105 protein-coding genes and 2 pseudogenes (1 of these 107 cut by a window edge) are annotated in these 113,048 nt (G+C 71.8%); 55 read left to right on the forward strand and 52 right to left on the reverse strand.

Features of this window, described 5'->3' with window-relative positions; all coding sequences use genetic code 11:
- Positions 1-196: 196 nt before the first annotated feature.
- Positions 197-460 (reverse strand): hypothetical protein, encoded by a 264-nt coding sequence (locus OG494_RS07030; protein ID WP_328453115.1) that lies wholly within the window; start codon positions 458-460, stop codon positions 197-199.
- A gap of 815 nt (positions 461-1,275) precedes the next feature.
- Between OG494_RS07030 and OG494_RS07035 the strand changes: the two genes are divergently transcribed.
- Together OG494_RS07035 and OG494_RS07040 are read left to right on the forward strand one after the other, a co-directional pair.
- The gene (locus OG494_RS07035) at positions 1,276-1,608 is read left to right on the forward strand and encodes a helix-turn-helix domain-containing protein (RefSeq protein ID WP_328453117.1); all 333 of its coding nucleotides are present in this window, start codon (positions 1,276-1,278) and stop codon (positions 1,606-1,608) included.
- Positions 1,609-1,995: 387 nt separating this feature from the next.
- On the forward strand, positions 1,996-2,889 hold the full coding sequence (locus OG494_RS07040) for a hypothetical protein (protein WP_328453119.1): 894 nt from the start codon (positions 1,996-1,998) through the stop codon (positions 2,887-2,889).
- 49 nt (positions 2,890-2,938) lie between these two features.
- On the opposite strand, the gene OG494_RS07045 is transcribed toward OG494_RS07040, so the two are convergent.
- The 3 genes from OG494_RS07045 to OG494_RS07055 all read right to left on the reverse strand — a co-directional run bounded on the left by OG494_RS07045 (position 2,939) and on the right by OG494_RS07055 (position 6,445).
- Positions 2,939-4,060 (reverse strand): ice-binding family protein, encoded by a 1,122-nt coding sequence (locus tag OG494_RS07045; protein ID WP_328453121.1) that lies wholly within the window; start codon positions 4,058-4,060, stop codon positions 2,939-2,941.
- A 253-nt stretch (positions 4,061-4,313) separates the two neighbouring features.
- On the reverse strand, positions 4,314-5,705 hold the full coding sequence (locus tag OG494_RS07050) for a PP2C family protein-serine/threonine phosphatase (RefSeq protein ID WP_328453123.1): 1,392 nt from the start codon (positions 5,703-5,705) through the stop codon (positions 4,314-4,316).
- Positions 5,702-6,445, reverse strand: a complete 744-nt coding sequence (locus OG494_RS07055) for a GAF and ANTAR domain-containing protein (RefSeq protein ID WP_328453125.1) — start codon at positions 6,443-6,445, stop codon at positions 5,702-5,704. The genes OG494_RS07050 and OG494_RS07055 overlap by 4 nt, the downstream gene beginning before the upstream one ends.
- Before the next feature lie 109 nt (positions 6,446-6,554).
- Here OG494_RS07055 and OG494_RS07060 point away from each other — a divergent pair, with 109 nt between their 5' ends.
- Complete coding sequence (locus OG494_RS07060; protein ID WP_328453127.1) at positions 6,555-7,286, forward strand: GAF and ANTAR domain-containing protein; 732 nt, start codon at positions 6,555-6,557, stop codon at positions 7,284-7,286.
- Positions 7,287-7,590: 304 nt separating this feature from the next.
- On the opposite strand, the gene OG494_RS07065 is transcribed toward OG494_RS07060, so the two are convergent.
- The 4 genes from OG494_RS07065 to OG494_RS07080 all read right to left on the reverse strand — a co-directional run bounded on the left by OG494_RS07065 (position 7,591) and on the right by OG494_RS07080 (position 9,329).
- Positions 7,591-7,884, reverse strand: a complete 294-nt coding sequence (locus tag OG494_RS07065; RefSeq protein ID WP_328453129.1) for a hypothetical protein — start codon at positions 7,882-7,884, stop codon at positions 7,591-7,593.
- 25 nt (positions 7,885-7,909) lie between these two features.
- Complete coding sequence (locus tag OG494_RS07070) at positions 7,910-8,386, reverse strand: DivIVA domain-containing protein (protein WP_328453131.1); 477 nt, start codon at positions 8,384-8,386, stop codon at positions 7,910-7,912.
- Complete coding sequence (locus OG494_RS07075; RefSeq protein ID WP_328453132.1) at positions 8,383-8,811, reverse strand: DUF6292 family protein; 429 nt, start codon at positions 8,809-8,811, stop codon at positions 8,383-8,385. Before OG494_RS07075 ends, OG494_RS07070 begins: the two co-directional genes overlap by 4 nt.
- Positions 8,812-8,888: 77 nt before the next feature.
- Complete coding sequence (locus tag OG494_RS07080) at positions 8,889-9,329, reverse strand: Hsp20/alpha crystallin family protein (RefSeq protein WP_328453134.1); 441 nt, start codon at positions 9,327-9,329, stop codon at positions 8,889-8,891.
- Positions 9,330-9,654: 325 nt separating this feature from the next.
- Between OG494_RS07080 and OG494_RS07085 the strand changes: the two genes are divergently transcribed.
- Complete coding sequence (locus OG494_RS07085) at positions 9,655-9,957, forward strand: hypothetical protein (RefSeq protein ID WP_328453136.1); 303 nt, start codon at positions 9,655-9,657, stop codon at positions 9,955-9,957.
- A gap of 568 nt (positions 9,958-10,525) precedes the next feature.
- Here OG494_RS07085 and OG494_RS07090 read toward each other — a convergent pair.
- From OG494_RS07090 to OG494_RS07160, 15 genes are all read right to left on the reverse strand, one after another.
- Positions 10,526-10,681, reverse strand: a complete 156-nt coding sequence (locus OG494_RS07090; protein ID WP_328453138.1) for a hypothetical protein — start codon at positions 10,679-10,681, stop codon at positions 10,526-10,528.
- A gap of 231 nt (positions 10,682-10,912) precedes the next feature.
- The gene (locus OG494_RS07095) at positions 10,913-12,055 is read right to left on the reverse strand and encodes a hypothetical protein (RefSeq protein WP_328453140.1); all 1,143 of its coding nucleotides are present in this window, start codon (positions 12,053-12,055) and stop codon (positions 10,913-10,915) included.
- Positions 12,056-12,133: 78 nt separating this feature from the next.
- Complete coding sequence (locus OG494_RS07100) at positions 12,134-13,033, reverse strand: PrsW family intramembrane metalloprotease (RefSeq protein WP_328453142.1); 900 nt, start codon at positions 13,031-13,033, stop codon at positions 12,134-12,136.
- Between the two features lie 41 nt (positions 13,034-13,074).
- Positions 13,075-13,665, reverse strand: coding sequence for an STAS domain-containing protein (locus tag OG494_RS07105; RefSeq protein ID WP_328453144.1), 591 nt, complete (start codon positions 13,663-13,665; stop codon positions 13,075-13,077).
- Positions 13,666-13,678: 13 nt separating this feature from the next.
- On the reverse strand, positions 13,679-14,128 hold the full coding sequence (locus tag OG494_RS07110; RefSeq protein ID WP_328453146.1) for a DUF1931 family protein: 450 nt from the start codon (positions 14,126-14,128) through the stop codon (positions 13,679-13,681).
- Positions 14,128-15,819: an FAD-dependent oxidoreductase gene (locus tag OG494_RS07115; RefSeq protein ID WP_328453148.1), complete on the reverse strand. Its 1,692-nt coding sequence runs from the start codon at positions 15,817-15,819 to the stop codon at positions 14,128-14,130. Before OG494_RS07115 ends, OG494_RS07110 begins: the two co-directional genes overlap by 1 nt.
- Entirely contained in the window at positions 15,816-16,079 is a 264-nt protein-coding gene (locus OG494_RS07120) for a ubiquitin carboxyl-terminal hydrolase 14 (RefSeq protein ID WP_328453150.1), read from the reverse strand. Before OG494_RS07120 ends, OG494_RS07115 begins: the two co-directional genes overlap by 4 nt.
- Positions 16,076-16,558, reverse strand: a complete 483-nt coding sequence (trxA, locus tag OG494_RS07125) for a thioredoxin (protein ID WP_328453152.1) — start codon at positions 16,556-16,558, stop codon at positions 16,076-16,078. The genes OG494_RS07120 and trxA overlap by 4 nt, the downstream gene beginning before the upstream one ends.
- On the reverse strand, positions 16,555-19,185 hold the full coding sequence (gene clpB, locus OG494_RS07130; protein WP_328453154.1) for an ATP-dependent chaperone ClpB: 2,631 nt from the start codon (positions 19,183-19,185) through the stop codon (positions 16,555-16,557). Before clpB ends, trxA begins: the two co-directional genes overlap by 4 nt.
- Complete coding sequence (locus tag OG494_RS07135; RefSeq protein ID WP_328453156.1) at positions 19,176-19,472, reverse strand: chaperone modulator CbpM; 297 nt, start codon at positions 19,470-19,472, stop codon at positions 19,176-19,178. The genes clpB and OG494_RS07135 overlap by 10 nt, the downstream gene beginning before the upstream one ends.
- Positions 19,472-20,398, reverse strand: a complete 927-nt coding sequence (locus OG494_RS07140; RefSeq protein ID WP_328453158.1) for a DnaJ C-terminal domain-containing protein — start codon at positions 20,396-20,398, stop codon at positions 19,472-19,474. Before OG494_RS07140 ends, OG494_RS07135 begins: the two co-directional genes overlap by 1 nt.
- Positions 20,399-20,404: 6 nt before the next feature.
- A complete protein-coding gene (locus OG494_RS07145) occupies positions 20,405-20,944 on the reverse strand; it encodes a nucleotide exchange factor GrpE (RefSeq protein ID WP_328453160.1) in 540 nt (179 codons plus the stop codon).
- 9 nt (positions 20,945-20,953) lie between these two features.
- A complete protein-coding gene (dnaK, locus tag OG494_RS07150) occupies positions 20,954-22,822 on the reverse strand; it encodes a molecular chaperone DnaK (RefSeq protein WP_328453162.1) in 1,869 nt (622 codons plus the stop codon).
- The gene (locus OG494_RS07155) at positions 22,822-23,340 is read right to left on the reverse strand and encodes a general stress protein (RefSeq protein ID WP_328453164.1); all 519 of its coding nucleotides are present in this window, start codon (positions 23,338-23,340) and stop codon (positions 22,822-22,824) included. Before OG494_RS07155 ends, dnaK begins: the two co-directional genes overlap by 1 nt.
- 10 nt (positions 23,341-23,350) lie before the next feature.
- Entirely contained in the window at positions 23,351-23,818 is a 468-nt protein-coding gene (locus OG494_RS07160; protein ID WP_328453166.1) for an Hsp20/alpha crystallin family protein, read from the reverse strand.
- Between the two features lie 124 nt (positions 23,819-23,942).
- Between OG494_RS07160 and OG494_RS07165 the strand changes: the two genes are divergently transcribed.
- Both OG494_RS07165 and OG494_RS07170 read left to right on the forward strand, forming a co-directional pair.
- Positions 23,943-25,775, forward strand: coding sequence for a PucR family transcriptional regulator (locus OG494_RS07165; protein ID WP_328453168.1), 1,833 nt, complete (start codon positions 23,943-23,945; stop codon positions 25,773-25,775).
- A gap of 117 nt (positions 25,776-25,892) precedes the next feature.
- Positions 25,893-26,201, forward strand: coding sequence for a putative quinol monooxygenase (locus tag OG494_RS07170; protein WP_328453170.1), 309 nt, complete (start codon positions 25,893-25,895; stop codon positions 26,199-26,201).
- Positions 26,202-26,562: 361 nt separating this feature from the next.
- Here OG494_RS07170 and OG494_RS07175 read toward each other — a convergent pair whose 3' ends face one another.
- Both OG494_RS07175 and OG494_RS07180 read right to left on the reverse strand, forming a co-directional pair.
- Positions 26,563-28,809 (reverse strand): SpoIIE family protein phosphatase, encoded by a 2,247-nt coding sequence (locus OG494_RS07175; protein ID WP_328453172.1) that lies wholly within the window; start codon positions 28,807-28,809, stop codon positions 26,563-26,565.
- Between the two features lie 182 nt (positions 28,810-28,991).
- Positions 28,992-29,360 (reverse strand): STAS domain-containing protein, encoded by a 369-nt coding sequence (locus tag OG494_RS07180; protein WP_328458890.1) that lies wholly within the window; start codon positions 29,358-29,360, stop codon positions 28,992-28,994.
- A gap of 142 nt (positions 29,361-29,502) precedes the next feature.
- Here OG494_RS07180 and OG494_RS07185 point away from each other — a divergent pair, with 142 nt between their 5' ends.
- On the forward strand, positions 29,503-30,516 hold the full coding sequence (locus OG494_RS07185) for an AraC family transcriptional regulator (RefSeq protein ID WP_328453174.1): 1,014 nt from the start codon (positions 29,503-29,505) through the stop codon (positions 30,514-30,516).
- Positions 30,517-30,788: 272 nt separating this feature from the next.
- On the opposite strand, the gene OG494_RS07190 is transcribed toward OG494_RS07185, so the two are convergent.
- The 4 genes from OG494_RS07190 to OG494_RS07205 all read right to left on the reverse strand — a co-directional run bounded on the left by OG494_RS07190 (position 30,789) and on the right by OG494_RS07205 (position 34,580).
- Entirely contained in the window at positions 30,789-31,622 is an 834-nt protein-coding gene (locus tag OG494_RS07190) for a substrate-binding domain-containing protein (RefSeq protein WP_328453175.1), read from the reverse strand.
- A gap of 200 nt (positions 31,623-31,822) precedes the next feature.
- On the reverse strand, positions 31,823-33,160 hold the full coding sequence (locus tag OG494_RS07195; RefSeq protein ID WP_328453177.1) for a jacalin-like lectin: 1,338 nt from the start codon (positions 33,158-33,160) through the stop codon (positions 31,823-31,825).
- Between the two features lie 277 nt (positions 33,161-33,437).
- The gene (locus OG494_RS07200; protein WP_328453178.1) at positions 33,438-33,818 is read right to left on the reverse strand and encodes a VOC family protein; all 381 of its coding nucleotides are present in this window, start codon (positions 33,816-33,818) and stop codon (positions 33,438-33,440) included.
- Between the two features lie 3 nt (positions 33,819-33,821).
- Positions 33,822-34,580: an arsenate reductase/protein-tyrosine-phosphatase family protein gene (locus OG494_RS07205; protein WP_328453180.1), complete on the reverse strand. Its 759-nt coding sequence runs from the start codon at positions 34,578-34,580 to the stop codon at positions 33,822-33,824.
- Positions 34,581-34,629: 49 nt separating this feature from the next.
- Here OG494_RS07205 and OG494_RS07210 point away from each other — a divergent pair, with 49 nt between their 5' ends.
- Entirely contained in the window at positions 34,630-35,922 is a 1,293-nt protein-coding gene (locus OG494_RS07210) for an APC family permease (RefSeq protein ID WP_328453182.1), read from the forward strand.
- Here the strand turns inward: OG494_RS07210 and OG494_RS07215 are convergent.
- A pseudogene (locus tag OG494_RS07215) lies at positions 35,914-36,189 on the reverse strand (DUF6223 family protein); the annotation flags it as partial. The gene OG494_RS07210 and the pseudogene OG494_RS07215 overlap by 9 nt on opposite strands.
- A gap of 137 nt (positions 36,190-36,326) precedes the next feature.
- On the opposite strand from OG494_RS07215, the gene OG494_RS07220 reads away from it, so the two are divergent.
- Both OG494_RS07220 and OG494_RS07225 read left to right on the forward strand, forming a co-directional pair.
- On the forward strand, positions 36,327-36,422 hold the full coding sequence (locus OG494_RS07220; protein WP_328453184.1) for an aldehyde dehydrogenase family protein: 96 nt from the start codon (positions 36,327-36,329) through the stop codon (positions 36,420-36,422).
- Between the two features lie 50 nt (positions 36,423-36,472).
- Entirely contained in the window at positions 36,473-36,904 is a 432-nt protein-coding gene (locus tag OG494_RS07225) for a nitroreductase family deazaflavin-dependent oxidoreductase (RefSeq protein WP_328453186.1), read from the forward strand.
- Positions 36,905-37,232: 328 nt separating this feature from the next.
- Here the strand turns inward: OG494_RS07225 and OG494_RS07230 are convergent, their stop codons facing one another.
- Both OG494_RS07230 and OG494_RS07235 read right to left on the reverse strand, forming a co-directional pair.
- On the reverse strand, positions 37,233-38,453 hold the full coding sequence (locus OG494_RS07230; RefSeq protein ID WP_328453188.1) for an MFS transporter: 1,221 nt from the start codon (positions 38,451-38,453) through the stop codon (positions 37,233-37,235).
- Positions 38,454-38,538: 85 nt separating this feature from the next.
- Positions 38,539-39,483, reverse strand: coding sequence for a LysR family transcriptional regulator (locus OG494_RS07235; protein WP_328453190.1), 945 nt, complete (start codon positions 39,481-39,483; stop codon positions 38,539-38,541).
- An 86-nt stretch (positions 39,484-39,569) separates the two neighbouring features.
- Between OG494_RS07235 and OG494_RS07240 the strand changes: the two genes are divergently transcribed.
- From OG494_RS07240 to OG494_RS07285, 10 genes and pseudogenes are all read left to right on the forward strand, one after another.
- The gene (locus tag OG494_RS07240) at positions 39,570-40,529 is read left to right on the forward strand and encodes a cyclase family protein (RefSeq protein ID WP_328453192.1); all 960 of its coding nucleotides are present in this window, start codon (positions 39,570-39,572) and stop codon (positions 40,527-40,529) included.
- Between the two features lie 8 nt (positions 40,530-40,537).
- Positions 40,538-41,668, forward strand: a complete 1,131-nt coding sequence (locus OG494_RS07245) for an FAD-dependent oxidoreductase (protein WP_328453194.1) — start codon at positions 40,538-40,540, stop codon at positions 41,666-41,668.
- Positions 41,669-41,688: 20 nt separating this feature from the next.
- On the forward strand, positions 41,689-42,627 hold the full coding sequence (locus OG494_RS07250; RefSeq protein ID WP_328453196.1) for a VOC family protein: 939 nt from the start codon (positions 41,689-41,691) through the stop codon (positions 42,625-42,627).
- Positions 42,627-43,550 carry a fumarylacetoacetate hydrolase family protein gene (locus OG494_RS07255; protein WP_328453198.1) on the forward strand — a complete coding sequence of 308 codons (924 nt, stop codon included), beginning with the start codon at positions 42,627-42,629 and terminating at the stop codon, positions 43,548-43,550. The genes OG494_RS07250 and OG494_RS07255 overlap by 1 nt, the downstream gene beginning before the upstream one ends.
- Positions 43,547-44,080: pseudogene (locus tag OG494_RS07260) on the forward strand (SDR family NAD(P)-dependent oxidoreductase); the annotation flags it as partial. The gene OG494_RS07255 and the pseudogene OG494_RS07260, both read left to right, overlap by 4 nt.
- Positions 44,081-44,183: 103 nt before the next feature.
- Entirely contained in the window at positions 44,184-44,312 is a 129-nt protein-coding gene (locus tag OG494_RS07265) for a hypothetical protein (protein WP_328458892.1), read from the forward strand.
- Between the two features lie 2 nt (positions 44,313-44,314).
- Positions 44,315-45,475 carry an alpha/beta hydrolase family protein gene (locus tag OG494_RS07270; protein WP_328453200.1) on the forward strand — a complete coding sequence of 387 codons (1,161 nt, stop codon included), beginning with the start codon at positions 44,315-44,317 and terminating at the stop codon, positions 45,473-45,475.
- A 166-nt stretch (positions 45,476-45,641) separates the two neighbouring features.
- The gene (locus OG494_RS07275) at positions 45,642-46,121 is read left to right on the forward strand and encodes a MarR family winged helix-turn-helix transcriptional regulator (RefSeq protein ID WP_328453202.1); all 480 of its coding nucleotides are present in this window, start codon (positions 45,642-45,644) and stop codon (positions 46,119-46,121) included.
- A gap of 1 nt (position 46,122) precedes the next feature.
- Positions 46,123-47,229, forward strand: coding sequence for an FAD-dependent oxidoreductase (locus OG494_RS07280; protein WP_328453204.1), 1,107 nt, complete (start codon positions 46,123-46,125; stop codon positions 47,227-47,229).
- Complete coding sequence (locus OG494_RS07285) at positions 47,226-47,909, forward strand: VC0807 family protein (protein WP_328453206.1); 684 nt, start codon at positions 47,226-47,228, stop codon at positions 47,907-47,909. Before OG494_RS07280 ends, OG494_RS07285 begins: the two co-directional genes overlap by 4 nt.
- Positions 47,910-47,945: 36 nt before the next feature.
- On the opposite strand, the gene OG494_RS07290 is transcribed toward OG494_RS07285, so the two are convergent.
- From OG494_RS07290 to OG494_RS07300, 3 genes are all read right to left on the reverse strand, one after another.
- Positions 47,946-48,302 (reverse strand): STAS domain-containing protein, encoded by a 357-nt coding sequence (locus OG494_RS07290; RefSeq protein ID WP_328453207.1) that lies wholly within the window; start codon positions 48,300-48,302, stop codon positions 47,946-47,948.
- Positions 48,303-48,429: 127 nt separating this feature from the next.
- Positions 48,430-50,265, reverse strand: a complete 1,836-nt coding sequence (locus OG494_RS07295; protein WP_328453209.1) for a GAF domain-containing SpoIIE family protein phosphatase — start codon at positions 50,263-50,265, stop codon at positions 48,430-48,432.
- A 135-nt stretch (positions 50,266-50,400) separates the two neighbouring features.
- Positions 50,401-52,485, reverse strand: a complete 2,085-nt coding sequence (locus OG494_RS07300; RefSeq protein ID WP_328453211.1) for a glycosyltransferase family 4 protein — start codon at positions 52,483-52,485, stop codon at positions 50,401-50,403.
- 56 nt (positions 52,486-52,541) lie between these two features.
- Here OG494_RS07300 and OG494_RS07305 point away from each other — a divergent pair, with 56 nt between their 5' ends.
- The 3 genes from OG494_RS07305 (at position 52,542) to OG494_RS07315 (ending at position 56,000) form a co-directional block, all read left to right on the forward strand.
- A complete protein-coding gene (locus tag OG494_RS07305) occupies positions 52,542-53,921 on the forward strand; it encodes a glycosyltransferase (protein ID WP_328453213.1) in 1,380 nt (459 codons plus the stop codon).
- A gap of 221 nt (positions 53,922-54,142) precedes the next feature.
- Entirely contained in the window at positions 54,143-55,036 is an 894-nt protein-coding gene (locus OG494_RS07310; RefSeq protein WP_328453214.1) for an oxygenase MpaB family protein, read from the forward strand.
- A gap of 112 nt (positions 55,037-55,148) precedes the next feature.
- Entirely contained in the window at positions 55,149-56,000 is an 852-nt protein-coding gene (locus OG494_RS07315) for a MerR family transcriptional regulator (protein ID WP_328453216.1), read from the forward strand.
- An 18-nt stretch (positions 56,001-56,018) separates the two neighbouring features.
- Here the strand turns inward: OG494_RS07315 and qcrB are convergent, their stop codons facing one another.
- Complete coding sequence (gene qcrB / locus OG494_RS07320; RefSeq protein WP_328453218.1) at positions 56,019-57,608, reverse strand: cytochrome bc1 complex cytochrome b subunit; 1,590 nt, start codon at positions 57,606-57,608, stop codon at positions 56,019-56,021.
- Between the two features lie 284 nt (positions 57,609-57,892).
- Here qcrB and OG494_RS07325 point away from each other — a divergent pair, with 284 nt between their 5' ends.
- From OG494_RS07325 to OG494_RS07345, 5 genes are all read left to right on the forward strand, one after another.
- Complete coding sequence (locus OG494_RS07325) at positions 57,893-59,251, forward strand: TIGR01777 family oxidoreductase (protein ID WP_328453220.1); 1,359 nt, start codon at positions 57,893-57,895, stop codon at positions 59,249-59,251.
- Complete coding sequence (locus OG494_RS07330; RefSeq protein ID WP_328453222.1) at positions 59,248-59,724, forward strand: TspO/MBR family protein; 477 nt, start codon at positions 59,248-59,250, stop codon at positions 59,722-59,724. Before OG494_RS07325 ends, OG494_RS07330 begins: the two co-directional genes overlap by 4 nt.
- A gap of 5 nt (positions 59,725-59,729) precedes the next feature.
- Complete coding sequence (locus OG494_RS07335; protein ID WP_328453224.1) at positions 59,730-60,269, forward strand: 2'-5' RNA ligase family protein; 540 nt, start codon at positions 59,730-59,732, stop codon at positions 60,267-60,269.
- A 119-nt stretch (positions 60,270-60,388) separates the two neighbouring features.
- Positions 60,389-60,826, forward strand: a complete 438-nt coding sequence (locus OG494_RS07340; RefSeq protein ID WP_328453226.1) for an SRPBCC family protein — start codon at positions 60,389-60,391, stop codon at positions 60,824-60,826.
- On the forward strand, positions 60,827-61,636 hold the full coding sequence (locus OG494_RS07345; protein WP_328453228.1) for a DUF1295 domain-containing protein: 810 nt from the start codon (positions 60,827-60,829) through the stop codon (positions 61,634-61,636).
- On the opposite strand, the gene OG494_RS07350 is transcribed toward OG494_RS07345, so the two are convergent.
- The 3 genes from OG494_RS07350 to OG494_RS07365 all read right to left on the reverse strand — a co-directional run bounded on the left by OG494_RS07350 (position 61,582) and on the right by OG494_RS07365 (position 64,339).
- The gene (locus OG494_RS07350; RefSeq protein ID WP_328453230.1) at positions 61,582-61,872 is read right to left on the reverse strand and encodes a hypothetical protein; all 291 of its coding nucleotides are present in this window, start codon (positions 61,870-61,872) and stop codon (positions 61,582-61,584) included. The two genes, OG494_RS07345 and OG494_RS07350, sit on opposite strands and share 55 nt — an antisense overlap.
- A gap of 258 nt (positions 61,873-62,130) precedes the next feature.
- The gene (locus OG494_RS07360) at positions 62,131-63,672 is read right to left on the reverse strand and encodes a sensor histidine kinase (RefSeq protein ID WP_328453232.1); all 1,542 of its coding nucleotides are present in this window, start codon (positions 63,670-63,672) and stop codon (positions 62,131-62,133) included.
- Positions 63,665-64,339, reverse strand: a complete 675-nt coding sequence (locus OG494_RS07365) for a response regulator transcription factor (RefSeq protein ID WP_328453234.1) — start codon at positions 64,337-64,339, stop codon at positions 63,665-63,667. Before OG494_RS07365 ends, OG494_RS07360 begins: the two co-directional genes overlap by 8 nt.
- Before the next feature lie 93 nt (positions 64,340-64,432).
- Between OG494_RS07365 and OG494_RS07370 the strand changes: the two genes are divergently transcribed.
- The 4 genes from OG494_RS07370 (at position 64,433) to OG494_RS07385 (ending at position 69,407) form a co-directional block, all read left to right on the forward strand.
- A complete protein-coding gene (locus OG494_RS07370; RefSeq protein WP_328453236.1) occupies positions 64,433-65,179 on the forward strand; it encodes an ABC transporter ATP-binding protein in 747 nt (248 codons plus the stop codon).
- Positions 65,179-67,668, forward strand: a complete 2,490-nt coding sequence (locus OG494_RS07375; RefSeq protein ID WP_328453238.1) for an ABC transporter permease — start codon at positions 65,179-65,181, stop codon at positions 67,666-67,668. The genes OG494_RS07370 and OG494_RS07375 overlap by 1 nt, the downstream gene beginning before the upstream one ends.
- Positions 67,669-67,941: 273 nt before the next feature.
- A complete protein-coding gene (locus tag OG494_RS07380; protein ID WP_328453240.1) occupies positions 67,942-68,937 on the forward strand; it encodes a YncE family protein in 996 nt (331 codons plus the stop codon).
- Positions 68,938-69,107: 170 nt separating this feature from the next.
- The gene (locus OG494_RS07385; RefSeq protein WP_328453242.1) at positions 69,108-69,407 is read left to right on the forward strand and encodes a hypothetical protein; all 300 of its coding nucleotides are present in this window, start codon (positions 69,108-69,110) and stop codon (positions 69,405-69,407) included.
- 300 nt (positions 69,408-69,707) lie between these two features.
- On the opposite strand, the gene OG494_RS07395 is transcribed toward OG494_RS07385, so the two are convergent.
- Positions 69,708-72,842 (reverse strand): LamG-like jellyroll fold domain-containing protein, encoded by a 3,135-nt coding sequence (locus tag OG494_RS07395; protein ID WP_328453244.1) that lies wholly within the window; start codon positions 72,840-72,842, stop codon positions 69,708-69,710.
- Positions 72,843-73,495: 653 nt separating this feature from the next.
- Here OG494_RS07395 and OG494_RS07400 point away from each other — a divergent pair.
- Entirely contained in the window at positions 73,496-73,969 is a 474-nt protein-coding gene (locus tag OG494_RS07400; RefSeq protein WP_328453245.1) for an SRPBCC family protein, read from the forward strand.
- A 9-nt stretch (positions 73,970-73,978) separates the two neighbouring features.
- On the opposite strand, the gene OG494_RS07405 is transcribed toward OG494_RS07400, so the two are convergent.
- Both OG494_RS07405 and OG494_RS07410 read right to left on the reverse strand, forming a co-directional pair.
- Entirely contained in the window at positions 73,979-74,356 is a 378-nt protein-coding gene (locus OG494_RS07405) for a MerR family transcriptional regulator (RefSeq protein ID WP_328453247.1), read from the reverse strand.
- 79 nt (positions 74,357-74,435) lie between these two features.
- Positions 74,436-75,470, reverse strand: a complete 1,035-nt coding sequence (locus OG494_RS07410) for an alpha/beta fold hydrolase (protein ID WP_328453249.1) — start codon at positions 75,468-75,470, stop codon at positions 74,436-74,438.
- 134 nt (positions 75,471-75,604) lie between these two features.
- On the opposite strand from OG494_RS07410, the gene OG494_RS07415 reads away from it, so the two are divergent.
- Positions 75,605-76,252: a class I SAM-dependent methyltransferase gene (locus OG494_RS07415; RefSeq protein WP_328453251.1), complete on the forward strand. Its 648-nt coding sequence runs from the start codon at positions 75,605-75,607 to the stop codon at positions 76,250-76,252.
- An 81-nt stretch (positions 76,253-76,333) separates the two neighbouring features.
- On the opposite strand, the gene OG494_RS07420 is transcribed toward OG494_RS07415, so the two are convergent.
- A complete protein-coding gene (locus tag OG494_RS07420) occupies positions 76,334-77,317 on the reverse strand; it encodes a PaaX family transcriptional regulator (RefSeq protein ID WP_328453253.1) in 984 nt (327 codons plus the stop codon).
- Between the two features lie 248 nt (positions 77,318-77,565).
- On the opposite strand from OG494_RS07420, the gene OG494_RS07425 reads away from it, so the two are divergent.
- Genes OG494_RS07425 through OG494_RS07465 form a run of 9 tightly spaced genes read left to right on the forward strand, consistent with a single transcriptional unit; the run spans position 77,566 to position 87,115 of the window.
- On the forward strand, positions 77,566-78,483 hold the full coding sequence (locus OG494_RS07425) for a transporter substrate-binding domain-containing protein (protein ID WP_328453255.1): 918 nt from the start codon (positions 77,566-77,568) through the stop codon (positions 78,481-78,483).
- 5 nt (positions 78,484-78,488) lie between these two features.
- Positions 78,489-79,370: an amino acid ABC transporter permease gene (locus OG494_RS07430; RefSeq protein WP_328453257.1), complete on the forward strand. Its 882-nt coding sequence runs from the start codon at positions 78,489-78,491 to the stop codon at positions 79,368-79,370.
- Positions 79,367-80,152, forward strand: a complete 786-nt coding sequence (locus OG494_RS07435; RefSeq protein ID WP_328453259.1) for an amino acid ABC transporter ATP-binding protein — start codon at positions 79,367-79,369, stop codon at positions 80,150-80,152. Before OG494_RS07430 ends, OG494_RS07435 begins: the two co-directional genes overlap by 4 nt.
- Positions 80,149-81,288, forward strand: coding sequence for a CapA family protein (locus OG494_RS07440; protein WP_328453261.1), 1,140 nt, complete (start codon positions 80,149-80,151; stop codon positions 81,286-81,288). Before OG494_RS07435 ends, OG494_RS07440 begins: the two co-directional genes overlap by 4 nt.
- A complete protein-coding gene (locus OG494_RS07445) occupies positions 81,285-82,523 on the forward strand; it encodes a CaiB/BaiF CoA transferase family protein (protein ID WP_328453263.1) in 1,239 nt (412 codons plus the stop codon). Before OG494_RS07440 ends, OG494_RS07445 begins: the two co-directional genes overlap by 4 nt.
- Positions 82,520-83,536 (forward strand): 2-hydroxyacyl-CoA dehydratase family protein, encoded by a 1,017-nt coding sequence (locus OG494_RS07450; protein ID WP_328453265.1) that lies wholly within the window; start codon positions 82,520-82,522, stop codon positions 83,534-83,536. Before OG494_RS07445 ends, OG494_RS07450 begins: the two co-directional genes overlap by 4 nt.
- The gene (locus OG494_RS07455) at positions 83,533-84,765 is read left to right on the forward strand and encodes a 2-hydroxyacyl-CoA dehydratase family protein (protein ID WP_328453267.1); all 1,233 of its coding nucleotides are present in this window, start codon (positions 83,533-83,535) and stop codon (positions 84,763-84,765) included. Before OG494_RS07450 ends, OG494_RS07455 begins: the two co-directional genes overlap by 4 nt.
- Before the next feature lie 16 nt (positions 84,766-84,781).
- The gene (locus tag OG494_RS07460; protein ID WP_328453269.1) at positions 84,782-85,720 is read left to right on the forward strand and encodes a poly(ethylene terephthalate) hydrolase family protein; all 939 of its coding nucleotides are present in this window, start codon (positions 84,782-84,784) and stop codon (positions 85,718-85,720) included.
- A 12-nt stretch (positions 85,721-85,732) separates the two neighbouring features.
- The gene (locus OG494_RS07465; protein ID WP_328453270.1) at positions 85,733-87,115 is read left to right on the forward strand and encodes a DUF6351 family protein; all 1,383 of its coding nucleotides are present in this window, start codon (positions 85,733-85,735) and stop codon (positions 87,113-87,115) included.
- A gap of 55 nt (positions 87,116-87,170) precedes the next feature.
- Here OG494_RS07465 and OG494_RS07470 read toward each other — a convergent pair whose 3' ends face one another.
- Together OG494_RS07470 and OG494_RS07475 are read right to left on the reverse strand one after the other, a co-directional pair.
- Positions 87,171-88,013: an SAM-dependent methyltransferase gene (locus OG494_RS07470; protein ID WP_328453272.1), complete on the reverse strand. Its 843-nt coding sequence runs from the start codon at positions 88,011-88,013 to the stop codon at positions 87,171-87,173.
- 145 nt (positions 88,014-88,158) lie between these two features.
- The gene (locus OG494_RS07475; RefSeq protein WP_328453274.1) at positions 88,159-91,203 is read right to left on the reverse strand and encodes an MGH1-like glycoside hydrolase domain-containing protein; all 3,045 of its coding nucleotides are present in this window, start codon (positions 91,201-91,203) and stop codon (positions 88,159-88,161) included.
- 559 nt (positions 91,204-91,762) lie between these two features.
- On the opposite strand from OG494_RS07475, the gene OG494_RS07480 reads away from it, so the two are divergent.
- The 3 genes from OG494_RS07480 (at position 91,763) to OG494_RS07490 (ending at position 94,402) form a co-directional block, all read left to right on the forward strand.
- A complete protein-coding gene (locus OG494_RS07480; RefSeq protein WP_442874388.1) occupies positions 91,763-92,617 on the forward strand; it encodes a universal stress protein in 855 nt (284 codons plus the stop codon).
- A gap of 600 nt (positions 92,618-93,217) precedes the next feature.
- The gene (locus OG494_RS07485) at positions 93,218-93,907 is read left to right on the forward strand and encodes a M15 family metallopeptidase (RefSeq protein WP_328453278.1); all 690 of its coding nucleotides are present in this window, start codon (positions 93,218-93,220) and stop codon (positions 93,905-93,907) included.
- Between the two features lie 60 nt (positions 93,908-93,967).
- On the forward strand, positions 93,968-94,402 hold the full coding sequence (locus tag OG494_RS07490; protein ID WP_328453280.1) for a hypothetical protein: 435 nt from the start codon (positions 93,968-93,970) through the stop codon (positions 94,400-94,402).
- Positions 94,403-94,536: 134 nt separating this feature from the next.
- Here the strand turns inward: OG494_RS07490 and OG494_RS07495 are convergent, their stop codons facing one another.
- Positions 94,537-96,477: a LamG-like jellyroll fold domain-containing protein gene (locus tag OG494_RS07495; protein ID WP_328453282.1), complete on the reverse strand. Its 1,941-nt coding sequence runs from the start codon at positions 96,475-96,477 to the stop codon at positions 94,537-94,539.
- Positions 96,478-96,702: 225 nt separating this feature from the next.
- Positions 96,703-97,260, reverse strand: coding sequence for an ester cyclase (locus tag OG494_RS07500; protein WP_328453283.1), 558 nt, complete (start codon positions 97,258-97,260; stop codon positions 96,703-96,705).
- Between the two features lie 108 nt (positions 97,261-97,368).
- On the opposite strand from OG494_RS07500, the gene OG494_RS07505 reads away from it, so the two are divergent.
- A complete protein-coding gene (locus OG494_RS07505) occupies positions 97,369-98,004 on the forward strand; it encodes a TetR/AcrR family transcriptional regulator (protein ID WP_328453286.1) in 636 nt (211 codons plus the stop codon).
- Positions 98,005-98,100: 96 nt separating this feature from the next.
- Here OG494_RS07505 and OG494_RS07510 read toward each other — a convergent pair whose 3' ends face one another.
- The 3 genes from OG494_RS07510 to sigK form a co-directional block, all read right to left on the reverse strand.
- On the reverse strand, positions 98,101-99,906 hold the full coding sequence (locus OG494_RS07510) for a GAF domain-containing SpoIIE family protein phosphatase (RefSeq protein WP_328453288.1): 1,806 nt from the start codon (positions 99,904-99,906) through the stop codon (positions 98,101-98,103).
- Positions 99,907-100,039: 133 nt separating this feature from the next.
- Positions 100,040-100,750, reverse strand: coding sequence for an anti-sigma factor (locus OG494_RS07515; RefSeq protein ID WP_328453290.1), 711 nt, complete (start codon positions 100,748-100,750; stop codon positions 100,040-100,042).
- On the reverse strand, positions 100,747-101,364 hold the full coding sequence (gene sigK, locus OG494_RS07520) for an ECF RNA polymerase sigma factor SigK (RefSeq protein ID WP_328453292.1): 618 nt from the start codon (positions 101,362-101,364) through the stop codon (positions 100,747-100,749). Before sigK ends, OG494_RS07515 begins: the two co-directional genes overlap by 4 nt.
- Positions 101,365-101,563: 199 nt before the next feature.
- Between sigK and OG494_RS07525 the strand changes: the two genes are divergently transcribed.
- The 4 genes from OG494_RS07525 to OG494_RS07540 all read left to right on the forward strand — a co-directional run bounded on the left by OG494_RS07525 (position 101,564) and on the right by OG494_RS07540 (position 106,848).
- Positions 101,564-103,147, forward strand: a complete 1,584-nt coding sequence (locus OG494_RS07525; RefSeq protein ID WP_328453294.1) for a molybdopterin-dependent oxidoreductase — start codon at positions 101,564-101,566, stop codon at positions 103,145-103,147.
- Positions 103,148-103,259: 112 nt separating this feature from the next.
- Positions 103,260-103,937 carry a fasciclin domain-containing protein gene (locus tag OG494_RS07530; RefSeq protein ID WP_328453295.1) on the forward strand — a complete coding sequence of 226 codons (678 nt, stop codon included), beginning with the start codon at positions 103,260-103,262 and terminating at the stop codon, positions 103,935-103,937.
- A 152-nt stretch (positions 103,938-104,089) separates the two neighbouring features.
- Entirely contained in the window at positions 104,090-105,124 is a 1,035-nt protein-coding gene (locus tag OG494_RS07535) for a fatty acid desaturase family protein (RefSeq protein ID WP_442874389.1), read from the forward strand.
- Positions 105,125-105,360: 236 nt separating this feature from the next.
- Positions 105,361-106,848: an amidase gene (locus tag OG494_RS07540; RefSeq protein ID WP_328453299.1), complete on the forward strand. Its 1,488-nt coding sequence runs from the start codon at positions 105,361-105,363 to the stop codon at positions 106,846-106,848.
- An 83-nt stretch (positions 106,849-106,931) separates the two neighbouring features.
- Here the strand turns inward: OG494_RS07540 and OG494_RS07545 are convergent, their stop codons facing one another.
- The gene (locus OG494_RS07545; RefSeq protein ID WP_328453301.1) at positions 106,932-107,573 is read right to left on the reverse strand and encodes a TetR/AcrR family transcriptional regulator; all 642 of its coding nucleotides are present in this window, start codon (positions 107,571-107,573) and stop codon (positions 106,932-106,934) included.
- 115 nt (positions 107,574-107,688) lie between these two features.
- Here OG494_RS07545 and OG494_RS07550 point away from each other — a divergent pair, with 115 nt between their 5' ends.
- The 3 genes from OG494_RS07550 (at position 107,689) to OG494_RS07560 (ending at position 110,542) form a co-directional block, all read left to right on the forward strand.
- Positions 107,689-108,681: a 4,5-dihydroxyphthalate decarboxylase gene (locus OG494_RS07550; protein WP_328453303.1), complete on the forward strand. Its 993-nt coding sequence runs from the start codon at positions 107,689-107,691 to the stop codon at positions 108,679-108,681.
- A 122-nt stretch (positions 108,682-108,803) separates the two neighbouring features.
- Positions 108,804-109,796: an amidohydrolase family protein gene (locus OG494_RS07555; protein ID WP_328453305.1), complete on the forward strand. Its 993-nt coding sequence runs from the start codon at positions 108,804-108,806 to the stop codon at positions 109,794-109,796.
- Between the two features lie 416 nt (positions 109,797-110,212).
- Positions 110,213-110,542 carry a hypothetical protein gene (locus OG494_RS07560; protein ID WP_328453307.1) on the forward strand — a complete coding sequence of 110 codons (330 nt, stop codon included), beginning with the start codon at positions 110,213-110,215 and terminating at the stop codon, positions 110,540-110,542.
- Between the two features lie 337 nt (positions 110,543-110,879).
- On the opposite strand, the gene OG494_RS07565 is transcribed toward OG494_RS07560, so the two are convergent.
- Positions 110,880-111,848: an ArsR/SmtB family transcription factor gene (locus OG494_RS07565; protein ID WP_328453309.1), complete on the reverse strand. Its 969-nt coding sequence runs from the start codon at positions 111,846-111,848 to the stop codon at positions 110,880-110,882.
- A 174-nt stretch (positions 111,849-112,022) separates the two neighbouring features.
- On the opposite strand from OG494_RS07565, the gene OG494_RS07570 reads away from it, so the two are divergent.
- On the forward strand, positions 112,023-113,048 hold the 5' end (the start) of the coding sequence (locus OG494_RS07570) for a BTAD domain-containing putative transcriptional regulator (protein WP_328453311.1). The gene runs 1,974 nt beyond the window's last position; only the first 1,026 of its 3,000 coding nucleotides appear in the window; the start codon lies at positions 112,023-112,025; its stop codon lies off the right edge, out of view.

Consider the following 113,048-nt stretch of genomic DNA (forward strand, 5'->3'; position numbering starts at 1 on the left):
ACGGCCTAGGTGTTCTGACTTGTGAGGTCGGGGACGCGCCGGCGTGCGCTGCTCGGTGCCGGCGGTCCCGGCCGGCCGCGCCGGCACGCCTGGGTCTGTCTTCCGGTCCTGCCCGGGACCGCCCTCGGACGGCTCGGCCATGATCACCGCGCTTCCGGTCGCGTGCGCATCGCGTGTCGTTCACGGCGTCGGATCGTCAGGCGCCGAGACGGTTGTAGATGCGGCCGGCCAGCGACGCGGCCAGCTGGCTCAGCGCGGCCAGCGGGTCGAGCTGGGCGAACTGCCCGAGCAGCTCCGCCGCCGCGTAGGCCTCGGCCTCCGACAGCACGGCCGCGCACCGCTCCCGCCGGCCCCGCTCCAGCAACCGCGTCAAGGCTTCGGCGTACTCGGCCATGTCACGCACTCCGACCAGGCCATACCGCTCTTCGAGCGGGCCCTGCTGCGTGATGTCATCGTTCATGGCCGTACGTCCTCCTCGTCACCCGTTCGACTGCCTTCAGAAAATCTATGCCGCCCGGAGTAGACATTCAACGACCGGCGTGTGTAGTGTTCTCCTCGTACCGAGAGAGACAACGTCAAGCAGGCGCGGGAGATGACGTAACTACCCGCGAAGTGAGACAAGGCGGTCAGGCAGCACGGAGCCGATCAAGGGAACAAGGTTTCGGCTGGTGACCGGGAGTAGTACTCCAGGACCGGGTCGTGAAGAAGGTTCGACCGAGCAGTACCGGTCCGGAGCGGATGTGCAGGACTCGGGTAGAGCTAAGGTGCCCGTGAAGAACAGCAGTATCAGTGTTTACGGCAGTTGCAGTACCGCTAGTCGAAGATCAGCAGTACCAGTAGTTGTTGTGTGTACGTGCAGTAGCAGGACCGGTCAGGTGGCCGGGGCCGATCAGTGAACGGGGCTCCGGGCAGTGACCAGCGGCGTCAGCGTGCTGGGACCGATCAGTGGAAGGGTTCCGGCAGTGACGTCCGCAGCAAGCGAAGTTGCAGTTGCAGTTGCAGTACCGAGTAAGTGGAAAACACAGGAAAGAAGGGAACGGGAACATCATTGGATCGCCCGCAGCGGCCGGGTAGTGCCGCGCGGGTGCCGCAGTTCCATCGAGTTCGGAGGTGGTGCTCGGTCACGAGTAAGCGATCCCCGCGGAATCCGGCTTTCGGCTGGACGCGGGTGCAGGACGCCGGCGGTCGCGCCGGTTGACAATGGTGAAAGTCCCAACCCTTGAGGACCCCGGGTGCCGCAGTGGCACCCGGGGTCCTCTGTGACGTGGAGGTGCGATGATCCCTGACCAACAAGGCCCGGCCACGCCCAGAACGGCCGACAAGTTCGACGACGAGCACTACCCCGCCTACACGATGGGCCGGGCCGCCGACATCCTCGGCGCCACCCAAGGCTTCCTGCGCAGTCTCGACGAAGCCGGACTGATCACCCCGCAACGCTCCGCCGGCGGGCACCGCCGCTACTCCCGGCACCAGCTGCGCCTGGCCGCGCGGGTGCGGGAACTGGTCGACAGCGGTACCGCCGTCGACGCCGCGTGCCGCATCATCACCCTCGAAGACCAGCTCCACGAAGCGCAGCGCCGCAACACCGGAATCCGCACCGGCGACTGATCCCGACTCGGCACGCGGCCCTGCGCCGCGTGCCGATGTGCAGCCGAAGCCATGCGCTGGGCCGAAGATCCCGGAAAAGTGCCGGACAGCGGTCACTCAGCCAGGTCGGCTGGCGCGGCCGACCGGACTTCGCGTCAAACTGGCATGTCCTGGCCGGCGGAGACCGTCCGCCACCAACAAGTCGGTGGCACCTTCGCTCCGCGCCTCGGCAAGAACGACCGGTGCTCACGATCGTCATAGCTGGAGCCAGTCCCACGCGAGGAGTAGTTCCGCATGAGGGCGGCGGCATTCAGGGGTACTTGGCGAGCCGGCGGCGGAGGTCGGGTCGGCGCCTCGAACGAGACGGGGCGGTTCGGCACCGGCGTTTCCGGCGGTAGGGTCGCGGGCGTGATCATCCCGGACGGAGTGGACGTCGTTTTCCCGGACACGGCGGCGGCGATCGACGCGGGGCGGGCCGCGCTGGTCGGGCACCGCGACGGCGGTGAGCGGACCGTCTTGCTGGTCGCCGACGTCGAGTCGGGCGTGCGTGAGCTCCTCTTGCCCGATCCGGGCTTGTTCGATCGGGCGGCGTTGCTGGTGGGTGGCGGCGAACCGGTCGTCGCGATGAACCACGACCGGGTGCTTCGGGTGGGCGCGGACCTCGACGAGCTGCTGGTCGATCCGGGGCCGGACGTGCCCGCTCCGGCGCCGCCGGTGGTGGCCGGGTGGACCGCGCACAGCGCCGATGGCCGGGCGTGGCCGGTGCGCCAGCAGTTCAACCACGACGAGCCGCGCTACCTGCGGGACCTGGTCGTCGACGCGGGGACCGCGGTCTACGGCGACGTGCTCAGCCTGGTGGCCGCGGACTTCCCGGCCGCCGGCCAGGAGGACCCGGACCAGCTGCCCGATCTGGGCGATGTGTGGACCGACGGCGACGAGCGCGTGGTGTTCGTCGTGGGGCGGGGGTTGTGGGCGCGCCGCAAGCACGGGGTGGACTTCTACGGCTGTTACCGGCTGGGGCCGGACGGCCGGGTCACCGCCCGGATCTGGGAAGAAACCGGGTTGCACGAGCGGTCCGGCAAGCACGGTGTGGACGGGCGCTTCACCCACGGTGGCGAGTACGTGATCCTCACTCCGGTCTTCAAGTCCGGTGGCCGTCAGCGCGTGCTGCGGGTGGCCGACGGCTCCGTGCGGACCGTCGGGCTTCCCGTCACCACGCACCTGTTCGATCACGTCGCCGGGTTCTGGTGGGCGCGCACGGAAACGGAAGTCTTGCGTTACCCGGACGACGAAGTCTTCTGACCGCAACCCGTGCGGCCGCGGGCCGTGGACGTCGTGTCGCGGAACCGCTCTAGTACCTACGCCTCGTCCTGCGGCGATAGGCGACCGCCAGCAGCAATCCGCCGAAGACGAGGAGCAACGCTCCCAATCCGACCAGCGGACCCAGGAGCGGACTGGCCCCGGTGCCGGCGAGATCGGACGTGCCGGTGGGCACGTTGTCGGGCTGTCCGTTGCCGTGGGTGTGGTCGAGGTCGGTTCGGGTCGTGCCGAGGCCCGCTCCTGCCGTGCTGCTCGTTCCGCTGCCGGGGGAGGACGTCGTGTCCGTCATGGTCCCCGTGTTCGTGTCGCTGGTCGTGCCGGTGTCCGATGTGGTCGGAGTCGTGGAGTCTGTGCCCGGCGGGGTGGTGGTGGGCGCGGTGGTGGTCGGCGTCGTGGTGGGGGTCGTGTCGCAGGTGCCGGTGGTGAAGGTGTTGTCGTCGAGGGAGACCTGGCCGTTGCGGGCGAGTGCGCGTCCGGCGACGACGGTGCCGGTGGTCGCCGTGATCGAGGTCAAGGCCATGATCGTGCCGGCGAAGTTCGAGTTCGTCCCCAGCGTCGCCGAGCTGCCGACCTGCCAGAACACGTGGCACGCCTGGGCGCCGTTGATCAGGTTCACGGTGCTTGCCGACGCCGTGATCAACGTGGAGGCGACCTGGAAGATCCAGACGGTGCTGGAGTCACCCTGGCCGTCCAGGGTCAGGGTCCCGCTGATCGCGAGCGGGCCGGTCGACTTGTAGACGCCACCGACCAGGGTCTGGCCTACGAGGTCACCCGCGACGTTTGCGGTCGGCGCGCGGCCGGCGGCGTCGTCGTAGGCGACGACGAGGTCGGATTGGGCTTGCTGGGCCACGGCGTCGCCCGCGTGTGTGGCGCCGGCCGCGGTGCCGGGCGGGAAGCCGGTGATCGCGGTACCGGGAAAGACTCCGAGGTTTCGGTCCAGCGTGCTGGGGCCGGTGTTGGTCACCGTTTGTCCTCCCAGCACGGAATAGGCTCCCGCGGTGCCGAGCCCGACGGGCGCTTCGGCGGCAACAGCCTGCGGCACCCCGGATACGAGGCCAAGACCGAGAATCGTCACGGCCGCGCACAGCCCCGCGGTCACACCACCTCGGCGCCGGCTCCCCGCCGAACGCAGGCTGTCGAATTCGCCGTCCACTGTTTTCCTCCACCGACTTGTCAGCCTGGGCCGGCAGGAGTCTGGGCCGGAAATTCGTTACTCGCGGGAGCGATGATCAACGTTCACCTGATCTCCGACGATGAGGTGGACGGTAGGGACAGGCGGCTGTCCGCGCCAGGAAGCGCTGAATAGTGCACACGAAAGTGCAGGATTGGGATCACCCACACGAGTAGGAGGTGTCATCGGTGTGCGCGCACGGTGAGGAGGGAGATTCCGCTCTTTCACCCGCGCTTCAGGCGATGGGGGTCCACCGGACGACCACCACGCCGACGTCGTCGGGCAGCGCCGAACCGTGGTGGTCCGCGACCGCTTCGGTGATCTTGCGCGCGATCTCCGGCGCCGGTGAATCCGCGTGGCGATCGACGGCCCGCTGGACGCCTTCGGCGCCGAACGGTGCCCCGGACGGGTTTCGCGTTTCCAGCGTGCCCCGGCAGCACGCAGCGAACAGGTCGCCGGGCCGGAGCCGTACCTGGCCGGTTTCCTGGCCGGCCCTCGGCCCGGGCGACCCGCCGCGGTGGACGATGACGGGCGCCCGGCTCCCGGCGGCGAGCCACCGCAGGTCTCCGGTGTGCAGGTCGAGCTCGGCCACGAGTTCGTTGACCGCCGGCGTGTCCGGGTGCTCGCCGAGGATGCCGGCGATCGCCGCGTGCTGCGCGGCCAGCGAGGCACCGTCGCGCCGCGCGGAACGGTACGCGGAGAGCGCGGTGACGACGGCGAGGCTCGGGGCCCCGCCCCGCGCGCCGGTGTCGAACAGGGCGAGCTGGGCTCGGTGCTCGGACAGGGAGTAGTCGAAGGCCGTACCGGACAGCTCGTAGGCGGGCCGCATGCTCGCGCCGACGACGACGGCGTCGGTCGCGCCGGTCAACGGGGGCAGGGCGTGCCAGAGCAGCTCGGACGGCGAACCGCGGTGGTGCCGGCGGCGCTGGACGTCGAGCCCGTCGCCGTACTGCGTCACGCTGGTCACGAGGTGACCGATCAGCGTCGCCAGCCACTGGCACTGCTGGCGCAGCACCGGGTCGTCCGGATCGGTGCCGTCGGTCGAGGTCACCTCGAGGACGCCGAGCCGTTCGACGCCGTCGAGCAGGACCGTCCACAGCACGGGCACACCGGCGTCGCGGGCGACGGCCGAGCTCGCACTTCGGAAGACCTCGCCGGCGGTGGTGGTCTCGATGTCGAGGCCGGGTGAGGTGGCCGGCAGGAGCGGGACCAGCACGTTCTGGTCGTAGTCGGCCAGGTGGACCTCGACCCGGAGGTTGAGCGCGTCGGCGGCGGCCGTCACCGCGGCCGGCAGGCGCTCCGGCGGCGCCCGGTGGGTACCTTCGAGCAGGTCGACGAGAGCCCGCAGCGGACCACGCAGGGGCTTCGCGGGCTGCGTCGGGTGGCTGTAGGGCGCTCGTTTCGGTCCGCTGAGCTCGTCGAGGCGTTCGTTGACGGCGTGCGCCAGCATGTCGCGATCGATGCGGGGCAGCGGCGCCAGACCGTGGAGGTAGGCGTCCACCTCCAGCATGTTCTGGCCGCCACCCAGCGCGAAGTACCGCGCCCACAGCTGCTCGAGCGTCAGCTCACACCGCCGGAAACAGGCCGTGAGCAGCTCTTGCTGCTCCTGTTCGGGGAGCGGGATCATCGGGACCCCCGCGGCTCCGAGCTTGCGGAGAGGATGTCGACGGCGATGTCGGCCGGAGCCCGCCCCTCGGTCCGCGCGAGCGACAGCAGCCGTTCGGCGGCGGCTTGCTCGCTGAGTGCTTCTCGCGCCATGAGGAAACCGCGGGCCATCGTGACGGTGTCCCGCTCGCGCAGCACCCGCTTGAACTCTTCGCTGGAATCGCCGGCTCGGTCGTAGACGCGGGCCTGGGCTACGAGGGCTTCGGCCTTGGTGGCGAGCGTCGTCAGAGTGTGTTCGTCGGACGGGCCGAAGGCGCTGGGCGCGGCGGCGTAGACCTTGATGGCGCCGAGGCAGCCGCCTCCGGTCAGCAGCGGGACGGTGAGCACCGAGCGCAACCCCGCCTCGGCGGCCGCGGCGCACCAGCGGGGCCAGCGCCGGTCGGTGGCGGTGTCGTCGATCCGCACCGGCGCGCCTTCGGCCAGCGCCGTGAGGCAGGGGCCTTCCCCGAGGGCGTATTGCTGTTCGTCGGCCTCGTGCACACCCGCACCGGATGCCGCCGTCGTGGCCGGAGTGCCGTCCTCGGCGAGCAGCGTCACCCCGGCGCCCGCCGCTCGCGGGAGGGACGTGCCCGCCAGCGTGACGACCAGTTCGAGCACGGAGTTCACGGTCTCGCGTGAGAGCAGCAGCCCGGACAGCCGCGCGGCGACTCCGGCGACTTCGCGGTCGAGCGGCAGCGGGGCCGGCACGGTCATTCCCGACATGTGCGCGGAATACCACCGATGCGCCCGGACAAACGTGCCGGGACCTTTGGGTTCGGCGGAAGTGGGTACCCGTGGGTGGCTCGCTGGTCATGATCATTGAGGAGAGCCCATGGAACGGCCGGACTCGACCCGGACGGTCGCCCCGCTGCTGGACGATGTCACCGGGGCGCTGGAGTCGCTGACCGCCATCCTGAGCCGGGAAGACGACTTCCGCGTGGTGCTGAGGCACGTGTGCCTGCAGGTGGTGCACGCGGTCCCGGGCGTCGACGAGGCGAGCGTCACACTTTCGCACGGCACTCGGCCGTACACCTCGGCCTCGACGAGCGAGCGCGTCACGGCCCTCGACGAGGACCAGTACCGGATCGGCACGGGTCCGTGCCTGGACGCGATGCGCAGCGGGAAACTGGTCCGCACGACGGTGTCCGGCGCGGCCGAACGCTGGCCGGACTTCACCCGGGGCGCTTTGGACGCCGGTTTCGGCAGTTTTCTCGCGGCCCCGCTCGTGGCCGACGAGCAGTTCTCGGGCGCCATCAACTGCTACGGGCAGCAGGACGACGGATTCGCCGACATCGACGCGCAGCTGCTGGAGCTCTACACCGCCGCGGTGGAGGCGGTGCTGCGCGTCTACCACCGCTACCTGGATGCCCGGGAGACGGCCGGGCACCTGCAGCTGGCCCTCACCTCCCGCTCGGTCATCGACCAGGCCAAGGGCATGTTGATGGCGATCCAGAAGATCGACGCCGAAGCCGCGTTCACCGTGCTCGTCGAGGAGTCGCAGCGGCAGAACGTGAAGCTGCGGGAGGTGGCCGACCAGGTGGTGAAGCGCGTCCTCGGCTCGTGAAGCTGGTGGTCGGCCGCTCGTGAAGTCCACTGTGGACAAGAACCGGCCTGATCGGCGCGGGTTTCGTTTGCGCGGCCGGTCCGCGGGTACCAGAACGGCGTGGTGGCCCGGCCGTGTTCGAGCTGAGGCATCGTGGGCTCCCCGTCCGCTGCCGTCAGGGCCGGGCCACCGCCTTTCGCCGACGGAGTTGCGTGCTGCCGCCTGGCGGGCGTATGGCGCAGCGCAGCCCGCCACGGGCCCAGTGCGCCACTGTGGGGTGGAAGTGCCCGGCAGAACAGCGCCGTGCCACTGGGCTGCTGCCGCATCACGCCGCTTGTGCGGCTCCCGGCCGTGCTGTTACCCGGTTGCGGGTGTCGGTGACCGCGGTGAGCACCTCCGTGGCGTCGAGGGCGGGATCCCACAGGACGGTCCCGACGATGTGGGCGAGTTTGCGTCGCTGGTGTTGCTCGGTGTCGGTGAGCGCGACGTCCGTCGGGCGGCCGTTCTTGACCGCGTGGACGGCGCGGGTCACGAGGACGGCTTCCTGCCGCGTGCTGCCGAGTTCGGCGGCCGCGGCGAAGATCTTTTCCGCCGCGGCGCGTGCCTGGGTGTTCGTCATCGTCTTCCGTGGGGGATGTGCGGGGTCAGGCGGCGGTGAGGCCGGCTTGCCGGAGCGGGGGTTGCGGCCGTTCTTCGGCCAGGACGTCCTCGGCGCGGGCCAGGAAGTCGTCGATCGCGCGTAACCGGGCCGCTGTGCGCCGTTCCGCCTCGGCGGCCCGCTCCCGCACGGCCGCGGCTCGATGGCGGGCCGAGGCGATGATGGCGTCGGCTTCGGCGCGAGCGCATTCGAGCACGAGCCGCACCCGCTCACCGACCGCGTCCGGATCGGCGGGCGACAGGGCCAGGCGGTTCAGCCGAGCGCGGAGGTCGTCGGCCTCGCCGCGGGCCGTTTCCAGGCGCCGGAGCAGGGTTTCGGCTTCGGCGATGGCGGCGTCGCGGTCCAGGGTCAGCAGCCGGATCTCGTCGTGCAGTTCGGCCAGGTGCTCGTCGACCTGCTCGCGGTCGTAGCCGCGCACGGCGAGGGCGAAGGACACCGGTAGCGGCAGGGCACCGGGGGTCACGTCGCGCTCCGGTCGCGCAGCGCGGCGTCGAGTTCGGCCAGGCTCTCCGCGGTGCGCAGAGTGGGTGGGTCGAGCCGGCCGACGCGGTGGTCGTCTTCGCGCAGGGCGGCGACGAACCGCGCGACGTTCCCGGGTGCCGGGGTGATGGTGGGTCCGCCGAGGTAGCGCACGACGACGGGGTCGTCGGCGGAGTGGGTTTCGACGGCGGCGGCCCAGCCGCGGATCTCGTCCCACAGGAGGGCGACGTCGTGACCGGGGTAGCCGGGCAGGCGCTCGTCGAGGGCGATGTAGGCGGAGACCGGGGTGTCGTGGTCGACGGTGCAGGATTCGGGGCCGATGCCCAGTGCGGTGGTCACGTCGGCCAGATAGGCCCACAAGGCGGTGAGGGCAGGGTGGCCGGTCGGGAGGTGCAGCGATGCGGTCACGGGTGCGGGTGCCTTTCGGGACAGGCGACGCGCGCAGGACCGGCTCGGGGACGCCGGTCCTGCGCGCGGTCGGCTCGTCAGGCCTGGATTTCCTTGCGGTCGCCGGTGGTGCCGGTGATCTCGATGCGCCGGGGCTTGGCTTTTTCGGCGATCGGGATGCGCAGGGTCAGGACTCCGGCCTCGTAGCCCGCGGCGATGTGGTCGGTGTCGAGGGTGTCGCCGAGGAACAGCTGGCGGGAGAACACGCCCAGCGGCCGTTCGGACACCTGCATCTGGACGTCGCCGCCGGCGAGTGGCCGTCGTTCGGCCTTGACGGTCAGGACGTTGCGTTCGACGTCGAGGTCGATGGCGTCGGGGGAGACGCCGGGCAGGTCGAAGCAGACGACGAACTCGTCGCCGTCGCGGTAGGCGTCCATCGGCATCGCGGCGGGCTTGGACCAGGTTCCGGGGGTCGCGCTGCCGAGCATCTGCTGGGCGAAGCGGTCCAGCTCACGGAACGGGTCGGTGCGCATCAACACGGGTTCCACCTCCTGGGGTCGTTGATCTGGTCGTCAACACGCCCCACAGTTCTAACATGTCATCCAATGGATGACAACCACCAAGTCGTCGATAGGGTGACAGATACCGGATGCGTGGCCGGCAGGCCACGGCGGAACTCCCGGCCACGCCGTCGCAACCACCAGGTGTAGGTGGACCGGACAACCGGACGAGCTCGATCAGTCCACAGAGGACTGGATGGGCTCGCGCGACGATCGGAAATCGGATGTATGAGACGACCACGAGCGGGGTATCAGTGTGCGCGTAACTGGTCGACGGTGTCCCGAAGACGGGGAGGGTGTGCAGATGGTGGCGGGAACGAGAGAATGGTTCGACACCGAGGACGTCCGCGATGATCTCGAGATCATCCTGGGCCAGTTGTCCGACCGGCAGTTGCGTCTGGTCCGCCGGTTGTCCACCCCGGGCCCGCACGGGGTCGCCCGGGCCGACGTCGAAGAGATCAGGGCGGTGAACTGGATCGCCGAGGCGTTCTGGTTCCGGTGTCCGCTGCTTGAGGTCGGCCCCGAAGGCGCGGTCGTGGCGGAGCCGGCACGAGAGGTGGTCGCCGCCGTCCTCGAAGCTTGGCTGCGGCGGAGGTCCGCGGCCTGAGACGGCGAAGGCGGGCACGGGGCCACCGGGCGCCGCTCGGGCGGTGAGCAGATCCGGTGTGCGGGGAGACGCGACCACGAGGCCCTTTTCCCGGTGGAACGTGGTCGTTTCAGGAGTTCTGCCGAGGCCGGACCCTGTCGAAAGGGTCGGCCGGGCCCGGAAAGTGGCCATCGCCGGGCCTGGCCGAGGTGGCAGGAAGGACGGCGAGGAGATCCTGCCACCATTCGGGAAGCGCCGACCTTGTGGGGAGGAGGGCCGGCATCGCTGAACCTGCCTCGCCCGTCGTGCGGGGTCGGCGCACGGCCTGGGCGTGAACGGGGCTCACCCGCCGCCGACCGGCCTGTACGACAGCCGCTGTCATGTCGGGGCCGCCGAGCGCCAATTCTTTGGTGCTCCTGCGTATGCCTGGCCGTCGTTGGCACGTCGTTCCCGAGACGAGGGGGTGGTGTGCCCCGTACCTCGTCATCGGTCTCCTGCTCGGGTGCGGCCGGGCGCGTTTCAGGGCCGGAGCCGAAGCTCCGGCCCTGAAACGGGTCAGTGGGCTTTGGGCCGCTGGGGGTTTCGCGGCTCAGAACCAGTGTGCGCGGCCGCCGACCTTGCGTCCGGTTCCGCCCAGGATGGCGAGGACGACGCCGGCGACGGCGAGGACGATGCCGATCGTGTACAGCGCCGGGATGCCGACGATGAAGCCGATGATAAGCAGGATGACACCGAGGACGATCACGGTCGGAAGCTCCTTTTCTCACGAAGGCCGGCAGCCGGGAGGTGGTGCCGGTTCCTTCTCGGGCTGCGTAATTCCCCCCGATCGGGTCGATCAAACACACTCGGTGGCGCGCGGCGGCTCGATCTCGGCCCGGATCGGCTCGCCGGCCCACGACGCAGGCGGTCCTGGGTACATCGCCCGACGTCGATCTGGTGCGTGACCGGGATCATGATCTGTCTGCAGGGCCGTCCCTCACTCGGGTTGTGTGGGGCATTCCCGTTCGGCGGACTTCCGGTCTTCCCGCCCGCGCTGGTTTCGTTGTCGGCGTTCCCGCTCACGGCGGCTGTAGGTCGCCTTGCGGACGGTCTCCTCGTCCTCCAGGCTCGACCCGAGCGCGCCGGCGACGATCCCGACCGAACTGCACAGCCACACCAGGTTCAGGTACGAGCCCACGCCGACCGGGTGCCCGAGGGTCTGCGCGAAATAGCCGCTGTCGATCAGGACGGCCGCCGCGAGCAGCGCGACCACGTACAGGATCGCGTACATGCACGCCACCCCGATCGCCAGCGTGGCCGCCGTGGATGCGTTGTACAGCACGGCCTTGCGTCGCTCGACGCTCCCGGAAGGCCGGTCCCACAGGTGGTTGTACACCATCAACCACAGTGCCATGACCAGGACGGTGACGACCGTGATCCCCGTCAGCCGCAGCGGGGACAGCGCGTCGGCGAGCTTCCAGAACGAACTGGTGATGACGCCGTAGGCGGCGGTGCCGGCCGCTGCCGCGGTGGCGCCGGCCAGGTGCGGGACGAGCTGCCACGGGCGGTTGTCCCGCACCATCCCGGCCAGCAGCCGCAGCCGGCCCCGCAGCCCGACCAGGGCCAGGTGCGTCGCGGCGGACTGGTGTCCGCCGGACATCCGCTGGGTCGGGGCCAGCGCCTCGTGCAACCGTGCCATCGTCGGTTGCCGGCGCTGGTCCCCGTCGAGCCCGAGCCGCCGCGATACCAGTTGCCGCACCACGCGGACCAGCAACGCCCGGACCCGGCGTCGCACCAGGACGGCGCCGAGGGCGGGCAGGGAGATCATCGCGACGCCGTGCTCGACGTCGACGCCCGCGACGACGGGTTTCGTTCCCGCCCGCCGGGGCAGGTCGGTGACCAGGACCAGCAGGTCCCAGCCCCGGTCCTGCCGGTGGCGCTCCGACAGCGTGCGCATCGGGATGTCACCGTCTTCGTCCAGGGGCAGCTGGTCCACTTCGTGGTCCACCCGCCACTGTGTCTCTCCGCTGATCCGGGTGGCGAAGATTTCGGGTAGGTCGTCGGCGATCGTCGTGATCACCTGCTCCGGCAGGCCTTCGTCGGCCAGTACCCCGACGGCCAGCTGGTGTGGTGCGGTCATCCGGCTCACCTCGCTCGTCGAAACTCGTCGGTTTCCCCGGGGAGGCCGGCCAAACCACGCGGCCCGGCCACGTCGAGGTCAGAGTGGAAGAGCCGGATGCCGGGACGTCGCCACGCGGTAGGCCCACGCCGGCGGCGTGCCCCGCCGCTCCCGGCGCGCCCGCGCGACCAGCACCAGCAGCCACACCACGCCGATCGCCGCGATCAGGCCCTGACCCACCCAGGTCAGCGTCGTGTACAGCCCGACCTGGGCGCCGGTCGGCGCAGCCGGAAGGCCCCGCACCAGGAGTTCGTACTGCCACGGCTGACCGGTCAGCACCAGCGTGAGGTACAGGGAGATCACGGACATCGAGTCCCACAGCGCGTGCAGCAGCGAGACGCCCAGGTAGGCCAGTACGAGCCGGGTGGTGAGGAGGAAGTGGTCGCGGGTGCTCCACGCGAACAGGAGCCCGCCGAGCACGGCGGTCCACAGCCCGTGCCCGACCGGGGCGAGGAGCCCGCGCAGCAGCTCGGTGGTCACCAGGTCCGCCAGAGACAGTCCTTGCGGGGTGAACAACGCGGTCAGCGCGTACCCGGCCGACTCGAAGGCGGCGAACCCGAACCCGACCGCGGCACCCAGGATCAACCCGTCGCGCAGGGACTTCACGGCCAGGCGCCGGGTCAGCAGGGCGAGCGCGGCCAGCTTGACCGCCTCCTCGATGAGCCCGACCCCGACGTACAGCCACGGCGACGGGTGCAGCAGGTACGTCTCCAGCACCGACGCCCCGAGCACGCCGAGCACCCCGCCGACGACGAACGTGCGGAACACGAGTTCGGCGGTGAGCTCGCCGGAGTCCCGGCGCTCGAACGCCCACGCCACGAAGGTCACCGGCACCAGGAAGCTGCCCAGCAGCACCAAAGTGGGGATGAGGTTGGGGTTCCCGGTCAGGTAGGTGACGACCGCGGACAGGATCCACAGGACCAGGCCGGCTCCGAACATCCGAAGCCACGTCCGTCGTTTCGGTCGTTCGGTGACCGCTCTCACCGGCGCTTTCCCCATCGCTCGCCGCGGCCGTGGGCGGCCGTGTCGATGAAGGTCCGGTACCGGTCCGCGGATCCGGGCTCCGCGACGTCCTCGAGCCCGTGCGGGCAGCGCAACGCCGACCACAGCGCGGCCCGCGGTTTCGGGTCGTCGATGACGGCGCGGTACCAGGAGAAGACCTCGCCCAGCAGGGCGTCGTCCATCGCGTACAGCACGGGCGGCGCGAGCCCGGTCAGCTCGAACAGGCCGCCCAGCGTCGTCAGCCGGTCCTCGACCCGGTGCATCAGTGCGAAGAGGCTGTCGTCCACCTGCTCGACCCGGGACAGATCGACCACCAGGTGCCGCGTGCCGGCGTGGAGCAGCCCGGCGAAGTGCGCGGCCAGGAGGCGGAGGGCCCGCGCGTCGATCGACCCGCCGACCGTGACGACGGTGTGGTGGTCGTCGCGCAAGGTCGAGGTGACCGTGAAGTTGCCCGTGGTGCCGGCGACATCGGCCGGTGCACCGCGCGCCTGCCCGGTGAGGCGGTGCAGCTCGGCGAACGCGGCCGCGTACGCCGGCTGATCGAGGTCGAGTGAGAGTCCGTTGACCATGCCTGACGCCCTTTCAGAGAAGCAGTTCGAACATCCGGAAGACCTGGTCCCACTCGGTGGAGCCGGGGTTCTTGACGCGCGGGTCGATGATCTTGAACGCCTGGGCGAGCGCCACGCTGAGACCGCCGGCGACGGCGGGGAGCCGGGCCTCGGTTTCTTCGGAGATCGCGATCCCGAGCGGGGGACGCGCCAGGAGCTGCTCGAGCAGCGGCACCACTTCCAGGTCCTCGTCCAGCTTGCGGAACTCGTGCATGCGCTCCTGCAGCCCCTTGGTGATCGGCAGGTCCCCCGGCTCGATGACGTCCCGCCCGCCGGCCTTGGCCGTGGCCTTGGCGACCACGAAGAGGTCGTAGATCTTGCGGTCGAGGAACTCGTCGTACCGTTTCAAATCGCTCTTGTCGACGTCCAGGCTCGCGGCCGTCCGGAAGAACCGCTCGAACCTCGCCGTACCCATGACCGGCATCAGGCCTCCTGTGAGAGATGTTCGTGGACGAACCGGACGGCCATGGCGCCTTCCCCGACCGCCGAGGCCACCCGTTTGACCGAGCCGTGCCGTACGTCCCCCACCGCGAAGACCCCCGGCCTGCTCGTCTCCAGTACCAGTGGCGCGCGATGCACTCCGCGCCACACTTCGGCGTCCCGGAACCCTTCGGCGTCCGCCCCGGTGAGCACGAACCCGTCCTCGTCGAGGGCGACCATCCCCGAAAGCCAGGCGGTGTGCGGGGAAGCTCCGATGAAGACGAACAGCGCGCGGGCGTCGAGGACGCGGCGCTCGCCGGTGCGGTTGTTTTCGACGACCAGGGATTCGAGGCCGTCGCCGCCGGCGAGCTCACGGACTTCGGTGTGGCCGAGCACGGTGATCCGCGGATGCTGTTCGACCTGCTCGACGAGGTAGCGCGACATGTTCGCGGCGAGATCGCCGCCGCGCACCAGCAAATAGACCACCGGCGACCCTTCCGCGAGGAACACCGCCGCCTGGCCGGCCGAGTTGCCGCCACCGACCACGGCCACCGGGGATGCCAGGCACCGACGCGCTTCGTGCAGCGTCGCCGCGTAGTAGACGCTGGTCGGCTCGAACGTCTCGATGCCGGGTACGACGAGCCGGCGGTAGTGGGCGCCGGTGGCGATCACGACGGCGCGGGAAACGATCTCGATGCCGTCGTCGAAGCCGACGACGTAGCGGCCGCCGCGTGCTTCGAGGGTGCACGCCTCGGCCGGGACGGCGACCCGGGCCCCGAACTTGGCCGCCTGGATCACCGATCGCTCGGCCAGCTCCGCCCCGGAGATCCCCGGCGGGAAGCCGAGGTAGTTCTCGATGCGGGACGTCGTCCCGGCCTGGCCGCCCGGGGCCATGGCGTCGAACGCCGAGAGCCGCAACCCGTCGGAAGCGCCGTAGACCACCGCGGCCAGCCCGCCGGGCCCGGCACCGACGACGAGCAGGTCCCGCACGTCGCGTTCGGGTTCCGGCGGCCGTAGCCCGATCTTCCCGGCCAGCTCGGCGGTGCTCGGGTTCCGCAGCACTTCGGTGCCGTTCAGCACGACCACCGGGGTGTCCGCGACGGCGACGCCGAAGCGCCCCAGGAGCGCTTCGGCCTGTTGGTCCTTGTCGACGTCGACCAGCCGGTACGGGAGCCGGTTGCGTGCCACGAATTCCAGCAGCCGCCTGGTGTCGGGGGAGTAGCAGGAGCCGACGATCCGCAGTCCGTTGCCGGCTCCGATGAGGACCGTCCGCCGCACGAGGTAGGCGCGCAGGATCAGGTCGCCGAGCACCGGATCGCCGAGCACCAGGTGCCGCACCGTGCTCATCGGGACGGCGAGCACCTCGCCGGGTTCGGCGGCCACGGCGCCGACGAACGCGGGCTGCCCTTCGAGCAGGCCGAGCTCGCCCAGGAACCGGCGGGGTCCGTGCACGCGGACGACCTTCGCGTCGTCCCCGGTTCCTTCGGTGACGGCGACCTTGCCGCTCAAGATCACGAAGAACTCGGACGGCCGCCCGCCCTGCGTGTACAGCACCTCGCCCGCCTGGACCGGACGACGTTCGCCGCCTTCATCGAGCGTGCGGATCTGCTCGTCCGTGAGCCGGGGGAACGCGCCGTGCGGGTCCGGGGTCTCGGTCAGCGGCGCGCCGAGGTCGATCCCTGCCAGGGCGGTCATACGAATGTCTGATCGACGTAGCACCAGCGCCAGGTCTCCCCGGGCTCGAACGACCGCACGATCGGGTGCCTGATCGCGTGGGCGTGCCTGCTGGCGTGCTTCATCGGCGACGAGTCGCAGCAGCCGACGTGCCCGCACGTCAGGCACAGCCGCAGGTGCAGCCACGGCGTGCCGGCGACCAGGCACTCCTCACAACCCTGCGGGGTTCGCGGCACCACGTCTCGCACGAGCGCGAGATGCCGGTCGACGACACTGGTCATCGGACGTCACCTTCCTTGGTCTTGGGGGTGTTCTCCGTCCGCGCCAGCGCTTGATCGAGCCACTCGCGCAGCACCGGCACGGGCGCGGCGCCCGCTTGCCGCGCGACGACCTCACCGCCGCGCAGCACCATCAGCGTCGGCACGGCTTTCACGTCGAACCGCTGGGACAGCCCGGGCGCCTTGTCGACGTCCACCTTCACGAGCTTGACCTTCCCGGCCCGCTCCCGGGCCAGCTGGGCCAGCGCGGGGCTGACCTGGCGGCAGGGCCCGCACCAGGTGGCCCAGAGGTCGACCAGCACCGGCAGCGTGGCCCGCTCCGCGACGTCCGCGAAGTCGGGGTCGCCGGCGTCGACGATCCAGGGCAGCGGCTCGTGGCAGTGCCCGCACTTCGGCTTGCCCGCGGCGGCCGCCGGGACGCGGTTCTTGTGCCCGCAGTGTTCGCAGACGACCGTGGTGGTGGTTCCGGTTCCGGTGCTCATGCCGCGGACCGCCCTTCGCCCCCGCTGTAGGTGACGACGAGCTCGCCGTCCTGGGCGTCGACGGTGATCACCAGTCCCTCGGTCGGTTCACCGCGCAGGAGCGTGCGGCCGATCTTGGTCTCGACCTCGTGGGAGATGTACCGGCGCAACGGCCGGGCGCCGTACACCGGGTCGAACCCGTGCCGGGCGATGAGTTTCCGCGCCGCCGCGGTGAGCTCGACCGAGATGCCCTGTTCGGCCAGCCGGTGGCGCAGCTCGTCGAACTGCAGGTCGACGATCCGCTCGATCTCGGCGTGCCCGAGCGGGGTGAACAGCACGATGTCGTCGACGCGGTTGAGGAACTCCGGCCGGAAGTGGTGCCGCAGCTCGGCCAGCACGGCGTCCCGGGCGTCCGGCTTGATCTCGCCGGCGGCGGTGACCCCGTCGAGCAGGTGCTGCGAGCCGATGTTGGAGGTCATGATGATCACCGTGTTGCGGAAGTCGACGGTCCGGCCCTGCGCGTCGGTGATCCGGCCGTCGTCGAGGACCTGGAGCAGCGTGTTGAACACGTCCGGGTGCGCCTTCTCGATCTCGTCGAACAACACGACCGAGTAGGGCTTGCGCCGCACGGCTTCGGTGAGCTGCCCGCCCTCGTCGTAACCGACGTAACCCGGGGGAGCGCCCAGCAGCCTCGAGACGGTGTGCCGCTCCTGGTACTCGCTCATGTCGAGCCGGACCAGGTTCTCCTCGCTGTCGAACAAGGCCGCCGCGAGGGTCTTGGCGAGTTCGGTCTTCCCGACCCCGGTCGGGCCGAGGAAGATGAACGACCCGATCGGCTTGCGCGGATCGCGGATCCCCGAGCGCGCCCGGATGACCGCGTCGGCGACCAGCCGGACGGCCTCGTCCTGGCCGATCACCCGCTCGTGCAGGATCTCGTCGAGCCGCAGCAGCTTTTCCCGTTCGCCTTCCTGCAGCCGGGAAACCGGAATCCCGGTCCAGGCGGCGACGATCTCGGCGATCTCGTCCTCGGTGACGACCTCGTGCAGCAGCCGCTTGCGGCCCTGCTTGCCCGCCAGCTGTTCTTCCTCCGCGGCGAGCCGGCGCTCGGCTTCGGTGATCTCGCCGTAGCGCAGCTCGGCCGCGCGGTTCAGGTCGTAGTTCCGTTCCGCTTCCTCGGCTTCGTGGCGCAGCCGTTCCAGTTCGGACCGCAGCTGCTGGACCCGCCGGATCGCCTGACGTTCGGCTTCCCACTGCGCTTTCTTCGAGTCCGCTTCGGCCCGAAGATCGGCGAGTTCCCGATGGAGGTCCGCCAACCGCGCCTTGCTGGCCGGGTCGGATTCCTTGGACAGCGCGGCTTCCTCGATCTCCAGGCGGGTGACGCGCCGGGTGAGCTCGTCAAGCTCGGCGGGCATCGAGTCGATTTCCGTGCGCAGCCGCGCGCACGCCTCGTCGACCAGGTCGATCGCCTTGTCCGGCAGGAACCGGTCGGTGATGTAGCGGTGGGACAGGGTCGCGGCGGCGACCAGCGCGCCGTCCTGGATCTTGACCCCGTGGAACACCTCGAGCCGCTCCCGCAGTCCGCGCAGGATCGAGACGCTGTCCTCGACGGTGGGTTCGTCGACGACGATCGTCTGGAACCGGCGCTCCAGCGCGGCGTCCTTCTCGATGTGCTTGCGGTACTCGTCGAGCGTCGTCGCCCCGATCATGTGCAGCTCACCGCGCGCCAGCATCGGCTTGAGCATGTTCCCGGCGTCCATCGCGCCTTCGGCGGCGCCGGCCCCGACGACCGTGTGCAGCTCGTCGACGAACAGCAGGATGCGTCCCTCTTCGGCCTTGACCTCGGCCAGCACGGCCTTGAGCCGCTCCTCGAACTCGCCGCGGTACTTCGCCCCGGCGACGAGCGCGCCCATGTCGAGCGAGAAGACCGTCTTGTCCCGCAGGCCTTCCGGCACGTCGCCGCGCACGATCCGCTGGGCGAGGCCCTCGACGATCGCCGTCTTGCCGACGCCGGGATCGCCGATCAGCACGGGGTTGTTCTTCGTCTTCCGCGACAGGATCTGGATCACCCGGCGGATCTCGGCGTCCCGGCCGATCACCGGGTCGAGCTTGCCCGACCGCGCGTCGGTGACCAGGTCCCGGCCGTACTTCTCCAGCGCCTCGTACGCGCCCTCGGGGGTCGCCGAGGTGACCCGCTGGTTGCCGCGGATCTTGGTCAGCGCCGTCAAGAACGACTCGCGCGTCACGCCGTACTGGGTCAGCAACCGCCCCGCGGCGGACTTCGCACCTTCGTCGGCGAGGGCCAGCACGAGGTGTTCGACGGAGACGTATTCGTCCTTGAGCCGCTTGGCTTCCCGCTCGGCGGCGTCCAGCAGACCGGCGAGGCGCCGGGTGACGTACACCTGCCCGGGGGTGGTGCCGGGGCCGGTCACCTTCGGCCGCCGCGAGAGCTCCGCTTCGACGGCTTCGCGGAGGTCGTCGACGTCCGCGCCCGTCTGGGCGAGCAGCCGGGGCGCGAGGCCGTCGGCCTGATCGAGCAGGGCGAGCAGCAGGTGCTCGCCGTCCGTTTCGGTGTGGCCGTGGCGTTGCGCCACGCTCTGGGCCTCCTGCAGCGCTTCCTGCGATTTCCGGGTCAGCTTGCTCATGTCCATCGCCGGTGGCTCCTGACTTGGGCTTCGAGGACGTCGATGCGGTCCAGCAGGTCGAGCACGAGCCCGATGGCCGCGTAGTTGAGGGAAAGGCCCGCTCGCAGGCGCTGGATGCGCGCGAGGGTGGCGACCGCGGACGGCGCGAGCCACATCCGCCCGCGCGCGTCGGTCGTGCCGTCCACCAGGCTCAGCGCGACGAACCGGCGGATCAGCTCCGGGTGCAGCCCGCTTCGCGCGGCTGCGGTGTCGAGGCTGAGCCGGACGGGACGGGCGAGCAGATACTGCGCCATCAGGTCCTCCTCGGGTCGAAATCGGACACGGCGGCGAGTTCTTCGAAGAGCTCGCGCTCCCGTTTGCCGAGCTTCTTCGGCACCATCACGCGGACCTCGGCGTAGAGATCGCCCGGCTTGCCCTTGGGGTTGGGCAGGCCCTCGCCGCGCAGCCGCAGCCGCCGACCGGTCGACGAGCCGGGCACGACCCGCACCTTCACCTCGCCACCGGGGGTCAGCACGGGAACCGTGGCGCCGAGCGCCGCCTCCCAGGGCGTCACCGGCAGCTCGACCGTGATGTCGCGCCCGGACAGCCGGTAGCGGGGATGCGGCTTGATCCGCACCACGAGGTAGAGGTCACCGGGTGCCGCGTTCCCGGACGCCCGCCCGCCCTGACCGGCGAGCCGGATGCGCTGCCCGTCGAGCACCCCGGCCGGGATGTCGACGTCGTAACCGCGCTCGCCCGCGCCGGCGATGCTCAAGTGCCGTCGCCCGCCCTGGTAGGCCTCCTCGACCGTCAGCTCGAGCTCGGCCTCCTGGTCGGCGCCCGCGATCGGCCCACCGGCACCCCGGCTCCGGAAGAAGCCGCCGAGCAGGTCCTCGATGTCGACGCCGTCGAAGCCCTCGGATCCGCCGCCGAACCCCGGGCCTGCCCGGGTGTAGCGGACGCGGCCGCCACCCCGCTCACCGGCACCGGCGTACGCCCGCTCGTCGAAGTCGTCGGGCACCCGGCGGAAGTCCGCGCCGAACCGGTCGTACTTCTTGCGCTGCTCCGGGTCGGACAGCACCTGGTAGGCCTCGCTGATCTCCTTGAAGCGCTCTTCGGCGCCCGGGTCGGAGTTCACGTCGGGGTGGAGCTGCCGCGCCAGTTTCCGGTACGCCCGCTGGATTTCGTCGGTGCCCGCCGTTTTGGCGACCCCGAGAGCTTCGTAGAAATCGGTGGCCACCCGCGATCACCCCTGGGACTTGGACACCGCGACGGCCGTCGGCCGCAGCTGGTGCCGGTCGGTCCCGTAGCCGGGGCGCACGACGTGGGTCACCGTGTTCGGTTCGGTGGCCGGGTCCTCGACGACCGCGACGACCTCGTGCCGGTTCGGGTCGAACCGGACGCCGGTTTCGTCGTCACGCGGGTACCCCAGCCCGGCGAGCAACCGGACGGCCTGCTCCTGGGTCGCGCGGACACCCTGCACGATGGCCGACGGGTCCGCCTCGGCGTGCGCGAGCGCCAGTTCGAGGTTGTCGAGCACCGGGAGCCAGGCCGCCGCGACCCTCGCCCGCTCGGCTTCCACCTCCCGCCGCAGTGCGGTGGCCTGGCGCTTGCGCACGTTGTCGAGGTCGGCCACGGCGCGGCGCCACCGGTCCTCGAGCTCGGCGAGCTTCTCGTCCACCCCGGTCGCCGGGGCCGGCACTTCCTGGGGGCGGGAATCCGTGCCCGCCCCGGCGACCTCCGCGGAGGGTTCTCCCTGCTCCGCGGCCCTTCCTGTGGTGGCCATCGCGCTGCCTCACGCCCGGTCGAAGTCGGCGTCGATCACGTCGTCCTCGTCGGCGGCGTGCCGTGGGCCGCCGCCGTCGCCGTTACCGCTGCTCGCCTGGGGCGCGTTGAGCCCGGCCAGCACCTGCTGCAGCTCCGACGTCAGCGACCGCACCCGGTCCAGCGGAGCGGCGTCCTTCACGGCCTCGCGAGCGTCTTGGACGAGCATTTCCGCCCGCGCCTTCTCGTGCGGTGGAGTGGTGTCCGTGATGGCCCGTTCGACCTGGTAGGCGGCCGAATCGAGCAGGTTGCGCGCGTCGATCTCCTCGCGCAGCCGCTGGTCCTCGGACCGGTTGCGTTCGGCTTCGGTGACCATGCGGTCGATCTCCGCCTGGTCGAGGTTCGAGCTCTCGCTGATCGTGATGCCCTGCTCGGTGCCGGTGTCCTTGTCGCGTGCGGTGACGTTGACGATGCCGTTGGCGTCGACGTCGAACGTCACCTCGACCTGCGGCTCGCCGCGCGGTGCCGGCCGGATGTCGGTGAGCTGGAAGCGCCCGAGCACCCGGTTGTCGGCGGCCCGTTCGCGTTCGCCCTGGAGCACCACGACGTCGACAGCGGGCTGGTTGTCCTCCGCGGTGGAGAACACTTCGGTGCGCCGCGCCGGGATCGTCGTGTTGCGCTCGACGATCTTCGTCATCACGCCGCCGCGGGTTTCCACGCCGAGCGACAGCGGCGTGACGTCGAGCAGCAGGACGTCCTTGACCTCGCCCTTGAGCACCCCGGCCTGGACCGCCGCGCCGAGCGCGACGACTTCGTCCGGATTGACGCTCATGTTCGGGTCCTTGCCCCCGGTGAGCTTGCGGACCAGGCTCTGCACGGCCGGGATCCGGGTCGAGCCGCCGACGAGGATGACCTCGTCGATGTCGTTCGCGGTCACCTTGGCGTCGGCCATCGCCTGCTGGACCGGGCCGAGGCACCGCTCGACCAGGTCGGCGGTGATCTGCTCGAACACCGAGCGCATCAAGGTGGTCGTGAGGTGCTTCGGGCCGTCCTGGCCCGCGGTGATGAACGGCAGGTTCACGCTCGTCTGGCTGACCGAGCTGAGCTCGACCTTCGCCTTCTCCGCGGCTTCGAAGAGCCGCTGCAGCGCCTGCGGATCCGAACGCAGGTCGATGCCGTTGTCCTGCTTGAACCGATCGGCGAGGTGGTCCACGATCCGGCGGTCGAAGTCGTCCCCGCCGAGGTGGGTGTCCCCGGCGGTCGACCGGACCTCGACCACGCCGTCGCCGACGTCGAGCAGGCTCACGTCGAAGGTGCCGCCGCCGAGGTCGAACACGAGGACCGTCTCGTGGCCCTTCGAGTCGAGCCCGTAGGCGAGCGCGGCGGCGGTCGGCTCGTTGATGATCCGCAGGACCTCGAGGCCGGCGATCTTGCCGGCGTCCTTGGTGGCCTGCCGCTGGGCGTCGTTGAAGTACGCCGGCACGGTGATGACGGCCTCGGTCACCCGCTCGCCGAGGAACTTGCCCGCGTCGTCGGCGAGCTTGCGCAGGATCTGCGCGCTGATCTCCTCCGGCGAGTGGAGCTTGTCGCGGACCTTGAACCGGACGACGCCGCCGTCACCCTCGACGACGTCGAACCCGACCGCCTTGGCCTCGTCGCCCACTTCGCCGTACTTCCGGCCGATGAACCTCTTCGCCGAGTAGATCGTGCCCTTCGGGTTGAGGATCGCCTGGCGGCGGGCGAGCTGGCCGACCAGCCGCTCACCGCTTTCGGTGAACGCGACCACCGACGGGGTGGTCCGCGCGCCTTCGGAGTTGGCGATGACCGTGGGCTCGCCGCCCTCCCAGACGGCGATCACCGAGTTGGTCGTGCCCAGGTCGATGCCGACTGCCTTGGCCATCACACACCTCCGGTCATCTTGGCGAGCAGGGACTTGGCTTCGTCGGCCACCGCGTCGTCGGCGACGACCTCGTAGCGGCTGGGCGTCATCACCCGGACCGAGGCGAAGTCGCGGCGTCCGCGCTGGAGCGCATGCGTGGCGAGGCCGAAGATCGCGCCGATCACCGCGCCGAACACGAGGCCGTAAAGGGCGAGGGTGAAGGCGGCCAGCAACGGCGTGAACCAGTTGAAGATCCCGAACAGCCAGCCGATCAGCAGCCCGGTGAGGGCGCCCGAGCCGGCTCCGCGCAGTGCGGCGCCGCCGTGGTTCAGGCGCCCGACGACCTGCTCGATCAGCTTGACGTCCGAGCCGATGATGGCGACCCGCTCGACGGGGAAGCCGTTGTCCGACAGGTAGTCGACGGCCCGCTCGGCTTCGCTGTAGTTTTCGTAGGTTCCGATCGGACGGCGCTGTTCCGCAGCGCGGGGGTCCGAAGTGTGACGCGGTGGTGGCGCGGTGGCGCCCGGCTGCGCGGTCATCGGCTGGCTCCTAGACGTTCGCGGGTTCTTCGCGGGCGGCTTTCGTGGCGATCCGGGGCTTCTCCTCGGTCGTGGTGGCACCGCCGCCGATTTCGACCTTGCGCGGCTTGCTGGCCTCGGCGACCGGGATACCGAGCATGAGCACCCCGCGGTCGAACTCCGCGGACAGCCGGGTGCTGTCCAGGTTGTCGCCGAGGAAGAACTGGCGGCTGAACTCACCCTGCGGCCGTTCGTCGACCAGCAGCTCGTCCCCTTCCTGGCGCAGCGGGGCGCGGCGGGTGCGCACGGTCACCACATTGCGTTCCACGGTCACGTCGACGTCGCCGGGGTCCACCCCCGGCAGGTCCAGCGCGACGACGAACCGGTCGCCGCGGCGGAAGGCCTCCATCGGCATCGCCCGTGGGCCGCGGGTGCCGGCCACGGCTTGCTCGGTCAAGCGTTCGAGATCGCGGAACGGGTCGAAACGCATCAAGGTCATGGCTCTCCTCATTCTTCGCCCGGGTACGTGCCGCGAAGAGAGCTACCGCGTCAGATCGACTCTGCGACGTGGTCTCCAGGTGGACACGAGTTCTGCGAATACCGGCAGAATCGGGGCTGTCGCAGTGACCTTTCGGGACGAATACACAGTGGCAAGGACGGCCGTCCCGGCGCGTGCGCCTGGCAGGTCGAAATTCGCGCGAACGATCGACCCGGCAGAGCAGGAACAGGCGTGTAGGGTTTTGGCCAGTCGGCGGTCGGAGGTCCGGATGACAACCGCGGCGACGGGCGACCGAGCCCACGAAACTCCGCAACGGCCGGACAGCTGGTGGCGCGGCCAGTTGTCGAATCCGCACGGGCTGTTCGTCGTCTCGGCGATGATGTTCGACGGCCGGGAAGCCGACGACATCGTCCGGCTGGCCGCCACCTCGGTACCGTCGTTGAGCGGCTGCGGCGTCAAGGCGGTGTACCTGATCATCGACGGTGCGCTCAGCCGCCGTGATGGCGCGGAGCCGGACGCGGAGCTCGACCGGCAGGTCCGCCTCCTCGAGGGAGGCAGCGGCCTGCTCGTCCTCACCGGTGGCGGCTGGTACTGGGGCTTCGCGCTGCGTGGGTTGAGCGGGCTGAGGGGCTACCTGGTGGTGCACGCGGCGGTGGAGCCGCCGAGGGACGAGTTCTTCCTGCTCGAAGCGCTCGGCCGGCAGACGGCGGGTGCGCTGGCGAACGCCTCGCTCCACCTGCGCGAGCGCGAACAGGCGGTCGAACTGCAGGCGGTCAACGGCAGGCTGACCGCCTCGGTGGCCCGGCTCGAACAGCAGACCCACGTGCACGAGGTGCTCAGCGACATCTCCGTGTCCGGTGCGGGTGAGCCAGGCATCGCTTACGCGGTGCACCAGCTGACCTCGTTGCCGGTCGCGATCGAGGACCGGTTCGGCAACCTGCGGGCGTGGGCCGGTCCCGGCAAGCCCGACCCGTACCCGAAGGCCCAAGCCCACCGGCGCGAGGGGCTGCTCAGGCGCGCCGCGGCGGTTCCCCATCCGGTCCGGGAGAAGGATCGGATGATCTCGCTGGTCAAGCCGCGGTACGAGGTCCTCGGTCTGGTGGCGCTCGTGGACCCGCGCAGGACCGTGGGAAGCCACGAGATGTTCGCGCTCGAATACGGGACGACGGTGCTGGCACTGGAGCTGTCGCACCTGCGCAACCTCGCCGAGGTCGAGCTGCGCCTGCACCGTGACCTGGTCGACGACCTGATCACCGGCACCGACGACGAGAGCGCCTACGCTCGCGCCGACGCGGTCGGGCACGACCTGCGTGGTCCTCATCGCGTGATCGTCGTGCGGTGGGGCGGGAGGCAGGCCGACGACGCCGTCGCCGAGGCCGCGGGCCGGGCCGTCGCCTCCCTTCAGCTGAGCTCGATGATCTCGCGGCGCTCGGGAGCGGTGGTGCTCCTCGTCGGCGGCCGCCCGGACGGCGACACGCTGTACCACCTGCTTTCGGAGAACCTCGGAAGCGGCGGTGCGCTCGGCGTCGGTGGGCGCTGCGACGGCCCCGGCGACTTCCCGAAATCCTATTCGGAAGCGATGCGTGCCGTGGAAATCCGCCGGAAATCAAGGTCGCCCGAAGGTGCGACAACCTTCGACCACCTGGGCCTTTATCGTATTCTGGACACCGGAGGAAATCGCGGCGAAATCGTTGCGTTCGTGCGGGAATGGCTGGGCCTGCTGCTCGACTACGACGAGCACAAGAACGCGGACCTGGTGGAGACGTTGTCGCAGTACCTCGAATGCGGCGGGCACTACGACGAAACCGCTTCCGCGCTGGTGATCCACCGCAGCACCCTGCGCTACCGGCTGGGCCGGATCCGGGAGATCACCGACCTCGACCTCAATGACGTCGAAAGCAGGCTCAACCTGCACGTGGCCACCCGAGCCTGGAAGGTGCTGGGGGGCGCGAGGTGAACGGGGGAGGGGGTGACCGCCTTGGTGTTGCGGTCGGAACGGGGTTACCGTCGTCGGTGCTCGCGTCCAAACAGGACGAAATCCGACACGCAGGACGACAGCTGAGTAAGGAAACTCATGACCGAGGCACCGACTGTAGGGCTGCTCGTGACGATGGAGGCCAAGCCGGGGCGGGAGGGCGACGTCGAGAAGTTCCTCGAGTCGGGCCGGGCGCTCGTCGACGAGGAGCCGGCGACCACCGCCTGGTTCGCGTTCCGTCTCGGTGACACGACGTTCGGGATCTACGACGTGTTCCCCGACGAGCCGGGACGCGAGGCCCACCTGAACGGCAAGGTGGCCGAGGCCCTGATGGCCCAGGCACCCGATCTCTTCGCCGGCACCCCCGTCATCCAGAGGATCGACATCCTGGCCTCGAAACTGCCCTGATCCGTCACTCGCCGGGTGTCCGGGGCGGCCTCTCGTGAGGCAAGGGCAAGCGGAGGCCTCCGCCGAGCCTGCGCTGGACCTGCAGCCGTTCGAGGCGGCCTCGGCCGTATTCGTCGGTCCGGATTTCGATCCGGGCGGCTCCGCACGGCGCCGATCACGCCGCCCCGTCGAGCGCCTCGCGATCGGGGGAGCACCTGCGGCCACCCGGTTTGTCCACTGTGGAAACACCGCGCCCGCGATCTGGAGAACTCCGTTGAGCCGCATCGCTCCGCCGAGTACCGGATCGGCGCCGCGGACGCCTGTGCGGACGCGCAGACCTTGATCCGCGGCATGGCCGGGCTGCCCGTGGAAGGGGATTCGCTCAGGGCCTGACAGATCGGCGGCCGGGGCCGGCCGGGCCCCGGTCGCCGGCGGTGAAGGCCGGTCTGGCCGTGATGACGAGCGCCGCCTGGTCGTCGGTCCCGGTTTCTGCTTGGGCGAAGGCACGAACTGCCGCGGTGACGGCGTCCAGGACGTCGTGGGCACCCGGCCGGGCGGGGGTGGAGGTGACCGCGTCCAGCAGCCGGTCGTCGCCGAACTGTTCGCCTTGGGGGTTGCGGGTCTCGACGAATCCGTCGGTGAGCAGCACGAGGCTTTCGTCCGGCTTCAAGACGAGGTGGCGCTTCTCGAGACGGGGGTTGCCGCCCAGGCCGAGGAGCTTGCCCGGGATGTCGAGTTCGTGCGCGCGGTGGGCGGAGTCGAGCACCAGCGGCAAGTTGTGGCCGGCGCGGAGCAGGTCGATGGCGAGGCCGTCGTCGCCCGGGGTCAGGTGGCCGTAGACCATCGTCACGAAGTCGGTGCCGTGGGCGTCCGGGCGGTTGCTGAGGGCGCGGTCGACGGCTTGCAGGATCGCGACCGGATCTCCCAGCAGCGGCGCGACAGCGCGGGCGGTGTGCCGGACCAGTGCCGTGGTCGTCGCGGCCTTGGCACCCCGGCCGCAGACGTCGCCGAGCATGAACGCCCACGTCCGGTCGTCGAGGGGGAACACGTCGTAGAAGTCGCCGCCGATGTCCAGGCCCTCGCCGGCGGGGTGGTAAAAGGTCGCGAGCTCGGCACCGGGGACCGCCGGCAGGTCGGGCAACAGCAGGCCCGCCTGCAGGTCGCGGGCCAGGGTGACGCGCTGGCTGTACTGGCGCGCGTTGCGGGCGGCGGACGCGGCCCGCAAGGCGACCTCTTCGGCGAGGGAAACGGTGTGACCGTCGAACCCGCCTTCGCCGGTGCTCAGCAGCGTGAGGACGCCGAAGGTCTGGCCGCGTTCGGTGAGCGGGACGCACAGATAGCCCGTGACCCCCAGTTCGCGCCACGGACCGGGGGTCAGGGGCGGCTGCCGGGCCACTTCGGTCATCCCGGAGGCGAGCACCCGGCCCAGTGCGCTGTCGGTGCGCGGGGCCGGCCGGTGGCCGTCCAGGAGACCGGTGGCGCGGGCGTTCGCGCCGGCGCTGCCGGCCCGGCGCACCCGGCCGTCCTCGACGATGTCGACGGTGCAGAGCGGCGCGAGCCCGGGTACGCACAGCTCCGCCAGCCGCTGCAGGGCCTGCACGTGGTCGAGGTCCGCCGAGAGCGCGGTGCTCGCCGACAGCAGGAACGCGAGGTCCTGCCGGGCCGCTTTTTCCTTGGCTTCGGCGGCTTGCCGGGCGAGTTCGACGTGGTGGCGTTCGATCGCGAGTGCGGCGGTGTCGGCGAAGAGCCGGGTCAGCGCGAAGTCGGCGTCCTGGGGTGAGCGCGGCGCGCGGTGGTACATCGCGAACGTGCCCAGCAGTCGTTCGTCCCGGCCCAGGATCGGTGTCGACCAGCACGCCGCCAGCCCGGCGCGGCCGGCGAGTTCGCGGAAATCGTCCCAGAACGGGTCGTTCGCGATGTCGGTGACGATGACCGGCCGGCGGCGGTGCGCGGCGGTACCGCACGAGCCGACGCCTTCGCCGGTGGCGATGCCGTCGATGGCGTTGTTGTAGAACTTCGGCAGGCTGGGCGCCGCGCCGTGGCGCAGGTGACGCCCGTCGGGATCGGCGAGCAGTACCGAAACCAGCACGTCGGGCGCGAGCTCTTCGATCGCCCTGGCCATTCCGTCCAGGATCCGCTCCAGGGGCGCTTGGCGGGCGATCTGCTCGAGGAGGGCGCGGTGCTCGGCGGTGAGCCGCTGGGCGTGCTTGGCCTGCGTGGTCTCGACTCCGATGACGCGCACGCCCGTCACGGCTCCGGACGCGTCGCGGCGGGGTTCGTAGGTGAAGTCGAAGAAGGCTTCCCGGGCGTCCGGCCCGGGCCCCAGCAGCACCCGGGCATCCCGTCCGGTGGCCGGCTCGCCGGTCCGGTACACCCGGTCCAGCAGCGAGAGGAAGCCCTGTCCGGCGAGCTCCGGCAGCGCCCGGCCGAGCGGCACGCCCAGTGAAGTGACGTCGGCCCGGGCGACCGCGTCGAAGAACGCGGGGTTCGCGGCTTCCAGCACGTGGTCCGGGCCGGCCAGCGACGCGAAGACCGCGGGCGACTGGCCGAACAACGACCGCAGGTCCGCTTCGATCGAGGCGGCCGGCGGCTGGTCGTCGCCGAGCGCCCGGTCGCGGGGTCGGGACATCGATCTGCTTTCTCGGGACTCGGCGGCCACGATGCCGCCACCTGGTGCGGGCGCACCTGTGGTTTCAAGTGCCGGCCGGGCCTGCTCCGCACGAGAGCGGATGCCCGACCTTGACACCTTACCCAGGCCACGCTGCCGCCAGCGCGCCGAGGAAGCCGGAAGTGGCGGAGCCGACCGAGCGGTCACCGGGCTCCGAGGGCTTCGCCGACCGTGCCGTGCAGGGTGAACAGGGACCGCACGCCGGCCACGGTCAAGGGCGAGCCGACGGCCTGTTCCGAGCCGACCAGCCGCAGCCCGACGTCGACGCGGCGGAGTTCCGTCGCGATCTGCACGACGATCTGCAGGGCCACCGGACCGAAGGCGACCGGTTCGGTCAGGTCGAGGATCAGCAGGTCGAGGGCGTGCGCTCGCTGCCCGTCGATGACGGCCATCAGCTCGATCCCGCTCCGCGCGTGGAACGGACCGCGTGGGCGCAGCAGACAGGCTCCCGGCCGCACGTGGTCCAACGGCTCGACCCGCACGGACTGCGTCATCGACGGGCCCTGGTCCATCACCTGCACGTCTCTCCCCCGCGGTAGCTCCCCAGCCGCTCCAGTGAAGTGCCCGGCACCGCTCCGGCACAGCCGATTCGCGCGGCACTCTGTCCGGTGACCGCGTTGGCGTGAGCGTGACGGGACGATTACTGTTCGGCTGGTGACGGGCTTGCCTCAGACGGAGCTGCTGCCCGGGAATCCGGTCGCTCGCGCGATGGACGTCGACGAGGCGCACGAGGCGGTGACCCGGACGTACCTGCCTCATCGGCTCGAGGTGCTGGACCGTGAGATCGACTTGGACATGCGGCTCAACGCGGTCCGGGTGGGCGCGGTGACCGCAGGCTACCTGCGCTACGGGAGCCCGGTCCGGCTCGGCACGGTCGACGCCGGCAACTACCACGTCAACATCCCGGTCGCCGGACGTTCCGAGCAGCGCTGCGGCTCGTCGGAACCGGTGTTCACCGGACCCGGACGGGCCGCCGTGTTCGTGCCGGGCTACCCGGCCGACATGCGGTGGGGAGCCGCGTGCGCCCAGCTCTGCCTCATGATCGACCGCCACGAGCTGGAACTGGAGCTGGAGCGCCAGATCGGGCGGCCACTGGGCGAGCGGCTGCGCTTCACCACCGCGATGGACCTGGACACCCCGGCGGCGCGGTCGTGGCTCGAGGTGCTGGCTCTGCTGGAGCGGGAGGCGGGCCGGCCGGGCGGGATCACGCACCACCCCGCGGCGGCCGCGCACCTGCAGAGCCTGGCGATCGCCGGTCTGCTGCTGGCCCAGCCGAACAACTACAGCGACCACCTGCACGCGCCGGCGGCCCCGGCGCCGCCCAGGGCGCTGCGCCGGGCCGTGGAGCTGATCGAAGACGACCCGGGGCTGCCGTGGACTTCGAGCACCTTGGCCCGGGAAGTCTCGGTCAGCGTCCGGGCACTGCAGGAAGGGTTCCAGCGCTGGTTCGCGCTGCCGCCGATGGCCTACCTGCGGGATGTCCGCCTGACCCGGGTACACGACGAACTCGGGGTGGCCGACCCCGGCGGCACGACGATCGCCGCGGTCGCCACTCGCTGGGGCTTCCTGCACGCCGGCCGGTTCTCGACCGCCTACCGCCGCAAGTTCGGCGTCCTGCCCTCGGACACCTTGCACGGCCGTCACCCGGTGAAGGGGACAACCGGCTGACGGCTGGTGCGGGGCCCCAGGGCTTCAGCTTTCGTCCGGCGGAACCTCTCCGGGTGCGGCCGGACCGCTACTCGACGAATGCGTGCGGATGTTCTGGTTCCGCGCGGAAGTCGTGGATGAGCGCAACCAGTTCGCCTGCGGGGGAGCGCCGGTCCGGCCGATGCCGGCGGCGATCTGCCAGTAGCCCAGGGGAATCACGGGCGCGGCCGACTCGCCCGGAACGATCGCGGCCGACAAGGGCGCCCTGTCCCGGCTGGTTCGGAGGGCGGTGGTCAGGGTGGCAAGGTGCTTTCGCGGACGAGGAACCGCGGCACCAGGCGGAGTTGTTCGGCGGAACCGCCGCCGATCCTCGACACCAGTGCGTGAACTGCTCGCCTGCCCAGTTCCGCGAAGTCCTGGCGGACGGTACTCAGCGACGGCGTGGTGTAGGCGGCCTCGGGCACGTCGTCGAAGCCCACGACGCGGACGTCCCGCGGTACCGCGATGCCGGCTTCGGTGAACGCGTGGAGCACGCCGAACGCCATCTGGTCGTTGGCCACGAAGACCGCGTCGACGTCGGGCTCGTGCACGAGCAGCGAGCCCGCGGCGTAGCCGGAGCGGGAGCTCCAGTCGCCGCGGAGCGGGGGTGGCTGGTGCGCCCCGTGCTCTTCGAGGGTGTCCCGCCACCCTCGCTCGCGAGCGTGCGATTCCAGGCAGTGTTCCGGACCGCTGACGTGCCAGACGGTGTGGTGCCCGAGACGCAGGAGGTGCTCGGTGGCCATCCGGGCGCCTTCGTGCTGGTCGAAGAAGACGCGGGACTCCGCCGCGTCGGCGCTGCCGCCGACCAGGACGACGGGTATGGACGCGGGGACGGCGATCGACGGCTTGCCGGTGGGCGGGCGTGGGTCGATGATCACGATTCCGTCGAGGCGTGCGGAGCTCAAGCGCAGGACAGCATCGGCGAAGGAGTTGCGCGTGCTGGGCACGACGGTGGCAATGATCGTGCCGAAGCCGTTGGTGCGTGCCGCTTCTTCCACGGCGGAGAGCGCGGAGAGCGGTCCGTAGAGCTGGGATCTCGGGGCGATCACCCCCAGGGTGGAGTTCTGCGTGGTCGAGAGTCTTGGCACTTGTCGCACCTCAGTGCATCTCGGGGGTTGACGACTCCGGAACGCGTTGCCGCGGTTGAAGCTGGACGAGGTCGGCTGCAAGTTAGGCGGCTCTGCGGTCTCGGGTCAATCGCCCAACCGGACCTGCCGGGTGATCGCGGGTGCCGTTCGCCGACGTCACGGGGGATTGGTCGTGACCTCGGCTCCGCGCGCCGAGATCGTCAGCGTGCGGTGAAGATCAAGCCCAGCTTGTCGACCTCACTGCCGGCGCGGCCGTGGAAGCCGGCGATCTGCCGGCCGGCCGGTGCGGTGTAGGTGGTGCAGTCCGACGTCGTCGTGCCACCGGCGAGGGTGTTGCCGGCGCTGGTGGTGAAGCGGGCGTAGAAGATCCGGCTGTGACCGTTGTAGATTCCTCGGCACAGGTACGCGGAAACGGCGTATTCGCCTGCGGCCAGCGTCAGTGTCCTCATGGTCCCGCCGCTGCCTCCGCGGCTCAGGACCGTGCCGTCGGCGAGGGTGAGTCCCACCTGGTCGACCCGGGAACCGGCGCGGAGCCCCAGCGTGGTCGCGCGCGTTCCCGGGGCAACCCGGTCGAGGTCGGTGAAGTAGTCGCCGTGCGGGCCGCCGAACTGGTCGGAGAGCTGGTAGGCGGGGTTGCGGGTCCAGCTGAACCGGACGGTGATCGGGTCGTGGTCGGAAAGCATGGCGCCGGCCGGGTCGAGGAACTTCGCGTGTTCGTTGTTGTAGGACGTCGCGTTCAGATCCAAGAGCCGGTTGCCGCGGTAGAGCACCTTGTCGACGACTTCGCAGTCGTTGGTGACCGCGCTTTCGTCACACACCAGGGCGTCGCTCCCGGCGGCCGGGGGCAGGCCACCCCGCTGGAGCTGGACCCACGCGTCGGTCAGTCCGTTGCGGGAGGCGAAGTCGCGGATCGTGTCCGCCGCGCGGGTGTAGCGGGTGTTGGTGTCGCCCATGACCAGCACGGCGTTGCCGGCCGAATGGGTGGAGATGAAGGACGAGAGCTGGCTGAGGTTGTCCGCGCGGGAGGCCAGGTCACCGGGGGAGGTGCCGGCGTTGGTGTGCACGTTGTAAACGTCGACGTAGACGCCTTCGGCCAGCCGCAGCCGCATGAAGGTGAATCCCTTGGGCGTCAGGCAGTCGCCGGAGTCGAGCTGGCAGGAGTTCCAGTGGACGCGTTCGAAGTCGTCGGTGTCGTAGGGCGGGGACGACAGGGTGTTCAGGCCGCTGCCGATCCCCGCGCCACCACTGGTGGGTGTCCGGTGGGGATGGTTGTCGGCGGCGTAGAGATTGGCGTGGTAGTTGAAGTCTTCCTGAACGTGGACGAGGTCGTAGGGCCCGAGCCGGCCGCCGATGGCGGTGGTGCTCGACGCGCGTGGCGTAGGCGCGCTCGAGAGCCCTTCGGGCAGACCGGCGACGTTGTAGGACAGAACGGAGAGCGTGCCGGAGTCGGCGCCCGTGGCTTCCGCGATTCCGGAGGTTCCGGCAAGCACCGAAGAGCCGATCACGACCGCGGTGAAGGCGGCGAGGGTTCTGCGCATGACGGACCCTTCTGCTGATTCCTGAGCGGCCGGGGAGTGCCGGGCCGGGCACACTGTGCCACAGCAGGGGCGTTATCGCGAACATTTCTCATGTTTGTTGAATGTTAGCGTGAACATATAGGCTGTCTTGTCCGGGCTTGCGTTCATTGCTCATGTTTCCGACCTGTCCCACGCGGCCGGCTTTCACCCGGTGGGTGCACGCGCGCGGTGGCGCCGGCCAGCGGGACACGGCCGATCGATCACGTCCGTGTCGCCGACGCGGCGCGAGGCGAGGCGGTCAGCGAGCGGGCTGGAACAGCTCGACGAGGTTGCCGGCGGGATCGGTGAGCAGGATCTGCCGTCCGCCCGGACCCGTGATCAGCTCGCCGCGGAAGGACAGTCCCGCGGTGCGGAGCCGGCCGATCTCGTCGTCGAGGTCGTCGACGACGAGGTGGATGCGGTTGCGGCCGGCGGTGGCCGCGTCGGCGGGTGTGGCGCGGGCGCCGGAGCTGGCCGGGCCGGACAGCAGCAGGCGCAGCGGGCCGCGGACGACGTCGGCGAAGGCCGGGGCGGCGCTCATCCGCAGGCTGAAGCCGAGGTGGGTGGTGTAGAAGTCGACGGCGGCCTGGACGTCGTCGACGACGTAGCGGACGCTCGCGAGCTGCTCGGGTGCGGTCATGGGTCAGGCCTTCGGAGGTGTGGTGGCGGCGAGCACGGGCAGCAGGTGGCGGACCCGGGTGTCGATCTCGGCGGCGATGCGGGCAAAGTCCGGGTAGGTGCCCCGGCCAGCGGCTGGGTCGGGGACGCTCCAATGGGCCGGCCGGGGATCGTCGCCGAAGTCGGGGCAGACCTCGCGGACCTTGTCGCACAAGGTGATCACGTGGTCGAACCGGCGGCCGGCCAGCGTGTCCAGGTGCCGGGGACACTGGTCTGCGACGTCGATGCCGAACTCGTCGCGCAGCACCCGGACGGCGTGGGGGTGGAGGTGCGGCTTGGGGTTGCTGCCGGCACTGGTCACCTCGATCCGGCCTTCGCTGTGGTGGCGCAGCAGGGCTTCGGCGATCGGGGAGCGGGCGCTGTTCCCGGTGCACGCGAACAGCACCCGAACCCCCTCCGGCCACTGGGAAGGCGCTGCCGGCGGACCGAGGTGCAGCGCGGGGTGCAGGGTCGCGCCCGCGGTCGTCAGCGCGTGGGCGCAGCGGCCCAGGTCCAGGTGGTAGTAGCTGTCGCGGGCGTCGAAGGTGCTGCGCCGTGCGGTGACCAGTCCTTCGTCGCGCAGCAGGCGCAGGTGGTAGGAGACCAGGTTCTGCGGCTGCTCGGTCCGCGCGGTCAGTTCGCGGACCCGGTAGTCGCTCCCGGCGAGCTCGGTCAGCAACCGCCACCGCAGCGGGTGGGCGGCCGCGCGCACGAACGACGGGGCGGCTTGACCTGATGACGCCATGCCGCGAGGATACATCAAAACAGTTTGATGGAATACCGGGAGGTGGGCGGTGTCCGCACCGCGATCCGACAGCCCAGGTGTGCTGGCGCGGCGGCTGGGTACCGGTGACGCGGTCGTCATCGGGCTGGGCTCGATGATCGGCGCCGGGGTGTTCGCGGCGTTCGGTCCCGCCGCCCGCGCGGCCGGTGCCGGCCTGCTGATCGGCTTGGCGATCGCCGCGGTGATCGCCTACTGCAACGCCACCGCGTCCGCGCAGCTGGCGGCGGCGTACCCGACCTCGGGCGGAACCTACGTCTACGGGCGGGAACGGCTCGGGGACTGGTGGGGGTTCACCGCCGGGTGGGGGTTCGTGGCCGGCAAGACGGCCTCGTGCGCGGCGATGGCGCTCACCTTCGCCACCTACGCCGTTCCCGGGCCGTGGTGGGCGCAGCGGGCGGTCGCGGTGGCCGGCGTGTCCGGGTTGGCCGCGCTGAACTACCGCGGGGTGACCAAGACGGCGCTGCTGACCCGGATTCTCGTGGCCACCAGCCTGACCGCGCTGGCCGCGGTCGTGCTCGGGATCGTCGTCGGCGGCCGTACCGGCGCGGCGAACCTGGGCGGCTGGGCGAGCGTGGGCTCGGGCGGTGTCTACGGCATCCTCCAGGCGGCCGGGTTGTTGTTCTTCGCCTTCGCCGGCTACGCGCGGATCGCCACGATGGGTGAAGAGGTCCGCGACCCGCGACGCACGATCCCCCGCGCCATCCCGATCGCCTTGTTCATCACCGTGGCGGTCTACGCGGTGGTGGCCGTGACGGTGTTGCTGGCCGCCGGTCCGCAGCGGCTCGCCGCGACCACCGCACCGCTGACCGCCGCGGTCCAGGCCGCCGGAGTCGGCGGCCTGAGCCCGGTGGTGCGAGTCGGTGCGGCATTGGCCGCGCTCGGTGCGCTGCTGGCCCTGATCGCGGGTATCGGCCGCACCAGTCTGGCCATGGCCCGCCACCGCGATCTGCCCGGCTGGCTGGCTTCCGTCCATGCTCGTTACCAGGTCCCGCACCACGCCGAGATCGCGCTCGCGGCCGTCGTCGGCGTCCTGGTGCTCACCGTCGACTTGCGTGGCGTGATCGGCTTTTCTTCGTTCGGTGTGCTGATCTACTACGCCATCGCGAACGCCGCGGCGTTCACCCAGCCCCGCGAGCAGCGCCGCTGGCCCCGGTGGCTCAACCTGCTCGGTGTCGTGGGGTGCCTGGTGCTGGTGGCGGCGCTGCCCTGGCAGTCGGTCCTGGCCGGCGTGGTGATGTTCGCCGTCGGGCTGATCGGCCGGGCCGTGGTGCTGAAGGCGCGTTCCCGCAGCCGATCAGCGTGAGGAGGCCCGCGAGCCGCCGGAGCGGGCCGGCGTCAGACCGCCGAGGACGCCGGCCATGAGACCGGCGACCACGGCCGCGGCGCCACCGACGACTCCGTTGCCGGTGCCGGGACCACCGTCGGCGACAGCCAGGTCGACCACCCCGCCGACGACGGCGATCAGCCCCGTCGCCAACGCCACCACGGCTCCCTTCCGCCCGTCGTCGGTGGAACGGCGAATGCTGCGAACGAGCCCCCGGCCGCCGATGATCGCGCCGGCCGCCGTGGCCCAGAGCCGTGCGGTGGTGAGGGTCGAACGAGTGGGTGTTACCGCGCCCGCAGTAGTTTCCCGGCTCGTGCCGCACCCGCGGCAGCGCGAAGTGCCGGCGCCTGCCGGACGACCGGGGTGACTCGCTGGACCTGCGGATGCCGTTCGGCGGCATCAAGCAGAGCGGCATCGGCCGCGAGTTCGGCACCGCGGGGCTCTCGGCCTACGTGGAGGGCACTCGATCCGCCGCCTGAAGTGACACCGGGCGGGAATGAGATCCGGACCCGGAGTGTTGATCATGGGCATGTCCGACGAAACCGCAGAATTCAGTCCCACCGAGTGGGTGCAGGACCAGACCAAGACGATCCTGGAGACCGGGACCACCGAGGGGATCGAGGTGCTCGGGTCGCCGGTCGTGCTGCTGACGCTGCGCGGCGCGAAGTCCGGCAAGCTGCGCTACACCCCGGTGATGCGGGTGGAGCACGCCGGCAGCTACGCGGTGGTGGCGTCCAAGGGCGGCGCTCCGGAGCACCCGGTCTGGTACCACAACATCAAGGCGCACCCGGAGTTCCCGCTGCAGGACGGGACCGTGACGAAGACCTACGTGGCGCGCGAGGTCGAGGGGGCCGAGCGGGCCGAGTGGTGGGAACGCTCGGTCGCGGCCTACCCGTCGTACGCCGAGTACCAGACGAAGACCGACCGGCAGATTCCCGTGTTCGTGCTCGACCCGAAGTAACAGCGTCCTCGGTGAGGGGTGCGGCCGGCGGCCGCACCCCTCTGCCGTGCGTCGTCACGCGGTCGGTCGACCAGCAGCTTCAGGGCGGGACGTCCTCGGTGACCGGGTCGAGCCTCCGCGCGCCCAGCGCCTCGATGGACTTGCGGCGGGTCTCCGACGGCTCGACGACGTCTCGCTGATCCGCGCCGCGTGGTGGCCGCCGACATCGGCTCGACCACCGCGCCCAGCTTGACGGGGACGTTCCTCGACGACCGTCTGCCGCCAACCGAGCCTACGACGGGAGACACCGGACCGTCGTTCGACAGCGCCGGCGCCGGTGCTCTTCCGGTCAGTCGGTGGTGACGTCGAGCCGGGGGTTGTGCCGCCGGATGGTGAACACGCAGAGCACGGCCATGGCCGCGGCGGCGAGACCGAGCACGCCGATGGCCGGGCGCAGGCCGCCGGCGCCCGCGCCGATCGCGGCGATCAGCAGCGGGCACAGGAACTCGCCGATGAACAGCGCCGCGGTCCACACGCCGGTGCCCCGGCCGCGCTGCTCGAAGTCCAGTCCGTTCACCGCCCAGGTCAGCAGCGTGGGCAGGAGCATGCCGGTGCCGAACCCGGCGACGGCGGCGCCGGCGGCGATCACCGGGACCGAACCGGTCGCGAACACGAGCGCGAAGCCGATCGCCGACAGCCCGAACTCCACCGGCAGCAGCGCTCGCGGTGTCCGGTGGGACAGCCGGGCGAAGACGACGCACCCGGCGGCGGTGGCCACGGACATCAGGGCGCTGATGCCGCCGATCGCCGCCGTCGAGCCGAGTCCGGCTTCGGTGAGCACAAAGGACAGTTCCACGATCAGGGTGTAGAACACGATGCCGCCGACGAAAGTGACCAGGCACGGCGTCAGCAGGGCACGCCACGGCAGCGGCGCCAGACGCCGGCCGGTGGTGGCCTTCCCGCCCGGCTGCCAGATGAGCTTGGCGGTCAGCGGGACCAGAACGAGCGCGACGGCGTACACCCAGAACGGCGTCCGCCAGCTGTGCGCGCCCAACGCGCCACCGAGGGCCAGGAACACCGTCGCGGACAACGACGCGACGAGCGTCTGCAGGCTCAGGTAGCGGCTGCGGCGCGCCCCGGACCAGTAGTCCCCGATCAGCGTCGTGGCACAGGTCATGATCGCCGCCTCGCACACGCCGACCAGGACGCGGCTGACCAGGATCGCCGGCAGGGTCGGCAGGTACAGCGGCGCGGTGCCGGTGATCGCGTAACACACCAAGGCGATCAGCAGCAGCCGTTTGCGGTCGACCTTGTCGACGATCAGGCCCGCGAACGGCGCGGTGAGCCCGATCAGCAGCGCGGGAACCGTGAGCACCACCGGCGCGAGGACCGCGGCGCCGGGCACCCCGGCGAAAGCGTCCTGCAACCGGGGCAGCACCGGCGCGATGAGCACGGCGCCGAGCACCGACGAACAGCTGGCGGACAACAGGATCAGCAGCTGGGCCGTTCCCGGCCGGCGGCCACTCGCCGAGGCGGTGGCCGGGTGGGAACTCGCGAGTTGATCGGACATGGCGCCTCCGGCCTGCGGGCGGCCGGTCTCCGCTGAACGGCATCGCTTGCGCAGAAGTGTCGGGAACGCGGCGCCGGAGCGGAAATCACTTCTTCCGAAGGCCGGTATCAGCCGGGGTGATGCCGATCATCGCCGCGACGGCCCGCCGGACGACGTCGCGCAGGTACCGGTGCTCGGGGTCGTCGTCGTACATCGGGTGCCACCACATCGCTTCCACGAGCGGGGTCGCGTCGAAGGGACACGGCAGGGCCCGCACGCCGAGCTCGGCCGGGATCCCGTCGGCGAGCCGGCGTTGCACCAGCGCCACGCGCCCGGAGCCCGCGACGAGCCCGGGCACGGTCAGGAACGTCTCGGTGACCACCTGGATGTGCGGTTCGATCCCGAGCATGCGCATCTGCCGCGCGGCCGGGGTCGACGCCGTCGGCCCGTGGTAGGTCACGACCCACGGCATGGTCTCCAGCTGCCGGACGGTCAGGGCGTTCCCGACGGCGGTGTTGCCCGCGGCGACCAGGCAGACCCATTCGTCGCGGTAGAGGTCCTGGTGCGGCAGGTCGTCGACGAACCCGTGCGGGATCACCAGGAGGTCGGTGTGGACCAGTTCCTGGGCGGCCGCGTCGACCATCCTCGGTGTGTTGGCGGGGAACCGCAGCCGGGTGCCGGGTGCCTCTTCGGCGAGGCGGGCCGCGATGCCGGGGCCGAGCATGGCCACCCCGTAGTCGCTCATGAGCATCGAGAACTCGCGCGCCGAGGAGGCCGGGTCGAAGTCGGGCTCGGCGGCGAACACCCGCTCGGCCCCGGACAGGGCCACGCGCACGCGTTCCTTGAGCTGCACGGCCAGCGGGGTGAGCCGGTACTGGTTCCCCGACCGGGTGAGCAGGTCGTCGTGGAAGTGCCGGCGCAGCCGGGCCAGCTGGGCCGACACCGCGGGCTGGCCGAGGCCCATCCGCGCCGCCGCGCGTGTCACGCTGCGCTCCTGCAGCAGCGCGTCGAGGGCCACCAGCAGGTTCAGGTCCAGCCGAGCCAGGTTCACAGCGGGCCACGGTATCAACGCTGTCGATACTCCGCATCACCGATCTGTTCTTCCCTGATATCCCCCTCCGGCCCGACAGTGGGGGAGTGGACCGAACCGATCCCGAAGGCGCGATCGCAGCTGCCGCCCAGCGCTGCTCCAACTGGGGCCGCTGGGGCACTGACGACGTCCTCGGCACGCTGAACTTCCTGGACGACGCCCAACGCCGGGAAGGCGCCGCGCTCGTCCGGCGCGGGGTGAGCTTCTCCCTGGCGCAGCGCTTCGACGCGAACGGCCCGCAGAAGGGCTGGCGACGGCGCACCAACCCGATCCACACGATGCTCGACACCGGTCTCGACGCCGAGCGCGGGCAGGGCTTCCCGCACGGGCTGGGCGGCGCCGACGACGTCGTCTTCATGCCCTTGCAGGCCTCCACGCAGTGGGACGGCCTCGGCCACATCTTCGACCACGGCCTCGCCTGGAACGGCCGGCGCGCCGGAGACGTCGTGACCAGCGAAGGCGACCAGGTCACCGGAATCGAGACCGCGGCCGGCCGGATCGCCGGCCGCGGTGTGCTCCTCGACGTCGGCCGGGTGCTTGGCGCCGACGGCGAGCTGCCCGACGGGTTCGCGATCACCACCGAGCACCTCGAGGCCACCATCGCCGCCCACGGCGCGACCGCCCACGTCGGCCGCGGTGACCTGCTGCTGGTGCGGACCGGCCGGTTCACCCGCGCCCGGCGCGAAGGCTGGGGCGACTACGCGGGCGGCCCGGCCCCGGGCCTGTCGTTCACCACGGCGGACTGGCTGCACGGCAGCGAAATCGCCGCCATCGCCACCGACACCTGGGGCTTCGAAGTCCGGCCCAACGAGTTCGACGACGCTTTTCAGCCCCTGCACCAGGTCGCCATTCCCCACATCGGGCTGTTCCTCGGCGAGATGTGGGACCTCGACGCCCTCGCGGCCGACTGCGCCGCCGACGGGACGTACGAGTTCTGGCTGACCGCCGACCCGCTGCCCGTGACCGGCGCCGTCGGCGCCCCGGTCGCCCCGATCGCCGTCAAGTGAGGACCGCCATGCCCGCCGTCACCACCGTCCTCGTCGTCGGCAGCGGTCTCGCCGGCACGGCCACCGCGATCCACCTCGCGAAAGCGGGGGTCGCCGTCGACCTCGTCGAGGCCGAGCCCGGCGTCGCCGCCCTCGGCTCCGGGATCACGTTGCAGGGCAACGCCTTGCGCGAGCTGCGCGCCCTCGGCGTCTGGGAGGAGGTCCGGGCGAAGGGGTACGGGTTCGACAGCCTGGGGCTACGCGCGCCCGATCCCGCCGGCACCCTGCTGGCCGAAATCCCGGACGCCCGCACCGGCGGCCCGGATCTGCCCGCCACCCTGGGCATGCCGCGTCCCGACCTCGCCCGGATCCTGCACGACCGCGCGGCCGCGACCGGCGCGAAGATCCGGTTCGGCGACACCGTCACCGAGCTGCGGCAAGGAGAAAGCCACGTCGACGTCACCTTCACGGACGGCTCGACCGGCCGTTACGACCTGGTCGTCGGCGCCGACGGGATCCGCTCGGCGATCCGGCGGCTGCTCGGCATCGAGCTGACGACCCGCGCGACCGGGATGGGTATCTGGCGCGCCTTCGGTCCGCGGCCGGCGTCGGTGACGCGCACCGACCTCTTCTACGGCGGGCCCTGCTACATCGCGGGTTACTGCCCGACCGGGGAGGACTCGCTCTACGCCTACGTCGTCGAAGACGCGCAGGACCGCAGTTCCCTGACCCCGCACCAGCGGCTCACGACCATGCGCGCACTCGCCTCGGCCTACCACGGACCGTGGGACGACATCCTCGCCACGCTCGACGATCCCTCCCGCGTCAACTACACCTGGTTCGAGACCCACGTGCTGCCCGCGCCGTGGCACCGCGGCCGCGTCGTGCTGATCGGCGACGCCGTCCACGCCTGCCCGCCGACCCTGGCCCAAGGCGGCGCCCAAGCGCTCGAGGACGCGGCTGTCCTCAGTGGACTCCTGATCGACGCCGAGACCCTCGACGACACGGTGTGGAGCGCCTTCACCGAACGGCGCGTCGCCCGGGCGACGGCCGTGGTCGAAGCGTCGAACCAGCTCGGCCAGTGGCTCCTCGACCGCGAACCGGGCGACGTCCCCGGCCTGATGGGCGCCGTCGCCGCCCTCGTCGCCCAGCCCGCCTGAACCCCTTCCGGAGGAATCCCATGACCGAGGGCCTGATCACCCACCTGCGGCACGTCGACCTCGCCGTGCCCGACCTCGCCCGCCAGCAGGACTTCTACACCGGCGCGTGGGGGCTGACCACGGAGCACACCGACACCGGGATCGCCTTCCTCGCCGCGGAAGGCTCACCCGAGCACTACATCGTGCGGCTGCGCCAGGCGGCGGATAAACGCATCGACCTGATCGCCTTCGGCGTGGCCACCGCGGCCGACGTCGACACCCTGGCCGCTCGCCTGGCGACCGCCGGCGTCACCCTGGTCCACGAACCCCGCGCACTGCAGACTCCCGGTGGTGGTTACGGGTTCCGGTTCTTCGACAACGAAGGCCGCACGATCGAGATCAGCGCCGACGTCGCGGTCCGCGCCCACCGCAAGATCGAAGCGGGCGAAGCGATCCCGGTCCGGCTGTCCCACGCCGTGCTCAACTCGGCCGACCCCGAAGGCACGCGGCGGTTCTACGAGCGCCACCTGGGGTTCAAGCTGTCCGACACCCTGACGCACCCGCGGATGGGTGGGATGATGTGGTTCCTGCGCATCAACGCCTGGCACCACAGCCTGGCCATCGCTCGCGGCCCGCACCCGTCGCTGCACCACGCGTCGTTCGAGATGCGGGGGATCGACGAGTACATGCGCGGCACCGGACGGCTGCTGCGCGCCGGCGTCGAGAAGATCTGGGGCCCCGGGCGGCACCTGGCCGGCAACAACACCTTCAGCTACTTCCTCGACCCGCACGGCAACACCGTCGAATACACCACCGAGCTGGAGCTGATCGACGAAGACACGTGGCACCCGCAGCTCTACGACTTCACCCGGCCCGAGGTGTCCGACCAGTGGGGGACGGCGAACGCGATGAACGAGTTCGTCGCCTCCCGCTCCTTCAACGACCCCGACAAGGGCCTGTTCGTGGCCCCGCCGGTCTGATGCGCCTCGCTACCTACGAGCACGGCGGAACCGTGCACACGGGCGTGGTCTCCGGCGCCGACGTCCACGCCTTCGCGGCCGGGGTCACGGTGCTCGACCTGATCCGCGGCGGCCTGCCCGCCGCGCTCGAAGCCGGGGCGGCCGCCCTCGGCGGGCCGGCCGTGCCCCTGGCCGAGGTGCGGCTGCTGCCGCCGCTCGAGCCACCGAGCGTCCGCGACTTCGTCGCCTTCGAGGAGCACGTCGAGGGCATGGTCTCGCCGGGTTCGGTGCCGCCGGAGTGGTACGAGGCGCCGACGTTCTACTTCACCAATCCCGCCGCCCTGGTCGGCGCGCACGACGACGTGCCGGTCCCGCCGGGCTCGCGGTCGTTCGACTTCGAGCTGGAGGTCGCCGCCGTGCTGGGGCCGGACGCGATCTTCGGCTACACGATCATGAACGACTGGTCGGCCCGCGACCTGCAACGCCGCGAGATGCGCGTGAACCTCGGCCCGGCCAAGGGCAAGGACTCCGCGACCACCCTCGGACCGTGGCTGGTCACCGCCGACGAGCTGGAGCCGTACCGGGATGCGGACGGCTTCCTCGCGCTGGACATGCGGGTCGCGGTCAACGGCGTCGAAGTGGGCCAGGACCTGTTGTCCAACATGGGCTGGCCGTTCGAAGAACTGGTCGCCTACGCCGGTCGCGGCACCCGGCTACGGGCCGGCGACGTCCTGGGGTCGGGAACGTGCGGCAACGGCGGCTGCCTGGCCGAGCTCTGGGGCCGGCGCGGCGAACAGCAGCCACCGCCGCTGAAGCCCGGCGACGTCGTCGAGATGACCGTCGAAGGCATCGGGACGATCCGCAACACCGTCGTGCCCGGGCAGGTGCTGCCGCCGGTGCGTCCGGCGCGGCCGCGGTCGCGAGCCCGGAAACGCGCCGTATGAGCGGCCGGGTCGCCGGCAAGGTCATCGTGGTGACCGGTGCCGCGCAAGGCCAGGGAGCCGCCGAAGCCCGGCTGCTCGCGGCCGAAGGCGCGACCGTCGTCGGCGTCGACGTGCGACCGGAGCCCGCCGAGGACCTGCCGCCCGGGGTCGGCTACCGGCCGCTGGACGTCACCGACGCCCGCGGCTGGGACGTCTTCGCGGCCGAATACGGGCGCGTCGACGGCCTCGTCGCCAACGCCGGCATCACTTGGCGTGCCCGGCTGAGCGAGGTGTCTCCCACGGACTTCCTGCGCGTCACCGAGGTGAACGTCGTCGGCAGCCTGCTCGGAATCCAGGCTCTGGCGCCCCGGATGGGGACCGGGGCCTCGATCGTCGTGGTCGGTTCGGTGGCCGCGCTGACCGGCCACTACCCGGTCGCCTACACCGCCGCGAAGTGGTCGTTGCGCGGGCTGGCGAAGACGGCGTGCCTGGAACTCGGCCCGCGCGGCATCCGCGTCAACACCGTTCACCCCGGCTACATCGAGACCCCGATGACGGCGTCCGCCTCACCCGCGTTCCGCGTGGCCAACGTCGCCGAGACACCACTCGGCCGCACCCGGAACGGCTGGCGAGGTCGCGGCGGTCGTCGCTTTCCTGCTCAGCGACGAGGCGTCGTTCGTCTCCGGTGCGGAAATCCCCGTCGACGGCGGCCTCACCGCCCACGGCGGCGTCAAGTCGATCAGCGACGCCGTGCGTTCCGCTGACCCTCCCGAAAGGACCTGATCGTGTTCGAGTACTTCCCCGGAAACTACGTCTGGAACCTCGGCGTGGTCGCCGCGCTGAACTCCGGCGGCCTGATCGACGAGATCGACCGCGCCTGCCGGCCGATCCGCGAGGCCGCCGCGCGCGGCTCCGACGCCGGCACCCCGGACTTCCTGCGAGCCTGGACGGCCTTGACCGACCAGCTCGTCACCCAGGCCGAAGCCGCGGAGAAGGCCGGGCACGAGCGCGCCGCCGGGCAGCTGTACTTCCGCGCCACCAACTACCTCTGCCAGGCCGAGCGCATGCTCGCGCACTCGAACCCCGACCGGCTGCCCACCTACCGCCGTGTGCTGGCCTTGGCGCAGAAGTCGTTCGACCTGCGCGACCCGCGCGTCTCCCGGGTCGCGATCCCGTACGAGGGAACGACCTTGCCCGCCTACTTCAGCGCGGCGCCGGCCACGAGCGCCGGTCCGGCGCCGGTCGTGGTGCTGGTCAACGGCTTGGACTCGACCAAGGAGCACATGTACGGATCGGCGCACTGGGAGGAGCTGGCCGCCCGCGGCATCTCGTGTCTCATGCTCGACCAGCCCGGCACCGGCGAAGCGTTGCGGCTGCAGGGAATCACGGCCCGGATCGACAGCGAGGTGTGGGCCGGCGCCGCCGTGGACTGGCTCGAACAGCGCGACGACGTCGACCCGGCGCGGATCGGGATCGTCGGCTGGTCGCTCGGCGGCTACTTCGCCCCCAGGGCCGCGGCCTTCGAGAAGCGGTTCGCGCTGTGTGTCGCCTGGGGCGCCAACCACAACTGGGGCGCGGTGCAACGCCGCCGCCTCGAGCGCGAGGGTGAACGCCCGGTGCCGCACTACTGGGAGCACGTCCTGTGGGTGTGGGGCCACGACGACCTCGACACGTTCATCACCTTCGCCGACGACGTCCACCTCGACGGTGTCGTCGAGAAGATCACCGTCCCGTTCCTCATCGCCCACGGCGAAAAGGACCGCCAGATCCCGCTCGAGTACGCGCACCGCTCCTACGAGCAGGCGGTCGGCTCGCCTCGGCGCGAACTGCGGGTGTTCACCCCGGAAGAGGGAGCGACCGAACACATCGGGCTCGACCACCTCGCGCATGTGAGCACTTATATCGCCGACTGGGTGGCCGATACCTTCGCCGTGAACCGCGGCTGAACTGGCGATGTGCGACGGGTGTCTCCCCGTCCAGTTGCCGGTGCCGGTTCGCGGGCGCGGCGTCCTTCCTCCTGGACCCTGAGGTAGGTCGAGGGGGGATCAGGGACATCCCCGAACTTCTCGCAAACCACTTGTTTGCGTGGCGCAAATAGTGCACCTTGGAGTCATGCCCCACGACTACGAGGACCTCGAGCAGGTGGTCTACCCGCTGGCCCGGATCGGCCAGGCGATGCGCGGCGCGCAGAACAAGGTCATCGACCCGACCCGGCAGGCGATCCTGCAGCAGGCCGCCGTCAAGCAGCGGGTGCGCCCGTCCGAGCTGGCCGCGGAGCTCGATCTGTACCCGTCGTCGATCACCCGGCAGACCCGCTCGCTGGAAGACGACGGCCTCATCGCGGTCGAGGCCGATCCGGCCGACCGGCGGTCCTGCCTGATCTCGCTCACCGAGGCCGGCTGGGACGAGGTCCGCAGGCTGACCCGGCTCGGGCTGGACCGGTTCGACGGCTTCCTGGCCGACTGGGACGCCGAGGACGTCCGGACGCTCGGCCGGCTGCTCACCCGGCTGGAGACCTCGGTCGGCGAGGCCAAGCGCCGGGCCCAGCGGCCCGGTGGCCGGCCGTGGCAGCAGCGGGCCGGGGGCGAGTGACGTGCACGTGCTGATCGCGGGGGCCGGCGTCGGCGGCCTGTGCCTCGCCCAGGGGCTGCGTGCGGCCGGGGTGCGGGTGAGCGTCTTCGAGCGCGACCCGGACCTCGGGGAACACGACCAGGGCTACCGGATCCACATCGACGGCCACGGCGGCGAAGCACTGCGACGCTGCCTGCCCGGGCACCTGTACCGGCGCTACCTGGCGACGTCGTCCGTGCCGGGCGCGGGCCGGATCAGCACGCTCGGCACGGACCTGACCGTGCTCTCGACGTTCGACGTCGGCACCGGCGGCGAGCACAGTGCCGTCAACCGCCGGACGCTGCGCCAGATCCTGTTCGCCGGACTCGAGCCGGACGTCCACTTCGGACACCGGGTGACCGGAACGGACCAGGACGCGGCCGGCGTGCGTGTCCGGTTCGAGGGCGGCCGGGAGGTCCGCGGCGACGTCCTGGTCGGCGCCGACGGGGTGCACTCCGCGGTCCGCGCGGCGGTCGCGCCCGGCAGCCCCCCGATCGACACGGGACTGCGCTGCGTCTACGGCCGGACGCCGCTCGCCGCGTTGCCGGGCCTGCCCGCCCGGTTCTTCGACGGCTTCACCGCGGTGGCCGGCGACACGGCGACGCTGGCCCTCGCCGCGTTCCGGGCGCGCACACCGGTCTTCCCGCCGGAGCTGACCCCGGTGGCCGACTACCTGATGTGGGCGGTGGTCGGCGCGGCGCCGGACGAGCGGGAACCCGGTGCGCTGCACCGGTTCGCGCGGGACGTCGTCCGTGACTGGCACCCGGAACTGGTGCGGATCGTGCGGCACGCCGACGTGCCCGCGACGTTCCGCACGCCGATCCGGACGTCGCCACCGGTCCCGCAGTGGCCGGCCGGGCGGATCACGGTGCTCGGCGACGCGATCCACGTGATGCCGCCGTCGGGTGGGGTCGGCGCGAACACGGCGTTGCGGGACGCGGCGCTGCTGGCCGAGGGCCTGGCGAGTGGTGATCCCCTGACGGCGATCGCCTGGTACGAGAAGGAAATGCGGGAGTACGCCACGGCCGTGGTGCGCCGCAGCAACCAGGCCGCGGGACTGCGCGGCCACGGGACGGGGGAAGACCGGTGAAGGAGAGGATCCGCGCGCTGGCGCCGTTCGCGCTCGACGTGGTGCTGCCGATCGTCGCCTACTGGCTGCTGCACACGGTGTTCGGGCTCAGCCCGTTCTGGGCGCTGGGCATCGGCGGCCTGGCGACGACGGTGAACGCGATCGCCACGACCGTGCGCCGGGGCAAGCTCGACGGGTTCGGCATCCTGGTGGTCGTCGAGGTGGCCCTGTCGGTGGTCCTGCTGTTCGTCAGCGGCGACCCGCGGGTGCTGCTGCTGAAGCCGGCGTTCTTCGTCGGCGTCGCCGGGGTGTACGCGCTGGGCACGTTGTTCGTGGGCCACCCGCTGGTCCTGGACACCGGAAGGCCGTTCGCCACCGGGGGTGACCCGCGGATGGCCGACGCCTACGACCGCAGCTGGGAGGCGTCCCGGCCCTTCCGCACCGCGATCCGCTCGGTGACAGTGGTGTGGGGCCTGGGTTTTCTGCTGGACGCCGTGCTGCGGGTGCTCATCGTGTACAGCTTCCCGCCGGAGGAGATCACGGATTCGCTGCTGTTGTCGCAGGTCCCGTTGCTCGCGGTGCTGGTGGTGATCATCGGCTACACCCGGTTGCGGATGCGCCGGGTCCGCCCGATCGTGCTGGCCGCCCGGGACGGCCGGCCGCCCGGATACCCGGGGGCCCCGGCGGGGCATGCGGGATAGCCCGGACCGGCGTCACGGGTGCCCGGCCACGCCGGGCTAACCGGCGATTGCGGCCTCGACGTCGGCGTAGGTGGTGAACTGGGCGTTCAGGCCGGTGACCTCCAGCACGCGCGTGACGGTGCGGCTGGTGGCGACCAGCGCGATCGTGACGCCGGTGTCGCCGGCCCGGCTGCGGTGGTCGGCGAGCAGTTCCAGGCCGACGGAGGCGAGGAACGTGACCGCGCGCAGGTCGATCACGAGCCGCTTGCCCGCCCCGGCGGCCGCGTCCTCATGGGCCTGCGTGGCGACGGTGCGGGCTTCGGGTGCGGTCGCGAGGTCGAGTTCGCCGGTGAAGGCGAGCACGACCGCGCTTTCACGCCGGGTGATCGTGCCGAGAAAGGCGGGGGCGGTCACGGACGGACCTCGTTCCAGGCCGGGGAGGCGATGACCGGCGGTGCGCGGTCCGCGAACGTGCGGGGATGGCGATCTCCCCGGCAAGGGCGTGTCACCACATGGACCCGACGGTACTGCGCGCGGCCGGTTACCGCCGATCGGTGGCGGGGAGGTGGGCGGCGAGCACGACGACGTCGTCGTCGTGCGGGGTGCCGTTGCCCAGCATGCGGCGGATGGTGTCGTCGACGAACCGGGCCGGGTCGGTGGGGTCCAGCGCGGCGACGGTGTCGCGCAGTCGGCGGATGCCGATGTCCAGGTCGCTCCCGCGGCGTTCGACCAGGCCGTCGGTGTAGAGCACGACGGTGTCGCCCGGCCGCAGCAGCACCTCGTGGTCGGTGAGCGGGGCTTCGCGTAGCTCGGGGTAGCCGAACATCAGGTCCGCGCCGGTCAGGACCGTGGTGGTGCCGTCGGGGTGGCGCACGATCGGCGGGAGGTGCCCGGCGCTGGCCCAGCGCAGCAGCCGGCGGCCGTCGGTGTCGGGGCGCAGGTGGGCCTGCAGCACGGTGCCGGTCGCACCGATCCCGGTGGCGGCGCAGGCTTGCTCGACCGCGGCGAGGATGGCCGAGGGTGGTCCGGCGGGACGCTCCCAGGCCGCCTGCCGGCCCATGCTGCGGACCTGGCCCATCAGCGTGGCGGCGTGGATGTCGTGGCCGGTGATGTCGCCGACGGCCAGCGCGACGGCGTCGCGGTCGGCGCCGTCGACGGTGTTGAGGTCGATGGCGTCGTACCAGTCGCCGCCGACCTGCTCGAGCCGCCCGACCGGCAGGTAGCGGGCGGCCAGCCGCACGCCGGCCAGGTCCGGGAGCCGGGTCAGCATCGCTTCCTGCAGCTCGCGCGCGACGGTGACGCGGTCTTCCACGAACCGGGCGCGTTCCAGGGTGTGCCCGACGTAGCCGGCCAGCGTGGTGATCACGGCCTGCTCGTGGACGTCGACGTCGTGCGGGGTGTCCCAGCCGAACAGCAGGACGCCGGCGACGCCGTCCGGTCCCGGCAGCGGGACGCAGGTGATCGCGTGCAGGCCCAGTTCGGCGTAGCGGCGCTGCGCGGTCTCGGGGAACGCGGCGGCGATGGCTTCGGGGTCGGGGTAGAGCTGCAGGTTCCCTTCGCGGGCGGTGAGCGCGATCGGGGTGTCGTCCTCGACGTGGGAGAACGCGTCACCGGATTCGGGGCCGAGCGCTTGCAGCGGGTCGTCGATGCGTCGCAGGTCGCCGCCGCTTTCGGTGAGGGTGAGCCCGACGTAGGCCGGTTTCAGGTCGCCGGAGACCAGGTCGGTGACGATCTCGCGCAGCTGCGAGATGTCGTCGGCGCGGGCGAGGGCCTGCGACGCGGTCAGCAGCAGCTGGGAGCGGGTGAACGCCACCCGCAGCATGGCCTCGGCGGTGTCGGTGCGGGCGCGTTCCTGGTGGGCGTCCCGGGTGGCGATGCGCAGCCGCAGCTCGAGGGAGCAGCTGTGGGCGAGGTCGGCCAGCACGGTCAGTTCGTCCTCGCGCCACCGGCGGGGCTCGTGATCGATGACGCACAGGCTGCCCAGGACGCGGCCGGCGGCGTCGGTGACCGGGAGCCCGGCGTAGGCGCCGATGCCGGCGTCCGCGACCACCGGGTTGTCCCGCGACCGCGGATCGGCGGCGGCGTCTTCGATGATCAGCGGAGCACCGGTCACCACCTCGTGGCGGCACAGCGACACCGAGAGCGGGGTGCGCCGGGTGTGTGCCCACGGCTCGCCGAGTCCCGCCAGGCCGGGGAAGACCTGGTCCCGGTCGGTGACCAGGGAGACCAGCGCCACGGGGGTGCCGACGCGCCGGCGTGCGCGCTCGGCCAGCGCGTCGAGCGCCGCGTCGGGCTCGTTCCCCAGCCCGGTCTCGGCCAGCGCGGCCAGCCGGCCGGGATCGGCCAGCTGCGCCCTGGCGGCGTCGTCTTCGGTCATCGCAGCAGCACCTGCACCGTCGGATTCCTTGCTCGTTGGGCCGTGGCCAGGGTCAAATACCCAACCGAGGTCCCGGCCACGCAGGTCTTTCGGGTCCCGGCCGACGCCGATCGCGGGGTCGCCCGTCCGTGCTCGTCAACGCCCTGCGGGCCGGTCCGGCGAGGCCGGCCCCGGGACGACACGCGGAGGCTCGGCGACGCTGCGCTGGTACACGTCGGCGAAGCGCCCGGCGACCAGGTCGATGCCGAACCGCCGGGCCACGGTCGCGCGGCCGGCGGCCGCCGCGGCCCGCGCCCGGACGGGATCGTCCGCCGCGGCGCGCACGAACGCGGTCAGCGCGTCGGCGAACCGGCCCGGCGTCGCGGTGTCGGCCAGCATCCCGTTGCGGCCGTGTTCGATGTAGTGGCCGAGCCCGCCGCGGCGCGGACCGAGCACCAGGAGACCAGCGTCCATCGCTTCGAGCACGGCGATGCCGAACTCCTCCTTGCGGCTCGGGCACACGTAGAGGTGTGGTGTCGGTACCGGGAGCCACCGGGCGAGGCCGTGTTCGAGCAGGCGGACGTCGTCGTTGCCGAGCGCGGGCAGCACCGCGAGCCGGCCGGTCGCCTCGGGGTGCTTTTCGCACAAGGCCAGGATCCGGTCGAGGACGTGGGTTTCCTCCGCGGTCGGGGCGGCCGGGTCACCGCCGACGAGCACGAGCGCGGTCTGCCGGTGCAGGCCCCGCGTGAGCCAGGCTTCGACCAGCAGGTCCTGTTGCTTGACCGGGTGCAGCCGGCCCACGGACAGGACGATCGGCAGGCCGCGGGCGGCGTCGCCCAGCCGCGGCAGGCCGGCGGGCGGGCCGAAGAGGGATCCGGCGAGCCGTTGCTGGCGGGCGTCGGCCGTGGGCACCCGGGGCAGCAGCGGGATCCCTTCGGCGACGGATTCCGGTTCACGCCCCCGCAGCCGCGGGAAGTACCCGGAGAGCTCGCCGCCGGGACGGCCGGGCAACCCCAGCAGGGTGTCCGCGGTCGCGACCAGCCGGTCGGCGGTGTACATCCGGTGCAGGTCGAACCGGGCGGCGGCCGGATCGGCGGGGCGGGCGGCGGCGTGCCGCTCGGCGAGCGAGCGGTGCGGGTCGGCGGTGAGGGTGAACACGGTGCGGGCGCCGAGAGCGCGGGCGGCCTGGGCGATCGCGGCGGAACCGTCGTCGGAGTACCGCACGTGGACGACGTCCGGGGTGCAGCCCGAGAGCCACAGCAGCCGCCGGGCCAGGAACGTGATCGCCGGGCGGTGCCGGGACAGGTCGATCTGGGCCGGCGCTCCCGGCGCGTCCACCGGGAGCCGCAGCACCACGTGCCCGGCCCCGTCGGGCTCGGCCAGCGCGGGCCGCTCGGCCAGCCGGTCCCGGGCCAGCAGGGTCAGGGTCACCACCCGGGCGATCCCGGCCCGGCGGGGGAGGGCGTGCCCGAGGTGGCGCAGCAGGACCGTCAGCCCGCCGCTGGCGCCGGCGCCCGGGTGGTCGAACGAGCCCAGCAGCATCGACTGGGCCACGGTCAGTCCCGGCCGGTCCGGCGGCGGGACCGTCCACAAGGGAGAGCCGTCGGGGACGCCGCCCGGCCGGGCCAGGCAGATCGAGGCCAGCACGCGGTCGTAGGGGTCGTCGGTCGTCTCGTGGACCGACGCGATGGCTTCGGCGGCCTCCGGGTCTGCGTCGCACTGGGACAGGTAGCGCAACGCCGCGTGCCGGTAGCCGCGGTCACCGTCGATTCCGGCGATCACCTCGGGCACCGGGAAACAGCGGAGCGCGTGGCGTTCGGCGAGGTCCAGCAGCAGGATCCGGCGACGCGGTGACGCACCCGCGGCCGCCGCGCCGATCGCCGCCGCGGCGGCCGCCGAGCCGTGGGCGGCGACAGCGTCGCCGAAGATGTCCATGGCGACCGCCGTCACGAGGGAGTCGATCAGCTCGTCGCCGGTTTCCGGCGTGGCCGCGAGGACTTCGGCGGGTGCCGGGGCGACTGGTTCGCGCGCGAGCGCGCGCAGGGCGGCCACTGCGGAGTCCGGGTCGTGCCGCGCCGGACGGAGACCGGCGTACTCGATCAGCGCCGGGCCGGCGAACGACGGGTGGAGGGCGCGGCGGACGTCGTCGATCCGGTCCGGGGACGCCCCGGGGCCGAGGGCGCGCAGCCGGGCCACCGCGTCGGTGGGATGCGTGGTGGTCGTGGTCGCCGAAATCGTCACAGCGGGGCTCCCGTGCTCAGGCCGTAGGGTCGGTGGGGACGGAGAAGGAGGTGCGGATGACCGCAGCCACGGGACCGCGGATCGCCGTGGTGAGCCCGCCGTTCGCTTCGCACGCGCGTCCACTCGCGACGGTCGGCGCCGCGCTCGCGGCCGAGGGCGCCGAGGTGACTTTCGCGTGCGCGCCGGCGTTCGCGGGCCTCGCCGGCGAACACGGGCTGCCCTTCGGCGCTCTCGCCTTCGGGGACAACGCCAACACCGGCATCGCCGAGCGCACCCAGCAGGAAGCCGCCGGAGCGGCCCGGCTGGCCGAATTCCTCGACGCGACCCGGGCGGGCGCGATCCCGGCGCTGCTCGCCCAGGCCCGGCACCGGCGGGCCGACATGCTGCCCGATCCCGCCGCGGTGCTGGCTTCGGTGCGGGAGTTCGACGACCGCGTCCGGCCGGACTGGTACCTCGTGGACCAGCTGGCCTACGCCGTCACCCTGGCGATCCACAGCCTCGGCCGGCGCTGGGCGGCCTACTGCCCCGGTCACCCCGGCTACGTCCTGGACGGTCCCGGGCGCTTCTTCGGGCTGCCGCCCTACTGGCCGGACGCGATCCGGCCCGGCGCCGGCGAGCTGGCTCGCCTCCGCGCCGAAGCCGAGGCCAACGACCGGCTGTTCACCGAGCTGTTCACGGCGTTCCTGACCGAGCACGCCCCGTCCCGGCCGGTGCCGCCCAGCGCGTTCGGCCTGACGTCCGCGGAGGCGGTGCTGTTCAACTACCCCGAGCTGCCGTGGCTGCCGGACCTGCCGCGCGGCCCGGCGCTGCGGTTCGCCGGGCACTGCAGTGATGTCGGGAAGACGCGCTTGGCCGGCGACTGGGTGCGGCGGATCGACCGGTTGACCGACGGCGGGCGGCGCCGGCTCGTGCTGGTCTCCTTCGGCACGTTCCTGTCGGCTCGCGACGACGTGCTCCGCACCGTCGTGACCGGCTTGCTCCGGATCCCCGACATCGCGGTCCTGGTGGCGGCCGGGGACCGCGTCGCGCCGGTGCGGGCGGCGTTCCCCGGGCACGACCGGGTCGAGGTCGAAGACCAGGTGCCCCAGCGGGCGCTGCTGACCCGGGTGGCCGCCGTGGTGCACCACGGCGGGAACAACACCTTCACCGAGTGCCTCGCGGCAGGCGTACCGGCGCTCGCGTTGCCGTTTTCCAGCGACCAGTTCGCCGTCGCCCACGACCTGGAGCGCATCCCGGCCGGCCGGGTGCTCGACCCGCACGGCCTGACCCCGCAGGCGGTCACCGGCGCCATGGCCGCCGTGCTCGCGACCGCTCATCGAAGCCGGGAGGCCGCGCACCGGCTGCTCGCCGGGCGTGGCCCGCGCGAGGCGGCTCGAAGCTTGCTTTCGGCCATGAGTCACCTTCCGGCCGTCGATCCAAGGACGATGCAAACGTAGGCGGAAGCTCCGGAGGTTGTCCGCGCTCGGTCGGCGGTGATCCACTGCAGAGCCCCCGCCGGAACGGTCTGGCTGCCGCGTTTCGGCAGGTAGGCTGAGGGGGGACAGGCCGCTCGGGCGACGCGGAAAAGTCGACAGTGAGTCGAATCTGCATCGCAGTTGCATCGAAGTGAGGATTCGGCAGGACGGAGATCGGGCCCATGACGAGGTCGTGGACAAGGGTGGCGCAGGTACGTGAACGGGCTCGCGACGCGCTCTTCGCGCGGGTGGCCGGCCCGGACGGGCCCCGCAACCGGGACCGGATCCACCACGCGCCCGGCCCGCGGTGGTTCGCCCCCGACAGCGCGATCTGCCGGGTGCACGGCGACACGGCGATGTTCGTCGGCGGGTTGCGCGCGCTGCTGCTGCAGTCGCTGCACCCGTCGGCGATGGCCGCGGTGGCCGCCCATTCGGGGTACCGGGGCGACCCGTGGGGCCGGCTGCAGCGCACCAGCACGTTCCTCGCCGTGACGACGTTCGGCACCACCGAGGACGCCGAGCGGGCCGTCTCGGCCGTGCGGGGCGTGCACCGGCGCGTGCGCGGCACCACCGCGGACGGGCTGCCCTACCGGGCCGACGACCCGCACCTGCTGAAGTGGGTGCACATCGCGGAAACGGACAGCTTCCTGCGGGCCCACCAGCGGTACGGCGCACATCCGCTCGACGAGGCCGGGTGCGACCGCTACGTCGCGGAGACCGCGCTGGTCGCCGAGAAGCTCGGCGTCCTCGAGCCGCCACGGACGCGGGCCGAGCTCGACCGGGCGCTGGCCGCGTACCGGCCGGAGCTGCTGGGTGGCGCGGACGCGCGCCAGGCGGCCCGGTTCCTGCTCGTCACCCCGCCGATCCCTTGGCCTGCCAGGGTTCCCTACGCCGTGCTCGCGGCTTCCGCGGTCGCGCTGCTGCCGGTGTGGACCCGGGCCCGGCTGCGCCTGCCGTACTTGCCGGTGGCGGAGGCCACGGTCATCCGGCTGGCGGCCGCCGCCTTGGTCAAGGCGGTGCGCTGGGCCATGACCGCGCCGGAACCCGTGGCTGTCCCGGCGCCCGAGGGTCGCCTCCGGGCTCGCACCGGCGGGTGAACAGGACCTGTCTCGTGCTGCGATGCAGCCGCGATGCAACTGTATGCTGTGGCGAGACCGGTCGTCATCCACGCAGGTGGGGGGCGGTGGCAGGCGAACACCGGGAGACGGCGTGACCGAGACGTCCGAAGCACGTTCGCTCGGCTCGAGCGAAGTGGCGCGAGCGCTCGGGGTGTCCCAGGTGACCCTGCGGACGTGGGAGAAGCGCTACGGGATCGGCGCCGCCCACCGGGAGGGCAACAACCGCCGGCGGTACACCCCGGAGGACGTCGAGCGGCTGCGCCGGATGCGGGCGCTGCAAGCGCAGGGCACCAGCGCGCGCGACGCGGCCCGTCTCGTGTTGTCGCGCTCGGCCGCCGAGACGACCGTCCGGCGACGCCGGGAGCGGCTCGCCGAAGCCGCGGAGTCCTTCGACCTGCCCACGATCGGCGGGCTGGTCGACGACGCGTTCACCAGCCTGGGCGTGGCCAAGACGTGGACCGAGGTCGTCGCGCCGGTGCTGCGCGTCATCGGCGAACGGTGGGCCGAGCACGACGATCGCCACGCGATGGTCGCCGAATGGGCACTGGCCACCACGGCCTCCGCGGCGATCGACCGGTACGCCGCCCCGGCGGCCGCGCTGCCGGGCTCGGCGCCCGTGCTGTTCGTCTGCGGCCCGACCGAGCGGCACGAGCTGCCGGTCAAGATGCTCAGCGCGGCGCTGAGCGACGACGGGGCCGCGGCGGCGTTCCTGAGCGGACCGGTCTCGGCCGACGTCCTGCGGGCGATGTCCGCCCGGTTCACCCCGCGCGACGTCGTGGTGTGGTCGATGACCGCGCAGTCGGCCGATGTGCGGCTCCTGCGCGTTCTGAGCGCCGAAGGGGTGCCGGTGCGCCCGGCGGGTCCGGGTTGGCGGGGACTGCCGACGGTGGGCGAGCCGCTCCCGCCGTCGTTCACGGAGGCTTTGGGTTCTTTCGGCAGCTGATCCGGCCGGCCGGCGCGATCACCGGCGCCCTCGTTGCAACGCACGGGTTTCGTCGTCGGGATCCGGGCGCAGCAGCGAACCCGGCACCGCGTGGCCGGCGGTGCCCAGCTTGTTCATCTTCTTCGGCACCGGCGCGCCCTGGTATTCGAGCGGGATCGCGTGGCCGTGGCGGTCGACGCCGCCGAGCGGCTGGTGGACTTCGATGAACTCACCGTGCGGCAGCCGCTTGATGATGCCCGTCTCGACACCGTGCTCCAGGACTTCGCGGTCGGCCCGCTGCAGGCCGACGCACAACCGGTAGGCCGCGAAGTACGCCAGGGGCGGTCCCACGAGCAGACCGATCCGCCCGGCCCAGGTCAAGGCGTTGAGCGAAACGTCGAACTCGAACGCGAGGATGTCGTTGAAGCTCGACAGCGTGAGCACGAGGAAGAACGTGATGGCCATCGCGCCGATGGACGTGCGGACCGGGACGTCACGCGGTCGCTGCAGCAGATTGTGGTGCGCGTTGTCGCCGGTGAGCTTCCGTTCGATGAAGGGGTAGCTCAGCAGCAGCGTCACCAGCACGCCGATGCCGATGGCGCCGGCGAAGAAGACCGGCGGCACGGTGTGGTCACCGAGGTAGAGCTCCCACGCCGGCCAGATCCGCAGGAGACCGTCGGCCCAGCCCATGTACCAGTCCGGCTGGGACCCGGCGGAGACCTGGGAAGGGTTGTAGGGACCGAAGTTCCACACCGGGTTGATCTGGAACAGGCCCGACATCAGCGCCAGCACGCCGATGACCAGCGTGAAGAACGCCCCGCCCTTGAGCGCGAAGTACGGCATGATCCGCACGCCGACGACGTTGGTCTCCTTGCGGCGCACACCCGGGAACTGCGTGTGCTTCTGGTACCACACCAGCGCCAGGTGCGCCCCGACCAGCGCGAGCATGATACCCGGCAGCAGCAGGATGTGCAGCGTGTACAGGCGCGGGATGATCTGGTCGCCGGGGAACTCCCCACCGAACAACGCCCAGTGGATCCAGGTGCCGATCACCGGGACCGACAGCACGATCCCCGACAACGTCGCCCGGATCCCGGTACCGGAGAGCAGGTCATCCGGCAGCGAATACCCGAAGAACCCCTCGAAACACCCCAGGACCAGCAGCAGACCACCGATCACCCAGTTGGCCTCACGCGGCTTGCGGAACGCGCCGGTGAAGAACACCCGCAGCATGTGCACCGCCATCGACGCGACGAAGATCAGCGCCGCCCAGTGGTGCAGCTGCCGCATGAACAGGCCACCGCGGACGTCGAAGGAGATGTCCAGCGTCGTGCGGAACGCCTGCGACATCTCCAGGCCCTGCATGTTCTTGAAACTGCCGTGGTAGACGACCTCCTGCATGGAGGGGTCGAAGAACAGCGTCAGGTACACCCCGGTGAGCAGCAGGATGATGAAGCTGTAGAGCGCGATCTCGCCGAGCAGGAACGACCAGTGGGTCGGGAACACCTTGTTCATCTGGTGCCGCAGGCCCTTGGCCAGGCGGTAGCGCTGATCGGCGTTGTCCGCGGCGTCGCCCACCGCCCGCTCGATTGCGCCCGACCCCTTGGTCGGCGTGGTGAGTGAACTCATCGGCGACCCTCCTCCGGCAGTTACCCGCCCGGTGATCGTCACCCCGCCGCATCACCGACGCAACAAAAACCAGGCCCGTGCATCGAAGTTGGAGCGCACCCGTCACGGATCGGAAACCCGTCGGATCGAGTGCGCCGAAGGCGTGATGGCCGTCCCGGCGAACTCCCCCGCGCTCGTCGACCTCATTTGCATCGCATCTGCATCGTGTTCGGAGTGCGACAGCGTGGCGCGCGACTTACCCTGCGTAGGTGTCCGGATCGAAGGTGCGTCGCGGAGGTGATCGCGTGGCTCTCGAGTTCTCCACGGTGGTGGCCGCCCCGCTCGACGAGGTGTTCGCCTGGCACGGCCTGCCCGGGGCGATCGTGCGGCTGACGCCGCCGTGGCAGCCGGTCAAGGTCGGTGCCGAAGCCGGATCGCTGCGCGACGGCCGGGCCCGGCTGAACCTGCCCGGCGGCCTGCGCTGGGTCGCGGCCCACGAGCCGGCCGGGTACCAGCCGCCGCACCGGTTCGTCGACCGGCTGGACACGCCGGTGCTGGCGAAGCTGGTGTCCTGGCGGCACACCCACGGCTTCGCCGCCGACGGTCCTGATCGGACGGTCGTCACCGACCACGTCGAAACCCGGGTGCCCGAAGCGCTGCTCCGGTCGATGTTCGCCTACCGCCACCGTCAGCTCGCCGCCGATCTCGCCGCCCAGCACCGCTACTGGCACGAACCGCTGACCGTGGCCGTCACGGGCGCGAGCGGCTTGGTCGGGACCGCGCTGACGGCGCTGCTGACCACCGGCGGGCACCGGGTGATCCGGCTGGTGCGACGTCCCGCGCGCACCCGCGACGAGCGGACGTGGGACCCGGCCGCGCCGGCCGCGGGCCTGCTGGCCGGCGTCGACGCGGTCGTCCACCTGGCCGGTACTTCCGTCGCCGGGCGGTTCGACGACGGGCACCTGAAAGCCGTGCGGGACAGCCGGATCGGCCCGACCAGGGCACTGGCCGGGCTGGCGGCCCGCACCGCCGACGGCCCCGGGGTGTTCGTGTCGGCCTCGGCCGTCGGCTACTACGGCCCCGACCGCGGCGACGACGTCCTCACCGAAGACAGCAAACCGGGCGACGGCGCCTTGGCCGACATCGTCGCCGAGTGGGAGGCGGCCACCGAACCCGCCGCGGCGGCCGGGATCCGGGTGGTGCAGGTCCGCACCGGCCTGGCGTTGAGCCCACGCGGCGGCCTGCTGCGGCTGCAGTACCCGTTGTTCGCCGCGGGGCTCGGCGGGCCGCTCGGCGCGGGCCGCCACTGGACGCCGTGGATCGGCCTGGACGACCTGACCGACATCTACCTGCGCGCGCTGACCGACCGCGGCCTCGACGGGCCGGTCAACGCCGTGAGCCCCGAGCCGGTGCGCAACGTCGAGTACACCCGGGTCCTGGCCCGCACCCTCAAACGCCCGGCCCTGGTGAAAGTGCCACGCTTCGGACCGCGGCTGCTGCTCGGCCGGGACGGTGCCCGCGAACTGGCCTTCGCCGATCAGCGCGTGCAACCGGAACGCCTGCTCGCGGCCGGGCACGTCTTCCGGCACGCCCGGCTCGGCGACGCGTTGGCGCACATGCTCGGCACGGCAGCCGACACCTCGACCGTGGGAGAGCCGGTATGACCACCGTGCACCGGTCCGCCCCGGCGCCGGTCGCCTTGGCCGGCTTCCTGGCCGCGGTGGCCGTCGTCGCCGTGGTCGGCGGCCTGGCCGCGTCGTCCTCGCGCGCGGTGTACGCCGGGCTCGAGCAGCCGCCCTGGGCGCCGCCGTCCTGGCTGTTCGGTCCGGTGTGGACGGTGCTGTACCTCCTGATCGCCGTGTCCGGCTGGTGGTACTGGCGCGCCGGCGGAACACGCGGCGGCTTCACCTGGTACGCGGTCGGGCTGGTGCTCAACGCGGCGTGGACGCCGTTGTTCTTCGCCGCCGGCGCCTACACGCTCGCGCTGGTCGAGATCGTGCTCCTCGACGTCGCGGTGGCCGGTGCGGTCGCGGTGTTCTGGCGCCGCTCGCGCGTGGCCGCCGCGCTGCAGATCCCTTATCTGGCTTGGACCTTGTTCGCGACCGCGCTCAACACCGCGATCGTCGTGCTGAACTGAACGGCGTGCCGAAAGCCGGGCCGCCGCTGGTGATCACGCTCGCCGTCGACCGGGAATCCCAGCGCGCGTGGGACGAATTGCGCCGGACGTGGTTCCCGCCCGAGCGGCTGAAGGTGGGCGCGCATGTCACGCTCTTCCACGCGCTGCCGGGCGAGCACGCGGACGCCGTCATCGCCGACTGCGCCGAGATCGCGGTGCGGTACCCGCGTTTCCCCTTCTCGGTGGACGGGGTCTACTCCCTCGGCGGTGGAGTCGCCATCGCCTTGTCCTCCGCCGCATTGACGTCCCTGCACGGGGAACTGCGGACCCGGTGGCGACCGTGGTTGACCGCGCAGGACGCGCAGCCGCTGAAGCCGCACGTCACCGTCCAGAACAAAGTCGGCCGCGAAACGGCGAGGGCGACCATCGAGGCGCTCCGCCCGGACTTCGGGCCAGAGACGGGTTCGGCCACCGGGCTCGCGGTGTGGCGGTACCTGGGCGGGCCGTGGCAGCCGGTCACCTCCGTCGACTTCGTGACGCCCGCTGCGCGGCAGGCGGAGGAGTGACCATGAGGCGGGTCACCCGGGCGGGTTGTTTGGGCGCCGCCGGTGCCGGGGTAGCCGGTGGATCCGTGCCGGGCGCGGAATTCGCGACCGTCATCGAAGCTCGTCGAAAGGGTGGATCCATGACCACTGTCTCCCGCACGTTCACCGTCGATCCCGCCCCCGGCGTCGTCGTCCCCTACCTGGCCGACTTCGGCCACGCCGAGCAGTGGGACCCCGGCACCGAGCGCTGCACCCGCAACGACAGCGGCCCGGTCAAGGTCGGCTCGTCGTGGCACAACACCTCGAAGATCGCCGGGATCAGCACCGAGCTGACCTACACCCTCGAGCAGCTCGCCGGCGATCGCGTCGTGCTGGTCGGGCGCAACGACACCGCCACCTCCACCGAGACCATCGAGGTCACGCCGAGCGGCACCGGCTCCGAGATCACCTACACCAACGAGCTGCAGTTCCACGGCCTCGCCAAGGTCGCGGCCCCGCTGGGCAAGGTGGTCTTCGAAAAGCTCGGCAACGACACCGAGAAACAACTGACCGACGTGCTCAACGGGCTGGCCCGCTGAATGGGACGACGCACGCTCGACACGGCGAACCTGCGCCGGGTGGCCGGGTTGTCGGCCGCCGTCGTGACGGTCGCGCAGGCCGCGACGGCGGTGGTGGCGCTGCGGAAGGGCCGGCGCGACTACGCCGACGCCGTCTGGGGTCCCGGCTTGGCGGCCGTGGCGGTCACGAGCGCGCTGGCCGGGCGCGGTGACGCTCGGCGGCGCTGGGCGCTGGCCGCGCTCACCGTCGCGTGGGCGGCCCGGCTGGAACGGCAGATGCTCGGCCGCCTGCGCGGCAGCGACGAAGAGGATCCGCGCTACACCGACTTCCTGGAGGGCGCCTCGACGCCGGCGGTCGTCGGCAAGGTGTTCCTCACCCAGGGGCTGAGCCAGCTGCTGGTCTCGGCTCCGGTGCAGCTGGCCGCCGCCGGCGCCCTGCCGCGCGGCAGGCGTCGGTGGCTGGCGCCGGCGGGACTGGCGGTCATGGCCGGCGGGGCCGTGGTGGAGGCGCTGGCCGACCACCAGAAGACGGTGTACTCCCGGCAGGACAGGGACGAGCGGCCGGACGTGCTCGACACCGGCCTGTGGGGCTGGTCGCGGCATCCGAACTACTTCGGCGACTCACTGGTGTGGGACGGCGCGTGGCTCACCGCGGCCGCGTCGCCGCCCGGCCTGTGGACCCTGCCCGCGCCGGCGTTGATGAGCTACCTGCTGATGTTCGCCACGGGCGCCAAGCGCACCGAGAACCGCATGCAGGACCGCCCGGGTTACCGCGACTACCAGAACCGGGTGGCGTTCTTCTTCCCGCGGCCGCCGTCCGGACGGACCTGAGAACACGTGGTTTCAGCGTGCGAGTGCGGACACGCGCTTTCCCGGGACGCCACCCGGGCCCGCGCGTCCACCTCACTCGCCGCGGTGCCCGGCACCGGGGAGTCCATCGGCAGCAGTGCCGCTTCGTGGACGACGGCCAGGTAGACCGCGCGGCACCACGCCGGAACGGTGATTTCGCTGGCTTCTCGCGGCCGCCCGAACAGCAGTTCCGGCTCGGCGGTGACTTCCGGGCTCATGGGGTGGACGGTATCCGCGGCGAGGCTACCCGGGAGAGGGAATGGTTCAGGCGTCGTGCTTCCTCGCCACTGTGATCGCGAAGGCGAGCAGGATGAAGGCGACGGCGGCGAAGTAGGCCAGCGCCCAGCCCTGGGGCAGGGGCGAGGAGGAACTTGCCGGCGACGTTGAACGGCAGCCACTGGTGGATGTTCCGGCCTGCGCCGGAGACGAGCCGGACCAGATTTTCCACGGCGAGTGCGTAGACCAGCAGCAGGTCCCTACCGGATCTCCCGGAACCTGGTGGGATGGGTCGGCGGCCGACGAGTGGGATCGTGTGCTTGCTGTGGTCTCGGCAGCCGCGCGATCAGCCGGGCGCCCGTCGTGCTGTCCGCCGCGCGGAGCGAGCCGCCGTGGCGCGTGGCGATGTCGCGGGCGAGGGTGAGCCCGAGGCCCGAGCCGCCGGCGTCGCGGGCGCGGGCGTCGTCCAGCCGGGCGAAGCGCTCGAAGACGCGTTCGCGCTCCTCGGGCGGGATGCCGGGGCCGTCGTCGAGCACCTCCAGGACGATTTCGGCCGCGGTTCGTCCGAGGGTCACGGTGACGGTGGTCCGCGCGTGCCGCACCGCGTTGTCCAGGAGGTTGCGCAGCAGGCGTTCCAGCTGGACCGCCGCACCGGGCACCGGCGCCGGACCGTCCACAACGGACCGCACGACCGGGCCGCCGGTGCCGAGCGCGCGTTCGGCGACCTGCTCCGCCACGACGTCCGCGAGGTCGACGACGCCGGACGGCGGCGTGGCCTCGGCCGGGTCGGCCGCCAGCTGCAGCAGGTCCGCCGTGATGCGCTGCAGGCGCCGCACGTCGTCCAATGACCGGTGCGCGACCGCCGGCCAGTCCGCCCGGTCCGGGTGGGTGAGCGCGACCTCGAGGGCCGTGCGCAGGTTGGCCAGCGGGCTGCGCAGCTCGTGGCTCGCGTCGGTGACGAACTGTTCCTGCTGGTCGTGCGCCTGCTGCAGCCGCTCCAGGGTCTCGTTGGTGGTCCGCGCCAGCTGTTCGACCTCGTCGCGGGAGCGGGGGACGGGGACGCGCCGGTCGAGCCTGCTGCCGCTGACCCCGGCCAGCTCCCGCCGGATCGCCTCCACCGGCCGCAGCGCGCGCCCCGCCGTGTACCACGCGACCAGCGCCGTGAGCACCACCGCGAGCGGGACGAAGAACCTCAAGGTGTCGTCGAACAGCGCCAGCGTGCGGAGGGTGTCCCAGGGCAGCACGAACAGGTACAGCGTCAGCCTTTGCGGCGCCGCGCCGGACCCGGTGCCCAGCCCGTGGTCCAGGGTGGTGCCTTCCCGGCCGAGCGGTTCCACCAGCGCGGCCGGGACGTTCTCGACGACCCGGCCCAGCACGGTGTAGCCGCGGTACTCCCGCCAGCCGGGGTGGGTGCCCGGCCGCAGGGTGACGCCGGTGGTGGTGGTCCAGTTCGGCGCCGCGTCCGCGGGGGCGGGCGGCGGCGGGGTCCACGCGGGGTCCCAGCGGCGCAGGTCGGGGCTGCTGACCACGGACTGCCCGGAGTCGGCGACCACGCTGAAAAGCGCGTCGCCGGAGCGGACGCCGGCGGCCAGCGCGGCCCGGCCGCCCCCGGCGGCGGCGACCGCGTAGGCGTCGGCCATCCGCCCGAGCTCGGCATCGGTGCGGGCGACGGCGGTGCCGCTCAGGCGGTCGCTGAGGAATTGCCGCGTGCCCAGCCAGCCCAGCGTGAAGACGGCGACGCAGAGCAGCGTCGCCGAGAGCGCCGCGCCGCGCCGCACCGAAACCGGCCACCACCTACTCATCGGCCACCAGCCGGTAGCCGATCCCGCGCACGGTGGTGATGGTGCGCCGGCCGAACGGCGCGTCCAGCTTCCGCCGCAACGCGCTCACGTAGACCTCGACGATGTTCGGGTCGCCCCGGTAGGCGAGGTCCCAGACCTGCTCCAGGATCTCGGGTTTCGCCACGACCTGGCCGTCGTGCCGCAGCAGGCACTCGAGCACCGCGAACTCCTTGGTGGTCAGCGACACCGGCTGCCCGGCCCGGCGGCACGTCCGCTTCGCGGGGTCGAGCACCAGGTCGCCGAAGGCGAGCGCGGCGGGTGCGCCGGCGCGGCCCCGCCGGGTGAGGGCGCGCAGCCGCGCGGTGAGCACCACGTAGGAGAAGGGTTTGCCCAGGAAGTCGTCGGCGCCGGTGTCGAGCGCTTCGGCTTCGTCGTACTCGCCGTTCTTCGCGGTGAGCATGAGGATCGGCGTGCTCACCCCGCGGTCCCGCAGCGCCGCGCAGACGCGATAACCGTTGAGCTTCGGCAGCATGATGTCGAGCACGATCACCTGATAGGGGTACTGCTGTGCCAGCGCCAGGCCTTCCTCGCCGTCGCGCGCGAGGTCCACGGCGTAACCGTCGGCCTCCAGTCCCCACTGGAGCGTCTCGGCCAGCCGCGCTTCGTCCTCCACCACGAGCACCCGCATACCGCCGATCTTCGCAGATCCGCGTGCGGCTTCCTGAAACGTTCTTCAGGTCGGTTCAGGAGGCGTTCAGGCGACCTCGGCCAAGATCGCCGCATGCAGCCTGACACAGTGGACGGTCCCGCCGCGGCGGGCGTGACGGACGTCGTGAAGACCCACGGCCGGGGCGACACCGCGGTACGGGCGCTGGACCGCGTCACGCTCGGTTTCCCGGCCCGCCGCTTCACCGCGATCATGGGTCCCTCCGGCTCGGGCAAGTCGACCCTGCTGCACTGCCTGGCCGGTCTGGACACTGTGGACAGCGGAAGCGTCCGGATCGGACGGTCGGAGCTCACCGGGCTGTCCGACGCGGCGCTGACCCGGGTGCGGCGCGACCGGGTCGGGTTCGTGTTCCAGTCGTTCAACCTGCTGCCGACCATGAGCGCGGAGGAGAACATCCTGCTGGGGCTGCGGCTGGCCGGGCGCCGGCCGGACCGGACGTGGTTCACCACGGTCGTCGACGCGCTGGGCCTGGGGCCGCGGCTGCGGCACAAGCCGGGTGAGCTTTCCGGCGGGCAGCAGCAGCGGGTCGCGTGCGCGCGTGCCCTGGCCGGCCGGCCGGACGTCGTGTTCGCCGACGAGCCCACCGGCAGCCTGGACTCGCGCTCGGGTGCCGAGGTCCTCGGCTTCCTGCGCACGTCGGTCCGCGAACTCGGCCAGACGGTCGTGATGGTGACCCACGACCCGGTCGCCGCCTCCTACGCCGACCACGGCGTGCTGCTCGCCGACGGCCGCGTCGCCGCCCACCTCGCCCGGCCGACCGCCGAGACCGTGCTCTCGGCGCTCACCGGCCTGGGGGCGTGATGCCGCGGACCGTCCTCGCCGGGCTCCGGGCCCGCCCCCTGCGGCTGCTGCTCTCGGCGGTCGCCATCACGCTCGGCGTGGCCTTCGTCGCCGGGGCGTTCATCCTGTCCGACGCCGTCGGCGCCCGGCTGCGCGCCGGGGTCGCGTTCGAGACGCGCGGCGTGGACGCGTCGATCAGCGCCACCCGCAGGGGCGCGGTGCTCGACGAGTCGACGTTGGCGAAGGTCCGCGCCGTGCCCGGCGTCGCCGCGGCGGAGGGCCGCGTCACCGCGAGCGCGCCCGTGCGCGACATCACCGGGCGTCCGCAGGATGCGGCCGTCACGGCCTTGGCCGCGGATCCGGGGCTGCGGCCGTTCGACCTCGCCGACGGCCGGTTCCCGCGCACCACCGGCGAAATCGCGATGGACAGCGCCACCGCCGCGGGCCGGGTGTTCGGGCAACCGGTGACCGTGTTCGGTGAGGACGGCCGGCCGCGCACGTTCGACCTCGTCGGCACGTTCACCCGGCCGGCGGGCTCCGGTCTCGGCGGTGCTCCGCTGGTGCTGCTGCCCGGGGCCGTGCACGAGCTGGCCCCGGGCACGTCGATCGGCGAAATCGTCGTGCGGGCGGCTCCTGGTGCCCCGCGGCTCGTCGCCGACCTGACGCGGGCTGTGGGCGGCCGGGGCGTCGAGGTGCACACCGGGCGGGAGGCCGCGGCGCGGTTGCTGCGTGAGACCGCGCCGGATTCGACGGGGCTGACGAAGTTCTTCACGGCGTTCGCGGTGCTCGCGATGATCGTGGCCGCGATGGTGATCACCAACTCCTTCACCATCCTCGTCGCGCAGCGGGCGCGGGAGCTGGCGCTGCTGCGCTGCATCGGCGCGGGGAAGCGGCAGGTCTTCGCGGGGGTGCTCGCGGAAGCGGTGGTGGTGGGCGCGGTCGCGTCGGTGGCCGGATTGTCCGGCGGGCTCGGCATCGCGGCCGTCCTGCAGGCGATCACCGGGGAGGCGGTCCACCTTCCACTGGCCGGCCGGACGGTCGCCGCGGCGCTCGCGGTCGGGCTCCTGGTGACGGCCGTCGCCGCGGCCCTCCCGGCCTGGGCCGCGACCTGCGTCGCCCCGGTCGAGGCCCTGCGGACCCCGCTGGAAGGGCGCTCCGCCCGCCCGAAGCGGTCGCGAGCGGTGGTGGCGGCCGTCCTGCTGGCAGCCGGCGTCGCGGCGGCCGTGGCGGCGCTGAACGCGGAGGCGGAGTCCGGCGCCGCGCTCGCGGTGACGGCGATGGCCGCGTGCCTCGCCTCACTGCTGGCGGCCGGCCCGCTGCTGGCCGGCCCGGTCGTCCGGCTGCTGGGCGTGGCGGCGACCCCGCTGCTCGGCCGCCCGGCGCGGCTGGCCGCGCTGAACGCGGACCGCAACCCGAAGCGGACCGCCGCCAGCGCCGCCGCGCTCACCATCGGCCTCGCCGTGGTGGCCCTCGTGACCACGATGGCCGCGGGTGTCGAAGCAGGCCGCGGCCAGGGTCTGGACGAGCAGCTGAGGGCGGACTTCGTCGTCACGTCGGTGGCCGCGACCCGGCCGTTGCCCGCGACCCTCGCCGACACCCTCGCGGCGGTGCCGGGGGTGGCGGTCGCCGCGCCCCGGCACTCGTTCTCCGGCGACCTGGGGCGCTACGGCGCCTACGGGATGGCGGCCGTGCGCGGTGACGCGATCGGCAGCCTGCTGCGGCCGGTGGTGCTGTCCGGACGGCTCGACCGGCTCGGCCCGGGGGAGCTGGCGGTGAGCGGGGAACTCGCCGCGGAGACCGGCCTCGCGGTCGGCGCCACCGTGCGCGCCGGGCCGGCGGACCGGCCGGTGCCGCTGCGTGTCGTCGCGGTCTACGACGCCGTCGACGTCCCGGGCGCCGATCTGGGACTCGCTCTGGTCGATCTCGGCCAGCAGGCCGCGATCGCGCTCGGCGACCACGGCTACGACGACAGCGTCCTGGTGCGCCTCGCTCCCGGCGTGCGCGGAGACCGGGCCCGCCCGGCCCTGGACCAGGCCCTCGCCGGCGCGCCGCTGGCCCGGCTCGACAGCGTCGCCGAGGTCGAGGACCGGCTGTCGGCGCCGCTGCGGGGCACCCTGGACCTGTTGTGGGCGCTGACCGCGCTGGCGGTGCTGATCGCGTTCGCCGGCATCGCGAACACGCTTTCGCTGTCGGTCCTGGAGCGGACGCGGGAATCGGCGCTGCTGCGCGCGCTCGGCCTGACCCGCGCCGGTCTCGGTGCCACGATCGCCGCGGAGTCGGTGTTCGTCGCCCTGCTCGGCGCCGCGTGCGGCCTGGCTCTCGGCGTCGGCTCGGCGTGGCTGATGACGCGGGTGGCGTCGACGCCGGGCGAACCGGTGCTGTTCGCGCTGCCGTGGGGCCGGCTCGGGGTGCTGCTGGCGGCGTCGGTGCTGGCGGCGCCGGTGGCCGCGGTGCTCCCGGCCCGCCGGGCGGCGAGGGGCTCGCTGACGATGGGGATGGCGGAACAGTGAGTCGCCGCGCAGGTGCGGCCCCGGTGAACGGCGCCACCGGCGGCTGTCCGGCCACGACACCGCGTCCGGCGTCAGGGGAGCCCGATCCCGTGAGCCGACCGTCCACTGTGGATCAACGCGGGGATCGGGTGGTCTCCGCGGTCCTGGTCCGACGCGCCCTCACCGCCGGGACGGAAAGGCCGATCTTACGGCGTGCTTACCGAACGCTTCGCCGGCCCGCTCGCCCGGCGCGGGGTGCCTAGGGTTGGCGGCCTTCGTAGGAAAGGGGTTCCGGTGCGTCTCGCTCCTTGGTGCCTGGCTGTCGTCCTCCTCGCCGGCTGCTCGAGCCCGGTCGCGGACAAACCCGCCGAACTGCCGCCGGCCGCCGAACCCGCCGCCGCTCCCGGGGTGGCCCGGACGCCGGCCGGTCAGGTGCTGCCGATCGGCTCGGCGCCCGAAGGTGTCGTCGCCGACGCGGTCACGCACCTGGTCGCGGTCGGCGTCCGGAAGCCGGACGCGCTCGCCCTCGTCGACGCGCGCACCGGGCAGGTGGTGAAGCGGGTGCCGTTGCCCGGCTGGCTGCGCCACCTCCAGCTCGCCGCGCCCGGCGGGCCGGTGCTGGTCCCCGATGAGACGTCCAACTCGTTGCTGACCGTCGCCCTGCCCGGGGGCGAGGTGACCACGACGGTGGTGACCGGCGTGGTCCCGCACGACGCGACCCGGGCCGCCAACGGCTCGTACTTCGTCGCGAACGAGCTGGGCAAGAGCGTGGCCGTCGTCCGCGACGGGCACGTCGTGCACACCTTTCCCGACGTCACCCAGCCGGTCGGGCTCGCGGCCGTGGGTGATCTCGTCGGGCTGGTCGACGTCCGGCAGAACGATCTCACCGTCTACGACGCGGGGGCGCTGCGGCAGGTCGGACGTGTCCCCGCCGGTGCCGGGCCCACGCACGTGCTCGCCGACAAGCGCGGCCACCTCGCGGTGGCCGACACCCGCGGCAACGCCGTCCTGCTCTACCGGCTCACGCCGCGGCTCGAACAGATCGGGAAGCTGACGCTGCCGGGAACGCCGTACGGGATCGCTTACGACGCGGTGCGCGACCGCATGTGGGTGACGCTGACCGCGCGCAACGAGGTGGTCGGCATCGACCTCGCCTCCGGTACGCCGACTGAGGTCGTGCGGCTGCCGACCGTGCGGCAGCCGAACACGGTCGGCGTCGACCCGGCGACCGGGAGGCTGTTCGTCACCGGTACCGCCGACGGTGTCCTCGAGCTGATCGACCCACGCTGAACGGCACGCCGGGTGATGACCGCCGCGCCGGTCGCGATGGGAATTCGTCCTGCCGCCACTGTGTGAGTCCACAGTGGCCGATCGGCTGCCGGAGCCGTAACGCTCAGGTAAGGATCACGGGCGGCGTGACGTGGGACGCTCGACGTATCACCGAATCGGGAGGATATGTCATGACCCACCAGCATTCCTGGCGCAGGATGGTCGCGAAGCCGGCCGGAATCCGCCCCCTGCATTGGCTGGTGATCGTCGGCTACGCGTTGGTGGTCGCCGGTGGCGCCAAAGGCGTTTCCCTGTTCACCGCCGGGATGATGACGGGTTTGCCGTTGGTCGGCGGTTGGCTGATGCTCGCACTGGGGCTGGCCTATGCCGGAGTACGTGTCCGTCCGTCCATCGGTGGTGCGCTGCTCGTCGGTTTCGGTGTCGGCGCCGTGCTGGTCGTGTTCTTCGCCGGGATGCGGATGGTCGGCTGAGAGAACGTGGCCGGGATCTTCGTGAACACGGGGAACGCGACCGCCGTCGCCGATCTCGGCTTGGCGATCGGCACCGGCACGGATGCGGCGATCGAGGCGAACCTGTGCTGGGCCCTGGCCTGCACCGTGGCGGCAGGCCCGCCGGCGGCGGGCCTGCCGAACCCGATGATCGCGGGCGTCGAGCTGTCGGTCGTGTCCGGCAGCCTGCGCCTGACCCGGTTCCTGGGCACAGCGACGCGGGTACCGCGCTCGACAGCGCGGTACCCGCGTCGCAGGCGTGCCGGTCCGAGGCGCCGGCGATCAGGAGAGCCGGGCCACCTCCGCGTCCGTCAGCGCCTTGCCCACCACGTCGACGTCGTCGACCGCGCCGCGCCAGAAGTCGACGTTGCCGCCGTTGTACTTGGCCCGCCCGACCGTGAACGCGCCGGTGCCCGCGACCGCCGGACCGGCCGGGGCCGTCGCGACCTTCACGCCGTCCACGTAGAGCCGGATCTCGTTGCCGGCCCGTACACCCGTCAGCTCGTACCAGCGGCCGATCTCCGGCACGACCTCGTAGCGGGCCCGGTTGCCACCAGGCGTGCTGAACGCGAACGCGCCCTGCCCGTACTGGAGGTAGAACGGGCTTTCCCGCTCCCGGCCGTCCTGGCTCACCGCGGTCGCGTAGTTGCCGGGCAGCTCGTCGAGCCGCACCTTCGCGGACACGGTGTAGTCACCGGTCGTGTCGACGACCGGGCCGTAGGTGTCGGCGGAGCCACCGGTGAACTGCAGCGCGCCGCCGGTGAACGCCACCCCGGCCGGGGTGAGCGTCAGCGGGTTGTTGCCGCCGCTCGAGTCCCTCGCGGTCGTTCCCCCGCGCTCGTCGAGGTTCCACGCGGCCTTCCCCGCGTAGGGATAGGGCTTGCCCGCGTTGGCGCCGGCCTCGATCACGCGCCGGTTGATCTCGCGGACCGGACCGGGATCGACCTTGAGGCGCTTGCGGTCGTAGGTCCAGAGCCCGTTGAGCTCGCCTTCCAGGTCGGTGACCTGTGTGTAGACCGACGCCGACAGCTCGGCCCGGGCCTGCCCGAGGTAGAACGTGCGGGTGTTGTCGACGTACTTCGCCGTCAGCGCCGCCTTGTCCGCCACGCCGCTGTAGATCGCGATCGGCGCACCCGGCCACTGGTGACCCGGCGTGCGCAGCGTGAAGCCGCCGTGCTCGCCGTCCATCGCGACGCGCCTGCCGTCCGAGGCGGCCGGATCGGTGTTGTTGTAGTCGTGGTGGTCGATGACGTCACCGCGGCCCGAGTCGCCCTTCGAGGCGCAGCAGTTCACCCCGCTGTGGGCGTTGACGATCCGGCTCGGGTCGGCGGCCTTGACCTGGTCGGCGATCCGGCCGGTCGCGGCCTTGTCCCACTCGCCCCAGCCCTCGTTGAACACGATCCAGGCGTAGATCGACGGGTAGTTCTGCAGCTGGTGCATCTCTTCGAGGCCCTGGCTGAGCCACGCCTGCTGCGCCGCGGGGTTGTTGCCGTCGTCGAGGGACACGAAGTCCTGCCAGACCAGCAGGCCCAGCTGATCCGCGTGGTAGTACCAGCGGGCCGGCTCGACCTTGATGTGCTTGCGGACGGCGTTGAAGCCGAGGTCCTTCTGCGCCTTCAGGTCGAAGACGAGGGCGTCGTCGCTCGGCGCGGTGTTCAGGCCGTCCGGGTAGAAGCCCTGGTCCAGCTGCATCAGGGAGAAGTACGGCTTGCCGTTGAGCGTCAGCTTGGGGACGCCGCCGACGTTCGTGATGCCGGTGGACCGCATGCCGAAGTAGCTCTTGACCTTGTCGCCGCCCAGCTTGATCTCCAGCTGGTACAGGTACGGGTCGTCCGGCGTCCACAGGTGCGGGTTCGGCACCGGCAGCTTCAGGTTCGTGTTCGCCGGTCCGGTGACCGTGCCGACCTGCCGGCCGCGCGTGTCCTTGGCGACCGCCGTGACGGTGGCGTTGCCCGCGGACTTGACGTTCAGTGCCAGCGAGCTGGTGGTCAGGTCGGGAGTCGTCTTGATCTCGTCGATGCCCTTGTCCGCCACCGGTTCCAGCCACACCGTCTGCCAGATGCCCGACGACGGGGTGTAGAAGATGCCGCCGGGGTTGGGGGACTGCTTGCCCTTGGGCTGGTACGGGCCGGTCGTGTCGGTGACGGCGACGACGATCTCCTGCTCGTCGCCGCGCTTGAGCGCGTCGGTGATGTCGGCGCTGAACGCCGTGTAGCCGCCGGTGTGCTCCGCGACGACCTTGCCGTTCACCCACACCTTCGCCTGGTAGTCGACCGCGCCGAAGTTGAGCTTGAGGCGCTGCCCGCCGCCGATCTTCCAGTCGCGCGGGACGGTGACCGTGCGGCGGTAGAACATGTGGTCCTCGTGCCGTTCGAGCCCGGAGAGCTGCGACTCGATCGGGTAGGGCACGACGACCTTCTCGGGCAGCCGCTTGCCGAACGCAGGCTGCTGGCCTTCCTTGGCGGCCGAGAACTCCCACGGGCCGTTGAGGTTGACCCACTTGTCGCGCTCGAGTTGCGGCCGCGGGTACTCCGGCAGCGGGTGGCGCGTGTCGACGTTCTCGCCCCACGTCGTCCGGAGCCGTTCCGTCGACGTGTTCGCGGCACTGCGGATGACCTTGCCGATCTTCGTGCCGTTCACCGCGAGCGCGCCGGCGCCGTCGTAGTAGACGCTGACTCGCTGGCCCTTCAGGACCCTCTCGGCCAGCCGGATCGTGACCCGGTCGCGGTTCGCTGTGACGAGCGAGACCGGCATCGGCGTCGCGTCGACGTCGATCCGAAGATGGTCCTTCAGGTCGTTCGAGCCCGAGACGCGGCCGTCGAAGCCGGCCGTGAGCGTGCGGCCGTCCTGGGACACCTCCGCCGTGCGCGGCACGACCTGGTAGTCGGCAGGCGGCGTGAACGCCGACAGCGGCACGATCTGCTTCGCGATGGCCGCGCTCGACCAGCGCAGGAACATGTTGGCGCCGCCGGTGTCCTGGAACATCTCCAGCTTGAAGTCGTACTGCTTGCCGGCGGTCAGCGTGACCGGCGCGCCGGTCTGCTCGGTGTCCCAGTCGCCGACCCAGTGGTCGATCACCGGTGCGCCGTCGATGAACAGCCGGAACCCGTTGTCGCCGATGGCGTAGAACGTGTAGTCGCCGGTCTGCGGCACGGCGATCTGCCCGGTCCACCGGGCGGTCGTGTGCTCCGTGCGCCCGGTGACCAACCCGAAGACCGAGGTCAGGTCCGGGTGGTCGACCTCCGAGTCGAGCGCGGTGCCGGCCAGGTCGGCGAAGTCGTGCGCGTCCGGCGACGACGGCGTGAAGTACTCGGCTTTCAGGCCGTGCACGGGCTCGGCGGCACCGGCGGGCGGCGTTCCCGACGCCACGCCCAGCGCCACCAGCAAGGCGAGGAGGACGGAAGCGGCTCTTCTCATCGGCGAGATCCCCTTCATTTTTACAACGTTGTAAAAAGCTCTGCGAGGATCCAAACAGATAAATCGGACTCCCCGATACCGCCGAATGTCGGTATCTTGAGGGCCACTTGCCTCAGGCTGCTCGGTAACCATGTGCAGCCCGCCGGCACGGGTAGGGGTGGTCGAGGCCAGGTCGGCTGTGAAGTCTGGGCCTCAGTGCCGCTCTCGTGGAGTCCGGCTGGCGCGCGTCGAGGATCGGCCGCCGGTATTCCGGGGTGCGCAGCCAGGTCGTGAGCCGATCTCGGGGGTTGTCGCTGTTGCGGCGCGGACCTCCCCGACCTCGTCGGCGAGCAGCGCCTCCAGGAGTTCGCAGCGGGTCGCGAAGTTGCCGTACCGCGTGGCCGGGCCGACCCCGGATGTCCGGGCGATCCCGCCACCGACGTCTCGGCTCCGGCGGCGAACGCAGTACGGCCGCCCCGGGCACTCGCGGCCGGGGTCACCCGCGCCGTGGCGGCGGTCGCCGGTGGGTTGGCGGGGGCGTGGCCGCTGTCGCCGGCCGGGTCCGGGCTCGTCGTCCCGGGGTTCGGGATCCTCGGTGCCGAGCTGGGAGCGAACCTCGTGCTCCACGCCCGCAGCGGTGACCGATCCGTGACGGCCGCGGATAGGGTGGCGGCATGAGCCGCTGGGTCGTGTCCGTCGAGCGCCGCATCGCCGCCCCGGCGGACCGGGTGTACGCGTTGGTCGCCGATCCCTTGCGGCACAAGGACATCGACGGGTCCGGCTCCTTGGTCGAAGCGATCGACGTCAGCTCACCCGGCCGGCCGCTCGGCCTGGGTGACCACTTCGGCATGAGAATGGACCTCCGCGGCAAGTACGTCATGACGAGCACGGTGATCGAGGCCGTGCCCGGCCGTCGCTTCGCCTGGCAGAGCCGGCCGCACGAAGACTCGGTCAAGTGGCGCCTGGTGTTCGGCGGCCGGATCTGGCGTTACGAGTTCGAGCCGGCCGGCGACGGCACTCTGGTCCGGGAGAGCTGGGACCTGAGCGAAGAGCCGCTGCGGGTGGTCGTCGCGGGGGGCCGGTGGGCGGCGCGGGCGGCGATGCGCCGCACCCTGGACCGGATGGCCGGGCTCGTCGAATCGCCGTGAGCGCGGCCGTCAGCTGCCGGCCGCCGCCCGGAGGGATGCGCGGTGGGCCCGGTTCGCGGCGAGGAGACCGTCGAGGGAGTCGCGGGTGTCGACGAGGTCGGCGATGTGCCGGGTCAGCTTCTCGCGTTCCTGCTGCATCCGCTCGAACGCGGCGTCGGAGTTCCCCTCGCTGGGGGCTTCGACGCAGGGGAGCAGCTCGGCGATCGTGCGGCTGGACAGGCCGGCGTCGAACAGCCGCTGGATGAAGGCCACCCGCTCGACTTCCCGGTCCGTGTAGTGCCGTTGCCCGCTGGTGCTGCGGGTGCTGGTGAGCAGGCCCTGTTGTTCGTAGTAGCGCAGGGATCGCACGCTCACCCCCGCTTGTGACGCCAGTTCGCCGATCCGCACGACGTCCTCCCGGTTGCGACCTGTGACAAGAAGGGATCGATGCCGGATCTTAGCGTGGTGCGCCGTGCCCTCGGCGCGGTCAAAGCAGGCCGGCGGTGGCGGCGTGCGCGGCGGCCGCCGCGCGGGACGACACGCCCAGCTTGCCGCGGATGTTCGACACGTGCCGGTGCGCCGTGTGGGCGCTGATCCCGAGCCGGCGCGCGATCTCCTGGTCGCTCAGCCCTTGGGCGACCAGGCGCAGCACGTCGAGTTCGCGGGCGGAGAGCCCGCCGGCCGGCGAGCCCGGCGGGCGGGCTCTCCGCCCGGCGCCGAGGAACTCCCGCACGGGCCGGACGAGGGCGTCCGTGTCGCCGCGCCAGGGCAGGTGGTCGGTTCCGTCGAGCGGGACGAAGGTGGCGCCCGGGATGCGCGCGGCGACGTCCCGGCCCAGGGCGAACGGGATCGCGCGGTCGTCGCGGCGGTGCAGGACGAGGGTGGGGACCTCGATCGCGGCCAGCCGGTCCCGGACGTCGAACGCGTACACCGCCGCGAGCGCGCGCTCCGCCTTCGCCGCGGACAGGGCGGCGCGCTGGAACCGGACGAACTCGTCGCGCTCCACCGCCGTCGCGGTCGGCAGGAACAGGTCGGCGAGGACCCGGGAGCCCACGCCCCAATGACGTCCGAGCAGGGTCAGCAAGGAATCCCGTGCTTCCGCCGTGGCGATCTCGGTGCCGCGGGCGTAGCTGCCGTACAGGACGAGCCGTTCCACGCGGTCCGGGTGGGCCGCCGCGTACGCCATCGCGGCGCAGCCCGCGGACGAACCGCCGAACAGGCTCACCTTCTCCCCGGCCGCGTCGACGACGGCGCTCAACGCCTTCACCTCGTCGGCGAGCGAGGTGACCAGCGGCCCGGCGGGGTCGGACATGCCGACGCCGGGCCGGTCGTAGCGGACGAGCGTGAACCGGTCGCCGAGCAGCCCGCCGAACCGCCGGAACAAGGGGTTCTGCCAGTCCAGCTCGAGGTGCCCGCACCACCAGTTGCCGACGACGAGGGGCGGGCCGGCGCCGGCGGTGGCCCAGGCGACCGTGCGATCGCCCGCGGCGGCGAAGCGGACGGCTTGGTCTTGTCCCGGCATTTCCCCAGCTTAGGCCGGTGCGCGAGCCGGCGTGGCCGGTTCCGGCCAGCGCCCGGAATGGCACGGGCGGGTGATGCGGTGGGCAGGCGGTGGCTGGTGTGCTGCGTCGCATCAGCGGTGGTGGAGGAGGAACGATGGCCGGAGGGGACAGCGTGGGGGCACGGGACGGGCTCTGGGACCGGTTCGGGGCGGCGTTGTACGACCCGTTCCTGCGCCGGGGGGAGCGGCTGGGCCTGGCCGGCCGGCGCGCGGAGCTGCTGCGGCGCGCGCACGGCCGGGTGGTCGAGATCGGCGCGGGAACCGGCCTCAACGTGCGGCACTACCCGGAGGCGGCGGAGGTCGTGCTGAGCGAGCCCGTCCCGGCGATGTACCGGCGGCTCGAAAAGCGCGTGCGGGGGCACGCCGGGATGCGGCCGGTGCGAGCCGCCGCCGACGCGCTGCCGATGGCGGACGCCAGTGTCGACACGGTCGTGTCGACCCTGGTCCTCTGCACGGTGCCCGACGTCGATCGGGTGCTGGCCGAGCTCGTGCGGGTGCTGCGGCCCGGTGGCCGGCTGCTGTTCTGCGAGCACGTGCGGGCCGAGGACCCGAAGCAGGCCCGGAAGCAGACCCGCCTGGCGGGACCGTGGGCGGCGTTTGCGCAGGGCTGCCGGTGCGACCGCGACACGATCGCGCTCGTCAAGCAGCGGTTCGACATCGAGGACCTGAGCACGGCGCGCTGGCGCGGGATGCCGTCGGTGGTCCACCCCCTGGTCATCGGGACGGCGACGCCCACCCGCTGACGCCGGCGGCCGCCCGGCCCGCGGCGCCGTGGTGCTGCCGTCGAGCGCTGTTTCCCGTACGGACGACCGGGAAAATACCTCTCACTGACGGCGTGCTTCGTCCAGCCTGCGGGCCTCGGCGGCCTGCTCGAACGGCGTGTCGCCCGCCGCGTGGTGGTCGCCCAGGCCGGCGAACAGGGCGGCCACCTTCGCCGAGTCGTGGTGGGACGCGAGCTCGGCCAGCGTGGGGTCGGTGGCGGTCAGCAGCTGCCGGAACCGCAGCTCGGCGAGCGGGCCGAGCCGGTCGTAGATCTGCAGGAACACCTTCTGGGCCCGGTCGCGCGCCCAGCCGGCGGGCAGCAGCTCGGCGGGCAGGTCGGGGTCGGTCTCCGGGAACCGGCGCCAATCCACGCGCAGCTCGGTGCGGGTGCGCAGCGCCTGCGCCGGGCCGACCAGGCCGGCGTCCAGGCCGGTGAGGACCTGTTCGTAGCGCTCGACGAACTGCTCGTACTCCCGGGCGAGGGGCTCGAGGTCGAAGGCCGCGACCGGGCTGCCGGCGTCGCCGGGGACCTCGGTGGCGCGGAAGACCGTCGCGCTGCGGAGGTCGAGTTCGCGCAGCGCGGCGAGCGCGGGTGCGGACAGGTCGTACGGGCTGACCCACACGCCGTCGTAGAGGGCGGCGAAGCGCAGGACCCGCAGCCGCGAACGCAGCGCCGTGCGCAGCCCGCGGTCCTGCTCCGGCACGGAGAAGGTGACGACCGTCCACTGGCCGTCCCACTCGGGCGCGGACGTGCCGAAGGTCAGCATCCGGTGGGTGCGCTCGATGATCACCTCGGACGTGCGGGCGGGAATGCCGTACGCCGTCGTCCGCCCGCTTCGCGACACGGTGAGCAGGCCCCGCGCGGCGAGGCGGCGGATCGCGGCCCGGGCGCTGGCCGGGCTGATGTCGAACTCGCCGAGCAGCTCCACCAGCGCGGCCGAGGGGATGTGCTCGTCGCGCCAGTACCAGAAGTCGCCGAGCAGGGACGTCAGGAGGAGCTGCGGTTCGGCTCCCTGCTGGGAGCGGGGCAGCGGGCCGGTCGTCATCGCGCGCGTGCCTCTCCTGGGTTCGTTTTCAGGGTTCGTCTTCAGGGTTCGTTCCGGCGTTCGTTCCGGGGTTCGGCCGGGGTCGCCCGCCGCGGGTGTCCATGGTGACAGTCCCGGCCGGGCGGCCGGGACGAGGGGTTGAATCACGCGACACATCATGCGACGATCGGCGCGCAGATAGCAACCAATCTCCCCTCCCGGGTTCCCGCGCCGCCCGTCCGGACGGCCTTCCTCAGGAAGACAACGACATGGGTTCCTCACTTCGTCAATGGCGTCGAAGCCCGCTCGCCGTGGTCGCCGCCGGGCTCGTCCTGGCCGGCTGCACGGTCGAGGAGGGAGCGGCCACAGCGCCCACGGCCGCCGCCCTGACCGCCGACCAGGCGCTGCACGACCAGCTGCCCCAGGCGGTCAAGGACGCCGGGATCATCCGGTTCGCCGGGGACTCCCACCCGCCCTACCGGACCGTCGGCCCGGACGGCAAGACGGTGACCGGCATCGACCACGACTTCCAGGAGGCGCTCGGCCAACTCCTGGGCGTGCGCACGGAAACCACCGTCGTCAGCGGTCTCCCGGCCGCGCTGCAAGGCATGCTCAGCGGCCGTTACGAGGCCTTCAACGGTCCCGTCAAAGCCACCGCCGAACGCGAGAAGCAGTTCGACACCGTCACCTGGATGACCACCCGCACCGCCTACGTGGTGCCCGAAGGGTCCGCCGCCGGCATCAAGCAGGCCGCCGACATGTGCGGTAAGCGCGTCGCCGTGGTCACCGCCAGCGTCGTGGAGGACCAGCTCGCCAAGCTGTCCACCTTCTGCCAGGGCCAACAGCGCCCGGCCGTGCAGGTGGTGGGGCTCGACGACACGAACGCCACCCTGCTGGCCGCCAAGTCCGGCCGGGCGGACGCCGCCGGGATGACGCAGGCCGCGGCGATCGACGTGACCTCCCAGCAGAAGGGGCAGTACGAGTACGTGACGCAGACCGAGGAGCAAGGCGCCACGAAGGACAACCTGGCGCTCTACACGCCGAAGGCCGGGAAGCTCGGCCCGGTGCTGCAGAAGGCCTTCGAGGAGCTGTTCCGCAACGGCACCTACACCCGGATCATGAAGCAGTGGGGCCTGGGGGACGTCACGGTCCCGCAGCCGCTGTTCGACGCGGCCACCGCGAAATGACCGCGATGTCCACTGTGGAGGAAACGGCGGCCGCTCGCGACGACGTCGCCGCCGCCCGTGGCCGCTTCCGCCCGCTGCGCTGGGTGTTCGTGCTCGTGCTGGCCGTGCTGCTCGCCCAGCTGATCGTCTTCCTGGTCGGCAACGACCGGTTCCAGTGGGACGTCGTGGCGAAGTACCTCTTCGAGAAGAGCGTCATGGCGGGCCTGGGCACCACGGTGCTGCTCGCGGTCGCGGCGATGGTGCTCGGCTCGCTGGCGGGTGGCGTGGTCGCGGCCATGCAGCTGAGCGGGTTCGGGCCCGCGCGGTGGGTGGCGACGCTGTGGGTGGGACTGTTCCGCGGCATCCCGCCGCTGGTGCAGCTGATCTTCTGGTTCAACCTCGCCTACCTGCTCCCGAAGCTGTCGCTCGGCATCCCGTTCGGCCCGGTCTTCGGGACGTGGGACGCCAACACCGTGATCACGCCGCTGACCGCCGCGGTCATCGGCTTGTCCCTGGTCGAATCGGCCTACCTGGCCGAGATCTTCCGCGCCGGGGTGACGTCGGTCGACTCCGGCCAGCGCGACGCCGCGCGCGCGATGGGCTACCCGCCGGGGCAGACCCTGCTCAGGATCGTGCTGCCGCAGGCGATGCGCGTCATCATCCCGCCCGCGGGCAGCCAGTTCATCAACGTCCTCAAGGGCACGGCGCTGGTGTCGGTCATCGCGATGTCGGACCTGCTGCACGCGGTGCAGGTGATCTACAACCGCACCTACGAGATCGTGCCGATGCTGCTGGTCGCCTGCTTCTGGTACCTCGTGGTCGTCACCCTCCTCACGGCCGGGCAACGCCGGCTGGAACGCCGGTTCTCGCGTGGTCACCTCCCCGTCGCCCTGAGGAGGAACCGATGACCGAGCCGGTGCTGCGGATCAGCGGGGTCCGCAAGGAGTTCGGCGCGGTGACCGCGCTGGCGGGCGTCAGCCTCGACGTCCACGAAGGCGAGACCGTCGTGGTCATCGGCCCCTCGGGCTCGGGCAAGTCGACACTCGCCCGCTGCGCCCACCAGCTGGAATCCATCGACGGCGGCGCGATGTACCTCGACGGCGAGCTGCTCGGCCACCGGCGCACCCCGGGCGGCCTGCGCCCCCTGACCGAGCGCCGGATCGCCGCCCAGCGCCGCCGGATGAGCATGGTGTTCCAGCAGTTCAACCTGTTCCCGCAGTTCACCGTGCTGCGTAACGTGACCGACGCGGCGATCCGCGTCCACGGGCGCGACCGGTCCACTGTGGAGCGGGAGGCGCGTGACCTGCTGGAGCGCATCGGCCTGGCCGGCCGCGAGGACCACTACCCGCGGCAGCTCTCGGGCGGGCAGCAGCAGCGGGTCGCGATCGCCCGGGCCGTGCTGGTGCGGCCGCGGATCATGCTGTTCGACGAGCCGACCAGCGCCCTCGACCCGGAACTGGTCGACGAGGTCCTGGCCGTGCTGCGGACCCTCGCCGCGGCGGGGACCACGATGGTCGTGGTCACCCACGAGATGGCCTTCGCGCGCGAGGTGGCCGACCGGTGCGTGTTCATGGAAGCGGGCCGGATCGTCGAGGAAGGCCCGCCGGAGGAGCTGTTCACCCGGCCGGCGACCGATCGGCTGCGCGCCTTCCTGTCCCGCCATCTGTCCGAAAAGGAGGGTGTTTCGTGATCACTGTCGGCGCCGTCGGCGACCTCATCCTGGACGAGCCGGATCCGGAGTTCTTCCTCGCGCCGGCCGCGCCGGTGCTGCGGGGCATGGACCTGGCGATCGGGCACGTCGAGGTGCCGCATTCGACCACGGCGGTGCAGCGCAGCACCGACGTCCCCGCGCCCCCGGCGGACCCGGAGGCGCTGAAGGCGGTGGCCGGCGCCGGGTTCGCGGTGGTCACCCTGGCGGGCAACCACGTCTGCGACGCCGGCGACGGGGGACTGGCCGACACCATCGCCTATTCGCGGGCGGCGGGGATGGTGACGGCCGGTGCCGGGCCGGACCTCGCGCAGGCCCGGCGCCCGGCGCTCGTCGACCGCGGTGGCCTGCGCATCGGCGTGCTGTCCTACAACTGCGTGGGCCCGCGCGACTCCTGGGCGACCTCCCGCAAGCCCGGCTGCGCGTACGTCCACGTCCTCACGCACTACGAGCTGGACCACGCGAGCCCGGGCGGCCCGCCGAAGATCTACACCTTCGCCGACCCCGACAGCCTCGAGGCGATGGCCGCCGACGTCCGCAGCCTGCGCACCGAGGCCGACGTCGTGCTCGTCTCGCTGCACAAGGGCGTCGGGCACACCCCGATGGTCGTCGCGATGTACGAAGGCCCGGTCGCGCGCGCGGCGATCGACGCCGGTGCCGACGCGGTGTTCTCCCACCACCCGCACATCATGCGCGGCATCGAAGTCCACAGAGGACGGCCGATCTTCCACGGGCTCGGCAACTTCGTCACGGTCACCCACGCGCTGACCCCGGGAGCCGGGGTCGGCGCGGACGAACTGCGGGCCTGGGCCGAACGCCGGACGAAGCTCTACGGCTTCGCGCCCGACCCGGACATGCCGTTCTTCCCGTTCCACCCGGAAAGCCGCAACACCGCCATCGCCTTCTGCCGCTTCGACGAGACCGGGCTGCGTGAGGCCGGCTTCGTCCCGTGCCGGATCGACGACCAGGGCCGTCCGGTGCCGGTCGGCGGCACTCCGGAAGGCGAGGCCGTGGCGAAGTACGTCGACGACATCACCCGCGGGGCCGGCCTCAACGGCCGGTTCACCACCCGCGGCACCGAAGTGCTCGTCGATCTCTCCGAAGGGGTTCCCTCATGACCGACCAGCCACTGGCCGGCCGCACCGTCGTCGACCTGACCACCGCGCTCGCCGGGCCGTACGCGACGCTGCTGCTCGCCGGGCTCGGGGCCACCGTGATCAAGGTCGAAAACCCGGCCACGGGCGGGGATTCGTCCCGCAACAACGCCCCCTACGTCGGCCGCGACGGGCTGAACCTCGCCCGCCGCCACGAGGACGACCTGTCGGTGTCGATGCTGCTGCGCGGCCGCAACAAGCTCAGTGTCACCCTCGACCTGAAGAACCCGCGCTCCCGGGCCGTGTTCACCGATCTCGTCCGCGACGCCGACGTGCTGGTGGAGAACTACAGCCCGGGCGTCACCGAGCGGCTCGGCATCTCCTACGAGCAGGTCCGGGAGATCAACCCGCGGCTCGTCTACACCTCGATCAGCGGGTTCGGCGCCCAGGGCGGCCCGGGGTCGGGCAAGGCGATGGACTCGATCATCCAGGCGCTGAGCGGGGTGATGATGACCGCCGGGGAACCCGACGAGGGCCCGGTCCGGTTCGGCCTGCCGATCGGCGACCTGCTGGCGCCGCTGTTCGCGGTGGTCGGCACGGTGTCCGCGTTGCTGCAGGCCGAGCACACCGGCGAGGGCCAGCGCGTGGACGTGTCGATGCTCGGCGCGCTGACCTCGCTCGTCGCGTGTGAGCCGTTCGACGCCTTCGACGCGGTCGGCCTGCCCCAGCGCACCGGCTCGATGGTGCCGCGGCTCGCGCCGTTCGGGATCCTGCCGGCTCTTGACGGCTATCTCGCCCTCTGCGCGCCCACGGACGCGTTCGCCCACGGCGTGCTCCGGGCGATCGGCCGGCCGGACCTGGCCGAGGACGAGCGCTACCGCACGCGGGACCAGCGCGTGCGCACCGCCGACGAGCTGCACGAGCTCATCCGCGGGTGGTGCCGGGTGCGTCCCCTCTCCGAGATCCTGGCCGCGTTCACCGCCGAGGGTGTGCCCGCGGCCGAGGTCCGCGAGCCGCGCGAAGCGGTCCGGGATCCGCTGGTCCTGGCGCGCGAGGAAGTCGTACCGCTGCGGCACCCGCGCCACGGCGCGGTGGCCGACCTGGCCGGGACCGGCGTGCCGATCCGGTTCTCCGCCTCCCGCGTCTCGCTGGAACGGCCCGCGCCGGGGCTGGGGGAGCACAACGAGCACGTCTACCGCGAGCTGCTCGGCTACACCGAAGAGCACCTGGCGGAGCTGGTGGCGGAGGCGGTGATTTGAGCGCGCCGACGGTGGGGTACGTCGGCGCCGACGTCCCGGTCGAGCTGATCACCGCGGCGGGGCTGCTGCCGCTGCGGCTGGCCGGGAAACCGGGCGAAGACAGCACAGCGGGCGACCGCTACCTCGGGCGCGGGGTCGACCCGGTCGCCCGGTCGATCCTGACGCGGATCCTCACGGGCGGCTACGGGCCGCTCGAAGCCGTCGTGATCTCCCGTGACTGCGAGGCCTCGCTGCGCCTGTTCTACGCCCTGCGGGAGCTGCACCGGGTCGAGCCGGAGCTGCGGCTGCCGCCGGTGCGGCTGGTGGACGTCCTGCACCTGCCGCATCACACGACCACCCGGTACGTCCACGCGAAGATCGCCCAGCTGCGCGAATGGCTCGGCCGCTGGCGGACCGTCTCCGACGACGACCTCGCCGCGGCGATCACCGCCCACGACACCCTGCGGCGCTCGCTCGGCCGCTGCGCTGTTTTGCGCCGGGCGAACCGGCTGAGCGGCACCAGGTTCCTCGAGGTCGTCGCCGCGACCACCAGGCTGCCGGTCACGGCGGCCACCGCGCTCGCCGAGGGCGTGGCCGCCGACTCGTCCGAGGCCGACGGCGTGCGACTGTTCCTCACCGGCAGCTCCCACGACGACCCGGCGGTGTACCGGACGTTGGAGGACAACGGCTTTCTCGTCGTGGGGGAGGACCACGACTGGGGTGAGCTGCTCTTCGCGCGCACGTGCGCGGCGCCGACGGAACTCGCGCTCGCCGAGCGCTACCAGCACAACGGCCCGGCCGCGCCGCGCGCGTCGATCCGGCAGCGCGCCGCGCACACCGCCGCGGCCGCCCGGGCCTGCGGTGCGGAGGTCCTGCTTTCGTACGCACGGGTGCACGACGACGCGCCGCCGTGGGACTTCCCGGCCCAGCGGGCGGCGACCGGGCTGCGCGCGGTCCTGGCGGAACGGCAGCCCTACGGCGAGCTGACCCCCGAGGCGCTGGCGGCTTTGCTCCCGGCCGGAGTGGTGGCATGACCGCCCGGCTGACCTCGGCGACCACCGCCACCGCCTACCAGCGCGAGTGGTTCGCCGGGATGCGCGAAGACGTCGCCGCCGGCGCGCCGCTGGCGCTGGTCAACGCGGACGCCCCGCAGGAGATCTTCCGCGCGATGGGGATCCCGTACGTCGTCAACCAGTGGTGGGCCTCGATCATCGCGGCGAAACGCCAGACCCAGCGCTACCTCGGCCTGCTGCGCGAGCGCGGTTACCCCGACTACATCGAGCAGTACAGCGCCACCTCGCTGGCGTCGGTGTTCGAGGACGACCCCGATCAGGCGCCGTGGGGCGGCCTGCCGAAGCCATCGATCGTGCTCGGCGAGACGACCGGTGACGCGTCCCGGAAGATCTTCGACGTCTGGGACGCCCAGCCCGGCGTCACGTACTACCCGCTGGAGAGCGCGGCGGAGGACGCGGTTCCGGAGCGGTGGTGGGAGCTGATGCCGCGTCGCTGGGAGGAGGCGATCGGGAGTGACCGGCTCGACCTGCTGACCGGCGAGCTGACCGGCCTGATCCGGTTCCTGGAGCACACCACCGGCCGGGTGTTCTCCGAAACCCGGTTCCGGGAAGTCATGGCGCTGGTCAACGAGCAGCAGGAGTGGAACCGCCGCACCCGAGACCTGATCGCCGCCGCACGGCCGTGCCCGATCGCCGTCACCGACGGCATCCCGAGCGTGATGGTGCCCCAGTGGCACCGCGGTACCGAGTGGGCCCGCGACGCCGCCCGCGCGTTCCACGACGAGGTCCGCGACCGGATCGACGCCGGCGTCGCGGTGTGCCCGGACGAGCGGCTGCGCTTGCTGTGGATCGGCCGCGGCCTGTGGTTCGACCTCGAGTTCTACCACCGGTTCCAGCGCTCGCACGGCGCCGTCTTCGTCTGGTCCATGTACCTCGCGATCGCCGCGGACGGCTACCTGCGCTACGGCGACGACCCGCTGCGCGCCCTCGCCGCCCGCTTCGCCGCGTTCGGCGACCAGCTCTACACCCCGCCGTGGTCGGCCGAGTGGTACGTCAAGGAAGCCCGGCACCACGGCGTCGACGGCGTCGTGCACCTCGTGTCCGACGACGCACGCGGCGGCTACTTCACCACCCGCGCCCTGCGCGCCGCGGGGATTCCCGTGCTGGAACTGCACGCGGACAACGTCGACGCCCGCACCGGAGGCGACTTGACCGCGCGGATGACCGCGTGGCTCGACGAACTGAAGTGACCCGAGAGGAATTCTGATGGGAAACGCTCTCCTCAAGCCCGCTCTGGCCGCCGCGGTGACGGCCGTCGTCGCGGTCACGGCCGCGGTGGCCACCGGGTCCGGCTCTCCCGACGCGGACATCGCCGTGGCCGCCGCGCCCGCGCCGCCCGCGTCCGCGGTGTTCCACCCGGTGGTGCGCGAACCCGCGGCCAGGACGGGGGCCTACGCCGCCGAGTACACCGTCTACCGGCCCGCCGACCTGGACCGGACGCGGGATCGGCTGCCCGTGGTCGTCTTCGGCAACGGGGCGTGCCGGCACACGAGCAACGACGAGCTGCTGACGGTCGAGACGCTGCTCGCCGCGCACGGGTTCGTCGTCGTCGCCGTCGGCGGGTTCGACCAGCCCGCGCTGACCGAGAACGGCACCGCCGAGCCGAAGGTCATCACCGACGCGATCACCTGGGCCGGCCGGGAGGACGGCCGGCCCGGAAGCGCCCTGCGGAACCGGCTCGACACCCGCCGGACCGGCGTTGCCGGCCACTCGTGCGGTGGCATCGAAGCGCTCGTTGCCGGCGCCGACCCGCGCGTGAAGTCGGTGCTGTCGCTCGACAGCGGGTTCTTCGCGGACGGCACCCTCGGCTACGGCCGGGAAAACCTCGGGAACCTGCACACGCCCACGCTGTTCGTCGACGGCGGCCCGGACGACGTCGCCTACGCCAACAGCGGGGCCAACTACGACCTCGTCACCGTCCCCGCGGTCCGGGCGACCAACCCGGCCGCGGGGCACACCGGGTTCGTCTACGGCCAGCGTGGTGCGCTCCCCGATCCGAGCGTCCGCGAGGAAGCGGTCCGGGTCCTCGTCGCCTGGTTCGACTTCACCCTCAACGGCAACCGCACCGCCCGCGGCTACTTCCTCGGCGCCGGCTGCGGTCTGTGCGCCACCCCGGGCTGGACCGTCGGCAGCAAGAACTTCTGACAGGAGCGTTTCATGAGATTCCCGCGTCTTCTCGGGGCGGCCGTGGTGGCGGTTCTCGCTGCCGGGCTTCCCACGACCGCCCAGGCGGCGGAGGCCGGAACGCCGTGTCCGGGCGTTGCGGCGAGGTGCGTCGACGGGCAGCTGACCGACGGCACGCCGTACACGTTCGCCAAACCGGCCCGGTGGAACGGCGCGGTGCTGGTGGACCTCGACTTCGCCGCCGGCGGCCTGTCGAGCGCACTCACCGCGAGCCTGCTGGCCCGCGGTTATGCGGTGGGCGGCACCACCCGCACGATCACCGGCTGGAACATCGCGCAGGCGATCGACAACCAGGCGGCGGCGCTCGGCCGGTTCGAAGCCGCGTTCGGGCGGGCCCGGTACGCGATCGCGGAGGGTCGTTCGATGGGCGGGATGGTCGTGGCCGGGGTCGCGCAGGTGCACCCCGGCCGGTTCGACGCGGCCATTCCGATGTGCGGCGGCCTCGGCGGTGCGGTCGGGCAGTGGAACCAGAAGCTCGACACCGTCTTCACGCTCAAGACGTTGCTGTTTAAGGACACCGCCTTGCCGGTGACCGGCATCCCCGCCGACGTCCCCGGACTCCAGCAGCAGTGGGTTTCGGTGATGACGTCGGCCCAGACCACGGCGGCGGGCCAGGCACGGATCGCGCTGGCGGCGGCGATCGGCCAGCTGCCGGGCTGGGGCCTGGCCGCCGACGGCACGACGACCCCGGTCCCGGACGGCCGCGACGTCGACGGCGTCGAACAGGGGATGTTCCTGGCGTTGGCGGGTGGGCCACTGCCGTATCTGGGGCAGGCGGTCAGCAGCCGGCGGGCGATCGAACAGCTGGCGGGCGGGAACCCGTCCTGGAACACGGGAGTCGACTACGCGCGCCAGCTCTCGATGGCGGCGCCGGGCCAGCAGGACGTGGTGCGGCGGCTGTACGAGCGTGCGGGGCTGGACTTGCGTGCCGACCTGGGCCGGCTCGCCGCCGAACCTCGTGTGCATGCTGATCCCGCGGCTGTTCGTTTTCTGGAGCGGGGCATTGTGTTCACCGGGGATCTGCGGATTCCGGTGCTCACGGTCAACGGCACGGGCGACCAGATCTCGACCGTGGCTCAGCAGCAGTCCTACGGCGCTCTGGTCCGGCAGGCGGGTAACGAGACGCTGCTGCGGCAGACGTACGTCCAGACCGCGGGGCATTGCACGTACACCACGGGTGAGCAGCAGGGGGCGATCGACCGGATGCTGACCCGGCTGCGGACCGGGCACTGGCCCGATACGGCACCTCGGACGATGAACGCATTGGCGGCCGCCGCGGACGGCGTGCGAGGACGCTACCTGCCCTACACGCCACCACGGTTCAACCGGATGTACCCGCCGTCGGCTTCGCGCTGAACAGCTTCTCTTTCCGGCAATAGCCGGTGAAGCGAGTTACGCGGACCCGTGTCGTTCAGCGGGCCGGTGTCCCGATTCGGGCGTCCCGGCGGCGGATGCCCAGGCCGGCGTACAGTCCGTCGTCCTGGGGGAGCACGGCGGCGGTCAGCCTCTCGGGATGCCAGTTCCCGCTGGTGGTCAGCCCCGGCTCGACCAGTTCGAAGCCCTGGAACAACTCCAGTACCTCCGCGCGCGGCCGGGGGAAGATGTGGTCCTGTGTGGCGCGCATCGTCTCGGCGACCCGGGGATCGGCCAGCACGGCGAAGTCGTTGGTCAGGTGGGTCAGCGCGAGCTGGCTGCCGGGGGCGAGCGCGTCGCGGTAGGTGGCGAACACCCTGGGGACGTCGGCTGCCGGGGGCAGGTAGTGCCCGACGGCGACCGCGAGCAGCCCGACCGGCTGCGTCAGGTCGAGCAGGGTCCGGACGGGCCCGGAGTCCAGCACGTCGGCGGGGCGCGTGATGTCGGCCTGGACGGTGGCCGCGTAGGGGTTGTCCGCGAGCAGCAGCCGGCTGTGGGCGACGGCGACGGACTCGTAGTCGACGTAGACGATCCGAGCGGCCGGGTCGACCGCCTGAGCCACTTCGTGGACGTTCCCGGTGGTCGGGATACCGGACCCGAGGTCGAGGAATTGGCGGATGCCGGCGTCGAGCATGAACTTCACGGCTCGGCGGAGGAAAGCCCGGTTGCGCCGGGCGACGAGCGCGACCTCCGGCTGGATGTCCGTGAGCCGCCGCGCCACGGCGCGGTCGGCGGCCAGGTTGTAAGCCCCGCCGAGCAGGTAGTCGTAGATCCGGGCGACGCTGGGCGTGGCCCGGTCGACTCCGGCCGGAACCCAGTCCGCGCCTTCGGCTTCGGTCACCGTCGCCCCCCTCGCGATTTCCTGACTCCCAGTATGGCGGATCCGCACTCCGGAACCCGCGCCGGTGACCGGATCGCGGACTACTGCGCCGATGCTTGACGCCGCGACCGAGCGCCGTGGCGGACCACCCGTCCGTTGCGGGGTTTCACCTGGACGTCGTAGGCGGCTGGTACCCGCCGGCGACGTCGGCCGCGGTCAGGACCCGGTTCCAGACCACGACATCGTCAACGCTGCCCGGCCACAGGTCACTGTGCTGCCCGCCGGATACGGCGCGGCCGATGGCCAGCGGGCCGGGGGAAGCCTCTCCGGCGGCTTGGCTCCAGGTCTTGGCCTGCGCCACGCCGTCGACGTAGAGCACGTAGGCGCCGGTGTCGGCGTCGTGCACCCCGACCAGCTGGTACCAGCGCCCGGGTTGCGGGGCGAGGTCCGACAGCGCCCGGCCGGCACTGGTCGAGAACGCCAGACGGTCGTCGGCCGCGGAGTACTGGAGGTAGAAGCCGCTGCTGGGGCTGCCGTCCTGGCTGACCGCGGTGGCCCACGAACCCGTGCGGTCCAGCCGGACCCAGGCGCGGACCGAGAAGTTCCCCGTCGTGTCCAGGACGGGCCCGCTCGTTTGCGCGTACTGGCTCGAGCCGTCGAGCCGCAGGGCGGTGCCGGTCACGCCGGGGACCCACCCGGGGGTGCCGGTGAGCCCGGCGTCGTGGGTGCCGGCGCTGTCGTGGGCGACGGTGCCGCTGCCCTCGTCGAGGTTCCACGCGCCGACCGGGTCGTGCCGGCCGGCCGGGTGGGGGATCTGGAGGTTCTGCCGCTGGTGCGTGGTTTCCGGCCGGCCGCCGGGCCCGCGGTAGGACGCGGTCGCGGTCAGCGTCGCGGCACTGCCCGGTTCGGCGTCCGGTGGTGCCGTCAAGGTGAACGTCGACGTCCGGGACCGGCCGGGCGGGATCGTGCCGAGGGGCCGGCCGGTCGGAGTGGCCGACCAGCCGGCCGGCACGGCGAGGCTCACCCGCGGCGAGACGAGCGGGCTCGACGTCGTGTTGCGCACCGAGACGGTCAGCGGCGTGCTCGGGCCGACGATGATGACGCCGTTGGCGTTCGCGGGCCCGACGGTGATCCGCGCGTCCGGGCTGGACGGCGTCCAGGACTGCAGCTCCGTGACGCCGACGAAGGCGCCCGGCGGGTTGGTGAACACCAGCCGGATCTTGCTGGTGGTGAGGGTGGGGAAGGTGACGCGGTTGACGCCGTTGCCCACCGGGCTCGCCTGCTCGCGGACCTGGCCGGGGATCTCCTGCCAGGCCGAGCCGGTCCAGTACTGCAGGCTGTAGGCCGCGGCCGGGCGGACCCCGCCGCCGTCGTCGTAACCGTGCCAGCGGATGTCGCCGACCGGCGTGGGAGCGCCGAAGTCGACGCCGTAGAAGTCGCTGGGGTTCGGCGAGCCGTAGTTGGTCCACCGCGTGTTCTCGGGCACCTCGCTGTAGAAGACCTTGCCGTCGAGGCCGTTCCACGGGTTGTCGTTGGGCCAGGTGTAGGAGGTGATCGGCTGGGGGTAGCCGGTGCGCAGCGGGTTGGCGGCGTCGTCGACCAGGTTGTCGGAGCGGGGGAGGACGGTGTGCCCGACGTCGATCGTGGCGTTGCGCAGGACCGGCGAGCGCTGGACGAGCCGTCCGTCGACGTAGAGGCGCATCCCGGCGCCCTGGCCGTAGTGCTTGCCGTCGCGGTCCCACAGCACGGTGACGTCGTGCCCGTGGTAGGGCACGTTCTCGGCGGCGAAGTGGTCCCATGTGGACGGTGTGAGCGGCTTGACCTCGAGGGTGTCGCCGGCCTGCGGGCGCAGGCCGATCAGCCCGGACAGGACCAGGTCGGTGTAGGTCGAGTGGTTGTAGTCCTCGCTGTGGTTCTGCCCGTCGTAGATCCACGCGTCGCGGTCCGGGTCGTGGGCCTCGGCGACGTAGGGCTTGCCGTTCTTGGTCTGGGTCCGGGCGTAGGTCGCCAGCGCGGCCGCGTAGTCCTCTTTGGACACCTGTCGCTGCGCCGGGTAGTCGTCCAGCAGGTTGGCGAGACCGGTCAGGGTCTGGGAGGTGGCGAAGGGCCAGCTCGGTCCGTCCCAGCGGCAGCAGCCGCCGGCGTCCTTCATGAAGAACGGGCTGCGGCGCTCCGCGGTGGTCGGGCCGAAGGAGCTCGCGAACCCCTGGGGGTCGGACAGCTGGGACCAGGCGGTGGTGTTCGCCGGTCCGGCGGCGCCGAACATCCACGGGAGGTACCCGATCTGCTCGCGGCTGCCAGAGAGCCGGTGGTTCGGGTTGTCGTCGCGGGCCATGGCGTAGTAGAAGCCGCGTTTCGGGTCCCACAGCCATTTCTGCAACGCGGTCTTGAGCTGGGCGGCGCGCTGGGCGTATTCCGCGGCGAGCTTGTGGTCGCCGACGGAGTCCGCGATGCGGCTGATCGCGACGGCGTCGCCGTACTGGTAGGAGTTGAGCGTCGGGCGGTAGCCGGCGCCGCCGTGGTACGGGTTCGCGGATTCGTAGGAGGAGGCGGAGAACTCCATGGCGTCCCAGACCGGCACCGACCAGTAGAGGCCGAGGCCGGCGTCGAACTGCTTGTCCCAGCCGCGGTACTGGCGCACCAGCGCCGGGAGGAGCTCGCGCAACGGCGCGAAGTCCCCGGTCACCTGGGCCTGGCCGTAGGCGGAGGAGGCCAGCCACACGCTGTACTCGTGCGCCCAGTCGGTGGTGTCGGGGTTGACGTCTTCGGTGGCGGGCTTGGCCCCGGCGCCGGGACCGGTGAGCCAGAACTTGAGGTAGTCCTGGCCGTAGCCCGGGTCGCGTAGCCAGCGTCCTTCGGTCAGCTGGTGCCCGGCGGCGGCGTTGATCGCCTGGTAGGGCGCCGCGTAGCCGCAGCAGTCGAGGAACTCCGTGGAGATCCAGCCGTCGGTGGGGTTGGTGTAGCGCAGGTGCTCTTTGTAGACGCGCCAGCGGTAGTAGTAGACGCTCTGCATGGTGGCGTCGGGCAGGTCCACGAACGGGATGTTCGCCTCGTACCAGGCGGGATCGGAGTACCCGGCGAGGGCGGCGGCGCGGTCGAGGAAGTGCGTCCCCGAGCCGGGTGCCGGAGGGGCCGGGGTGTCCCCGGCCGCACTCGCGACGCCGGTGAGAGCGAGCTGCGCGACGAGACCCAGCGTGGCCACCCAGGTCATCGCCGACCGGTTGCGTCTCCAGGACAGCCGCCCGCGCATCGGACCTCCCATGAGGGTTTACAACGTTGTAAAACACAGCTTCGACCACTATCGCCCAAGAGCGCGCAAAAGGGAACACCTCCTCCGCACGGCAGAGAAGGCCCGGCAGCACTGGCGATGCTGTTGGCGAGCGCCGGTGAGCGGTCTGCCACGGCTGGTCGTGAGTGGTTAGGGCGGTTCTAACCGCCCTAACCACTCACGAGGGCCGCGGCGGACCGGGGAGGCCGGGCGGACCGGGGAGGCCGGGCGGACCGGGGAGGCCGGGCGGACCGGGGAGGCCGGGCGGACCGGGGAGGCCGGGCGGACCGGGGAGGCCGGGGAGGCCGGGGAGGCCGGGGAGGCCGGGGAGGCCGCCGGCGGCGCCGGGACGTCACCCCACCGGGGGCGTCGTCCCCGAGCCGGCGGCCGCGTTCGGTGCTTTACTCGGCTCGGACGTCCGTCCCGGACACGGAAGGCGGGGACCCCGATGGCGAGCTCGGCGACAGATCTGGTGGTCGGAGTCGACGGATCGAAGCCGGCCTTGACAGCGGTCCGCTGGGCGGCGCGCACCGCCGCGGCGCGTCGTCGCGGGCTCAGGCTCGTGCACGCCACCGAAGAACTGCCGGTGGCCTATCCGCACGCCGGGGGGACCTTCGAAGAACTCTACGAACTGGCCGGCGCGCGGGGGCAGCGTCTGCTCGAAGGGGCCCGGGCCGCCGTGGCCGAGGTCGCGCCGGACCTGACCCCCGAAATCGTGCTCCGCCCGGAACAGCCCGCGGAAGGACTGATCGCCGAGTCGGCCTCCGCGGCGATGATCGTGCTCGGCACCCCGGGGCTCTCGACGGCCGCGCGGGTGCTGCTCGGCTCGGCGTCCCTGGCGCTGGCCGCGCACGCGGAGTGCCCGGTCGCGTTGATCCGCCCCCACGTCGCCGAAGACGAAGCGCCCACCGAAGGCCCGGTGGTCGTCGGCGTCGACGGCACCCCGGCGAGCGAAGACGCCATCGCGGTGGCGTTCGACGAAGCGTCCTGGCGCGGCGCCCCGCTCGTGGCGGTCCACGCCTGGCACGACACGTTCCTGGCCGGCGTCTTCGAAGAAGGCCGCCGGACGATGGACGGCGCCGCGATCGAGCAGTCGGCGAACGAGCTGCTCGACGAGCGGCTGGCGGGCTGGCAGGAGCGCTATCCGGACGTCCGGGTCGAGCGGTCGGTCCGGCGAGGACGCCCGGCGCAGGCCTTGCTCGACCTGGCCGACCGGGCGCAGCTGCTCGTGGTGGGCAGCCGCGGCCGGAGCGGCTTGGCCGCGCTGGCGCTGGGCTCGACGAGCCAGGCGATGATGTCCTACGCGCTCTGCCCGGTGGTGGTCGTCCGCGCCGGCACCCGGTCGACGGCGGAATGACCGGCCGGACCTGAGAGGGTTCGCCGCGATCGCTCCGGCCCGCCACCCCGGGCGGCGGCGAGGACACGCGCACACTTGCTGACCGGTGCGGTGACGCGGATGCCTGCCGCGGCGGCTTCGACCGCGATGCCGGCGCGTTCGCTTCTTGCCCGGCCTGTGGCTCGCACGGTGCGCAGCCCGGCGTCGGACCCGTATTCGCTGGCCCGCGGCCTGCGTCGCCGAGGTTGCGCGCTCGGGCGATGCACCGGACGTTTCGGCCGGGCATGAAACCTCCTCGGCCTGGTTGACGCCGTTCTCGCGTCGCTGGCACATTTCGCCTCATCGAGAGTGCGTTCACCGGCTGGGGATGACGGGGTGATCGTTCCGGCACGCTCGGTTCCGGGGGAAGCGCTTACTGGGGGAAGGCGGACGTCCGCATGGTGCACAAGCCGACGCGGCGACGCGCCATCCGGTAGGCGCCGGACTGTCCATTTCGGACGTGGATGTCATCGAAGCACGCGCACGGCCACCGTCGTGGTGCCGGGAAGTTCCTCGGCGAAGCACGACGCCATTCGGCCGTGGCGTTCCTTTCTGTCGAACAAATCAATCGGAGACGTAGTCGTGAAACTGAGAACCAGGGTATTCGCTGTCCTTACGCTCGCGGTGTCGGTGGTCTTGGCCGGTGTGACGCCGGCGCCGGCGGCCACGGTCGAGACTGTGGAAGTCGCCGCGCCGGCGGCGAGTGGTCTTCCGCCTTATGTCGCGTTGATCAGGCCGGTGTCGGCGGAGCGGCTGGGGTCGAGCTGGCACGAGGGTTGTCCGGTCGGGCCTGATCAGTTGCGGTTGGTGAGTGTGAACTTCGTCGGTTTCGACGGGGCGGTGCACCGGGGTGAGCTGGTGGTCAACGCCGATCGGGCGGTGGAGGTGGCGTACACCTTCGCTGATCTGTATCGGGGTCGGTTCCCGATCGAGCGGATGGAGACGGTGGAGAAGTACGGCTCGGACGATGACGCGTCGATGGCGGCGAACAACACCTCGGCGTTCAACTGCCGGGCGATCACGGGTGGTACGGCGTGGTCGAATCATTCGTATGGTCGGGCGATCGATGTGAACACGGTGCAGAATCCGTACATCTCCGGTAGTGGTGCGGTGTATCCGCCCAACGGGGCGCCGTATGTGGATCGCACGCTCGCTGTGCCGGGGATGATCCACGCGGGTGACGCCACGGAGCGGGCGTTCACTTCTCGTGGTTGGACGTGGGGTGGTTCCTGGGACACCCCGATCGATTACCAGCACTTCGAGAAGCCCTGACGCCGTAAGGAAAACGGCTCGCCGGGCTTCCCGTGCGAGCGTGAGAAGGGGAGCAACACCATGCGTACCAAGATCGCGGCCTTGGCCGCCACCACGGTTTTCGTCGCCGGCGGGACACTCGTGACCGCGACGTCGGCGTGGGCGAGCGTGGACCCGCCCTCCGGTGGCTGGGACCACACGTGGACCACCACGGACGGCAACAACGGCGGCACGGTCTACATCGCCGAGAACGGCGACCGCGTTTCGCTCTGCGACACGGCGGCCGACGGATACTCTCCCCGGGTCCAGATCGCCAACGAGGAGGGTTCCGTTCCGGGTGCCTACGACATCCGCTACACCCTCACCGCTTCCGGCGGACTCGGATCCTGCGTCTCGGCCGGCGCTTCCCAGGGTGGCGTGTACAACCTCCCGGAAAGCACGAGCATCGGCGTCACGATCTGGCTGGGGCCGGACTACAAGTACTCGAGCATCCACTACTACCTCAACGACCACTAACGGCACTGCCGAAGCCGGACTCGCTTAGGGGTCCGGTTCGGACGGCCCGGCCGGATGAAGTGCCGGCCGGGCCGCCACCGGGGTGCCGGCCGAGCCGGCGGCGGGCGACCACCGGGTCGCCCGCCGCCGGTGGTTCAGTGGGTCAGGAACTCGTCCGATCGCAGCGCGCGGCCGACGATCCGGACGTCGCCGATCCAGCCGTGGAACACGTTGTCGAGCGCGCCGCCGTACTCGTGGCCGCCGAGGAGCCACGTGAGACCGAGGGAGGCGATGCCGACGGAGTCGGTGGACGGGTTGTCGGCCACCGGGGAACTTTCGACGTAGACCGTGGTGTGGTGCCCGTCGTTGACGACCGCGATGTGCCACCACTGGTCTTCGGCCAGGCCGTGGCTCCAGTTGGTGGTCGGGTAGGTCTGGCTGAGCGGGTAGCAGTTGAACTGCACCTCACGACCGTTGTTCGTGGTCATGAGCTGGGCCACCGGCTCCTTCGGGTCGGTGTTCTTGCCGTGCTTGCCCGCGTCGCCGGACGCGCCGCGGCGGACCAGGACGGGCATGTTGCCGTTGGCGCCGCCGTCCCAGTCGCGCGGGATCTTCACGAACGTCTCGATCGTGTAGCCGCGCTGGAACGTCTCGGTGTTCAGCGGCGCGCCCGCGCCCGTGGTCAGGTACGCGCCGTGCAGCGGGCTCCGGCCGCCGGCGAAGCGGAGGCTGGCGTGGCCCGGCTGGTCGGGGTGGTGGTCGTCGGTCCAGATCAGGGCGTCGGGGGCGGTTCCGGCGACCGACTGCAGCGTGAGGTCGTTGCCGTGGCCCGAAAGGTCGCGCACCTTCTGGCCGGCCGTGACCGGGGTGCCGTTCGCGCCCACGTTGTCGAAGCGCCAGTACGCGAGCGTGCCCGGCACGAGCACCTTGCCGGCCGGCCGCGCCGGGCGGACCGGCACCGGGATGAAGCCGGCGAAGCGCTGCTCGAAGTCGAACGGCGTCGAGAAGCGGTCGACGGACGTGGTGAGCCGCGACTCCAGCACCTCCATGCGGTTGCGCTTCGCGGGGTCCTTTTCGAGGATCCACGGCGAGACCGTCTCGACGTCGATCGTGTTGCGCTCGAGGTCGAAGTGGTACAGGCGCAGCATGCCGCCGCCGCTCATGTACCGGTTCTGGTAGTTCGTGATGTGCAGGTGCACGTCGTGGCCGGCGGCGTTCTTCTTCGTCATGCGGCCCGAAGGCCAGTAGTGGCCGTTGAGCGTGAGGAAGATCTGGTCGTTGTCCTTGATCAACGCGTCCCACACGGTCTGCCCGTAGCCGGTGATCTCGGCGTTGTTCTCGGCGTCGCCCGACTCGTACGGGTAGACCTCGTCGCCGTAGGTCGGCGCGACGATCTCGTGGCAGGTGAGGATCACCGGCAGCCGCGGGTTCTTCCGGATCACGTCGTTGGCCCAGGCGAAGCCGGCGGCCGACGTGCGCCAGTCCATGGCCAGCAGCAGCCACTCGCGCCCGGCGGCGCGGAAGACGTGCGCGGTGTTGTAACCGCTCGGGTCGGAGCCGAGGAACGACTTCTGCCGGCGGAACCGTTGCGGGCCCATCGTCTGCAGGTACGGCGTGGTGCCGCGGGTGTCGTCCCCGGACACGTCGTGGTTGCCGGCGAGCACGCTGTAGGCGACGCCGGCCGAGTCGGCGAGCTTGAACGTCTTGTCCACGGCCTGGAACGACGTGACGTCGGCGTCCTGCGTCAGGTCGCCGAGGTGGGCGAGGAAGACGATGTTGCGGTCCGGGTCGCCGCTGTTGCGGATCACGTACCGCAGCGACGCTTCCTGCGGCTCCGGGTTGATGCTGTTCTGGCTGCCCCAGTAGAGGTACTGGGTGTCCGGCATCACCGCGACGGTGAACTGGCGGCTCTCGCCGTCCGGGTGCCACCTGCCGCCACCTCGGGTGACGCTGTCCGCGCTGTCGGCATTGCCGTTCGCAATGTCGGCTTCGGCCGGTGCGACGCCGAGCGCGCCCAGCGCCGTCGCGCCGACGCCGGCCAGCCCCGCGTTGCGCAGGAAGGACCGTCGGTTCGGGCCCGGCTGGTTTTCGCGCATGATCTGCCTCATTCGGTTTTCCAGGGAGAATCTCCTCAGCGCCCCGGACGCTATTCCCACCTGCTTGAGCCGACGCGAACAGCAGATGGCCTGTTCACGTCGGTTCCCTTACGTCGCGCGCCATCGAGGCAGGGCAGGGCGCGAGGGGACAACGGCGCCTTTCGGTCATGACAATTCCTGTCCGGTTCGGAATTCGCGTGGCTTTGCCGCGAATCGCGTCCGCGGTCAGGCGAGTCGTGCGGCTTCCTCCGCGGCTCGGGTCACCGACTCCGCCGCGCGGCGGAGTGAACCGGTCAGCGTTCCGCGCGCCATCGCCAGGAGTACCGCCGGCTTCGGCGGGAAGGCGCCGAGCTGGCCGAGCATCGTCAGGTCGTCCCGCACCGCCTCGTGGGTCGTGACGCCGTCCGGGCCGACGCGCAGCACGTGGATCTGTTCGAAGTCCACGGCCCGGCCGGTGGCCGGCAGGATCTTGTCGGGTCTGCCGTCCCGGAACCGGACGAACGGCCGGTTCTGCACCCCCTGCATCCGCAGCCGGACCCAGGCGACGCCGGCGTCGAAACCGGCGTCGGTCACCGGGAAGCGCAGGTCGTCGAAGGCGGCGCGCATCCAGGCGCCCGAGGCGAGCAGCGCGCCCGGCCCGGGGACCGAGCAGGCGGGCGGGGCGACCGCGGCCTCCCGGTTGACGAACGTCGGTGCGGCCACGGACCGCGCGAGGCCGGCGTCGCCGGTCACCAGGACCTGGAAGACGTCGATCGCGGACCGCAGCTCGGTGCTGGTGTTCACGGGGTTCCCTCCTCGGACCGGACCACGGTGGATCCGGTGTATCTCCATATAATGATAGTAACGCATTACTGTCAATGGGACGTGTGACGGTGAAGTACGCTGAGCGGCGTGACGCGCCCCTACAAGTCCGCCAGGCGGACGTCCGCGGCGGCGGAAACCCGCCGTGCCGTGCTCGCGGCGGCGCTCGCCCTGTTCGAAGAGCGGGGTTACGTCGGGGCGACGCTGGCGGAGATCGCCACGCGCGCGGAGGTGGCGGTCAATACCGTCTACACGAGCGTCGGTGGGAAGCCGCAACTGCTGATCGAGCTGATCGGCGAAGCGGCGAACAACGACCAGATCGACGCGTCGCTGCGGAGGCTGAACTCCGCCCGGTCCGGCCGGGACGTCGTCGCCGAAGTCGCCGAAGGCACCGCGGCGGTGTTCCGGGACCGCGCCTGGCTGCTCGGCGCGCTGTACGACAACGCGGGCACCGAACCGCTTCTCACGGAGGCGGTCGAAAGCGCGGAGGCCGCGTACGCCGCCCGGCTCGCCGAAGCCGCGGCCCGCGTGGCGGCCCTGGGTGAGCTCCGCGACGGGATCGACATCGCGACCGCGTCGGACATCCTCTGGTTCTACTTCGGTTTCCGCCCGTGGCGGGACCTCCGCGCGCGCGGCTGGTCCTGGGAACGAGCGGGCGCCTGGCTGGGCGCGCAGGCCGGTCACGCGCTCCTCGCCGAGCCGCCGGGCGACGCCGCCGTGCTGTGACGGCCATCAGGTGGCTGCTGTGTCCACACCGGACGCTTCGGCCGGAGCCGGTTCGGCAGGCGGGATCTGCCGCTGCGTCGCCGGCCGCCGGCGACCTCAGGTGCCGATGGCCAGCAGGACCACGTCGTCTTCGTGCCCGCCGGGCTCCAGCAGGTGCGCGAGCACGGCGTCGGCCACTACCTCCGGGGGCTGCCCGGCGAGCCGGGCGAGCAGCGTGCGGAGGCGGTCGATGGCCTTGTCGAGGTCTTCGCCGCGTCGTTCGACGAGCCCGTCGGTGTAGAGGAACACCAGGTCACCCGGGTCGAGGGTCCTCCGCTGGTCCGTGCGGTGCCGGGTCCGGAAGCCGAAGTGGCTGAAGAGGACGTCGTGCTCGGTCAGCAGCTCCGTGCGGCCGTCGGCGTGGACCAGGACCGGGGGCGGGTGCCCGGCGTTGGTGCTCGTCAGCTCCCAGCGGCCGGTGCCGCCGGTGTGCGGGCTCAGGTGCGCGTGCAGGAGGGTGCCGCTCGCGGGGATGGCCAGCCCGGTCAGGGCGGTCTCGAGGGCTTCGACGGTCGCGGCGGGCCCGGCGTCGGGCAGGTTCCACGCGGTTTGCCGCATCATGCTGCGGACCTGCCCCATCAGGGTGGAGGCGTGGACGTCGTGGCCGGTGATGTCGCCGACCGTCACGGCCAGGGCGGCCGCGCCGGGGAGCGGGACGGCGTCGTACCAGTCGCCGCCGACGGCTTCGTCGGCCTCCGACGGCCGGTACCGGGCCGCCAGCCGCAGGCCGGGCACCGACGGCAGGTCCGTGAGCATGGCTTCCTGCAGCTCGCGGGCCACGCTGATCCGCCGCTCGAGCTGGCGGACGCGTTCGAGGGCCTGGGCGGTGTAGGTCGCCAGGGTGGTGATCACGGCGCGTTCGGCGCTGTCGAGCGTGTGCGGCTGGTCCCAGCCGAGGGTGAGGACGCCGAGGACGTCGCGGCTGCCGACGAGCGGCGCGCAGGCCGTCGCGTGCAGGCCCAGGTCGCGGTAGAGGCGGCCGACGGCGTCGGGGAACTCCGCGTCGATCGCGGCCGGGTCCTCGTAGCACAGCAGCCGCCGTTCGCGGAACGCCTTGGCCGTGGCCAGGGGCGCGTCGGCCGGGAAGACGCCGAACTCGGTGGTGTCGGCGGTGGCGGGCCGGCCGGGCTCGGGCACCCGGCGCAGCATCCCGCCCGGCTCGGCGACGACCAGGCCGATGTAGGTCGGCCGGTGCTCGGCGGAGACGAACCAGCTGATCTCGTGCCGGATCTGCTCCAGCGTCCGGCTCCCGGCCAGCGCCTGGGCGGCGCTGAGCAGGATCTCGTTGCGGGCGTGCGCGCGGTCGAGCTGGGTGGCCAGCTCGTCCCGGCGGTCGCGGTCGCGCTTGCCCTGGCGGGTGGCCAGGCGCAGGCGGATCTCGGTGGCGCACATCGTGGCCAGGTCCGTCAGCGTGGCGACTTCGTCGTCGGTCCAGGTCCGCGGCCGGGTGTCGATCGCGCACAGCGAGCCGAGCACGCGGCCTTCGGAGTCGGTCAGCGGGATGCCCGCGTAGGCGACGACACCGAGGTCGGGGATGGCCAGGTTGTCGCTGGTCAGGGCCACCGTGCGGGCGTCGGTGAGGACGAGTGGTTCCCCGGTGATGACGACGTGCTGGCAGAACGAATGGCTGAGCGGCGTCTGGCGGGCGGTGGCCCACGGCTCGGGGAGCCCCTGCATGCCGGGGAAGACCTGGCGGTCCGGTTCGACCAGGGACACCAGCGCCACCGGGACCTGCAGCTGGACCCGGACCATGGCGGCGAACCGGTCCATCGCGCTGTCCGCGCGGGCCGAGAGCCCGCTGTCGTGCAACGCGCCCGTCCGCCCGGGGTCGCAGAGGACCAGGTCGGGTCTGCCGTCCGGCACCGGGCTCGCCTCCCCGTCTCCGGGCGGTCCGGAGCACCAGGACAGCGTAAGTGGTGGGCCCGGGCGGACCGGGCGAGCGGGGCACCGGATCGCGGTACCCCGCTCCGCCGCGTCATGGTGGCGACGGGTCCGGTCAGGCCAGCGGAAGCCGCGCCGCGGCGGCGGTGGTCGGCTGCGGCGAGCCCGCCGAGGGTTCCGTGGTGACGGCGATCCGGTCGGTGTCGCCCGGCAGGACCGCGCCGAGCGTCCCGTCGCCCGCCGGCAGCAGCCCGGCGGACTGCGGCCCCCGGGGGCCGATCAGCCAGACCTGGTAGGCGTGCGCGGCGTCGAGCGCGGGCAGCCCCGAGGCGGCCACGACGACCCGGCCGAGCGACCGCGAGAGGGTCGCGGTGGCCGCGCCGCCGCCGGTGCCGCCGGCCCGGACGGTGACCGCGTCCGACGCGTTCTGGACCTGGGTGGAGCCGGCGACCGGAACCGGGGTGGTGCCGGACTGCGACCGGCCGATGCCGACGCCGCCGGCCAGGATCGCGGCGGCGGCCGCGATCGACGCGGTGACGATCGCGGCGCGCCTGCGCCACGAGTGCCGGGTGGCCGGGGCCCGGCCCACCTGGGGCGGGACCTGCCGGGTTCCGGCGACCGCGGTGAGCACCCGGCTGCGCAGGCCGTTGCCGGGCACGGCGTTCATCGCGGCGCCGAGGCGGGCGGCGGTCTCCCGGAACTCGCGGACCTCCGCGGCGCAGGTCGGGCACTCGGCCAGGTGACGGTCGAACGCGGCGCGTTCGAGGTCGGTGACGGCGTCGAGGACGTACGCACCGGTGAGGGTGTGGACTTCGGCGGTGGTCATCGGGTCGCTCCCAACGCGTCCCGCAGGCGGATCATGCCGTCGCGCATGCGGGTTTTGACGGTGCCGATGGCGACGCCGAGCTTTTCGGCGACCTCGCGGCAGGTGAGTCCGTGGAAATAGGCGAGCAGGATCGATTCCCGCTGCAGGTCGGTGAGCACGGCCAGCGCCTGCCGGACCAGGTCACGGTCCACAGTGGACATCGTCGCCTCGGCGACGTCGTCGTACGGGCGGCGCGTGTCGAGCAGGTCGGAACGTTCCTGCCGGTCGCGGGCGGACTGCTCGGAGCGGACCCGGTCGATCGCCCGGCGGTGCGCGATCGTCAGCGCCCAGGTGCTGACCTTCGCCCGCGTGGGGTCGAACTGGGCGGCCTTGCGCCAGATCTCGAGCAGCACCTCCTGGGTGACCTCTTCGGAGTGCGCGCGGCCGCGCAGGACCTGCAGCACGGTGCCGAAGACCGGGCCGACGAGCTGGTCGTAGAGCAGGGCGAAAGCCCGCTCGTCGCCCAGCGCGGCTCGCCGGAGGAGTTCTTCGGGCGTGGCGGGCACGTCGTCCGGGTGGGTCCCGGGAGGACGGCGGAGGAGGGTTGCGGTGGTGGCGCGTGCGGCGGCGGCCATGAAGATCCTTCCCGGCCGGAGCCGAGCCTGTGACGCAGCGGGTCGCTGCGAGCGGCCTGTCCCAAGATGTTCGAGATCGGTCCCGGTGCGTATTGGTCGCCGGTTCCTCCGAGCCGCCGGCGCACCCCGTCCGGGTGATTGCGGTGTCGGGAAGGTCACGGGACCAATACGCCGGGCCGAGCAGACCCGAACGTCGGGTATGACCGCAACGGAACTGGCTCGCCCCGAGACACCCGCGCCATCGGGCAAGACGCGGCTGCGGTTCTTCGCGGCCGCCTTCACCGGAGTACTGGCCCTGGCCGCGGCGCTGGCCGTCGGGCACCTTGTGGCCGGGTTCATCAGCATCAACGCGTCGCCGTACCTGGCGGTGGGCAACGGCGCGATCGACCTCACCCCGGTCGAGCTGAAGGACTTCGCCGTCCGCACGTTCGGCACCTACGACAAGCTCGTCCTGCTGGGCAGCATGGCCGTGGTGATGGTGCTGGTCGCCGCGCTCGCGGGTGTCCTTTCGCGACGGTCGCCGGTGCCGGGCACCGCGCTCATCGCCGTGTTCGGCCTGGTCGGCGCGTTCGCCGTGTACCAGCGGCCGGACCTGACGATCGTCGCGCTGCTGGCCCCGATCGCCAGCCTGCTCGTCGGTGTCGCGGTGTTCCTTCTCCTGCACCGGATCGCCCCCCGCGTGTGGCGTGACCCGGAGTCGGACGAGAAGACCGGCACCTCGCGGCGGCGGTTCCTGATCGGCGGCGCGGGCGTCGTCGTGGGCGCCGGCGCGGCCGGCCTCGGCGGGCAGCTGATCAGCTCGTCCCGCGACGCCACGGCGTCGCGGGAAGCGGTCGGCAAGCTCGTCCCGGCGCGGACGGCGCCGATGATCCCGGCCGACGCCGACTTCGCCAAGCTCGGCACGCCGCCGTTCCTGACGCCCAACGACAAGTTCTACCGCGTGGACACGGCCTTGTCGGTGCCGCAGGTGCGGACCGAGGACTGGAGCCTGCGGCTGCACGGCATGGTCGACCGCGAAATCCGCTTCAGCTACAACGACATCCGCAACCGGCCGCTGGTCGAGCGCACCGTCACCATGACGTGCGTGTCCAACGAGGTCGGCGGGGACTACGTGTCGACGTCGAACTTCATCGGCGTCGACCTGGCGGACCTGTTGCAGGAGGCCGGCGTGCAGCCCGGCGCCGAGCAGTTGTTCTGCACCAGCGTCGACGGCTGGACCTCGGGCACGCCCGTCGTGGCGGCGCAGGACCGCGGCCGCGGCGCGATGCTCGCGATCGGGATGAACGGCGAACCGCTGCCGCTGGAGCACGGGTTCCCGGCGCGGCTCGTGACACCCGGTCTTTTCGGTTATGTGTCGGCGACAAAATGGGTCGTGGACATCGAAGTCACGACCTGGGCCGCGCGTCAGGCCTACTGGCTGAAGCGGGGTTGGAGCCAGGAGGCGCCGATCAAGACGGAGTCGCGGTTCGACTCGCACCGCGGGTTCGCGAGCGTCCCGACGGGGAAGGTGCGCGTCGCCGGGGTCGCCTGGGCGCAGCACACCGGGATCGAGAAGGTCGAGGTGCGCGTGGACCAGGGTCCGTGGCAGGAAACCACGCTGTCGCAGGAAGTCAACCTCAACACCTGGCGGATGTGGTGGACCGAGGTCGACCTGCCCACCGGGGTGCACCAGGTGTTCTGCCGCGCCACCGACAAGTCCGGCTACACCCAGACCGACATGCGCGCGGGCACCGTTCCCAACGGCGCGACCGGCTGGCACAACGTCACGTTCACGGCCGCCTGAGAAAAACTTTCCCCGCGACCAATCCGGTTCCCCGGGGGTTCCGAATTACCGGCAACACCACGGAAACCGCTGAATTTCCGTATCACCCGCGCAATCCTCTGGAGTGAATTTCATGAGCAAGCTTCGTATTGCCGGTATCGGCCTCACTGCGGCCGCCGCGCTCGCCCTGACCGCGTGCAGCGGCAGCGACACCGCGTCCTCGGGCAGCTCCAGCGCCCCGGCCCCGGCCCCGTCCTCTTCGATGGCCGCGCCGTCCTCCAGCGCCGACTCGGGCGCCTCGAACGGCATGACCACCAACGCCGACGTCTTCGGCCCCGCCTGCAGCCAGCTGCCGCAGGGTTCGGCGCCGGGCTCGCTGGACTCGATGGGCCCGCAGCCCGTCGCCTCCGCCGCCTCGACCAACCCGCTGCTCACCAAGCTCGTCGCCGCGGTCAAGGCCACCAACCTGGTCGACACCCTCAACAGCGCCCCGGCCATCACCGTGTTCGCCCCGGCCGACCCGGCCTTCGCCGCCCTGGGTGACGCCAAGTTCAACGAACTCGCCGGCAAGCCGGCCGAGCTGTCGCCGATCCTGCAGTACCACGTCGTCGGCAAGCGTTACGACGCCAAGGGCCTCGCCTCGGCCGGCACCCTCGACTCGCTCAACACCGCCGGTGGGCCGCTGAAGATCGAAGGCACCGGGGACAACATGACCGTCAACGGCGCGAAGATCCTCTGCGGCAACATCCCCACCAAGAACGCCACCGTCTTCGTCATCGACAAGGTGCTGACCCCGGGCACCAACAAGTAAGTCCTGACAGCTGCCCACGGTGGTCTCCGATCGAGGCCACCGTGGGCAGATCCATGTCCGGACTTCGTTTGGCCGGCCGCCGTTGCGGGAACCCGGAGCCGGAACGAGTTGCCCCGGACCTCGGCGACGTGAGGTTCTGTGGAAGGAAGATCATGCCTGCGCTCCCAGGGGCAACACCAGCGAGTACCGCGTCCGGTACCTATCCCGAGCTGTCCCGGGTTCTTCGGGACTCCGGCCTGATGGACCGGCGTCACGGCTACTACTTCGCCAAGATCGGCCTCACCGTGGCGGTCTTCGCCGCCGGGTGCGCCGGGTTCGTGCTGCTCGGCGATTCGTGGTGGCAGCTGGGCAGCGCGGTGTTCTTCGCCGTGATGTACGCCCAGCTGGCGTTCCTCGGGCACGACGCCGGGCACCGGCAGATCTTCCGGAGCCGCCGGGCCAACGACCGGGTCGGCTACGCCCTCGGCGGCATCGTCGGGATGAGCTACGGCTGGTGGATGGGCAACCACACCCGCCACCACGCCAACCCCAACCACGAAGACGACGACCCCGATCTCGACATCCCGCTGCTCGCCTTCACCCGCGGCCAGACCGACGGCCGCCGCGGGCTCTTCCGCTGGACCGCCCGCCACCAGGCGGCGCTGTTCTTCCCGCTGCTGCTGCTGGAAGGGCTGAGCCTGCACCGGTCCGCGATCACCGCGGTGTGGCGGGACGAGGTCGAGTTCCGCACGCACGAAGCCGTCATGCTGGTCGCGCACCTCGCGGTCTACCTCACCGCGGTGTTCGTCGTGCTCTCCCCGCCGGTGGCGCTCGCCTTCATCGCCGTGCACCAGGGCCTGTGGGGCGTGTACATGGGGTGCTCGTTCGCGCCGGGCCACAAGGGAATGCCCACCTACGTCGACGAGACGAAGCTCGACTTCCTGCGCAAGCAGGTGCTCACCAGCCGCAACGTCCGCGGCGGCCCGTGGGTCGACTTCGCGCTCGGCGGGCTCAACTACCAGATCGAGCACCACCTGTTCCCGAGCATTCCCCGGCCCAACCTGCGCCGCGCGCAGCCCCTGGTCCGGGCGTTCTGCGCCGAGAACGGGATCGACTACGCCCAATGCGGGCTGCTGCGGTCGTACCGCTACGTCCTGGCGCACCTGCACGACGTCTCCGCACCTCTGCGGGTCCAGGCCGGTCGTTGACGGGCGGCCGCGGCGGCGACAAGCCGACTTCTCCGGCGAGCAGCCGGGAATTGAGACGTCCATCCTGTTGCGGGATGCGGCAATTCATGGCTCGCGGGGGTGGAGCCGACCCCCTTTCGGCGCTGTGACCTGCGGCGGGCCGTCTTCGACGGCGGAACGAACGCAGCCCGACCGGCTTCGCTGTTGTGCGAATCGGAATTTCGTGCCCGCAGAGGCCGGTCGTTAGCTTCGAATTCATGGAATGGAGCTTTCACCCGGCCGAAGAACTCGTTTCCGCGTTGCGCGCCGGTGCGGTGACGTCGGCGGAACTGACCGACGAGGCGATCGCCCGCATCGAGCGCGACGACGAGGTGGTCAACGCGATCTGCGTGCCGGACTTCGACCGTGCGCGGGCCGCCGCGCGCCGTGCCGACCAGGCGCTCGCGCGTGGTGAGGACCGGCCGCTGCTCGGCGTCCCGGTGACGGTCAAGGAGTCGTACAACATCGCCGGTCTGCCCACGACCTGGGGCATGCCGGCACACCGGGACTACGTGCCGGCCGAGGACGCGGTCCAGGTGTCGCGGCTCAAGGCCGCGGGCGCGGTGGTGCTCGGCAAGACCAACGTGCCGTTGGGGCTGCAGGACATCCAGAGCTTCAACGACATCTACGGCACCACCACCAACCCGTGGGAGCCCGCTCGCACCTCGGGCGGGTCCTCCGGCGGCTCGGCGGCGGCCCTGGCGTGCGGGTTCGGCGCGTTGTCCCTCGGCTCCGACATCGCCGGCTCGCTGCGCACCCCCGCGCACTTCTGCGGCGTCTACGCGCACAAGCCGACGCTCGGGCTGGCGCCCGCCCGCGGGATGGTCCCGCCGGCCGAGCCGGCCTTGCCGGTCGAGCTCGACCTCGCCGTCGTCGGTCCGATGGCGCGCACCGCCCGCGACCTCGCGCTCCTGCTCGACATCATGGCCGGCCCGGACCCGCTGACGCACGGCGTGGCGCACCGGGTGGCGCTGCCGCCCGCCCGCCACGAGCGGCTCGGCGACTTCCGGGTCCTGGTCCTCGACGAACATCCGCTCCTCCCGACCGGATCCGCCGTGCGGGCGGGCGTGCACCGGGTGGCTGCCGCGCTCGCCGACGGCGGCGCCCGCGTCGAACGGCACAGTCCGCTGCTGCCCGATCTGACCGAAGCCGCGACGCTCTACATGCAGTTGCTGGTTTCGGGCTCCGTCGCGCTGTTTCCCGTCGATTCGCTGGAGCAGCTGCGGATCCGCGTCGCCGGGCTGAGCGCGGACGACCGGAGCCTGGACGCCGAGCGCTTGCGTGCCATGGTGTTCAGCCACCGCGACTGGCTCGAGGCGAACTACCGCCGCGAGATCCACCGCCACGGCTGGCGGCGGCTGTTCGCCGAGTTCGACGCCGTGGTGTGCCCGATCACGCCGACATCCGCGTTCCCGCACGACCACCACCCCGACCCGCTGGAACGCCGGATCGCCATCGACGGTGTCGAGTACCCGTACTTCGACCAGCTCGTCTGGGCCGGTCTGGCCACCATGCCCGGCCTGCCCGCCACCGCGATCCCCGCGGGCCGGTCCCCCGAGGGACTGCCGGTCGGAGTGCAGCTCATCGGCCCGCTGTTCGAGGACCGCACCCCGCTGCGGCTGGCCGAACTGCTGGAGCGGAAGATCGGCGGTTTTCAGGCACCGAAGCCGGGTGTTCCGGCCGGGCCCGCGCCTGCCCGCACGTGAGGAGGACCCGCCGCCGCACGGCGCGGTGACGTCGGCCTCGGACCGGCCGGCTCGGACCTCCATCCTCATCGGGACAGGCGTGGTCAGCCGCGCTCGCGGAGAATTCCGGTATCGCCGAGGGCGATGCGGACGTCGCGGATGAAGCCGGCGGTGTCGTCGAGGCCGAATGCCGTGTGCTGCAGGACAAAACCGTGCAGCAGCGCCATCACCACCCGTGCTCCGCGGTCGGGGTCCAGCCCGGCCGGGACGCTGCCTGCCCGGCGCCCGTCGCGAAGGGCGTCCGCGATGCGTGCGCGCACGCCCTCGAAGCCCGCTTCGGCCCGCTGCCGCAGCCCGTCGTGTCGTAGCAGCTCGCCCCACGCCTGGACGGCGCAGCGCAGCAGCTCGTCGACCGGGACGGCCTGGCCCGCCTCGTCGACGGCGACGTCGCCGCTCACCGGCTCGATCGCGGCCGTGACCAGGTCGGCGATCGTCACGTCGCCGTCCGCGTCGACGAACCGCTCGACGGGGGCGAACATCACCCGGAAGGCGTCGCCCGCAATCTCGAGGATGAGCTCTTCCTTGCCGGCGAAGTAGCGGTAGGGGGCACCGACCGACACGCCCGCTTCGGCGGCGATGTCGGGCATCGAGGTCTGGTGGAAGCCGTCACGCGAGAAGCAGCGCCGGGCCGCGGCCACGATCAGCGACCGGTTCGCCGCCCGGTGCTCGGCGGTGATGCGGGGCACAGGCCACCTTCTTCCGTGAATGATCATTCGCCTTGACGATAGCAGGGTCGCGAGGCACGATGAAAAATGAAAGGTCGTTCACGGAAGCGGCCCGCGAGGCGAAGGAGGACTGGACATGACCGGCCCCGAGCTCAAGATGGGCGTCTACCGGTACGAGCACACCGAGCCGCTGTTCGACGGGCGCGTCGAGATCGACGCCACCCTGGAGACCTCGCCACTGATCTCCGACGTCTTCCAGCGCATGGCCGAAGGTGACCTGGACATCGCCGAGTACGGGCTGACGTACTTCCTGCGGTCGTTCGACCTGGCCGGCTCGCCTTTCCTGGCCCTGCCGATCTTCCCGAACCGGAACTTCCGTCACTCGTCGGTGTTCGTGAACGTCGACAGCGGGATCGAGCGGCCGGAAGATCTCGCGGGCAAGACCGTCGGCGAGTTCGCGCTGTACGGCTCCGACCCGGGTGTCTGGGTGAAGGGCGTCTTGGCCGACGAACACGGTGTGACGCCGGACCGGATCGAGTGGGTGATCGGCGGCACCGACCACCCGATCCCGTCGTTCGACTGGATCCCGCAGCCCGTCCCGGACGGCGTGCGCGTCCGCCACGCCGCGGGCGACCAGACCTTGGCCGCCCTGCTCGAAGCGGGGGAGATCGACGCCCTGCTGTCGGTCGACGTGCCGCGGAGCGTGCTCGACGGCTCGACGAAGAAGATCCGCCGGCTGTTCGTCGACTACGAAGCGGTCGAGCGGGACTACTACCGCCGCACCGGCATCTTCCCGATGATGCACGTCGTCGCGCTCCGCCGGGAACTGGCCGAGGTGCCCGGCCTGGCCGCGTCGGTCTACCGGGCGTTCAGCCAGGCCAAGGACATCGTGCAGGAGCACTACCGGGCCAATGCCGCGAAACAGCACATGGCCGTGATCACGCCCTGGTTCAGCGAGCTGTTCGCGGAGAACCGCGCGCTGCTGGGCGAGGACTGGTGGCCCTACGGGCTCGACGCCAACCGCAAGGCCGTCGACACTTTCCTGCGTTACCACCACGAACAGGGACTGTCCCGGCGGCTGCTCACGTCCGAGGACATCTTCGTCCCCGGGATCGGAGCCTTCGCGTGAGCGAGCCCGCCCCGCGCGTGGGCACCATGTCCTACGACACCACGCACACCGTGCTCCCGTAGGCGAACGCGCTGGTCGAGCGCGCCACCGCACGACGCTCCTCGACACGTGAAGGAGATCTCGTGAACATCATCGGGCTGGAAGAACATTTCGTGACCCGCGAAGTCGTCGACGCGTGGCGGGCGCTGGACCCCGAGTGGCAGGATCTGGCGCTGACGCCGTCGACGCAGGGGGATTCCGCCCGCCGGCTGGCCGACTTCGGCGAAGAGCGGCTCGCCGCCATGGCGCGGGCGGGCGTCGACGTCCAGGTGCTGTCGTTGAGCACCCCGGGCGTGCAGAACCTGGCGCCGGCCGAAGCCGTCGCCCTGCAGACCGCGGCCAACGACACGCTCGCCGAGGTGACCCGCGCCCGTCCCGGCAGCTTTCAGGGGCTGGCGACGTTGGCCACCCCGCGTCCGGCCGCGGCGGCCGCCGAGCTGGAGCGCGCGGTGACCACGCTGGGCCTCGACGGCGCGATGGTCTTCGGGCGCACCAGGGACCGGAACATGGACGCGCCGGAGTTCTGGCCGATCTACGAGGCGGCGGACGCGCTCAGGGCGCCACTGCACCTGCATCCGCAGTCCCCGCCCCCGGCGGTGCGCGGCGCGTACTACAGCGGATACGGCGCTCGGGTCGACGCCGCCCTTGCCACGCACGGGATCGGGTGGCACCACGACAGCGGCGTGCAGGTCCTCCGCCTCATCCTGAGCGGGGTGTTCGACCGCTTCCCCGACCTGCAGGTGATCGTCGGCCACTGGGGCGAGATGGTCCTGTTCTACCTGGACCGCATCGATTCGCTGACCGAAGTCGCCGGCCTGCGGCGGCCGGTCTCCGACTACTTCCGCACCAACATCCACCTCGCGCCCAGCGGCATCCTCAGCCGGCGCTACCTGCGCTGGGCGACCGAACTGGTCGGCGTCGACCGCATCCTGTTCTCGACCGACTACCCCTTCGTCAGCACACCGCCGGGCGGAGCACGCGACTTCCTGACGCAGGCGCCCCTCGGCGACGCGGACCGCCTGAAGATCGCCTCGGGCAATTGGGACCGCCTCCGCGCCGCCATCCGGCGCGGGTGATCCGCCGGTGCCTGAAGCCACCCGGCACGACCAGGGTGTAGTCGTGGGTGGTGGGTATCCCAGCCATCTCGACCGTGGCCCGTTCGCCGCGGTGGCTCAGGATCACCTCGGTCACCACGGACGAGCCGCCGATGGTCAGCAGGGAGCAAGCCGAGCAGGCCGAACACCGGCAGGATGTTTCGTGGGGGTGCCAGGTCCCGCACCGCCAGGCGACCAGCCACAGGGTCAGGGCCATCCCGCGGGAAGTTGCCTCGGCTTTCGGGCTTCCCGTTTCGACGATGCAAGTGGACGCGCTTCCGAAATAAGGCTCGGCACTCCCGTTTCAGTCCTCCGTGAAAGGGTTGACGCTGGACGGCCGGTGAGATTGTACTGGCTTGCGTCAAAACCGATAAGCCGTCAAAGAAGGTTTGAGGTTGATGATGGTGAAAAAAATATCTGCCAAGATCGGCGCAACGATTACCGCTTTTGTCGGCGCCGGTGTGCTGCTGCTGGCCACCTCCGCTCCGGCCGCGGCGTCTCCGGCGACCGCGGCGACCGCTTCGAGCATGGCGACCGACGGTTGCGACGGCACTGGTCTGCCGCCCTCTAACACCACGGTCTACTACAACAGCTACGACCCGTGGCTGGGCTGGAACGCGTGTACCCAATGCAATTGGGATGCGGATCTGCTGGCTACGTTCGGCTATGCGACCTACTGCTGGGAGACCGTCTCCAATGGTCAGCGGGCCGAACTGTGGATCGGGTGAATCGGGATACGATCCCTGTTGAGCGGATGAACGGACGCGCGGCGCGAATTTCGGTCGCCGCGTCTCGATTCCTGCTGGTCTGGTCCGCGCTTCTGCTGACGGTTTCCGCGCTGGACGTTTCCGGTCTGTGCGGGGCCGCGAAGTTGTGGACCGTGGCGGTTTCGGTCCGGTAGTCGGTGACCGGGGTCGACGAGGCGGTCCGTCGTGGACTGTGTGTTCGCGCTGCTCGGCCGGATGGCCGTCTACGACGGCACGGGTTGAGCTGCCGCCTCGTCGGGCCCGCCGCTCGGCACCGGTTGCGGGGCCGGCCGGGGGCATGGTGCCTGCGCGGGTTTCTTCAGCCGCAGAGCAGGGAAGAGCCGCGCTCCGAAAGTTCGTGGAACGCCGAACCGCGGGAGCGGCCGGTGGTCACCAGGCCCGCTCCGCGCAGCACCGAGGTGTGCTGGCTGGCGCTGGCCAGCGAAATGCCGGCCGCGCGGGCCAGTTCGGTGGTGTTCACCCGGGGAAGGGTCGCGATGACGCGCAGGACCTCGGCCCGGGTGGGGCCGAGCAGGGTGTTGAGCGAGCGGTCGGACCCGGCGGGGGACGCGGCCGCCCAATCGGGTTCCGGGGAGACGGGGTAGACCAGCACGGGCCGGTCCGGCTGGCGCAGCAGCGTGATCGGGCCCGGCCAGCAGAAGAGGGACGGCACCAGCGTCAGCCCGGAGCCGCCGAGGATCAGGTCCTGCTCGACGGGGTAGGCCAGTTCGAGGACCGGGGCGCGCCAGCGGGCCGAGGGGTGCAGGGTGGCCAGCACGGCCTCGAAACCCCGGGTCACGGCCAGTTCCGCCCGCTTCCGGCGGTCGGCGCGCACGTGGCGCCGGATGGTTTCCCAGTGCGGCCGCACGGCCGTGTTGTGGTACGTCGTCAGCGCTTCCCCGAGCAGTTTCAGGGCCGGCACGTTGCCGTCGGCCAGGTCCGCGGGCCAGGACGCGATCCGGGTGCCGGACGCGAGCTGCGCGATGTCGGCGCGCAGCCGGGCGCGCGGGGTGCCGAGGACGAGGTCCAGCCCGGTGCCGAAGTCGGCGACGTCCCCGGACGGCGTGAGGAAGTCGGGGGAGTAGCCCGTCGGCCGGCTCAGCGTGCGCAGCACGCCGGTGGGCCGGGCGAGCCGTGCCGGCAGGCCGCGCTGCCAGCCTCGGAAGCGCTGGTCGGCCGGTGCCGGCGTCGTCTGGTGCAGGCTGAGCAGCACCTCCCACATCGGGTCGGGCTCGGCGAGGATCCGCACGCGCCCGAGGTCGGCGTCGGAAAAGTGGATGCGAAGCATGAATCCCCCAGTTGGTGACAACCCGACCATATGGTGTGGTGACGCCGGAACGCTGTACCATTCCTGGACGCTGCTGGATCGCGTTCTTCCTGCGGATTCGGTGAACTTCGGCGGCCCGACCGGCAGAATCCGGCGGCGACCGGCAGGAACAGGGGAAGACTTGCGAGGGGGCCGATGACGCTGGGGGAGCGGCTGCTGGCGTACCGGCGGCGAGCCGGGATCAGCCAGCAGGACCTGGCCGCGCGTGCCGGGGTCAGCGTGCGGACGTTGCGGGACATCGAGCGCGGCGAGGTGCGCCGGCCGCACGCGCGGTCACTGGCGAAGCTCCTCGACGCCACCGGGCTGGAGAGCGCCGGCAGCCCGGCTCCCGCCGACCCGGCCGGCGGGTTTCGCGTCGAGGTGCTGGGCCCGCTGATCGTGCGGCGGGATGGCCGTGAGGTACCGCTCGGCTCGGTGATGCAGACGCGGCTGTTGGGGCTGCTCGCCCTGCGCGCCAACCAGGTCGTGTCCCGTGCGGACGTCGTGGAGTTCCTGTGGGGCGAGGAATCCCCGGGATCGCCGGTGAACCTCGTCCAGACCTACGTCTCGCGGCTGCGGAAGTTCTTCGCCGGCCTGGACGCCGATCCCGGGCTGGTGACCCGGGTCGGGCCGGGCTACCGCCTCGGCCTGGCGCCCGGGCAGAGTGATCTGCTGGAGTTCACCGAAGCCCTGTCGCAGGCGCAGGAAGAGCGCCGGGCGGGCGATTCCGCCGCGGCCGTGCGGTCCTACCGGTCGGCTCTGGCGCTGTGGCGCGGTCAGGTCCTGGACGGCGTCCTGCTGCCCGCGGCCCCGCACCCGGTGGTCGTCGCGGTCACCCAGCAGCGCCTCACCGCCGTGCTCGGCTACGCGGATCTCGCGGTGCCGCTCGGCCACCACGACGACGTCCTCGACCGGCTGCGGGAGGCGGCCTTCGCCGACCCGCTGCACGAAGGGCTGACGGAGCGGATCATGCGGGCCCTGGCCGCCTCGGGGCAGCGGGCGGCCGCGGTCAACGTCTTCCTCGCCTTCCGCGGCCGGCTCCGGGAAAACCTCGGCCTCGAACCGGGTCCCGAACTGCAGCGCACCTACCTGCACAGCATCCGCGAGGAACCGGGCACCCCGACCCCGGCCCTGCTCAGCCGCCGAACCGGCAGCTCGGCGGCACCCACCCCCGCCGAGCTG

The organism is Amycolatopsis sp. NBC_00438, assembly GCF_036026695.1.
Classification (GTDB): Bacteria; Actinomycetota; Actinomycetes; order Mycobacteriales; family Pseudonocardiaceae; genus Amycolatopsis.

Excerpts from the sequence above, each read along its gene's own strand:
- OG494_RS07030 (WP_328453115.1), bottom strand. The coding sequence starts at position 460 with ATGAACGATGACATCACGCAGCAGGGCCCGCTCGAAGAGCGGTATGGC.
- OG494_RS07035 (WP_328453117.1), top strand. The coding sequence starts at position 1,276 with ATGATCCCTGACCAACAAGGCCCGGCCACGCCCAGAACGGCCGACAAG.
- OG494_RS07050 (WP_328453123.1), bottom strand. The coding sequence starts at position 5,705 with ATGATCCCGCTCCCCGAACAGGAGCAGCAAGAGCTGCTCACGGCCTGT.
- OG494_RS07055 (WP_328453125.1), bottom strand. The coding sequence starts at position 6,445 with ATGTCGGGAATGACCGTGCCGGCCCCGCTGCCGCTCGACCGCGAAGTC.
- OG494_RS07060 (WP_328453127.1), top strand. The coding sequence starts at position 6,555 with ATGGAACGGCCGGACTCGACCCGGACGGTCGCCCCGCTGCTGGACGAT.
- OG494_RS07065 (WP_328453129.1), bottom strand. The coding sequence starts at position 7,884 with ATGACGAACACCCAGGCACGCGCCGCGGCGGAAAAGATCTTCGCCGCG.
- OG494_RS07085 (WP_328453136.1), top strand. The coding sequence starts at position 9,655 with ATGGTGGCGGGAACGAGAGAATGGTTCGACACCGAGGACGTCCGCGAT.
- OG494_RS07095 (WP_328453140.1), bottom strand. The coding sequence starts at position 12,055 with ATGACCGCACCACACCAGCTGGCCGTCGGGGTACTGGCCGACGAAGGC.
- OG494_RS07100 (WP_328453142.1), bottom strand. The coding sequence starts at position 13,033 with ATGTTCGGAGCCGGCCTGGTCCTGTGGATCCTGTCCGCGGTCGTCACC.
- OG494_RS07105 (WP_328453144.1), bottom strand. The coding sequence starts at position 13,665 with ATGGTCAACGGACTCTCACTCGACCTCGATCAGCCGGCGTACGCGGCC.
- OG494_RS07110 (WP_328453146.1), bottom strand. The coding sequence starts at position 14,128 with ATGCCGGTCATGGGTACGGCGAGGTTCGAGCGGTTCTTCCGGACGGCC.
- OG494_RS07115 (WP_328453148.1), bottom strand. The coding sequence starts at position 15,819 with ATGACCGCCCTGGCAGGGATCGACCTCGGCGCGCCGCTGACCGAGACC.
- OG494_RS07120 (WP_328453150.1), bottom strand. The coding sequence starts at position 16,079 with ATGACCAGTGTCGTCGACCGGCATCTCGCGCTCGTGCGAGACGTGGTG.
- trxA (WP_328453152.1), bottom strand. The coding sequence starts at position 16,558 with ATGAGCACCGGAACCGGAACCACCACCACGGTCGTCTGCGAACACTGC.
- clpB (WP_328453154.1), bottom strand. The coding sequence starts at position 19,185 with ATGGACATGAGCAAGCTGACCCGGAAATCGCAGGAAGCGCTGCAGGAG.
- OG494_RS07135 (WP_328453156.1), bottom strand. The coding sequence starts at position 19,472 with ATGGCGCAGTATCTGCTCGCCCGTCCCGTCCGGCTCAGCCTCGACACC.
- OG494_RS07145 (WP_328453160.1), bottom strand. The coding sequence starts at position 20,944 with ATGGCCACCACAGGAAGGGCCGCGGAGCAGGGAGAACCCTCCGCGGAG.
- dnaK (WP_328453162.1), bottom strand. The coding sequence starts at position 22,822 with ATGGCCAAGGCAGTCGGCATCGACCTGGGCACGACCAACTCGGTGATC.
- OG494_RS07155 (WP_328453164.1), bottom strand. The coding sequence starts at position 23,340 with ATGACCGCGCAGCCGGGCGCCACCGCGCCACCACCGCGTCACACTTCG.
- OG494_RS07160 (WP_328453166.1), bottom strand. The coding sequence starts at position 23,818 with ATGACCTTGATGCGTTTCGACCCGTTCCGCGATCTCGAACGCTTGACC.
- OG494_RS07170 (WP_328453170.1), top strand. The coding sequence starts at position 25,893 with ATGACCGAGGCACCGACTGTAGGGCTGCTCGTGACGATGGAGGCCAAG.
- OG494_RS07175 (WP_328453172.1), bottom strand. The coding sequence starts at position 28,809 with ATGTCCCGACCCCGCGACCGGGCGCTCGGCGACGACCAGCCGCCGGCC.
- OG494_RS07180 (WP_328458890.1), bottom strand. The coding sequence starts at position 29,360 with ATGGACCAGGGCCCGTCGATGACGCAGTCCGTGCGGGTCGAGCCGTTG.
- OG494_RS07195 (WP_328453177.1), bottom strand. The coding sequence starts at position 33,160 with ATGCGCAGAACCCTCGCCGCCTTCACCGCGGTCGTGATCGGCTCTTCG.
- OG494_RS07200 (WP_328453178.1), bottom strand. The coding sequence starts at position 33,818 with ATGACCGCACCCGAGCAGCTCGCGAGCGTCCGCTACGTCGTCGACGAC.
- OG494_RS07205 (WP_328453180.1), bottom strand. The coding sequence starts at position 34,580 with ATGGCGTCATCAGGTCAAGCCGCCCCGTCGTTCGTGCGCGCGGCCGCC.
- OG494_RS07220 (WP_328453184.1), top strand. The coding sequence starts at position 36,327 with ATGCCGTTCGGCGGCATCAAGCAGAGCGGCATCGGCCGCGAGTTCGGC.
- OG494_RS07225 (WP_328453186.1), top strand. The coding sequence starts at position 36,473 with ATGTCCGACGAAACCGCAGAATTCAGTCCCACCGAGTGGGTGCAGGAC.
- OG494_RS07230 (WP_328453188.1), bottom strand. The coding sequence starts at position 38,453 with ATGTCCGATCAACTCGCGAGTTCCCACCCGGCCACCGCCTCGGCGAGT.
- OG494_RS07245 (WP_328453194.1), top strand. The coding sequence starts at position 40,538 with ATGCCCGCCGTCACCACCGTCCTCGTCGTCGGCAGCGGTCTCGCCGGC.
- OG494_RS07250 (WP_328453196.1), top strand. The coding sequence starts at position 41,689 with ATGACCGAGGGCCTGATCACCCACCTGCGGCACGTCGACCTCGCCGTG.
- OG494_RS07255 (WP_328453198.1), top strand. The coding sequence starts at position 42,627 with ATGCGCCTCGCTACCTACGAGCACGGCGGAACCGTGCACACGGGCGTG.
- OG494_RS07275 (WP_328453202.1), top strand. The coding sequence starts at position 45,642 with ATGCCCCACGACTACGAGGACCTCGAGCAGGTGGTCTACCCGCTGGCC.
- OG494_RS07295 (WP_328453209.1), bottom strand. The coding sequence starts at position 50,265 with ATGACCGAAGACGACGCCGCCAGGGCGCAGCTGGCCGATCCCGGCCGG.
- OG494_RS07305 (WP_328453213.1), top strand. The coding sequence starts at position 52,542 with ATGACCGCAGCCACGGGACCGCGGATCGCCGTGGTGAGCCCGCCGTTC.
- qcrB (WP_328453218.1), bottom strand. The coding sequence starts at position 57,608 with ATGAGTTCACTCACCACGCCGACCAAGGGGTCGGGCGCAATCGAGCGG.
- OG494_RS07330 (WP_328453222.1), top strand. The coding sequence starts at position 59,248 with ATGACCACCGTGCACCGGTCCGCCCCGGCGCCGGTCGCCTTGGCCGGC.
- OG494_RS07340 (WP_328453226.1), top strand. The coding sequence starts at position 60,389 with ATGACCACTGTCTCCCGCACGTTCACCGTCGATCCCGCCCCCGGCGTC.
- OG494_RS07345 (WP_328453228.1), top strand. The coding sequence starts at position 60,827 with ATGGGACGACGCACGCTCGACACGGCGAACCTGCGCCGGGTGGCCGGG.
- OG494_RS07350 (WP_328453230.1), bottom strand. The coding sequence starts at position 61,872 with ATGAGCCCGGAAGTCACCGCCGAGCCGGAACTGCTGTTCGGGCGGCCG.
- OG494_RS07360 (WP_328453232.1), bottom strand. The coding sequence starts at position 63,672 with ATGAGTAGGTGGTGGCCGGTTTCGGTGCGGCGCGGCGCGGCGCTCTCG.
- OG494_RS07365 (WP_328453234.1), bottom strand. The coding sequence starts at position 64,339 with ATGCGGGTGCTCGTGGTGGAGGACGAAGCGCGGCTGGCCGAGACGCTC.
- OG494_RS07370 (WP_328453236.1), top strand. The coding sequence starts at position 64,433 with ATGCAGCCTGACACAGTGGACGGTCCCGCCGCGGCGGGCGTGACGGAC.
- OG494_RS07375 (WP_328453238.1), top strand. The coding sequence starts at position 65,179 with ATGCCGCGGACCGTCCTCGCCGGGCTCCGGGCCCGCCCCCTGCGGCTG.
- OG494_RS07385 (WP_328453242.1), top strand. The coding sequence starts at position 69,108 with ATGACCCACCAGCATTCCTGGCGCAGGATGGTCGCGAAGCCGGCCGGA.
- OG494_RS07395 (WP_328453244.1), bottom strand. The coding sequence starts at position 72,842 with ATGAGAAGAGCCGCTTCCGTCCTCCTCGCCTTGCTGGTGGCGCTGGGC.
- OG494_RS07400 (WP_328453245.1), top strand. The coding sequence starts at position 73,496 with ATGAGCCGCTGGGTCGTGTCCGTCGAGCGCCGCATCGCCGCCCCGGCG.
- OG494_RS07410 (WP_328453249.1), bottom strand. The coding sequence starts at position 75,470 with ATGCCGGGACAAGACCAAGCCGTCCGCTTCGCCGCCGCGGGCGATCGC.
- OG494_RS07415 (WP_328453251.1), top strand. The coding sequence starts at position 75,605 with ATGGCCGGAGGGGACAGCGTGGGGGCACGGGACGGGCTCTGGGACCGG.
- OG494_RS07420 (WP_328453253.1), bottom strand. The coding sequence starts at position 77,317 with ATGACGACCGGCCCGCTGCCCCGCTCCCAGCAGGGAGCCGAACCGCAG.
- OG494_RS07425 (WP_328453255.1), top strand. The coding sequence starts at position 77,566 with ATGGGTTCCTCACTTCGTCAATGGCGTCGAAGCCCGCTCGCCGTGGTC.
- OG494_RS07430 (WP_328453257.1), top strand. The coding sequence starts at position 78,489 with ATGTCCACTGTGGAGGAAACGGCGGCCGCTCGCGACGACGTCGCCGCC.
- OG494_RS07435 (WP_328453259.1), top strand. The coding sequence starts at position 79,367 with ATGACCGAGCCGGTGCTGCGGATCAGCGGGGTCCGCAAGGAGTTCGGC.
- OG494_RS07445 (WP_328453263.1), top strand. The coding sequence starts at position 81,285 with ATGACCGACCAGCCACTGGCCGGCCGCACCGTCGTCGACCTGACCACC.
- OG494_RS07455 (WP_328453267.1), top strand. The coding sequence starts at position 83,533 with ATGACCGCCCGGCTGACCTCGGCGACCACCGCCACCGCCTACCAGCGC.
- OG494_RS07460 (WP_328453269.1), top strand. The coding sequence starts at position 84,782 with ATGGGAAACGCTCTCCTCAAGCCCGCTCTGGCCGCCGCGGTGACGGCC.
- OG494_RS07465 (WP_328453270.1), top strand. The coding sequence starts at position 85,733 with ATGAGATTCCCGCGTCTTCTCGGGGCGGCCGTGGTGGCGGTTCTCGCT.
- OG494_RS07475 (WP_328453274.1), bottom strand. The coding sequence starts at position 91,203 with ATGACCTGGGTGGCCACGCTGGGTCTCGTCGCGCAGCTCGCTCTCACC.
- OG494_RS07490 (WP_328453280.1), top strand. The coding sequence starts at position 93,968 with ATGCGTACCAAGATCGCGGCCTTGGCCGCCACCACGGTTTTCGTCGCC.
- OG494_RS07495 (WP_328453282.1), bottom strand. The coding sequence starts at position 96,477 with ATGCGCGAAAACCAGCCGGGCCCGAACCGACGGTCCTTCCTGCGCAAC.
- OG494_RS07515 (WP_328453290.1), bottom strand. The coding sequence starts at position 100,750 with ATGACCACCGCCGAAGTCCACACCCTCACCGGTGCGTACGTCCTCGAC.
- sigK (WP_328453292.1), bottom strand. The coding sequence starts at position 101,364 with ATGGCCGCCGCCGCACGCGCCACCACCGCAACCCTCCTCCGCCGTCCT.
- OG494_RS07525 (WP_328453294.1), top strand. The coding sequence starts at position 101,564 with ATGACCGCAACGGAACTGGCTCGCCCCGAGACACCCGCGCCATCGGGC.
- OG494_RS07530 (WP_328453295.1), top strand. The coding sequence starts at position 103,260 with ATGAGCAAGCTTCGTATTGCCGGTATCGGCCTCACTGCGGCCGCCGCG.
- OG494_RS07535 (WP_442874389.1), top strand. The coding sequence starts at position 104,090 with ATGCCTGCGCTCCCAGGGGCAACACCAGCGAGTACCGCGTCCGGTACC.
- OG494_RS07540 (WP_328453299.1), top strand. The coding sequence starts at position 105,361 with ATGGAATGGAGCTTTCACCCGGCCGAAGAACTCGTTTCCGCGTTGCGC.
- OG494_RS07550 (WP_328453303.1), top strand. The coding sequence starts at position 107,689 with ATGACCGGCCCCGAGCTCAAGATGGGCGTCTACCGGTACGAGCACACC.
- OG494_RS07560 (WP_328453307.1), top strand. The coding sequence starts at position 110,213 with ATGATGGTGAAAAAAATATCTGCCAAGATCGGCGCAACGATTACCGCT.
- OG494_RS07565 (WP_328453309.1), bottom strand. The coding sequence starts at position 111,848 with ATGCTTCGCATCCACTTTTCCGACGCCGACCTCGGGCGCGTGCGGATC.